The sequence below is a fragment of the Nocardia sp. NPDC050435 genome, assembly GCF_040655395.1.
Taxonomy (GTDB): Bacteria; Actinomycetota; Actinomycetes; order Mycobacteriales; family Mycobacteriaceae; genus Nocardia.
In genome coordinates, this window is record NZ_JBFAJW010000015.1 from 55,937 (window position 1) to 167,745 (window position 111,809).

Genomic DNA, 111,809 nt, shown 5'->3' on the forward strand with positions numbered 1-111,809 from the left:
AGCGGCGGCGCAGCTCGGCGAGGCCCTCGGTGCGGGTGCCCGCGGGCAGGTTCGCGGTCGCGAAGCAGTAGACCCGGCCGTCGGCCAGGGCCGCGATCCCGAAACGCTCACCGCGGCCCCAGGTTTCCCCGAGTTCGCCCACCGGAGCGGTGGGTGTGACGACCATCCGCCACGCGGTGTATCCCGCGTACCTCGGGGTGATCTCGCCGCAGACCGCGCGCCGCACCACACTGCGCACACCGTCGGCGCCCACGATCAGGTTGCCGGCGGAGGTGCCCGCCGAATGCGTGACGGTGCCGTCCGGGTGCGCGGCCCGCACCGTGACTCCGGTACGCAGCGCGGATTCCGGGACCGCCGCGCGCAGGATCTCGAGCAGGTCGGCGCGGTGCAGCAGGACGGGCAGGCCGTAGCGGTCGCGGATCGCGGCGACGTCGGCGCGAGAGAGCCACTCGCCCTTGCTGTTCCGGATGCCGCCGGCCACCTCGGTCACGGCGCGGGCACGCACCCGCTCACCCAGGCCGATCACGTCCAGGGCGCGTAACGCGTTGGACCACAGCGAGATCCCCGCCCCGACTTCGGCGAGTTCGGCCGCCTGCTCGAGCACCTCCACGTCCCAGCCGCGCTGATGGAGCGCGGCGGCCGCGGCCAACCCGCCGATCCCGCCGCCCACGACGATCATCTTCGACATGCCGCGCCTCTCTGTTCGCCTCGTACCGAGCCTAGGCGGGCGCGGGCGCCGACCGCGCAGTACGGTGCGCAGATGGGTATTCAGCTTTCCGAGGCGGTCCGCGCGCTGGTCGACGCCGCCAACTACGCGACGCTGTGCACGCTCAACGCCGACGGCAGCCCGCAGAGCTCCGCGATGTGGGTCGGCCTCGACGGCGGCGACCTGGTGTTCTCGACGGTCGCCGGGCGGCTCAAGGAGCGCAATATCCGGCGCGATCCCCGGGTCAGCGTCACGATCATGCAGCGTGACGACCCGGAGCTGTACGCCGAGATCCGCGGGCACGCCACCATCGTCGAGGAGGGCGGCCGCGAACTCGACGACCGGCTCTCCTGGAAGTACGACGGCAAGCCCGCAGGGCACGACGCCCCGGGCGCTGTGCGGGTCGTCGTGCGGGTGGTGCCCGAGAAGGTCACCGGCTATATCAGCTGAGCGGCTAGCCCGAGTTGCGCAGCGCGGTGGCCAGGCCGTTCATCGTCAGCAGGATGCCGCGCTTGACCAGATCGCTGTCGTCGCCGGAACGCAGCCGGCGCAGCAGTTCGACCTGCATCTGGTTCAGCGGCTCCAGATACGGGAACCGATTGTGGATCGACTCCGCCAGTGACGCGTTGTCGGCCAGCAGATGATCGTTGCCGGTGATCGCGGCGTGCATGCGGACGGTGCGGGCGTGCTCGTCGCGGATCATGCCGAAGATGGTGTCGCGCAGGGTTTCGTCGTCGACCAGTTCGGCGTAGCGGGCGGCGATGTCGAGATCGGATTTGGCCATCACCTGAGCCAGGTTCGAGAGCACGGTGCGGAAGAACGGCCAGCGCCGATACAGATCCGAGAGCGTGGCCAGGCGCCGCGGATCACCGCCCACCCATTCCTCCAGCGCCGTGCCGGTACCGTACCAGCCCGGCAGCATCACCCGCGCCTGACTCCAGGCCATCACCCACGGAATGGCGCGCAGATCCGACACCGAGTTGGTGGGTTTGCGGGAAGCCGGGCGGCTGCCGATATTGAGGTCGCCGACCTCGGCGACCGGCGTGGACTGCCGGAAATACTGGACGAAGCCCGGTGTCTCGTGCACCAGCCGCGCGTAGGCGGCGCGGGCGCGAGCCGCCAGATCGTCCATCAGTTCGTAGGAGGGTTCGGCGTCCGCGCCCAGGCCCTCCACGTCCAGCAGCGTCGACTCCAGCGTGCCGGCGATCAGCGACTCCAGATTGCGGTGCGCCGCACGGGGTTCGGCGTACTTGGCGGCGATCACCTCACCCTGCTCGGTCAGCCGCAGCGCGCCGTGCACGGCGCCGGCCGGCTGAGCCAGGATGGCGTCGTAGCTGCGGCCGCCGCCGCGCCCGACCGTGCCGCCGCGACCGTGGAACAGCCGCAGCCGCAGGCCCGCCTTGCGTGCCACGTCCACCAAATCGAGCTCGGCCCGATACAGTGCCCAGTTCGCGGCCAGGTAGCCGCCGTCCTTGTTGGAATCGGAGTAGCCGAGCATGACCTCCTGGCGCATCCCCCGGTCGGCCACCAACTCCCGGTAGACCGGGACGTCCATAGCCGCGGCCAGAGTCGCCGCGCCCGCGCCGAGATCCTCGATGGTCTCGAACAGCGGCACGATGCCCACCGTGCAACTCGGCGCGCCGTCCGGCGGACCCGGATCGAGCAGCCCGCCCTCCTTGAGCAGCAGCGCCGCCTCCAGCATGTCGCTGACCGAGGTGCACATGCTGATGATGTAGTTCGGGACCGCCTCGGCGCCGAGGGTGGCCACCACCTCGGCGGCGGCGCGGACGATGCCGAGCTCCTTGGCGGCCAGTTCGCTCAGCCGCGCGTGCGGGCCGAGCAGCGGGCGGCGGGTGCGCAGTTCGGCGGCGAGCAGCTCCACGCGTTCGGCCTCGGACAGACTCGCGTAGTCGGTGTGCACGCCGGCCCAGGCGAAGATCTCGCCGACGACCTGCTCGTGCACCTCCGAGTTCTGCCGCATGTCCAGGCTCTGCAGATGGAAACCGAAGGTCTCCACCGCGTTGCGCAGCGGCACCAGGCGGTCGTCGGCCAGCAGACCGTCGCCGCTGGCGCGCAGCGAGGCATCGATCGCGTCCAGATCGTCGAGCACCGCACGTGGCGCCGGATACGGCTCGACGCCCTCGATCCGGCCGGACAGCGCACCCGGCGGCGCGCTGCCGAGCGCCCGCTCCGCGGTGACGGTGAGCCGGGCCCGGATCGCGTGCAGCGCACGGCGATACGGCTCGTCGGCGTGCACCAGCGGGTCGGCGTAGCCGGCCTCGGCCAGGGCGGTCACGGCCGCCGAGACCGGCGCCAGGCGGGCCGAGAGCGACAGCGACTTCTCCAGCTCCACCAGTTCGCGCAGGTAGTGACCGAAGGCGACGCCGGCGGCCTGCTGCGCCGCCTGCCGCACCACCTCCGCTGTCACGTACGGGTTTCCGTCGCGGTCACCGCCGATCCAGGAACCGGGGCGCAGGATCGGGTCGGTCAGCAGCTCGGCGCCCGGCCACCGGGAACGCAGCGCCGCTCGGACTTCGGCGTTGATCGCCGGAATCACGCGCAGCAGGGTGAGATCGTAGTAGCGCAGGCCGACCGCGATCTCGTCCTGAATGCGCAAGCGCGCCAACCGGATCAGGGCCGTGCGCCACAGCGCCAGCACCTGGCGGCGGATCTGCAGCTCGAAATCGGCGCGCTCGGCCTCGGAGTCGTCGTAGCGCAGGCGCAGCCGCATCAGGTCGGTGATGCGGGCCTGCACGTCGAACACGGTGCGGCGGCGGGTCTCGGTGGGGTGGGCGGTGATCACCGGCGAGACCAGCGCGTCGGCCAGCAGATCGGCGACCTCGCCGGCGTCCAGGCTGGCCGCGTCCAGCTTGCGGTAGGTGGCGGCCAGCGACGAATCCTGCGGCGGCTCACCGGCGGCCACGTGCGCGGCGCGGCGGCGGTCGCGCTGGATGTCCTCGGCCAGGTTCGCCAGCAGCACGAAGTAGCTGAACGCGCGGATCAGCGGAATCGCGGTTTCGATGTCGACGCCCGCCAGCATGTCCGCGACCGCGCTGCGCTCCACCTCCTCGCGGCGGATCCGGAACGCCTCGATCCGCACCCGCTCGATGAGGTCGAACACCTCCGGGCCCTCGTGGTCCCGGATGGTGTCGCCGAGCACGCCACCCAGAAACCGGATGTCGTCACGCAGCGGCCGGGTCGCGTCCTGTCCTGAATCGATCCGCGAGTCGCTCATGATCCCGACCCTACTGCCGTTCGTGCCACACTTGCCTCATGACCACACCGCGCCACAGGGCGGGCATAGCGAGGCCCGGGGCATACCACCCCGGGCCGCGCAGTCGCCATGCCCCTGTAGCTCAGCTGGTCAGAGCAGGACGCTTATAACGTCCAGGTCGCGGGTTCAAGCCCCGCCGGGGGTACTCGGGTGTGATCCAGTGATCAGCCGAGCGCCTGCGAGAACCGCAGGTGGTTGCCCCACGGATCGACGAAACCGCAGTCGCGCATGCCGTACGGCTGGGTGACCGGTTCCTGCACGACCACCGCGCCCGCCTCCCGCAACCGCGCGAACGTAGCGTCACAATCGTCGGTGGTGAAGATCAGCGTGGACTGCGAGCCGCCCGCCAGCCGCGCGCGAGCGGCCTGCTGGCGCGGCGCGTCCGGCACCATTTCCGGGACCTCCAGCAGGAATTCGATGCTCGGCTGAGCGGCCGGGCCCACGGTCAGCCAGCGGACGCCCGCGAACGGCATGTCCTGGCGCACCTCCAGGCCGACCACGTCGCGATAGAACCGCAGCGCCTCCTCCTGGTCCCCGACCAGGACGGCCACATGGGTGAGGGCGAGGTCTTTGCCGTTGCTCATTGCGTTTCTCTCTGTCGAACCGGAAGGTTATGGGCAGAACAGTAGCCACGAATTCATCGGTTACAACGCACGGATCACGCGCGCCGGATTACCCGCGGCGAACACCTGATCCGGCAGATCGCGGGTGACCACACTGCCCGCCCCGACCACCACATTGTCGCCGATGGTGACGCCGGGGCAGACGATGACTCCGCCGCCGAACCAGGCATTGTTCCCGATCGTGATCGGAGCGGCCGATTCCCAACGCTGCCTGCGGGCTTCGTGGTCGGTCATCGGATGCAGCGCGGTCAGCAGCTGGCAGCGCGGGCCGATCGAGCAGTCGTCGCCGATCGTGATCGGCGCGCAGTCCAGCAGGATCGCGTCGTAGTTCAGAAAGCTGTTCGCGCCGATCTCGATGAGATAGCCGTAGTCGCACTGGAATCGGGGCATGATCCACGACCCCGCCCCCAACTTGCCCAGCAGTTCGCGCAGCACCGACTCGCGGCGCTCGCTCTCCTCCGGGCCCGTGCGATTGAACTCCTCGCACAGGGTTTGCGCGCGATAGCGTTCGCGTACCAGCTCCGGATCGCTGTCCTTGTACAGATCACCCCGGAGCATGCGCTCCTTCTGTTCGGCCACGGTGGCCAGCCTAGTGCTGCCAGGCGGTTTCGCGGGCCTGCGCGGTGGTCCGGTCGACCAAGCGCGTGATCTCCGATCGGGCCCGATCCGCCGCGCAGGGAACCGCTTCGATGCGGTCGCTTTCCCGCAGCAGGTAGCGGCCGTCGTCGCGGTAGTCGATCAGGGAGAGCTGAGTGCCACCCTCCTGCCAGCCGTCCAACGACGGACCGGCGGCGACACGCACCTCCGCGTACGTGCGGAACGGGCGTTTGAGCAAGCGGACCGCGTGCTCGGAGGGCGAGCGGCGGTGCGAGTTGATCTGCGTCGGACGCTGGAGCTCGTCCCGATGGATGTTGACGCTCGGCCCAGTGCCCGGGCGGGTGTCGGGGAGCACGGTGAGCAGGCGTTGCACCACAGCGGCGGGGCGCCGGAGATCGATCCGGATGTTGCCCCCGGCTCCGAACGCGGCACCCGGGCGCTGGGCCGCAACGACACCATTGTCGGATTCGATGGCAGCACAGGCGCGGACCATGCGGTCACCACCGTCGTGGCGGTAGCCGAACAGTTCGATCCGGACCTCGGCGTGAGCCAAGGCATGCAGAGCGTGATACAGCGAGTCGTCGTCACCGATGGTGCGCATCAGCGACTCCGCCGCCCTCCGCCGCTGGATGTCGAACTCGACCTGGGTCTCCACCTCCGCCGCGAAGGTGAGCGGGAACGGCATGCGGTCCCGGCCCAATGATTCCCAGGCGACCCAGAATTCGATCGGAGTCAATTCCCAGGTGGTCACGCCTCTCCACCGATCACCGGCGGGACCGCTTTCCGGTCGGGGCCGAGCAGTTCCTCGTGCACGCCGTAGAGGTAATCAGGCGCCTTGTGCTCGGATTCATCATCGTTGTTGTTGTTACCGCGACCGGGCGCGCCCATACCGGGCATGCCGGATCGAGCGGCCGCCGAATTCGCCTTGCCCGAGTTCGCGGCTGCCGCGGCGGCCGGGGTATTGCCAGTTCCAGCAACACTTTTGGGCGTTCCCGGGGTGCCCGAGGACGGAGTGCCGGTGCCCGTGCGGGGTGTGCCGGTGCCGAGCCGGTTCGGGTTGGCCGTGACCGGGTTCGTGCCCGTGGGGTTGGTGGTCGTCGCCGGATTCGTGCTGGCGGGGTTGGTGCTCGCTGGATTCGTGCTCGCGGGATTGCTGCTCGCCGGATTCGTGCTAGCCGGATTCGTGCTGGCGGGATCGGTACTCGCCGGATCCGTCGCGGCCGGATCCGTCGCCTTCGGGTCTCCGGACTTGGGACTGGTGGGGTTTCCGTTCCCATTCCCATCGCCGTTACCGCCCTTGTTTACCGGGACGTCGGCGTCGGGGCGCGCGGCGGGCGTGGTCGGCGACGGCACCTTCGGGACCTGGGCGTCGGCTTGCAGGGCAACCGGCTTGTAGACGGTGCGCATGACCTCGTTCGCCAAGTCCTCGGCGTTTTTCTGCCGGCCGGCGTCATTGCTGCTGATCGCATTCGAGACCGGGCTGCCGGGGAGGACCGCGTCGCCGATCGCGCTGACGACACCGGCGAGTTTGCCGCCCTCGCGGGCTTCGGATTCATGCGGGACCTGGTAAGTCACCTGGCTGAAGCCGGTGAAGGCCTCCTCCATCTTGTTGGCGATCAGGTTCGCGGCCTGTTCGACCTTCTCGACGTCGGCGATGTAGGCCTGAACACTGGCCAAAGCGCTGGCCGCCGCGGACCCGGACCAGCCTTTGTCCATTTCCTTCTTGGTATCGGCCTGGTAGGTGTCACCCTTCTCCATCGTCTTCTTGGCGAGCTTTTGCCAGGAGTCGACGCTCGTCCACATCTGGTCGAGGTCGATTTTCGAGATGAATTGAGTGATTCGGGAATGGGGCATACCGACAAAGGGCTCGATCACCGGTGGTACGACGGTATTCGCATACTCGCCATTGAAACCTGTGGACAGAGCCTGGTTCTGCGCGTAGATACGGTTGCGGTCGGCATTTCCTGCCGCTTGCGCATCCTGTTCGGCCTTGACCGGCGAAATGTTGTCGCTGAACAGATCTGTAACCCGACCAGCCACGATGCCACCGAGATTGCCCATGAAAGCTTCGAAAGTCATACTTGTCCCCCGCCTGCACTACCAGTCGATCTTGTGTGTCTGCGCCTTGATCTTGGCCTGTGTATCCGCGTCGGTCGCGTCGAAGGCCGCGCCAGCTTTGATGTACATGTCATGCATCGCTTCGAGAATTTTGAGATGGTCGGCGATTGCCATGGTGTACGAGCCACTACCGGCACCACCGACAGCCAGGTCGTAGAATTTCCGCCCGAGTGCCGCAGATGAGTCCAGATCGCTGAACGACTCGATACGAACCAGATCGGCCGCGTCTAAAGTCAGCGTGCGGAGCTCGTTCATGTACTCCATACACACCTTTGCCAGCTGTGTTGCAGCTACGGAGTCGATGTACAAATTTCCCGCTTGCGCTTCACCCGCCAAGCGTTGAAACTCCTTGACCTGCTGTTCGGCAGTCGCCATAGTCCATTCTCTTTCTATGAGACACCATCAGCGTGGCAGCGAATCGGCGATCTTCTCGGCCGACTGTCGAGCGAGTTCACAAGGGTCAGCAGTCGATGCGCTATCGATGACTTTCTTGTAGTTCACAGATACAACGCCTCGGCTGGTGTCGAATGCTTGCTCGCACTCGTTGTTCAACGAACCGATGCGGAATTGGAGAGCCGCTCGACCGCCGGTTCGAACATCGCTGAAGTCGTGAAAGTATGTGTTGCGCCGGAAGTCATCAAGACTATTGGAGGTCGACGAGACCAGCAATGCGTGAGTCAACCGTCCTTGCGCGTCTTTTCCAGTCCAGCGGCAAAGCCGCCAATCTTTGCGATCCCCGAGTACGGGGTCGGGGTTCTTGCTCGAAGGATCTACGCCCGCTCCCGTGATCACAGCGTCCGGGAGCGAGCACGGGTCCCAGAGTTGGTCCTTGCTGAGCTTTGCGCTGGTGGGCGGCTGCGTTTCGGGGCCCCCCGACCCACTCGTCCCCGTGCAACCGGTGAGGGCGAGAGCCGCGCACACCCCCACCGCAAACGCGACTACTCGCATGTCAAACCCCCGGGATCGTTGGAATCTTGTTAGCGACCCTAGCAGGTGTCCGGGTTTCGGACGCTTGGCCAGTCGGAGGGTCAGGGGGTGGTGTCGCCGAGGATGGCGAGGACTGGGTCGGAGGTGTAGAAGGGCTCCAGGCGTTCGCGGACGAGCTTGGCGAGCACTCCGTTTCGCTTGGCGCCCTCGATGACGGCGGGGCCGTAGCGCAGGATCTCCTTGGCGACGTCGTCGCCGGTGAGGCCGAGTTCGGGGAGCATGGCGGCGAGGGTGTAGTCGCCGTATTTGGTGAAGAAGACGTCGACGCATTCGTCGACGAGTTCGCCGAAGAATTCCTTCTCGCGGGTGGTGATGGCGATTTCGTAGCAGATCAGGACCAGTTCGTTGAGGTCCTTCTGGGTGAGGTATTCGCGCAGGCCGCTGACGGGTTCGTCGGCGTGCAGGTCCCAGAATTCCATGGCGGCGGAGTGCACGGGGGCGTCGCGCAGCATTTCGCGGATGGCGTTGTTGGTGCGCTTGAGGGCGAACAGGGCGCCCTTGCCGGCCAGGTCGCCGACGAAGGTGCCGTCGGCGGCTTTCTTGGCGCGGTTGGCGGCGGACTGACCCAGCGACATCAGCGAGGAGACGCCCGGAATCTTCTCGGCGCGTTCACGATTGGCGGCGACGAAGTCGTTGATCAGCTTGTCGACGAACTTGGAGGCGACGGTGGCGACGAGCGGGCTCTCGGTGAGCCGGTCCAGGATGCGCTCCTGCGCCTGGTGCATGCCGAAGATCTTCTCCAGCAGCGCTTCCACGGGTTCGCGTTCGACGACCTGGCCGAGGGTGTAGTCGTGGTTCTCGGAGATGGTGTCGTAGATCTGGTCGGCGAACACACCGACCATGTCGGCGATGACGGGGCTGCCGCCGATCAGCTCGATGACGGTGCGGACGGTTTCCTTGGCGTCGGCCACCTCGACGATGTCGCGGAAGACGAGTGTGTCGGCGACGGCGAGCACCGCCTCGGTGTCGCGGGCGACGACCTCGGTGAAACGCTCGCCGGTCACCTCGGCGAGCAGGAACTCCACCTGGGCGTCGAGTAGTCGTTCGGCGATCTCGCGCGGCTCGCTCATGTTCATCCTTTGTCCGGTGTGCCCGGACCGGGATTACGGAGTGTCGTTGCCGTGCACCGATTTCCGTATCTGGTCCAGACGTTCGCGCGCGGCCTTCTCGCGCGCCTCCCACTGTTCGTCGGCGCTGCGACCCGCCGGGGTCTGCCGGTCGAGTTCGCCCATCCCCTGCGCGGTGCCGAAGCGCTGCTCGACCTTATCGCGAACTGACTCGAAAGTAGGGACTCCGCCGCCGGAATATCCGCCGGACCCGGGCGATTGCGGGATACCGGCGGGGTGTACCGGTACCGCCGGTACCGTAGAACCGGCTCCGACCTGGCCGGATACCCCCGGCACCGAGCCCGGCCCATGCGTGACGCCCGCCTCAGTGGCAGGACTCACATCCCCGGGCGCGGCCACATGACCGGCGCCGGCCAGCTCGTCGAGCGCCGCACGCACCGCCCAGAGCCCGGGCCGGTCGGCGGTGGCCGCCCGCAGCACCGTCACCAATTCCGCGTCGGACAGCGCCGCCAGCCGCGCCGAGATCTCGCTGTAATCACCCATACCCCCAGGCTACGCACGCGGACGCGGCAAATCTCCCCAGTTCGGCCTGCGTCCGAGCACACCGGCCGCCCAGCTGCGCACCAGATCGATCCAGCGCGAGCCGGCGCCGAAGATCAGGTCGTTGTGGCCGCCGCCCGGGAAGATCTCCAGCCGCTTGGGTTCCGGCGCGGCCGCGTACAACCGCTCGGCGTGCCGCAGCGGCAGCAGTTCGTCCTGATCACCGTGCATGAGCAGCAGCGGCGTGCGCAATTCCCGGATCCGCCGCAGGCTGGGATAGGCATTGGGGACGAACGGTGCGGGCAGGAAGGGATAGACGTTGCGGGCGGCGTCCCGGATGCCGGTGAAGGTGGACATCAGGATCAGCCCGGCCGGTGGATACGCCGTGGCCAGCTCCAGCATGACGCCGCCGCCGAGCGATTTGCCCAGGTAGACAATGCGATCCGGGTCGACGCCGGGCTGCTCTAGCAGCGCCTGGCGGGCCGCGCGGGCGTCGAGGTAGGTGCCCTCCTCGCTCGGGCGGCCGGTGCTGCGCCCGTACCCGCGGTAGTCGAAGGCCAGGACGTCGAATCCGGCCTCGGTCAGCAGCGCGTAGATCGGGACCCGGTCACCGATGTTGCCGGCGTTCCCGTGCGCGAACAGCACATGCCCGATGGACTGCCGGGCCGGCAGCCACCAGGCGTGCACCGTCTCGCCGTCCGCGGTCGGCAGGGACAGGTCGCGATACTCCAGCCCGAGCACCGCCGGGGTGTGCACGAGGCGCCGATCCCGCATGTAGGTCAGCGCGTTGAGGAGGGGAGCGGCGGGATGGCGCATGCTCCTGTTCTTACCTCATACGACCTCGACACCCCGCCAGAAAGCGACCCGATTCCGGATTTGCTCGGCTTCGGGTTTCGGGTCGGTGTAGTACCAGGCGGCGTCGCGGTTGGTCGCGCCGTCGACGGTCAGCGTGTAGTACGAGGCGGTGCCCTTCCAGGAACACACGCTCGTGTGGTCGCTGGCCTCGAAGTACGCCTGATCGATCGACTCGGGCGGGAAGTAGTGGTTGCCCTCGACGACGACCGTGTCGTCGCTCTCGGCCAGGACGACGCCGTTCCAGGTGGCTCGCACGCTCACAGGGACCTCCGTGTCGGTGGGGAACTCCTCCTGTCAACAGTCGTCCACCCGTCGCTGATTCCCGGTCGCCGCAACGATATTCCCGGATGCGCGACGCTTGAGCGGCCGGTCGATCGGCAATAGTCTCGGCTCATGCGCGAACGTCGGTACCCGAAATCCCTGCGACGCTGGACGGGAGTCGTGATCGCGGCGCTCGCCCTGCCCGCCCTCCCGGCGGCCAACGCCGCGCCACCCGCCGACACCGGCGGTTGCGCCGACGTGCGGGTCATCAGCGCGCGGGGCACCTTCGAGCCGCAGTTCGGCAGCCTGCTGCTGACCCCGCTCGCGACCCGGATCGCCCGGGAGTCGGGGCGCGCTGCCACGGCCACCGAATTGCAGTACCCGGCCTCCCGCGACGCGGACAGCGCCACCCGGGGCGCGGAAAACCTGGTCACCCTGCTGAACGCCGCCGCGGCCGCGTGCCCGGACCAGCGGTATGTGCTGCTCGGCTACTCCCAGGGCGCGCGCGTCATCGAGACGGTCGCGCGCGGCCTCCGGCCCACCCTGTCCGAGCGGGCCGCCGACCGGATCGGCGCCATCGCCCTGTTCGGCAACCCGTTCTTCAACAGGGACGAGCCCTACAACCGCGGCACCTTCGACCCGGCCCTGCCCGACATGCAGCCGCACCCGCTCGGCGCGCTGGCCGAATTCGCCGACCGCCTCTGGGATTACTGCAACGCCGGCGACCGGGTGTGCAACGGCGGCGATCCGGCCGCCGGATTCGGCAACGCCCTGAGCGTCGGCCACCTCACGTACTTCCTCAACGACTCCCGCGATCAGGCGGCGGCCTTCGTCCAGGACCGCCTGCGCGCGAGTTAGCGCTGAACCGCGCCGACCGCCGCCGACGCCGCGGCCACCGCGGCGTCGCGGGCGGCACTGGCCTCGTCTTCGGTCAGCGTGCGGTCGGCGGCGCGGAAGCGCAGGGCGTAGGTGAGCGACTTGCGCCCCTCCCCCGCCTGCGCGCCCTCGTAGACGTCGAACAGCGCCAGATCCTCCAGCAGCTCGCCGCCGCCGGAGCGCAGGGCCGATTCCACCGAGGCCGCGGGCACCGTCTTCTCGACGCTCACCGACACGTCCTGCAGCACCGCCGGGAACGCCGAAACCACCGGGACCGGGCGCGATTCGCGCAGCGGCAGGGCATCGAGATCGATTTCGACGGCGCAGGTGCGCTTGGGCAGACCGGCGCGCTCCAGCACCGCGGGATGCAGTTCACCGGCGTGCCCGACCACGACGCCGTCCACGACCAGCTCGGCGCAGCGGCCCGGATGCCACGGCAGGTACGCGCCCGCGCGGCGTTCCAGCACCACCCCGGCCGCGGCGGCGACCGCGTCGGCCAGAGCGAAGGCGTCGGCGGCCTCGGCCGGACGACCCTGGCCCCACGGCCCGCGCGGCTCCCGGCGACCGGTGAGCACCGCGGCGACGTGCACCGGCTGCGCGGGCAGCGAGTCGTTCAGTTCGGCGATCTGCTCGTCGGTGGGACGGCGATCGACCGGCAGCGCGGCGATGGCGCGGGTCTGTTCCCCCGGCCGCACGATCTGGGCCATGGCGTAGACCGCCAGGTCGCGCGCGCCGCGCGAGATATTGCGGCCCGCGACCTCCAGCAGGCCCGGCAGCAGCGTGGTCGGCAGGTCGGCGCGCTCGATGTCCAGCGGGTTGAGCACCCGCATGGTGTCGCGGCGCGGATCCTCGGCGTCCAGGCCCCACACGTCGAAGACGCTGCCGGACATGAACACCGGCGAGGGCACCTCGACGGCGCCGGCGAAGGCCAGCGCGCGGCTCACGGCGCGACGACGGCGCTGCGTCGCGGTCAACCCGCGCCCGGCGGGCGCGGTCGGCAGCACGGACGGGATCTTGTCCAGCCCCTCCAGCCGCAGCACCTCCTCGACCAGGTCGGCGGGCTGGGTGAGATCGGGCCGCCAGCTCGGCGGGGTGACGATCAGCTGACCGTGCCCGGCGTCGCTGACGCCCACCTCGACCTGGCAGCCGACCTGCGCCAGCCGCCGCGCGGCGGTGCCGGTCGGGTAGCCGATGCCGGCGGTGCGGTCGGGCAGATCGATGTCCATCCGGATCGGCGCGATTGCCGGCACCGGCAGCCGCACGTCGGTGACCACGGATTCGACGGTGCCGCCAGCGATGTCGACCAGCAGCGCGGCCGCGCGATCGAGCGCCGCCAGGTTCACCTCGGGATCGACCACGCGCTCGAAACGCTTGGCCGCCTCCGAGGGCAGCTTGTGCCGGCGCACGGTGCGCGCGATCGCGACCGGATTCCAGGTCGCGGCCTCGAGCAGGATGTCGGTGGAGTTCTCGCTCACCTCGGTGCTCGCGCCGCCCATGGTGCCGGCCAGCGAGATCACACCGGAATTGTCGGCGATCACCACGTCCTCGGCGTCGAGCACGCGCTCGGCGTCGTCCAGGGTGCGCAGCGTCTCACCGCGGTGCGCGCGGCGAACCACCAAGGGGCCGTTGACCTTCGAGGCATCGAAGGCGTGCAGCGGCTGGCCCAGTTCGAGCATCACGTAGTTGGTGACGTCGACCGCCGGCGAGATCGGCCGCACCCCGGCCAGCAGCAGCCGGCGCTGCAGCCACCACGGGCTGACCGCGGCCGGATCGATGCCGGTGACGCGACGCACGGCGAACCGGGTGCACAGCGACTCCGGCTCGATCCGCACCGTCCACGCCTCCTCCGGCGCGTCGGGCAGCGTGCGCACGCCCGGGTCGGCGAATTCCAGGTCGTAGGCGCAGGCCACCTCGCGGGCCAGGCCGCGCATCGAGAACGCGTAGCCGCGGTCCGGGGTGATGGCCAGCTCGACCACCGAATCACCGAGACCGAGCAGTTCGTTGGCGTCGGCGCCGGGCTCGGCCGTGCCGGGCCGCAGCACCAGGATGCCGTTGGACTCCTTGCCCAGGCCGAGCTCGGCCAGCGAGCAGATCATGCCGTTGGAGACGTGACCGTAGGTCTTGCGGGAGGAGATCTGGAATCCGCCGGGCAGCACGCCGCCGGGCAGCACCACGACCACCAGATCGCCGACCGCGAAGTTGCTCGCGCCGCAGACGATCTCCTGCAGATGATCGGGCTTGCCGATATCGACCTTGCAGAACCGGATCGGCTTCTTGAACTCGGTCAGCTCGGTGATCTCCGCGACCCGGCCGACCACCAGGTGCGGGCCGTCACCGTCGCCGCCGATCAGTTCGAGCGTCTCGACCTCCTCGACCTCGAGACCGACCCGCACGAACGCGGCGTCGAGCTCCTCCGGCGTCACGGCCCACTCCGGGGTGGTGCGCCGCAGGATTTCGGTCAGCCAGGACTGCGCTACTCGCACGGGATGTTTCGCTTCCTCGATCGGTGAAAAGTGGTCAGGACTGGATGCCGAACGGCAGGGTGAAGCGCACGTCGCCCTCGATGATGTCGCGCATGTCGGGCAGGCCGTTCTTGAACTGCAGCGTGCGCTCCATGCCCATGCCGAAGGCGAAACCGCTGTACACCTCGGGGTCGATACCGCTGGCGATGAGCACCTTCGGGTTCACCATGCCGCAGCCGCCCCACTCGACCCAGCCCGCGCCGCCCTTCTTGTCCGGGAACCAGACATCGACCTCGGCCGACGGCTCGGTGAAGGGGAAGAAGCTGGGGCGCATCCGGGTGGTCGACTCGGGGCCGAACAGGGCCCGGGCCAGCAGATCCAGGGTGCCCTTGAGGTGGGCCATGGTCAGGCCCTTGTCCACCGCGAGGCCCTCGATCTGGGAGAACACCGGCGAATGGGTGGCGTCGAGCTCGTCGGTGCGGAAGGTGCGGCCCGGGCAGGCCACGTAGATCGGCAGCTCACGGGTGAGCATGGAGCGCACCTGCACCGGGGAGGTGTGGGTGCGCAGCACCTGGCGCGAGGTTTCCGGCGCGATGTAGAAGGTGTCCTGCATGGCGCGGGCCGGATGGTCCGGCGGGAAGTTCAGCGCGTCGAAATTGAAGTGCTCGGTCTCGACCTCGGGCCCCTCGGCGATCTCCCAGCCCATGGCGACGAACACGTCGGCGATCTGCTCGGAGATCACCGTGATGGGGTGGCGCGCGCCGGCGGCGGTGCGAGTGGCGGGCAGGGTGACATCGATCGCCTCGGCGACCAGCACCGCGGCGTCGCGCGCGGCCTGCAACTCCTGCTGGCGGGACTCGAAGGCCTGCGACACCCGCTGCCGGGCGACGTTCACCCGCTTGCCCGCGTCGGCCTTCTCCTCCTTGGGCAGCGTGCCCAGCGAGCGCTGCGCCAGCGCGATCGGCGACTTGCCGCCCATGAACTCGATCTTGGCGGCCGCGAGCGCGTCCAGATCGGCGGCAGCCGCGAACGCCTTCTCGGCCTCGGCCGCGGCGGCGGCGAGGGCCTCCTCGGTCAGCGCGTTGCCGGTCTGCTCGACTGCGTCGTTGTCGGCCACGATGGTTCGACTCTCCCCTGGGGATCGGCGTGCATATGGGACAGCACCCGGCCAGGCTCCTCGCCCGACCACATTGCTGCTGGTCGCAATCGTATTCGATGGCGTGTGGTCACTTCATCCGGATTACCCGTGGCGGTCGGGTCCGAGGCTGATCAGCACGGATCCGGGTTCTCCTGGACGTCGTCCCAGATCTCGCGCGCCCAGTCGGCCGGGAACGCGTCGGGCCCGATCACGCGCATGGCGCTCATGATGGTGAGCAGCATGCCGGTGCCGACGAAGCGGCGCGCCTCGTTGGTGCTCGCGCCGGTGAGTTCGCGCACCACGGTGTAGGTACGGCCGAAGCCCGCGCGCACGGCGTCGCCGATCACCGGGTCGACGCTGGCGGTGAAACCGTGCAGCATGGCCAGCGAGGGTTCGGGCTCCTCGAGCAGGGCGTCGTAGGCATTGCCGAGCGCTTTGAGCGCCTCGGCCGGGGTGGCATCGGGGTCCAAATCGGCGACGGCCTCGCGGAAGACCTCCTGGATGCGGCCGCAGACCTGGTCGATGACCGCCACGAAGAGTTGCTGCTTGGTGCCGAAGAGCCGGATCACATACGGCTGCGACACGCCCGCCCGGCGCGCAATCTCATCGGTTTTCGTTCCGGCGTAACCGGATTCGGAAAAAGCCGACACCGCCGCGGCGAGTACTTCGGCGCGGCGATCGGTCGCGGTCATCCGGGTTCGAGCAGAACGCACGGGGCTCCTCTCAGTGGCGTATTGACATGTTATCAGTCGATGCATACGCTTCGATTCGTTAGTTATCAGTCAATTACAAATAAGGCTGGACATGACCGAAACCCTCACGCCACCGGCTGTCTCCACCGGTGCGCCGCCCCGGCCCCTCGCCGCGGTGCTCGCCGCCGTCGGCATACCCATGTTCATGGTCGTGCTGGACAACCTCGTGGTCACCAACGCGCTCCCCGTGATCCGCACCGAACTCGGCGCGTCGCTGACCGACCTGCAGTGGTTCGTCAACGCCTACACGCTGTCCTTCGCCTCCCTCCTGCTCACCGCCGCCGCCATCGGCGACCGGCTCGGCCGCCGCCGGATCTTCCTGGGCGGCATCGCGCTGTTCACCGCGGCCTCGGCCGCCTGCGCGCTGGCCACCGAACCCTGGATGCTGATCACCGCCCGCGCGATCCAGGGCGTCGGCGCGGCCGGGGTGCTGCCGCTGTCGCTGACGCTGCTCTCGGTCGCGGTTCCCGAGAAGATGCGCAGCGCCGCCATCGGCATCTGGGGCGGCATCACCGGGCTCGGCGTCGCGCTCGGCCCGCTCGTCGGCGGCGCCGTCGTCGAGGGCCTGAGCTGGCAGTGGATCTTCTGGCTCAACGTGCCGATCGGCATTCTCGCGGTGCCCTTCGTGGCCCGGGTACTGCCCGAATCCTTCGGCGGGGAACGCAAACTCGACCCGCTCGGGCTGGCGCTCTCGGCCGGCGGCGTGCTCGCCGTCGTCTGGGGCGTGGTGCACGGTGCCGACGACGGCTGGACCTCGGCCACGGTGCTCGGCGCGCTCATCGCGGGCGGCGTCCTGCTCATCGCCATGATCGTCTGGGAACTGCGGACACCGCATCCGATGCTGCCGCTGCGCATGTTCCGCTCCCGCGCGTTCCGGCTGGCCAACGCCACCGGCTTCACCTTCTCCATCGGCGTCTTCGGCGCGATCTTCCTGCTCGCCCAGTACTTCCAGGTGGTGCAGGGGTACTCCCCGCTGGAGTCGGGCATTCGCACCATGCCGTGGACGCTGGCCCCGATGGTCGTCGCCCCCATCGCGGGCATGATCGTCGACAAGGTCGGGGCCCGAACCCTGCTCGCGCTCGGGCAGTTCCTGCTGACCCTCGCCCTGGGCTGGATGGCGCTGGTCACCGCCGTGGACGCCGCCTACGGCTCGTTCGTGGGCCCGTTCCTGCTCGGCGGCATCGGCATGGGCCTGACCTTCGCGCCCAGCGCAACCGTGGTCATGGCCAGCGCCGGACCGGACGAACAGGCCATGGCCTCGGGCACCAACAGCACCATCCGCGAGGTCGGCGTCGCCATGGGTGTCGCCATCCTGGCCTCGGTGTTCGCCTCGCACGGCTCCTACACCGATCCGCAGTCCTATGTCGACGGACTGGTCCCCGCGATCTGGGTCGGCACCGCGATCGTGGCGGTGGGTGCGGTGATCTCGCTGTTCGTGCCGCGAGTGGTCGACGCCCAGCGGTAGTAGGAGTTGACGGCGGGCTGGCCGGTGTAGTTCGGGCCCGCCCTATCGTCCGCACCGGCGTAGTCGAACGGCAGCGCCGGTGCGGCGGGACCCCGGCGGCTGATCCGCCGCCTACGGCCGTCGTAGTCGAAGCCCTGTGCGCGCAGCGCGGTGCGCAGTCGGCGGTCGAGCGGGCGCGCGTCCGCGGACAGCACACTGGCCAGATCCAGGTTCGCGACGAACAGTCCGTCCTCGGCGAGCCAGGAGGACACCGCCGCAAGCACTTTCAGCTTGTCCCCCAGGTAGTGCAGACCGCGCACACAGGTGATCAGATCGAAACGCTCGCTCGGCGACCAACTGGTCACCGACGCCGTCACGAACTCGACGCCCGGTGCGCGCCCGGACGCGAACGCGTCCACCAGATCCACCCCGACGATCCGCAGCCGCTCGTCATCGATGAGTTCCGCGCATTCCAGCAGCGCCCGCCCCGAACCGCAGCACAGATCCAGCCAGCGAAAGCCCGGCGCGCCCTGCGCGAGCCGCTGCCGGATCACCTCGGCCACATCCAGACCGAGCTCGCGGCCGTACCCGTTCGACCCGGTCAACCGCCGTTCCCGGTTCATCGCGTTGTTGGCGACCACCGACGATCGTTCCAGCGCCACCTCATCGAGCAACCGCACCTCATCCACCGTGCGACCCTATCCGGGAGAGCCGCGCCGATCGGCGCGCTGCCCCGGCCGCGCATGGCCCGGGGCCAAAACCTCTCCGGAAGGACGACTGGTTCGTCCCACTCTGAGCGACAAGGCTCAACCATGGTTAGGGGTTGTCGCTAGGAGTGAGACGACTGACGGCACCCAGGCCGAGGCGGTGCAAACGGGTGCGCATTCGATACCGCGAGGATCGAGCTATTTCACCGGGGGCGTAGAGGCCCGGCCCGATCCTGCAGACTCTGCCCAAGCCGACCTCCCAGCGGAGTGCATCCGACACGGTTTTCGACGGACGGCCACCGGTGGTGAAGCCGCTTTCCTCCAACAGGGAGACCAGTTCGCCGACGGTCAGTGGCCCGGCCGCGAAGAGGTGGGCGGTGAGCGCATAGCGCAACTCGGCGCCGACGAGCCTCCGGAGTGTCATGCCCCAAGCATCACCCGAGGCGCCGACACCTAATGGGCGTAGCGCACCCGGCTGTTGGCGTAGAGGCAGATGGCGGCGGCAGTAGCGAGGTTGAGGGATTCGGCGCGGCCGCGGATGGGGATGCGGAGGCGGTGGTCGGCGCGCGCGGCGACGGCCGGGTCCAGACCGTGCGCCTCGTTGCCGAAGAGCCAGGCGACCGGGCCCTGGAACACCTCGTCGGCGTCGTCCAGGTCGAGTTCGCCGGTGGCGGTGGTCGCGAGCAGCGTGATGCCCGCCGCCGCGATCGCCTCGAGGGTCTCGCCGACATCGCGGCTGCGGGCGACCGGCAGATGGAACAGGCTGCCCGCGCTGGCGCGGACGCATTTGCCGTTGTGCGGGTCGACGGTGTCGCCGGCCAGGACCACCCCGTCGGCGCCGACCGAATCGGCCACCCGGATGAGCGTCCCGGCATTGCCCGGTTCGCTGATCTCGACCGGTACCGCCAGGATGCGCGGTCCGCGCTCCACGATGTCGGCCAGCGGCACGTCCACGAGGTCGCAGACGGCGACCAGGCCGGGGGCGGTGACGGTTTCACCGAGATGCTGGGCGGCGCGGTCGCTCACCAGCGTGGTGCGCACCCCCGCGGCCGCGGCGCCCGCGACGAGCTCGTGCTCGCGGGTGGCCGCCTCGAGCGAGTAGAACAGCTCGCGCACCCGCCCGGTCTCCAGCGCGGCGGTCACCGCGTTCGCGCCTTCGGCCAGGAACTGGCCGGCTTTGCGGCGTTGCGCCGAGCGATGCAGCTTGGAAGCCGAAACGACCCGTGGATTGCTCGGGGAGAGCGGATCCACGGGTCGTCCCGAAGATATCTGCGTCAATTACGCGGCAGGCGCGTTGACGTCGGCGGGCAGCGCCGCCTTCGCGACCGCGACCAGGCCGGCGAACGCCTCGGCGTCGGAGACGGCGAGCTCGGCGAGGATCTTGCGGTCCACCTCGACACCCGCGGCCTTCAGGCCCTGGATGAAGCGGTTGTAGGTGATGTCGTTGAGGCGCGCCGCGGCATTGATGCGGGCGATCCACAGCTTGCGGAAGTCACCCTTGCGCGCCCGGCGGTCCCGGTAGGCGTAGGTGAGCGAGTGCAGCTGCTGTTCCTTGGCCTTGCGGTACAACCGCGAGCGCTGGCCCCGGTAGCCCTTGGAGGCCTCGAGGATGGAACGGCGCTTCTTCTGAGCGTTGACGGCCCTTTTGACGCGTGCCACTGGTCAGTCCTTAAGTCGAAATAGGGGGCGCGGGTGCGGCGCCCGGTTGGTCGGTGTCGATCGCTGCTTCAGGCCTCAGAGGCCGAGCAGCCTCTTGACGCGAGGGACGTCGACGGCCGCGACCGACTCCGTGCCATCCAGACGACGAGTCCGGCGGGTGGACTTGTGCTCGAGCAGGTGGCGACGGTTCGCCTGCTGGCGCAGCAGCTTGCCGCGGCCCGAAACCTTGAAACGCTTCGAGGCGCCGCTGTGGCTCTTCATCTTCGGCATGGATTCCTCTATCTGGTCGTGCCGGTACCCCACGGGTGGAACACCGGTGTGCTGTTCGTAATTACTGCGAATCGGCCGGCGCTGCCGGCGCTTCCGCAGGGGCGGGAGCCGCAGGCGCCGGAGCGGCGGCGGGGCGCGGTGCAGCTGCCTGCGGTCGCGCGGCCGACTCCTCCTGAGCCTTAACCCGCGTCTTCGCACCCTTGTGCGGGGCGAGGACCATGGTCATATTGCGACCGTCCTGCTTTGCGGAGGTCTCGACGAAACCCAACTCGGCGACGTCGGAGGCCAGGCGCTGCAACAACCGGAAGCCCAGTTCCGGACGCGACTGCTCGCGGCCGCGGAACATGATCGTCACCTTGACCTTGGACCCGGCTTCGAGGAAGCGAACCACGTTGCGCTTCTTGGTCTCGTAGTCGTGATCGTCGATCTTGGGCCGGAGCTTCTGCTCCTTGATCACGGTCTGTACTTGGTTCTTCCGAGACTCGCGCGCCTTCTGCGCCGTCTCGTACTTGAACTTGCCGTAGTCCATGATCTTGCAGACCGGGGGACGGGCATCCGGGGCCACCTCGACCAGGTCGAGGTCGGCTTCGAGGGCGACGCGTAGTGCATCTTCAACACGCACGATCCCAACCTGCTCGCCGCTGGGTCCGATGAGCCGAACCTCGGGAACACGGATGCGATCGTTGATGCGGGTCTCAGTGCTGATGGGGCCTCCTAGGTCAAACGGTGTCGTCCGACGACCGTGCAATAACTGCAGCCCCTTGTTCAACACAAAGGCCCCGGTGCGATATTTCTACCGCTACGGGGCCCGAGTCGACCGGTACACGGGCGCGCACAACTCGCGCCTGCCTTGCGCACGAGACTGGCTCCGCGCAAGAACCCGCCGGATACGGCGGGCGACCGGACCGTTTGACCTCTACGATTGCTCGTGGGCAACGGTGGGAGTCGGGCTCCACTTATCTGCCCCTAGCTGTTCCCACAAAGAAGAACGACCCGGGGCGGTCGTCAGCGAATAGTGTAGCAGTGCAGACTGCTATAACCGAAATCGTGGCCCTTCGGCCGGTCGCGGCGGCCTGCGCCACAGCCGGGGCGGCCGCCTGCTCCCCCGCCGCGGCCGCCGCCTAGCCTCTCATACATGACCGAACAGCCCGACAGCTCCGTACGCGAACTCGCCGACATCCCCGCCGTGGAGGTGATCAGCCGGGCCGCGGTCATGCTGATGAGCTCGGCCGCGGAGAAGCTGGGGCTGGCCGACGAGGATCCCGACACCAGCCCGCGCCGCGATCTGGACGAGGCCCGCCGGGTGATCACCGCGCTGGCCGGGCTGGTCACCGCCTCGGTGGAGTACCTGGGCCCGCACGCCGGCCCGATCCGCGAGGGTTTGCAGTCCTTGCAGCGCGCCTTCCGCGAGGCGTCGGCGCACCCGGACGAGCCGGGCAAGGGCCCGGGCGAGAAGTACACCGGCCCGGTCTACTAGTCCCCGCCGCCACCACCGCCGCAGCCCCCGCCACCGCCGCCACCGCTGCAACCGGAGGCGGCGCCCGCGCCATCGCCGCCGAAGAGCCCGTCGACCGACCAGCTGCTGCCGCCGCCGTGATCGTCGTCGCCGTTCCAGCCCTGCCAGCCGCTGCCCTGCGGAGCGAAATCGGGGGTCGGAGCGCCGCCCGCGACCGTCAGATCGGCGGTCATGCCCAGTGCGACCATGCGCTTGAAGCGCGACCGGGGCGTCATGAACCAGCCACGGGCCGGCTCGGTTTCGGGATCCCCGGGCTCCGCGGGCACCTCGATCACCGCCGGATCGTCCGGGGAGCGCCACTCGTCGAGCACGCGCTGGTTCTCGGCCCGGACCTGCCGCAGATAACGCCGACCGGCGAGGGTGCGCCGGACGAAAAGCACCAGCGCCCAAGCGGAGACGACGAGCACGGCCGATGCGAGCACGATCGGTACGGTCACCTCCCCGGCGACCAGCTGCGCCACCACCGCGGCCGGAAGCAGGAGCAGCGCGATCGTCACGGCCAGCCGGCGCCGGGCCCGCCCGGGCACCAGGCCCGCCGCGCGCAGCCGCGCGATCCCCTGCGCCAATTCCGCCCGGGTGCGTCGACGGCGGCGCAGCACCCGCAGTCGCGCGGGGGCGCCGAGATCGGCGTAAACGGCCCGTTCCAGTGGATCGGCGTCGGCGGGCAACGGGACATCGGAATGCCGGAATTCCTTGGTGCGCCGATGCCGGTCGAGCACGCCGTCGAGATAGAGCGTGGTGACCGCGGCGGACATCGCACCCCGATCGCCGCCGTTGAGGAATCCGAGATCCGCTGTGGACGGCTCCGCGTCGCTCCGAAGCGACGCCGGTAACAGCAGCAGCGCGGCGATCACTACCAGCAGTGCCGCGGCGACCGAGAGAAACAACACCCCCACGTTTCCCACCCCCCTGAAAAGTCGTACGCGGGATGTCTTCAGTATGCGAGGGCGGGAGGCCGTGCGCCACAAGATAAAACGGGACCGGCAGGAGTGCCGATCCCGTTCCGTCCGTGCTCGGTGTTACGCCGGCGGCGGTGTCACCGAGATGGAGGAGCCGCTGGAGATGAGGTTGGCGAGTGCCGCGAAGATGGCGCCCAGGCCCGCGCTTCCGCTGTCCATGCTGTGAATCCTTTCGAGATCGGCCGCGCTACTTGCCCGGGTTGTAGTTGATCGACGACCCGGTGATCAGACCCAGGATCTGGGTGATGATGGCACCGATGTCCACGCCTTCCATCGCGTGTTCCTTTCTGTCGCACCGGATCTCAGCGGCCCGCTGCCGGCGGGGCACGCCGGGTACCCGGTTCGCGTTTCGCTGCTGTCCGGGAGGGGGCCGAACAGGTGAGCAGATCGTACACACGCGTGTTTCACTTTCGGGCGAGTTTCCGGCATCTCCCCGGAAGCCCAGGTCAAGACGCCGGAAACCAGTGTGGCGCCGCCCGATTACTCGGACGGCGCCACCGGATCGGGCTCAGCGCAGCGCGGCGGCCTTGCGGGCCAGGCGCTTGGCCGTCTGCTCCGGCGTCTTCTTCGCCGGTTCCTTGGCGGCCGTCGCCTTCTTGGCCGCGGCCTTCTTCGCCGGGGCCTTCTTGGCGGGCGCCTTCTTGGCGGCCGGCTTCGACGCGGCCGGCTGCTCCAGCACCTCCTTCAGGAACTGCCCGGTGTAGCTGTGCGCCACGGCCGCGACATCCTCGGGCGTGCCCTCGGCCACCACGGTGCCACCGCCGGAACCACCCTCGGGGCCCATATCGATGACCCAGTCGGAGGTCTTGATGACATCGAGGTTGTGCTCGATGACGATCACCGTGTTGCCCTTGTCTACCAGGCCGTTGATCACCTTGAGCAGCTTGCGGATGTCCTCGAAGTGCAGGCCCGTCGTCGGCTCGTCCAGGATGTAGACGGTGCGGCCGGTCGAACGCTTCTGCAACTCCGCCGACAGCTTGACGCGCTGCGCCTCACCGCCGGACAGCGTCGGCGCGCTCTGCCCCAGCCGGACGTAGCCCAGGCCGACATCCACCAGCGTCTTCAGGTACCGGTGGATCGAGGAGATCGGCTCGAAGAACTCCGCGCCCTCCTCGATGGACATGTCCAGCACCTCGGCGATGGTCTTGCCCTTGTAGTGCACCTCGAGGGTCTCCCGGTTGTAGCGCGCGCCGTGGCACACCTCGCACGGGACGTAGACATCCGGCAGGAAGTTCATCTCGATCTTCAAGGTGCCGTCGCCCGAGCACGCTTCGCAACGGCCGCCCTTGACGTTGAAGGAGAACCGGCCCGGCTGGTAGCCGCGCACCTTGGCCTCGGTGGTGGCCGCGAACAGCGTGCGGATCTTGTCGAACACGCCGGTGTAGGTGGCCGGATTGGACCGCGGGGTGCGGCCGATCGGCGACTGGTCCACCTGGACCAGCTTGTCCAGGTGATCCAGGCCCTTGATCCGCAGGTGCCGGCCCGGGACCTGCCGCGCGCCGTTCAGCTTGTTCGCCAGCACGGTCGCCAGGATGTCGTTGACCAGCGTGGACTTGCCGGACCCGGAGACACCGGTGACCGAGGTGAGCACCCCGAGCGGGAAGCTCACCTCGACGTTGCGCAGGTTGTGTTCGGTCGCGCCGACGACGGTGAGCTGACGCTTCTTGTCGACCGGGCGCCGCACCAGCGGCAGTTCGATCCGCTCCCGGCCGGAAAGGTAGGCGCCGGTCAGCGAATTCGGGTCGGTGAGCAGCTCCTGATACGGACCGCTGTGCACCACCCGGCCGCCGTGCTCGCCCGCGAGCGGGCCGATGTCGACCACCCAGTCCGAGGCGCGGATGGTGTCCTCGTCGTGTTCGACCACGATCAGCGTGTTGCCGAGATTGCGCAGCCGGGTAAGGGTTTCGATCAGCCGGCGATTGTCGCGCTGGTGCAGGCCGATGGACGGCTCGTCCAGCACGTAGAGCACGCCGACCAGGCCGGACCCGATCTGGGTAGCCAGGCGGATGCGCTGGGCCTCGCCGCCGGAGAGCGTGGCGGCGGCCCGCGACAGCGTCAGGTACTCCAGGCCGACGTCGAGCAGAAAGCCCAGGCGCGCCTGCACCTCCTTGAGCACCTGCCCGGCGATCGCGGCCTCGCGATCACCCAGGGTGAGCGCGTTCAGGAAGTGCGAGCAATCGCCGATGGACAGATCGCTGACATCGGCGATGGACTTGCGCTCCCCCGCCGCGTCGAGCGTGACGGCCAGGATCTCCGGCCGCAGGCGGGCGCCGTCGCAGACCGGGCACGGCACGTCGCGCATGTACCCGTCGTAGTGCTCCTTCATCTGCTCGGACTCGGTGTTCTCCATGCGCCGCTGCAAGAACGGCATCACGCCCTCGAAATCGGCGTAGTAGGAACGCTTGCGCCCGTAGCGGTTGGTGTAGGAGACGTGCACCTGGTCGGCGCTGCCCTCCAGTACCGCCTTGCGCGCCTTCTGCGGCAGGTCCTGCCAGGGGGTGTCCATGGAGAACCCGACCGCCTCGGCGAGACCGGACAGCAGGCGGTTGAAGTACTCGGCGGTCTGGCCGCGCGACCAGGGCGCGATCGCGCCGTCGGCCAGGCTCAGCTCCGGATCGGGGACGACGAGTTCCGGATCCACCTCTTTGCGGATGCCCAGGCCGGTGCAGTCCGGGCAGGCGCCGTAGGGCGAGTTGAAGGAGAACGAGCGCGGCTCGAGATCCTCGATGTCGAGCGGGTGGCCGTTGGGGCAGGCCAGCCGCTCGGAGAAGCGCCGCTCGCGGTCGTGCGCGTGCTCGTCGCGATCGACGAAATCGAGCACCACGATACCGTCGGCCAGCCGCAGCGCCGTCTCGATCGAATCCGTGAGGCGCTGTTTGGAACTCGGCTTGACCGCCAGCCGGTCGACGACGACCTCGACGTCGTGCTTCTCCTGCTTCTTCAGCTTCGGCGGATCGGTCAGCGGGTAGACCACGCCGTCCACCCGGACGCGGGAGTAGCCCTGGCCGTTCAGCGACTCGAACAGGTCGACGAACTCGCCCTTGCGGGTGCGCACCACCGGCGCCAGGACCTGGAACTTGAGGCCCTCGGGCATGGCGAGCACCTGGTCGACGATCTGCTGCGGCGTCTGCCGGGCGATCAGCTCGCCGCAGGTCGGGCAGTGCGGCGTACCGGCGCGGGCGTAGAGCAGGCGCAGGTAGTCGTAGACCTCGGTGATGGTGCCCACGGTCGAGCGCGGGTTGCGGTTGGTCGATTTCTGGTCGATCGACACCGCGGGCGAGAGGCCCTCGATGAAATCGACGTCGGGTTTGTCCATCTGGCCGAGGAACTGCCGCGCGTACGCCGACAGCGACTCGACATAGCGCCGCTGACCCTCGGCGAAAATCGTGTCGAAGGCAAGACTCGACTTGCCCGATCCGGAAAGCCCGGTGAACACGATGAGACTGTCGCGGGGCAGGTCGAGATCGACCCCTTTGAGGTTGTGCTCCCGAGCTCCGCGCACAGTGAGGCGTTCCGCCACCAGGTGAATCCCTTCTCGAACGTGTCGGCGTACAACTGATAAAGCCACAGCAAGACCAGCATCATCCGGGGTTCCCCGAGAACCCAGACTTACCCCCGCGGTCATGCTAGGCCGACCCACCGACAAGTTTCGCCGAGCGCGCGCCCCACCCGCCTGACCTCCCCTTATCCAACAGGATGCCGCACGCGCGGATTCCCCGCATCGGGCGATGCGGGGTGACACCCGGTTGACCGGGGGGGCCGAGCCCGGCTCAGTCCGAGCCGGCGGCGCCGTCCACCTGGAAACCCTTGTCGTTCACCGTGACGGTGAGCACATCGTCGCCGACGCGCAGCCCAGCCACCCGCAGCGGCAGATAGCGCCGCGGCACCACCGGGTCGACCAGCTTGTCGCCGTTGCCCGGCTCCAGCCGCAGCATGGTCCGCAGGAACAGCAGCGGCGTCGCGGCCGCCCACGCCTGCGGCGAGCACGAGGTCGGATAGGGCACCGGCGCGGAGAACTCGGAGCGATCGAAACCGCAGAACAGCTCCGGCAGCCGGTGCCCGAAGCGCACCGCGGCGTCGAGCACGCCGTCGATCACCCGGTTCGCGTGCTCGGTGAACCCGTAGCGCATCAGCCCGGCCGCGCAGATCGCGTTGTCGTGCGGCCACACCGAGCCGTTGTGATAGCTGACCGGGTTGTAGGCGCCCATACTGCTGGCCAGGGTGCGGATGCCCCAGCCGCTGAACATCTCCGGCGAGAGCAGGTGATCGGCGACCGACCGGGCCTTGTCCTCGTCGACGATGCCGGTCCACAGGCAGTGCCCGATATTGGAGGTGAGGGCGTCGATCGGGCGTTTGCCGCGGTCCAGTCCGATGGCGTACCAGCCCTTGTCGGGCAGCCAGAACTGTTCGTTGAACGCCCGCTTGAGCCGGGCGGCCTTGGCCCGCAGGGTCGCGGCGAGCTCGCCTTCGCCGGTGTCGTCGGCGATCGCGGCGCGCGCCAGGTAGGCCGCGTAGACATAGCCCTGCACCTCGGCCAGCGCGATCGGCGCGTGCGGCATGCCGCCGTCGACGAAGTTGACGCCGTCCCACGAGTCCTTCCAGCCCTGGTTGGCCAAGCCGTGCTCGGCGGCGCGGGCGTATTCGACGAAGCCGTCGCCGTCCATGTCGCCGTACTGCTCGATCCAGGCCAGTGCGCGATCGGCGTGCGGCAGCAGCTCGTCGCGGGTCTCGGCGTCCAGGCCCCAGCGGTGCAGCTCGCCCAGCAGCATGACGAACAGCGGTGTGGCGTCGGCGGTTCCGTAGTAGACGGTGTCGCCGCCGAGCAGCAGCGTCGCGGCCCGGCCGAAGCGCACCTCGTGCGGGATGCGCCCGGGCTGTTCCTCCTGTAGCGGCCGGATCTCCTTGCCCTGCATGCCCGCCAGGCTCTGCAGCGTGCCCACCGCCAGCTGCCGGTCCAGCGGCAGCACCATCCACGAGGTGAGCAGCGAGTCCCGCCCGAACAGCGCCATGAACCAGGGCGCGCCCGCGGCGACGACCGCGCGTTCGGGATGGCCCGGGTCGAAGATGCGCAGCGCGCCCAGATCGCCGACGGCGCGCTGCAACGTCGCGGCCAGGGTCTCGTCCTCGGTGAGCACGGTCGGCGAGTTCTGGTACCAGTCCCGCAGGCGCTGGTACGGCGTGCTGTGTGAGACCGGGCTGCCGCAGCCGTAGCGCGGCGTCACCGGCACCGCGCCGAGCGCGGGCCGGTACTGGATGCACGCCGTCCATTCCCCGCGCCCGGGAAGTTCGATCCGCCAGCGCAATTCGCGCTCGCCGGCGGTGGCGCCGGCGGCGGAGACGGTCACCGCCAGTTGCAGGTCCGGCCGGCTGATCTCGAACGCGTCCGCGGCCACGACCTTGGCCTGGGTGACCACGCCCTCGCCGATCCGGCCCTCCTTCACCTCGAACAGATCGGCGAAGTCGGCGTCCAGCTCCAGGGTGACGGTGCAGGTGATGGGATCGCCGGAGAGGTTGCGCACGGTGAGGTCCTCGCGCATGCCGTCGCCGACGTGGCGGCCCAGCACCACCAGGGCGGTGCTGTCCGCGCGGCCGGGCCGCGGCGGGGTGCGGGCCAGCAGCGTGGCGCTGTAGGGGTCGGCGTACTGCACCGTAAGGGGTTGCGGCGGTTGACCGTCCACGGTCAACCGCCACGACGACACCACCCTGGTGTCGCGCACGAACAACCCCTCCGGCCGGTTGGGGGTGATCGCGCCGCCGCTCTCGCTGATGCAGAAGGTCGAGCCCTCCACCAGCGTCACACCGGCGCCGACGACACTGGGCTCGCCCACCTCACCGGCGGCGTCACCCCAGGGATTGTTCACCACGGCATCGGGATTTCGGGTCGCTCGGAGCCCGGCCTCACGACACCGTTTCGGGCACCATCGCCCGGCTCGTCCGTTCACCGGTCAGAATGCGGCGGTAGAGCCGCTCATGGTCACGGGCCATGCGGAGCAGGCTAAACCGTCGCTCCGCGGCTGTCCGGCAAACGCGCCGATCTATGGTGCCGACACGCTCCAAAGCGTCTGCCATGTCCCAAATGTCGCGACACAGGAAGCCGGTCCGGCCGTCTTCGACGATCTCCGGCGCCGCGCCGTTGGGAAACGCCAGAACCGGTGTGCCGCAGGCCAATGCCTCGGCCATGACCAGTCCGAAGGGCTCGGGCCAGCCGATGGGGTTGATCAGCGCGTCGGCGTGGCGCACCAGCTCCACCCGCCGATCCAGCGGCTCCTCGCGGGGCTCGGGATCGTCCGGCGCCATCAGCGGGCGGACCCGCTCCTGGTAGTAGGCGCGTTCCTCGGGTTCCCTGATCTTGGTGATCAGCAACAGTTTCCGGCGCGCCAGCCGCGCCACCTGCACCGCGCGGTGCACACCCTTCTCCGGATTCATCCGGCCGACGAACACCACGTATCCGCCGTCGCCGGGGCCGTAGCGGTAGGCGTCGAGATCGATGCCGTGATGGATCACCGCGTCGATCGGGACCTTGTCGCCCGCGGCCCGCTGCTGCGCCTGCGAGATCGCCACGATGTGCGCCTGCTGTTCGGCCATAGCGCGGAACATGTCCTGGCGCATCGGCGTGAACGGACCGTGATTGGTGACCACCACCGGCGGACCGCCGGCCGAGGCGCCGATGAACGGGCCGAGCGAGGTGTGATCGTGAATGATGTCGACGTCGCTGAGCGCTTCGTAGGCGTGCAGCACGTGCATCAATTCGGCTTCGCCGACACCGATCTGCGCGGTCGGATGCTCGAACAAATAGGAACGCCGGACCGGACAGGTCGACTCACCGACGGTGAATAGATGAACGTCGTGGCCGAGCCGCGCCAAACCGATCGCGAGATTACCCACCACGGCTTCCGTGCCGCCGTACGCCGGCGGCGGAACCGGAACCCACGGCGGAACAACGAGTCCGATCTTCATTGGCTCGCCCATAAGCCGGCGTCGCCTTCGCCGATCAGCGCGTCCACAATGGTGCGCCCCTGCGCCAGCCGCCAGCGGGTGCCGCAGTCGAGGCAGTGAAAGCGGGCATCCCGCTGGTCATCGAAGGTTCCGATCGCGCCCGAACCGCAGCCTGGGCATTTGCGTGGCGGACCGAAAATATTACTGAAATCAAGCGTAGCTGAATATGCCATTTCCCGAGATTACTGTGCACGGGCCCTGTGGCCACGATGCCTAAAGCCCTCGTTGAATGACTTCGGTCCTATGATACTCGAAACCGCAAAGCGGGCACGGATTTTGCGAACAAGACTGTTTCACTCGAGAACGGTTCTGGGCGTGTCCGCAATTCGAGTCGGCATTACCCGTAATTTCGGAATGATCTTCGAACGAGCTCACCCGAGTGGTAGCCGCGGACGCCCGAAACGAGATACCTTGGCGGGGTAGCCCGTTCGCCGGTGGGAGGCCGTCGTGCTCAAAGTGTTCTTGGTAGATGACCACGAGATCGTCCGGCGCGGCCTGATCGACCTGCTGGAAAGCGACCCGGAACTCTCGGTGATCGGCGAGGCCGGTGATGTCGCGCAGGCGATGGCCGGCATCCGCGCGCTGCGGCCCGATGTCGCGGTGCTGGATGTTCGCCTGCCCGACGGCAACGGCATCGAACTGTGCCGCGATCTGCTCGCCGAGAACGAGGAGTTGCGCTGCCTCATCCTGACCTCCTACACCGACGAGCACGCCATGCTCGACGCCATCCTGGCGGGCGCGGGCGGCTACGTGGTGAAGAACATCAAGGGGATGGAGCTGGCCGAGGCGATCAAGGCCGTCGGGTCCGGCCGCTCGCTGCTGGACACCCGCGCGGCCACGGCCCTGAAGGCGCGCTTACGCAACAGCACCGAGAACGACGGCCCGCTGGCCGGGCTGACCGAGCAGGAGCGCCGCCTGCTGGCGCTGCTCGGCGAGGGCCTGACCAACCGGCAGATCGCCGCGCGCATGTTCCTGGCCGAGAAGACGGTGAAGAACTACGTCTCCCGACTGCTGGCCAAGCTGGGCATGGAGCGCCGGACCCAGGCGGCGGTGCTGGCCTCGAAACTGCGTGAGGGCTAGCACCGCTCGGCGCTCCGGGCCCGGAAACTACTCCGGCACCACGATGCTCAGGTCACCGTCGTACCGGCGGTAGAGCAGGCGACCGCGGCCGGTGTCGGCGTCGGTGAAGAAGAGATAGGCCAGGCCCGAGCGGCACAGCCAGGCCGCCGCGTCCAGCTCCGTCAACTGCGGGGCGGGCTCCGAATCCACCGTCAGCGGAAGGGCATCCCCCGCCGGCTCCTCCGGCTCGGCCGTGCTGTGCTGGCGCGTCACCCCGACCCCGAGTAGTTCGCTCCAGTGCACGATCGCCTCCTCCCCCGTCTCCTGATCGGTGAAGAGGTAGGCGTCGTAATCCATCGCGTCCAGGATCGCCATCGCCTCGTCGGGCGTGCCGGTGAGCAGCGAGACCGACTTGCGGCGCACGATCGGACGCGGCTCGGTGACCCGCGCCAGCGGCGGGCGCGCCGGATCCGGCCACGCGCGAGACTGATTGGAGGCCAGGCGCGCGATCTGGCGATCCAGGCGCTCCACCGCGAAGGTGACCGCGAACCCGCGCGGACCGGTGACCTGCACCCGCGCCGGAGTGTCGTGCAGGCGCACATTGGCCTGCACGACGGTGGGCTGGTCCCCGTCGGCGGGTGCGGTGACCCGCACGCGCGCCGGGACATCCAAGTGGTGACGCCGGAGCACTCGGCCGATAGCGCGGACCGCGCGGGTGACATCCGCTGCGGGAACGGCGCCGCGAGTGGTGACCGCGAGATCGGGATCGGCGGCCGTGGTCCACTGCTCCGAGTTGCCCCGCGCGTTGCCGCGCTCCGAATACAACGCCTGCGACGAATTCATAGGACACCTCTACTCTCTATTCACCTGATGCCCCTATCCCACTCCCGCAACGTTGCCGCGAACAGGGCCGAAAGTCCTTGATCCGCGAATTAGACTGGGATGAGCGCACTTCGCGCCCCCGCTGAATCCGCCCCACCCCACCGGCTCCGCCGGTTGCCATCCCCCGAGGACAGGAAGTCGAGATGGCCGACGACCCCGGCAACGACCTGTACTCGGTGCGCGACACGCTCTCCCAGCTACGTCTGCGCGAGCTGCTCAGCGAGGTCAAGGAGCGTGTCGAGCTCATCATCGACTCGCGCGACCGGATGGACGGCCTGGTCGAGGCGATGCTCACCGTCACCTCCGGGCTGGACCTGGACGACACCCTGCGCGCCATCGTGCGCACGGCGACCAGTCTGGTGGACGCCCGCTACGGCGCGCTCGCCGTGCTCGGTCACGACCTGCAGGTCGCCCAGTTCCTCGACGAGGGCATGGACGAGCAGATCCGGGAACGCATCGGCAAACTTCCGGAGGGGCACGGCGTGCTCGGCGCGGTGTTCCATCGCAGCAAACCGCTTCGCCTGGAGGACCTGACCGAATATCCGGAGTCCGTGGGCTTCCCGCCCGGCCATCCGCCGATGCACAGCTTCCTCGGTGTGCCGGTGCGGATTCGCGACGAGGTCTTCGGCAGCCTCTATCTCACCGAGAAGGCCGGCGGGCACCCCTTCACCGAGGACGACGACGTGCTCGTGCAGGCGCTGGCCGCCGCCGCGGGCATCGCCGTCGACAACGCCCGGCTCTACGAATCCGCGCGCACCCGGCAGGCCTGGATCGAGGCCACCCGCGACATCGCGACCGAATTCCTCGCGGGCACCGAATCCGAGGAGGTACTCGCGCACGTCGTGGAGCACGCCCGCACGCTCACCGGTTCGCAGCGCGCCTTCCTGGCCGGCGCGACCGGCGCCCAGCGCCGCGCCGCCGAAGTGCACGAGCTGGTGCTGACGCACTGGGCCGGCGCCGGGGCCGGGCACGAGGGCTGGCTGGTGCTCACCGAGGGCACCGCGCTGGGCGAGGCCTTCCAGCGCCGCACGCCGCTGCGTTTCGACGACGCCGGGTCGATCGATCTCGGAATCCCGCTGGCCGAGGTCGGCCCGGCGCTGATCCTGCCGCTGTGCACCCCGGATGCGACGCTGGGCGTGCTGGTCGCGGTGCGCCCGCCCGGATCCGCGCCGTATCCCGACGAACTCGTCGAGCTCACCGCGGCGTTCACCGATCAGGCGGCGCTGGCCATGCAGCTGGCCGGCACCCAGCGCCGGATGCGCGAGATCGACCTGCTCGCCGACCGCGACCGCATCGCGCGCGATCTGCACGACCACGTCATCCAGCGACTGTTCGCCATCGGGCTGAGTCTGCAGGCCGCCGTCCCGCAGGCCCAGGTGCCCGAGGTGAAGCAGCGGATCGCCACCGGCGTCTCGGATCTGCAGGAGGTGGTCCAGGAGATCCGCACCTCGATCTTCGATCTGCACGGCGGCGACGCCCAGATCAACCGGCTGCAGCAGCGCCTGGAAAACGCGGTGCGCCAGCAGACCTCGGACACGCCGCTGCGCGGCAGCCTGCACGTCACCGGGCCGCTGTCGGTGCTCGAGGCCGAGCTGGCCGACCATGCCGAGGCGGTGGTGCGCGAGGCGGTGAGCAACGCGGTGCGCCATTCCGGCGGGAGCCTGGTCACGGTGGAGATCAGCATCGACGACAACCTGACCATCGTGGTGATCGACGACGGCTGGGGCATCCCGCATCACGTCATCCGCAGCGGGCTGCGCAACCTGGAGCAGCGCGCCGAGAAAGCCAACGGCGAGTTCATCATCGGGCCCGCGCTGCGGCCCAGCGGCCATCCGGAAGAGCTGCCCGGCACCCGGCTGTGCTGGTCGGTGCCGCTGCCGCCCGGTTAGCCGGGCTCCCCGAGGACGAGCATCGAATTATGGCCACCCATACCGAGCGACACCTTCAGCGTCGTACCGCCCCGGAAGGGCTGCGGCCCGTCCAGCAGCCGCGGATGCGCCTGCGCGACGATCGGCGCGGTCGCCGCGATCCGGCGCTCGTAGCCGATGGCCGCGGCGGCCACCTCCACGCCGGCGGCCGCGCCCTGGGCGTGCCCGGTCAGCGGCTTGAGCGCGGTGATCAGCGGGCCGTCGTCGAACATGCGCGCCATCAGGTCGCACTCGGCGGCGCTGCACTGCCGGGTGCCGGTACCGTGCGCGCTGAGATAGGCGATGTCCTCGGGGCGCAGCCCGGCCTGGGTCAGCGCGCGGCGCGCGCAGTCGAAGATCTGGGTGTGGTCGGGTTCCACCGAGACCACGTGATAGGCGTCGTTGGTCATGGCGCCGCCGAGCACGGTGGCATAGGGCCGGTCCACGGCCCGGCTCAGGACGAAGGCCATCGACGCCTCGCCCATGCTGAAACCGCGGCTGCCGCGCTGGAACGGACGGCAGGCGTCCATCGGCTCGGCGTCGGCGACGGCCGCGCCCATCTGCACGAAGTGCTCGAGCATGTCCGGCGTCGCGGACATGTCCGAGGCCACGCAGATGACGTCGTCGGCGACCCCGGAATCGAGCCAGAGCTTGGCGGTGATCAACCCGACATTGGCCGAACTGCAGGCCGCGGACACGTTCATGGAGGGGCCGTGGAAGCCGAATTCCTGCATCAGCATCGAGATCGGTGTGGACGGCAGCAGCGGCAGGTAGTCGCGGGAGCGGCGGTGGCCGTGGTCGACCAGGTAGAAATCCCGCCAGTTCACCACGTCGCCGAGCACGATGGCGTGCACGACGCCGACGGTGCGGCCCGGGCGCCACCCGCGCGCGGTGGCGTCGGCGACGGCCTCGCGCGCCGCCTCGTGCATGGCGCGGCCGTACCTGCTCTTGCTGATCGCCGGATCGCCACCGTCGGGTACCAGCGCCACCCAGGCCTGCTCGTCGCGTCCGCGACCGTAACCGGACCGGAGCGTGGCCGCGGACTTGCCGCTGAGCAGGCCCTGCCAGAGCGCTTCGCGTCCCCAGCCGTACCCGGTGACCGCGCCGATCCCGGCAATCGTCATATGATCTTGGTGCTGGACGGTTCTCGCATTGACGCCTGGCATAGCCTTGCTCCTCGGCCTGCGCTGTGGCGCGGGGCTACCGCGACACCGACGTGATCTTGTTCATGTCGATACCAGGATAATTCCCATGTTCCAATGGCCATGAGTCGGTTCGAACGGATCGGGGGTTCGGAGTTGGGTTCGGAAAGGGCAGACGGCGAGAACACCCCGGCAAGCGCGTCCGATGCCGAGGAGATCGCGCAGCGGTACCGGTCGCTGGCCGATCACACCCCGGACGGGATCTGTGTGCACCAGGCCGGTCTCGTCGTCTACGTCAACCGGGCCACCGTGCGGCTGCTGGGCGCGGGCACGGCCGAGGACATCGTGGGCCGGCCCGTCACCGGCTTCGTGCATCCCGACTACGTGGCCGGCATGCTCGACCGGATCAGCCACCTCACCGCCGTCGGCGACGCCTCCGTCCCCACCGAGATGCGGCTGCTGCGCCTGGACGACGCGCGCCCCGTCCCGGTGGAGACGGTCTCGGTGCTCATCCCCTGGCAGCACGAGTTCGCCTACCAGGTGGTCATCCACGATCTCACCGCGCAGCGCGCCGCCGAACAGGCGCAGCGCCGGGCCGAGGACTACTTCACCACCGTGGTGTCGCAGTTGGAGGAGGGTGTGGTCGTCATCGACCGCGGCGGCCACATCATGTCCGCGAACCCGGCCGCCGGGCGCATCTTCGGCCGGCCCGAGCATCCCGAGGAACTGGTCGGCCTGAGCATCCACGAGCTGCCCATGGTGCTGCTGGACGCCAACGCCCAGCCGCTGCCGCCCACCCGGCACCCGATCGCGCGCACCCTGGAGACCGGCGAGACCATCACCGGCTACACCTTCGGCGTCGATCGCAACGACGGGCAGCGCCGCTGGCTGCAGGGCAGCAGCCGGCTGCTCAACCCCGAGGACCCGGACTCCCCCGCCGTCTCCTCCTTCGCCGACGTCACCGAATTCCGCGCCAGCCGCAGGCAATTGGAGTACCAGGCCACCCACGATTCGCTCACCGGGCTGGCCAACCGTTCGCTGATCCTGTCCCAGCTCGCGGCCGCGCTGGCCACCTCGGGCACGGCCGCCGACGCCGTCGGCGGGATCGGCAGGTCCGGCGACCAGCACGTCTCCACCGTGCTGTTCATCGACCTGGACGGATTCAAGGCGATCAACGACACCCTGGGCCACGCGATCGGCGACACCGTGCTGCAGATCGTGGCGCAGCGGCTGCAACGCGCGCTCCGCGGCGACGACGTGGTCGGCCGCCTCGGCGGCGACGAATTCCTGGTGCTGCTGGCCGGGCCGACCCGCCGCGAAGACCTCGAGGCACTGGTGCAGCGGCTGCGCTCGACCATGTCCGAGCCGATCGTGGCGCGCGGGCACCGGATCGAGGTCAACGCCTCGATCGGCGTCACCGAGCTGGTGGCCGGGGATCACCGCACCCCCGAGGGCGTGCTGCACGACGCCGACGTGGCGATGTACCGGGCCAAACCGGTGGGCGACCGCGAGGCCACCGTCAAGGGACGCCGGCCCAACAACACGCACGCGTCCTAGGGTTGCCGGGTGATCATCGAACACGCCCTGCTGCCCGTCCGCCCCGAGTCGGCCGACGCCTTCGAGGCCGCCTTCGCCGAGGCCCGGCCGCTCATCGCGGGCATGCCCGGTTTCCGGCGGCTGACGCTCTCGCGCTGCGTGGAGCAGCCCGGGCACTACCTGCTGCTGGTCGAGTGGGACCGCCTCGAAGATCACGTCGAGGGGTTCCGCGGCGCGCCGGAATACCAGCGCTGGAAGGCGCTGCTGCACCACTTCTACGAGCCGTTTCCCACCGTCCTGCACTTCGACCCGGTGACGCTGCCCGCGGTGGCGGCACGCCGGGAGAATTCGCAGTAGACTCGACAACCTTGTTTTCACGCGGTGACCCAAGGAGTTCAGTTTGCCCGACCCCCTCGCACAGAGCCGCGAGATCGAACAGGAGCAGGCGTACCTGTCGGTACTGTACGACCGCCTCGACGGCATGCGCGCCTACGCGAAGAACCGTCTCAAAACCGTGCTGCTGGAGACCGGCGGCACGCCCCAGGCCCGCAGTGAACGCGAATCGTTCAGTCAGCTCTACAACGAGGATCTGGCCAAGTACGACGCCGCGGAACACGGATTATGTTTCGGGCGCATCGATCTGGACGGCGACGAGGCCGCCCGCTACATCGGCCGCCTCGGCATCCTCGACGAGAAGGACGACTACGAGACGCTGCTGCTGGACTGGCGCGCGCCGCTGGCCCGGCCCTTCTACCTGGCCACCACCGCCGCGCCGGACGGCGTGACCAGACGCCGCCACATCCGCTCGCGCAACCGCCGCGTCACCGCCGTCAACGACGAATACCTCGACCTCGCGGCCGCCGAACGCGCGGGCATGGTCGAGGGCGAGGGCGGCGTGGGCAGCGAAAGCGCCCTGCTCACCGCCCTGAACGCGGCGCGCACCGGCCACATGAACGACATCGTGGAGACGATCCAGTCCGAACAGGACGCGATCATCCGCTCCGAGCACAAGAGCGTGCTGGTGGTGCAGGGCGGGCCGGGCACCGGCAAGACCGCCGTCGCGCTGCACCGCGCCGCCTTCCTGCTCTATACCTACCGCCAGCAGCTGGCCAAGAGCGGCGTGCTGATCATCGGGCCGAACGCGACCTTCCTCGACTACATCGGGCAGGTGCTGCCCTCGCTCGGCGAGACCGGCGTGCTGCTGTCCACGATCGGCGATCTGTATCCCGGCGTGAAGGCGACCCGCGAGGATTCGCTGCGCGCGGGCGAGCTGAAGGGCTCACTCGACATTCTCGAGGTGCTCAAGCAGGCGGTGCGCGACCGTCAGGAAGCGCCGGCCGAACCGATCCGGCTCAGTTTCGACGGCTACCCGGTGACGCTGGACCGCAAGATCGCCACCCGCGCGCGGGGCCGGGCCCGGTCCTCGCGCCGCGCGCACAACCTGGCGCGGCCGATCTTCGCGAGCTCGGTCATCGACGCGCTCACCGATCAGGTCGCCCAGACCATGGGCGCGGATCTGTCCGGGGGCCAAAGTCTGCTCAGCCGCACCGATCTCGCCGAGATCCGGGACGAGATGAAATCCGATCCCGAGGTGCAGGCCGCGATCGCGAAGCTGTGGCCGATCCTGTCGCCGCAGGAGGTGCTGGGCGATCTGCTGGCCGATCCGCGGCGGCTCGAGCGCGTCGCGTCCGGGCTGTCGGCGGCGGACCGGGCCGAACTCGCGCGCCCGGACACCGGTGAGTTCAGCGCGGCCGACGCGCCGCTGCTCGACGAGCTCGCCGAACTGCTCGGCGTCGACGACAGCGAGGAGCGCGAGCGGGCCCGCCGCCGCCGGCACGCCCAGATCGCCGAGGCCCAGGAGGCGCTGGACATCCTGGCCGGATCGGCCGCCGCCGAGGTCGAGGACGCGCTGGACGCCGACGAGATCCTGATGGCCTACGACCTGATCGACGCCTCCCAGCTGGCCGACCGGCAGTCCTATCGCGCCAACCAGACCACCGCCGAGCGCGCCGCCGGGGACCGCACCTGGACCTACGGCCACGTCATCGTCGATGAGGCGCAGGAGCTTTCGGAGATGGCCTGGCGCATGGTGATGCGGCGCATTCCGAATCGGTGGATCACCGTGGTCGGCGACGTCGCCCAGACCGGCGACCCGGCGGGCGCCACGTCCTGGCGGCGCATGCTGGAACCCTATGTGGCGCAACGGTGGAAGCTCACCGAGCTGACCGTGAACTACCGCACGCCCGCCGAGATCATGATGGTGGCGGCCGACGTGCTCGCGGCCATCGATCCCGGCGTCACCGTGCCGCGCTCGGTGCGCGAGAGCGGGAACCCGCCTGCGGCGCACCGGGTTCCGGCCGCCGAGCTGCTCCCGGCGACGCGCGCGGCGGTGGCCGGCGAGCAGGGGCCGGGCACCAGCGCGGTCATCGTGCCGCACGAGCTGCTGGCCGAATTCGCCGAGCTGGCCGGGGAGTCGGTGTCGGTGCTCACCGTGCACGAGGTGAAGGGCCTGGAATTCGACGCGGTGTTCCTGGTGCAGCCGCAGGTCATCCTGGACGAGTCGCCGCGCGGGCTCAACGATCTCTACGTCGCGCTGACCCGGGCGACCCAGCGGCTCACCGTGTTCCACACCGGCGAGCTGCCCGAGGTGCTGCGCGCCCTGCGCTGAGACGACCGAAGCCCCGTACCGCCGGGCGGTACGGGGCTTCGGGGTGTCCGGGCTAGCGGACGGTGTGCACGATCAGCACGTCCGAGCGCGACTTGCGCGCCACGTCCGAGGGCACCGACCCGAGCAGGCGCCCGGCCAGGGTGTTCAGGCCCCGGTTGCCGACCACGAGCAGATCGGCCTCGACCTCGCGGACGAGGTTGAGCAGGGACTCGACCGGCTCGCCCACCACGGAGCGCTCCACGATGTCCTTCGCGCCGGCCGCGGCCGCGCGGTCGCGGGCGATGCGCAGGATCTCGTTGGTCGGCGCGGAACCGCGGACCTGGTAGGCCTCTTCCTTGAGCACATCGGCGGCAGCGGCGACGTCGCGGTCGTCGGTCGGGTAGTAGGCGCAGGCGACGATCAGCGTGGCCTCGGCCGCGCCTGCCAGCGCGGCGGCCTTCTCGACGGCGACGTACGACGAGTCCGAGCCATCGGTACCGACAACAATGGTCCGGTAGGCGGTCATCTTTCCTCCAACTTTGGGTCGGGTGCCTACGTACGGCGCATCCGAGCAAGTCGGAGCACCGTCGCGGCGACTGCGGTCGACCATAGCCGCAAAACGCGGGGAAATATCAGAAATCGCAACACATCACACTTCGCGGTGTCGGGCTTTCACCGCGATCCTCCAGCGCGTGAATGGCACGGGGCCGAAGCTACCAGCGCCGATCCAATTCGCCTCGGCCATTACTGTGACGCATCACAACTTTTCCCGAAGACGGTTGCCGCCCTGGGAGATTCATCACAGCGGCGAAACGGCGGCTCAGCGACCGAAAAGCGGACCGGTGACGGTGAGGCCGAGTTCGGGGGTGTGGGCGAAGAACGCGCACAGCATCAGCGCCGCGCCGATCAGGGCCAGATTCTTGTTGAACTGGACCATCTGCGCCTGCTTGGCCTGCGGATCGGAGTCCTTCCAGAAGGCGTGCATCAGGAAGGTCACCGGGAGCAGCACGAGGGCCAGCAGCAGCATCCCGGCGTCGGCCCAGATCCCGAGCAGCACCATCAGCGCGCCCAGCACCATCAGCGCACCCGACACCAGCACGCCGGCCTTGGGCGCGGGCACCCCCTGGCTCTGCGCGTAGCCGGCCATGGCCTCGGTATTGCCGAAATGCCCCATTGCCGAGCCGAGGAACAACACCGAGAACAACACCCGGCCGATCAGCACCACTGCGTCCACAGTCTCACCTCTCCGAGTATTCGCTGCGCGGGGAAATACCGGCGGAGCCCCCGCTCAATCCTCGGGCGCGAACTCCTGGGCCGAGCGTAACGAATTGCGGGCATATTCCAGCGGAGGCATTCCGACTTCCGCGGCGAACTCGCGGGAGAAATGCGCCTGATCGAAATAGCCGAGGTCGAGTGCGAGCGCCGCCAAATCCGCGGTGCGGCCGTGGGCGAGCAAGTCGGCGCCGTCCTGCAACCGGTAGCGGCGCAGCACCCATTTCGGCGCGGCGCCCACATAGCGGCGGAACAGGCGCTGCAGGGTGCGGATCGGAATATCGAAGCGTTCGGTGACCTGATCGACGCGGGTGAGTTCGGGATCCTCGGCCATCGCGGTGACGATCCGGACCACCAGCCGGTACGCCGCGTCCGCGCCGGCGGCGCGCGGCGCCAGATACGCCTCCACCAGAGCGCGGCGCTGCTCGTCGGTCGGCTCCGCGAGCACCCGGTCGGACAGTTCGGCGGCGTCCGGGAAAACCTCCGTCAGGTCGACGACGCGGTCACGCAGTGTGCCGACATCCATCCCGGTGAACGCGCCGAAGCCGCCGGCGCGGAAGCGCACGCCGAAAGTCTCTCCGGCTCCGGACAATTCGCGAATGTACTTGGTGGTGCACACGCCGTTGACGAATCCGCCGACCCGGGCGCCGTCGCGTTCGAAGGTGACGTTGACGCACGGAAACGACAGCACCTCGGCCGAATACGGCTCCCGGCCGCGCAGATCCCAGCGCACCGACCAGTACCAGTCGACGAATTCCGTGAGCGCCGGGCCCACGGGCAGCCGATTCAGCACGCGGTGCCTGGCCTGCTCGGCCGGATGCAGAATCCCCTTGGCCCCGTCCAGGGGCGCGGTGGCCGGGGTCCATTTCGGCATTACCGCCGCCGCCGATCGCGGTGTCGCGTTCTTACAAGACCATTTCCGGGCCGCCGAGCAGCATTATCGGCATGACGAACACCGTGAATCCGATCCCCGCCGGTTACCACTCGATCACCTGCTTCCTGGCTGTGGCCGACGCCAACAAGGCCCTGGAGTTCTACACCGCCGTGTTCGGCGCCGAGGTGATCAGCCGCAACGACCTCCCGGACGGCCAGCCCGCCCACGCCGAGCTGAAGATCGGCGACTCCACCCTGCAGATGGGCATGCCCATCCCCGACAACGGCGTGCAGGCGCCCAACGGCGAATGGGTGCACACCTCGATCGTGCACTACTGCCCCGACGTCGACGCCACCATCGCCCGCGCCCGCGAGCACGGCGCGCGCACCGCCGAGGAACCCCAGACCTTCGTCACCGGCGACCGCTTCGGCGTCGTCATCGACCCGTTCGGCCACCGCTGGGCCGTCATGACCCGGGTGGAGGACGTCCCCCGCGAGGAGGCCGAGCGCCGGGTGAACGAGTGGATGGCCACCCAGAGCTGAACCGCGGGAACCGCTGCCGGGCATCACGACTCAGCTCAGCCCGGCGGCGTCCATGCCGCGCAGTTCCTTCTTCAGGTCGGCGATCTCGTCGCGCAGGCGGCCGGCCAGCTCGAATTGCAGCTCGCGGGCCGCGTTCATCATCTGAGCGGTGAGTTCCTTGACCAGATCGGCGAGTTCGGCGCGCGGCATCGACTTGATGTCGCGGCCCTCGTAGACCCCGGCACTCACGGCGCGGCCCGGCTCGCCCTGCGCGCGCCGGCCGCGGCTGGCATTGCGGCCGGAGCCGCCGACGGCGACCTCGGAATCGTCGGCCTCCTGATAGACCTGATCCAGGATGTCGGCGATCTTCTTGCGCAGCGGCTGCGGGTCGATGCCCATTTCCTCGTTGTAGGCCACCTGTTTGGCGCGCCGGCGATCGGTCTCCTCGATGGCGTGCTGCATCGAGTCGGTGATCTTGTCGGCGTACATGTGCACCTCGCCCGAGACGTTGCGGGCGGCGCGGCCGATGGTCTGGATGAGGCTGGTGCTGCTGCGCAGGAAGCCTTCCTTGTCGGCGTCGAGGATCGCGACCAGCGAGACCTCGGGCAGGTCGAGACCCTCGCGCAGCAGGTTGATGCCGACCAGGACGTCGTACTCGCCCAGCCGCAGCTGGCGCAGCAGCTCGACCCGGCGCAGGGTATCGATCTCGGAGTGCAGGTAGCGCACGCGCACGCCGAGCCCGAGCAGGTAGTCGGTGAGATCCTCGGACATCTTCTTGGTGAGCGTGGTGACCAGCACGCGCTCGTCGCGCTCGGTGCGCAGGCGGATCTCGTGCACCAGATCGTCGATCTGGCCCTTGGTCGGCTTGACGATGACCTTCGGATCCACCAGGCCGGTCGGGCGGATGACCTGCTCGACCACCTCGCCGCCGGCCTGGCCCAGCTCGTACGGGCCGGGCGTGGCCGACAGATAGACCGTCTGCCCGATCCGGTCGGCGAACTCCTCCCAGGTGAGCGGGCGGTTGTCGACCGCCGAGGGCAGCCGGAAGCCGTACTCCACCAGGTTGCGCTTGCGCGACATGTCGCCCTCGTACATGCCGCCGATCTGCGGCACCGTCACGTGCGACTCGTCGATGACGAGCAGGAAATCGTCGGGGAAGTAATCGAGCAGGGTGGCCGGCGCGGAACCGGCGGGGCGGCCGTCGATGTGGCGCGAGTAGTTCTCGATGCCGGAGCAGAACCCGACCTGGCGGATCATCTCGAGGTCGTACTGGGTGCGCATGCGCAGCCGCTGCGCCTCCAGCAGCTTGCCCTGGCGCTCGAATTCGGCCAGGCGCTGTTCGAGTTCGGCCTCGATTTCCCGCACGGCGCGTTCCATCCGGTCCGGACCGGCGACGTAGTGCGTGGCCGGGAAGATACGCAGCCGCTCCACCTGGCGGACCACGTCGCCGGTGAGCGGGTGCAGGTAGTAGAGCGCCTCGATCTCGTCGCCGAAGAACTCGATGCGGACCGCGAGCTCCTCGTAGGAGGGGATGATCTCGACCGTGTCGCCGCGCACCCGGAACGAGCCGCGCACGAAGGACATGTCGTTGCGGGTGTACTGCACGTCGACCAGCAGCCGCAGCAGCGCGTCGCGATCGATCTCCTCGCCGACCTCGAGCTGCACCGAGCGATCCAGGTAGGACTGCGGCGTGCCCAGGCCGTAGATGCAGGACACCGACGCCACCACCACGACATCGCGGCGCGAGAGCAGGCTCGACGTGGCCGAGTGCCGCAGCCGCTCGACATCGTCGTTGATCGAGCTGTCCTTCTCGATGTAGGTGTCGGTCTGGGCGATGTACGCCTCGGGTTGGTAGTAGTCGTAGTAGGAGACGAAGTACTCGACGGCGTTGTTCGGCAGCATCTCGCGCAGCTCGTTGGCCAGCTGCGCGGCCAGCGTCTTGTTCGGCGCCATCACCAGGGTGGGGCGCTGCAGCTTCTCGATGAGCCAGGCGGTGGTGGCCGACTTGCCGGTGCCCGTCGCGCCGAGCAGGACGACATCGCGTTCGCCGGTATTGACCCGGCGCTCCAGCTCGGCGATCGCGGCGGGCTGGTCACCGGCGGGTTTGTGCTCGCTGACCACCTCGAACCGGGCGTCGGTGCGCTCGATCTCGCCGACGGGCCGGAACTCCGAATGCGCCAGCGGACGGTCGCCCTCGGCGGGGATCTCGGTTGCGAAAGCCATGCTCACCAGCCTAGAACGCGGCACCGACAAGTTCCGCCCGCCCGCGGGAGCAGACCGCGGATCCGGGTGATCGATGTCTCATCATCCGACCGGTCGGCATGTTTCCCCGCTTAGCGGCCGCCGCGGTAAAGGAATCCCACTGCAAGCGTAATGCGCGCGAAATGTCCAGCGTGCCAATCGAATTGGACACCGAAACGCAACATTGGACACGGTGGCGGCGGGGTACTCCAGGAGTAGCCTGATCTGGGTCCACCCCCTTGGTGAAGGAGCTCGCCATGAGCGCTCTGCTTCCGCTGCTTGTCGCCGCGCCGACCGTCACCGGCGTCGCCGGTTACATGGCACGGGGAATGCGTCGCCCGATCCCCGCTACCGCGGGCGGTCGGCTCGACTCGCTTCCCGGTCCGGCGCCGGTCCCGGTCCATCGGCCCTACGTCGAATACTTCGATCTCGCGGAGTTGAGCAATACCGACGCCAGAGGCTTCGTCCGGCCGGTCGAGTGCTTCCACGTCGAACCTTGGGGGCTTTATCTCGCCCGCATCATCGACCGGACGCACTTCCTGCAGTCCTGGCTGCTGCCCGAGCTGTCGCTGCGCGCCACCCTGGTGCACGCCCGCCCCGGCTGCCACGCCAGCCGCGATTACCGCCTGGAGATCGGCGAGTACAGCCGGATCGCGCCGCGCCGCTGGAAGGCGGTCGACCACTACCTGGCGGTCGTCGTCCGCGGCGATCAGTCCGCCGAGCTGCGCGGGGTGGACGAACTGCTGGCCGCCCACTCCGCCGGGCTGGTCAGCGCCGAGCAGTGCCGCAAGGCCCTGGCCGACGCGAACGCGGCGCTGCACGGACTGGCCGCCCACGACTACGACGTGCGGCGCTGGCTGGCCGCCCACGGCGTCGCGCTCACCTGGATGTAAGGGCCCGCGGTCGCGCACGAAACAATTCAGCAACCGCTACGACTCGACGTGAGCCGGTCGACGGTAGATTCTGGATGCATGACACAGGCACCGGCAGTGGACCTGCACCCGCCCAAGGTCGAGTATTTCGATCTCGCGAGCCGGACCAACACGGACCCCAAGGGGTTCGTGCGCGAGGTCGACAGCTACCAGGTAGCGCCCTGGGGCCTGTACATGGCGCGCTCCTCCGATCACGTGGAGTTCCACTACATCGAGTCCTGGCTGCTGCCGGCACTGTCGTTGCGCGCCACCGTGTTCCACTACAACCCGGCGCACCGGCGCGACCAGGACTACTACCTCGATCTGGGCGAGTACAGCCAGGTCGGGGCCCAGAGATGGAAGTCGGTCGACCACTACCTCGACATCACCGTGCGCACCGGGCGCGATTCCGAATTGCTCGACGTGGACGAACTGCTGGCCGCGCACGCCGCGGGCTTCCTCGAGCTGAGCCAGGCGCAGGCGGCGATCGAGCAGGCCGCCGTCACCATGGATGGCATTGCCGCCAACGGCTATTCGCTGGAACGCTGGCTGGCGAGCCAGGACATCGAGCTGACCTGGCGCTGAGTCAGCTCAGCCGGGCGTAGGCCGCGTCGAACCACGGCTCCTTGACGCCGTAGTAGGCCTCGGCCGCCGCCGGGCCGGTCAGCCCGGCGGCCTTGGCCTCGGCCTCGCGCTTCACCGCCAGATACTCCGCGCGCGCGTCGGCGTCGGCGCGCAGCCAGTCCCGGAAGTCCAGCGCGAAGCGCTGCCCGGGGCTGCCCGCGACCCGCAGGTGCACATTGGCCGGACGGCCCGGGTCGGCGGAGCCGTGCAGGCGCTTGGCCCACAGCGCCGGATCCGCGGTGCCCGGCTTCGGATTGTCGGCGACGATGTCCTGCTTGCGCGGGAAACCGGCCTCCGCCAACGCCTCTCGCAGACCGTCGGCGGCCGCCAGGTCCGCGACGGTGATCTGGAAGTCGAGCACGTCCTTGGCGTCCAGGCCCGGCACGGCGGTGGATCCGATGTGATCGATGCGCGTGGCCGCCGCACCGCAGGCCACCCAGAGCCGGGCGATCAAGCGCTGCGCCTGCGCGGCCCACTCCGGATCGGCCGGCGCCAGGCGCAACGCGCCCTTCGGGGCGGGTGTCCGGGTGCGCTTGTTCGCCTCGAACGGCACCAGCCGTTCGTGCCAGAGCCGATCCACCACGGCGTCGATCGCGCCGGGCGCGCCGCTGTTGTCCAGCAGTACGTCCGCCGCCGCCCGGCGCTGTTCGTCGGTGGCCTGGGCCGAAATGCGGGCGCGGGCGTCGCTTTCGTCGACGCCCCGGAATTCGACGAGCCGGCGGACCCGCGTTTCCGCGTCGACGTCGACGATCAGCACCAGATTCATCAAAGGCGCAAGCCCATTCTCGACCAGCAGCGGGATATCCTGCACCAGAATCGCGTCCGGAGCGGCCGCGGCGATCAATTCGGCGGTGCGCTTTCCGACCAGCGGGTGGGTAATCGAATTCAGCGTGGCGCGGGACTCGTCGTCGGCGAACGCGCGCGCCGCCAGTGCCGGGCGGTCCAGGCTGCCGTCGGCGGCCAGAATATCCGCACCGAACGCGGCCACCAGCGCGGCCAGTCCTTCGGTGCCCGGCGCCACGACTTCCCGGGCCAGTACATCGGAATCGATAACGACCGCGCCGTGCTCGGCGAGAATCCGCGCCACCGTGGACTTACCCGCTCCCATGCCTCCGGTGAGGCCGATCCGCAACATCGGACCAGTCTCGCATTCGCCGCCCCCAGGCCCGTGCACCACCCACGGCCCCGGCGCGCGGGGTGGCTGATTACCCACCGCCACAGTCGCTTTCACCCGCCCGGCAAACCTTTGCCCGATCCGTGACGACGTCGAGACCATTTCGCAACATTTTCGGCGGAAGCGGGCCGGGACCCGCGAACTTTCCGACACGCCACCCCAATTACTCTCGCAAAATACTCTGCGGCGGCCATTTCTTCGGCTAATCTTCCGCGCAGGCGATCCAGGCCAGAGAACCAGCTAGCAAAGGAACACCATTGGGCACCAAAATCCACCAGACGGGTCGCCACCGTTTGGGTAAGGCGGGGGGCGTGCACTGCATCCACATCCCCGCCGTCGCGGCCGCGCTCACCGAGCATCGCCGCTCTTGGTTAACCACGTTGCTCAGTCCCGCCCGGCACAGCTTCGCCGCGATGCGTAAACGCTCGACGGCGGCCGTCTATTGGGCTCCCGCACCCGCTACCGCGACCGCCGCATGAGCTGACCGCGCAGTGGCCCGCCATTTCCGGCCGGGCCACCGCTTTCGCCGTCAGACCAGTGCGGGCAATGCGGGTTCGGATGTGGTGCGCACTTCGCGCAGAAATGTTCGCCAGACCAATGCGGCGGTTGTCGCGAAGCCCAGGCACAGGCCGAGCCAGACGCCGGGGCCGCGCCAGTCCAGGCCGTAGCCGAACAGCGCCATCGCGGGGACGCCGACCGCGAAGTAGCCGATCAGCGTGGTGCGCAGTCCGGCTCCGGTGTTGCCCAGACCGCGCAGCAGCCCGATACCGAGGTTCTGCGAGCCTTTGCAGTACTGCTGCGCGATCGCGAACCACAGCAGGACCGCGGCGGCCGCGAGCACGGCGTCGTCGTCGTGCCGCACGCCGAGGAACGGGGCGAGCACCGCGTCCGGGAACAGCGCGTAGCACCCGCCGACCACGGTCATGAACCCGAACCCGAGGGTGAACGCCCGGCGGGCGATGCCGCCTACGCCGGCCCGGTCGCCGTGCCCCACGGTCCGGCTCACCAGGATCGACGAGCCCTGGGACAGGCCGATATTCACCTGATAGACGATGTAGGCCAGCTGGTTCACGATGGTGCTCGCCGCCAGCGCCGCCGGGCCGAACCCGCCCATCAGCAGGGTCGCCACCGAGGTCACGGCCGCCTCCGCGCCGTAGGTGAGCGAGATCGGCGTGCCCAGCGCGACGATCCGCCGCACGGTCGCGGGCTCGGCGCGCCGCACCCGCAACGAGAGCAGCGGGCCCAGCACCGGGTCCCGGCGCACGATGGCCAGGTAGACACCGAAGGTCCACAGCTGAACCAGCGTGGTGGACAGGCCGATTCCGGCCGCCCCGAGCCGGGGCAGGCCGAACCACCCGAACAGGAACAGCGCGTTCAATCCGGCGTTGACGGCGATGGACAGCAGCGTCACCCGCAGCAGCGAGCCGGCCCGCCGCATCCCGACCGCGTACTGCCGCAACACGTTCAGCCACAGCATCGGCAGCAGCCCCGGGGCCAGGGTCCACAGGATCGGGCGGGCCAGTTCCAGCACGGCCGGGTCCTGGCCGAGCCAGGCCAGCCCGAAGCCGAGCGCCACCAGCAGCAGCGCGCCCACCGTCGCGGTCAGCGTCGCCGCGGCCAGTCCCGCGCGCACGTAGCCGCGTACCTCGGCGCGCGCCTGATCGTCGAGTTCTCCGCTGCCGGTGCGTTTCTCACCGCGCCCGGCCGCGGCGGCCACCAGGTTGCCGACGCCGGTGACCATTCCGACGCACATGGTCCGAATCTGGTTGTACAGCAGCAGCGCCAGGCCACCCGCCGCCACGGCGGTGACGCCGAGCAGGCCGAACATGGCCAGGTCCACGGTGGTGAGCGCGACCTGCGCGAGCTGAATGCCCGCGAGCGGCGCGGCCAGCGCGACGATCGCGCGATAGCCGGTGGAAGATCTCATGGCTCAGCTCCCTGTCTTGGCCAGCACACGCGCCGCGCGCCGGGCATCGGCGGCGGCCAGGCGCACCGAGGCGTCGTAGGCTTCGAACATTCCCAGGACACGCCGTTGCGCCGCTTCCGAATACAGGCCGCGCGCCCGCAGCCACTCGGTGTCGTACACCGTGTCGAGGTACTTCTCCCCCGCGTCGCACACCAGCACCACCGTGGTGCTGCCGGCGGGCCGGTGCACCAGCCGCCGCAGGGCCGCGAAGACCGCCGCGCCCGCGGTGCCGCCGATCAGGATGCCGATCCGGCGCGCCACCACCCGGGCCGTGGCGAAGGCGTCCACGTCACCGATCCGGCAGTTCTCGTCGATGGCGGCGTAGTCGACATTGCCGCCGACCGGGAACCCAGCCGGGCTGCCCGCACCGGACTGCCAGTAGCGTCCGGCCGCGCCGCCGAAGATGATCGACCCCGCCGGCTCGACTCCGATCGCGCGCACACCCGACCCGAGCCGGCGCAGCTCTTCGACCGTGCCGCACAGGGATCCACCGGTTCCGACCGCGCCGACCAGGTAGTCGACGTCGCTGTGCAGGTCGGCGTGCAACTCCGCGGCCAGCTCGCGATAACCCGCGTTGTTGTGCGGATTGTTGTGCTGGTCGGGGCGATACGCCCCGGTGGCCGCCGCGATCTCGGCCGCCACTCGCCGCCGCTCGACGGTGCTCGGACCGCCCGCGGCGGGGCCCTCGACCCGAACCAGGCGCGCCCCCATGGCTTTCATGGCCCGCAGCTTGTCGGCGGCGGCGTGCCCGTCGACCACGGCGGTGAACAGGTACCCGCGCTCCAGCGCCATCAGGGCCAGCCCGGTCCCGGTATTGCCGGAGGTGGGTTCGACGATGTGCCCGCCGGGGCGCAGCCGCCCTTCGCGTTCAGCCTGGAGCACCATTTCCCGTGCCATGCGCACCTTCGCCGAGCCGGTCGGATTGAACTGCTCCAGCTTCAGCAGCAGCCGGCTGCCCCCGCCGGTGCGGGTGAGCTCCAGCAGCGGTGTGGCGCCGATCAATTCGGAGGCATGGCGGACGACGTTCTCCGGTCGCGGCGCGGTGGCGGCGATCCGGGGCAGGCGCGTCACCGGTCCAACCGCCAGCGCAGCCGGTCGCCGTCGTCGGTGAGCACCACTTTGGGCGGCAACGGCAGCTGATGGAACTCGCTCTCGTTCTTGTCCATCTGATATCCGGCGGTGTTCGGATAGAGCAGCAGGTCACCGCATTCCGGGCGTTGCGGCAGCACGATCTTGCGCCAGGTCAGCACGTCGTACTCCATGCAGCTGGACCCGCCCACGCAGGAGGCGACGGGGGTCGCGTCCGGGTCGATCGCGCGCGGCACCAGGATCGGGTCGGGCAGGAACTCGCTGCCCTTCCACTGCTCGGACACGCTCATGCTCAGGCCCTGCACCGTCGTGATGCCGTGCGCGGCATTGCGTTTGAAGCCGAGCACGGGGAAAACCGTGAAACCGGCGTCGATGAGCAGAGCGCGGCCGGGTTCGAGGAACAGTTCGATGCCCGCGGCGCGCAGGTGCCCGGCCAGTGCGCGGCCGTCGAAGCCGGTGGCCAGGATGGCGTCGAGCATGGCCGCCCCGGCGGGTTCCTGGGCGTAGGGGTAGAACTTCTCGAAACGCTTTCCCGCATGGAACAACTCGCCGCTGTCGTGCTCGAGGAACCGCGCCCAGTCGGCCGGGTCCAGGTAGTTGCAGGCGAAGCCGCCACCGAGCGAGATCGCGGCGATCGGGTGCCCCTGCGCCCGCGCCCGGGCACACCAGGACAGCAGGTCGTAGGCGAGTTCGGCGCGCGGCCGGACCTGGTAGCCGTCGAGATGGAAGGAGAAGCCGATCAGCTCGATGCCCGGGAGCTGTCCGCACCGCGCGATGGCCTGGTCGAGATCGGTGTCGGAGAGCCCGAATCGGCTGTGCGGCGCGCTCGGCGGCAAGCGGCGCAACAGGACTCGTACCCGGCCCGCGCCGGCCGCGAGCACGGCGAGGCGTTCGAGTTCGTCGAGGGCGTCGACGGCCACGACGCAGTCGTGCCGGGCGGCCAGCCGCAGCAGGTCGGCGGTCTTGGCGGCGCCGGTCACGCCGATGTCGCGGCCGCGCACACCGTGCGCCAGCGCGTGCACCAACTCCGGCGCGCTCGCCACGTCCACCGCGCCGCCCTGGTCGGCTGCCACGTCGAGCCAGCACCCCGCCTTGTTCGCCTTCTTGCCGAAATAGACCCGGCCCGCGACGCGGTGAGCGGCGAGCGTGTCGTGGAAGGCGCGCAGGTTCGCGGCGAACTGCTCCGGATAGAGCACGTGGAAGGGGCCGCCGAGGGCGTGCTGGATGTCGAACAGCAGGTGCGGATCCGCGCGCGCCCGGCGCTGCCACGGCTGTTCCAGGGCGGGCAGCGCCATCCGGTCGAGGGTCAGGTCCACAGTCGCACCTGCTGTCCGCGACCGGCCGCCACCGCGCGGGTGGCCAGGGCGTGCGCCACCGGGATGTCGGTGATGATCATGCCGCTGGCGAAGGCGAACACCCGGTCGGTGTCGGCGCGCCGGCCCGGCGCCCGGCCGGCGACGATCTCCGGCAGTTCCGCGTCGATGTGCACCGTGCCGTCGGGTCCGGCCAATCGCGTTCCGGTGACGCCCAATTGGCCGGTGCTGGTCGCGATCGCGTAATCGGCCTGCCGCAGCGCCCCGCTCGCCACGCCCTTGCTGGCCACCGAGACCAGCAGGCCGCCCGGCGGCAGCCAGTCGGTGCGCACCGGCGGATGCGCCGCGCGGCCGGAGGCGACCACCACGATGTCGGAGCCGGCGACCGCCGCGGGCACGTCCGTGACGAGCTCGACCTCACGATCGGGGAACCAGCGGCGCATCGTGGCGACGCTGTCGGCGATGCCGTCGGGATGGGTGCCGAACAGCCGCAGGGTTTCCAGCCCGGGCAGCGCGGTCAGCAGGTACGGCAGGGTGTTGCGGCCCTGCACGCCGGTGCCGATCATCAGCGCGCTGGTCGCGCCGGGCCGGGCGCAGTGCCGGGCGGTGAGCGCCGTGGTGGCCGGGGTGCGGGCCGCCCCGACCCGCTGGCAGTCCATGAACGCGAACGGCAGGCCGGTCGCGTCGTCGTACAAACTGATTGTCGTGTAGTACTTTTCGGCGCTCTGGCTGCCCTGGCGGTAGGACGTCTTGAAGCCGAGGTGTTCGAGCGAGCCGTCGTAACCCAGCATCGAGTACGACACCGCGTCCCGCTCCGGCTGCGGCAGCGGCATCATCAGTTTGACCGGGCAGCAGGAATCCCCTTGCGCGAAGGCGCGATACGCCTCGCCCACTAGGTCGATCACCTCGGCCGGGGTCAGCTCGACGTCGTCCAGGTCACTGCGAGTGAGTACGTGCATGGCGGCATCGTATGCTTACTGACAGTGATTGTCAGTATCGTAGTGACTTACGCCATAACGTGGCTCAGTGCGGGCCCGGCTCGGACCCCTTTGCCGCCGACCAGGTTTCGAGCACCGCGCCGAGCTGACTCAGCAGCGCGGACACCGCGGAGAGATCGCCGCCGATCTGATAGGACTTCAGCTCCGCCGGTTTGGGCAGCTGCCCGACGATCTCGGGGAGCCCGTCGACGAGCTGGGCCTGCAGGTTGGCGGCGTTCTGCGTGTTCGCGGTGTCCACGCGGACCCGCTCCCGCTCCAGCGCGAGCAGCTCGGCGTTGTGCTGGGCCTGCGATGTGGCCGCGGCACGGGACAATTCGCCGTCCAGCTCCTGCCCCCGCAACTCCAGCCGGCGGCGCAGATTCTCGACCTGCTGGTCGTGCTGCTCACGTTCCAGGCGCAGCGCGTGCAGCGCCGTCTCCTGGGCCAGGTCGGCGACCGCGCGCTGATCATCGTGCTCGCGCGTGGTCCGGCGCAGCTGCTCGACGGTTTCCCGGTCGAAGCGGTTGGCCTCGTTGCGAGCCCGCAGCTCGGCGAGTTCGCGTTCGTTCTCGATGCGACGTTCCTCGGCCGCGCGATGCGCGGCCGTCTCGCGGGCCGAGATCACCTCCTGCGCGGCGAGTTCCGCGAGCCGGGCGACCTGGTTCTGCTCACTGCGGTAGGGCTTCTGCAGGTTCTCCCACAGGGTGGCGGAGCTGACGACCGCCTCCTTGATCTGCACGGTGACGATGCGCAGGCCGAGCCCGCGGTCGCCGTTGGCGGCATCGGCCGAACCCTCGGCGACGGCGCGCAGCCGGGCGGTGAGTTCCTCGATGATGGGTTGCTTGTCGCTCAGCACATCCCGCACGCCCATCGTGGACACCTTGTCCTTGATGGCGGCCTCGGCCTGCTCGCGCAGCTGAATATTGACCAGCCGCATCGGATCCACGGGATCGGAGAAATCCAGCTTCCGGTACGCGGTGCCGAAATCCTCGATGATCCACTGCACGTAACCCTGCACCAGCACGCCTTGCAGTTCGCTGCAGATGCAGTAGGCGTTGATCAGGATGGTCTGCATCGCGCCCGGCACCACCAGGTAGGAATCGGTGGCCGGGTTGAAGCCGAACGACACGCCGAGCCCGATGTGCATCGGCTCGCTGCGGCCCCGGCGGGTATGCACCACAAAGGCATTGGGCGGCACCAGCACCGTCTGCCAGCGCCAGAACCCGGTGACCCGCACCTCCACCGGCCCCGTCCCCTCCCCCTGCGGCGTCGTCCCGACGCGCTCGGCGCGCTTGGCCAGCGCTCCGCGCCCCCGTCGCGCGCGCGGCTCGCCGGACGCCCCGGCGGGTGCGGGCGCGCTCGCCGCCGGCGGCAGCGGCGGCACCGGCTTGCGCGTGCGCAGATCGTCCTCGAGCGCGGCCGACTGCGCCACCACCTGGTCCAAATACGTGTTCTTACCCGGATCGCTCCCCATGCGCCGCACAGTACCGGGCAATCACCCCGTCCCCCAGTGGATTTGCGGAGCGATCCGGACCCGCACAGCGAAGCGGCCGGTTCGGTCAGAGGCCGAGAGAACGGACCAGGTCGAGCATTTCGGCGTGATATAGGCGGGCTGGGTCCTGCGATTGCGGACGCAGGTGACCGTAGATCTCCAGGGCGACCAAGCCGTGCATGCGGCCCCACATGCGCAGAGCCAGACCCAGCGCGGAGGGTGGCAGGTCGGGGAAGTCGGCGCGGACGTGCGCGACCAGGTCGGGGTCGAAGTCGGACCAGGTCGTGTCGGCGAAGGTCTGGGTGGCGGCGGCCTGCGGCCAGGCCGCGGCGACCAGCCCGACCAGGCCGTCGCAGGCGCGCAGTTCGGCCGCGCGGGCGGGGCCGCCGGGAGGCGGTTGATAGCCGAGGACCGGGTCGCCGTAGATCAGGCGGAACCCGGCGGGATTCGCCACCGCCCATTCCCGCACCGTCGTCCCCCAGGCCAGGACACGACCCGCCGGATCAGCGGCGGGCACCGCGTCGCGCGCGGCTTCGACGCGGTCGACCAGTTCGGTGTAGACGTCGGAGATGAGGGTGGTGATCAGGTCGTCGCGGGTGGCGAAGTAGCCGTAGAGGGCGCCGGCCGTCATGCCCATCTCGCGGGCGATCGCCCGCAGCGTGACCGCGTCCGGGCCGCTTTCGGCCAGCAGCCGCTGGGCGATCGCCTTGATCTCCCGCGTCGCCTCGGCACGCAGGCGTTCGCGCCGACTCTGCACTTCCTGCACCACGGTTGACACTCTACAGCGTTTGGCTACTATCACCCATGCAGACACTGAACGCCGTGTAGTAAATGCACGGCATGTAGCTAGGAGTGGCATGAAGATCGGAGTTTTCGGCGCGACCGGTGTCATCGGGGCCCGGGTGGTGACCGAGGCGCAGCGGCGCGGACACCAGGTCACCGCCTTCGCGCGGGACGCGGCCCGGTTTCCGGCCGCCTCGGACGGCGCGACCTGGCGGGTGGCGGATTGGCTGGACGCCGCGAGCATCAGCGGCGCCATCGCGGGCCACGACGTGGTGATCAGCGCCGTCAACGCGGGGCACGGGATCGCGGACACCATCGCCAAGGCGGAGAATTTCGTGCTCGGCGCGCGGGCCATGGTCCGCGCGCTGGAGCAGCGGCCGGAGATCCGGCTGCTCGCGGTGGGCGGCGGCGGCAGCCTGGAAGTCGCGCCCGGCATCCAATTGGTCGATACCGGAACGGAATTCACCACCGTTCTCACCGACGTCCTCGGGGTGCCCGCGGAATATCGCACGGTGGTGCTGGCCCTGCGCGAGGCGTTGAATGTCTACCGCCTGTCCAACCGCGACTGGACCTATCTGAGCCCGTCCTCCGGCCGGATCGACCCCGGCGAGCGCACCGGCCGATATCGGCTCGGCGGCGACCAGATGCTGCCCGCCGAGGCCGACATCTCGGCCGAGGATCTGGCGGTCGCCCTGCTCGACGAGGCGGAACGACCACAGTTCCGCCAGCGCCGTTTCACCGTCGCCGCCGCCTAGAAAGCCCGAAGGCCCCGATCCAGTGGATCGGGGCCTTCGAGGTGGTACCAGTGAACTCAGGCGTTGCCGGAGAGCTTCTCCCGCAGCGCCGCCAGCTGCGCGTCGCTGGCCAGCGAACCGCCGGCCGACTCGGTGCTGCTGGAGGAGGAGGAAGCCTGCGAGCCGCTCTCGGAGGAGTAGTTGCCGGCGGCGGTGCCGTTGGCAGCCTCGGCAGCGGCGTCGGCCGCCATCTTCTCCATCTGAGCGGTGTGCATCTTGTGCCGGCGCTCGGCCTCGGCGTAGCGGCTTTCCCACTCTTCCCGGACCTTGTCCGAACCCTCGAGCCACTCGTTGGTCTCGGCGTCGAAGCCCTCGGGGAAGATGTAGTTGCCCTGCTCGTCGTAGCTGTCGGCCATGCCGTACTTCGACGGGTCGAACTCGGCGTGGTAATCCTCGTTCGCCTGCTTCAGCGACAGCGAGATCCGGCGACGCTCCAGGTCGATGTCGATGACCTTGACCATCGCGTCGTCGCCGACGGCCACGACCTGGTCCGGGACCTCCACGTGGCGCTCGGCCAGCTCGGAGATGTGCACCAGGCCCTCGATGCCCTCTTCGACGCGCACGAACGCACCGAACGGAACCAGCTTGGTGACCTTGCCCGGGACGATCTGGCCGATCGCGTGGGTGCGGGCGAACTGACGCCACGGATCTTCCTGAGTCGCCTTCAGCGACAGGGAGACGCGCTCGCGGTCCAGATCGACGTCGAGCACCTCGACGGTGACCTCGGTGCCGACCTCGACGACCTCGGACGGGTGGTCGATGTGCTTCCAGGACAGCTCGGAGACGTGCACCAGGCCGTCGACGCCGCCCAGGTCCACGAAGGCACCGAAGTTGACGATCGAGGAGACCACACCCTTGCGGACCTGGCCCTTCTGCAGCTGGTGCAGGAACTCGCTGCGGACCTCGGACTGGGTCTGCTCGAGCCACGCACGGCGGGACAGGACCACGTTGTTGCGGTTCTTGTCCAGCTCGATGATCTTGGCCTCGATCTCCTTGCCGACGTACGGCTGGAGATCACGGACGCGACGCATCTCGACGAGGGAGGCGGGGAGGAAGCCACGCAGGCCGATGTCCAGGATCAGGCCGCCCTTGACGACCTCGATGACGGTGCCCTTGACGGCCTCGTCCTTCTCCTTGAGCTCCTCGATGGTGCCCCACGCACGCTCGTACTGCGCCCGCTTCTTCGACAGAATCAGGCGGCCTTCCTTGTCCTCCTTGGTGAGAACAAGCGCCTCGACCTCATCGCCCACGGAAACGACCTCGTTCGGGTCGACATCGTGCTTGATGGAGAGTTCGCGGGAGGGGATGACGCCTTCGGTCTTGTAACCGATGTCGAGCAGGACCTCGTCGCGATCGACCTTGACGATGGTTCCTTCGACGATGTCGCCGTCGTTGAAGTACTTGATCGTGGCGTCGATGGCGGCGAGGAAATCCTCGGCAGAGCCGATGTCGTTGACGGCTACCTGCGGCGAGGTGACGGTGGTGGGCATGTGTCGGTTTGCTCCGGACGGATTGTGGTCGGTTGCGGACATTGGAACTTTCGGTACGCTGCGTTCTCACCGCGACGATGCGACGACGGACACAAGGAACGTACCGCAAACCCCACTCGTGAAACTCAGCACGGGCGCTCTGTAACTCGATACTCTGTAACCGTCGGCGGATCGTTATCTCCGAGGGTCGAACACAGCAGGGCACAGGGCATCCGCGACGTTCAGCGTACGCGACCTTGGTCTGCCCGGGCAAACCGGTACCGCGCCACGCCGGGATATGGTGACGGGCGTGTCGGAAGATCGCCATGCGCAAGCAAACGCACTGCTCGGAACCACCGGGACCACGCGCGCCCGGATCGACTCGGCCGACAGTCAACGGGCCAACCGGCGCTGGTGGGACGCCGACGCCGACCAGTACCACGAGACGCACGCCGACTTCCTCGGCGTGGACTCCCCCGGCGGCGAATTCGTCTGGTGCCCGGAGGGCCTGCACGAGGGCGACATGCACCTGCTCGGCGATATCGAGGGCAAGCGGATCCTGGAGATCGGCTGCGGTTCGGCGCCCTGCTCGCGCTGGCTGGCCGGCCACGGGGCGCACCCGGTCGGACTGGACCTCTCACGCCGGATGCTCGAACGGGGTCAGGCCGCCATGGCCGCCGGCGGCCCCGCGGTGCCGCTGGTTCAAGCCGGGGCCGAGGCCCTGCCCTTCGCCGACGGCGCCTTCGACCTGGCCTGCTCCGCCTTCGGCGCGGTGCCCTTCGTCGCCGACTCCGCGCAGGTGATGCGCGAGGTGGCCCGGGTGCTGCGGCCGGGCGGGCGGTGGGTCTTCTCGGTCAACCACCCGATCCGCTGGATCTTCCCGGACGACCCGGGCCCGGCGGGCCTGACCGCCACCATCCCCTACTTCGACCGCACCCCCTATGTAGAGGTGGACGCGAACGGCGAACCCACCTACGCCGAACACCACCGCACCGTCGGCGACCGGGTCCGCGAGATCGTCGCCGCGGGCCTGCTGGTGCTCGACATCGTCGAGCCGGATTGGCCGGAATGGCTGGACCGGGAGTGGGGCCAGTGGAGCCCGCTGCGCGGCGAACTCTTCCCCGGCACCGCCATCTTCGTCACCGAGAAGCCGCGCTAGCCCGCAGGTGCTCGGCGAGCGCGCGGAAGACGACGTAGTTCGGAATTTTCGACAGCGAGATGTTGACCAGATCCCGGACCCGGCCCTCCACGCCGATCGCGAGGATCTCACCGAAGGCGAGATCGATCGAGTTCACCCGCGACCACGGGGCGGCGGTCTTCCGGTCGCCGACTTCGCTCGCCGAGATCCAGAGTTCGCCGAAGCCGAGGCGACCGCCCGCCTGCAACTCGGCCAGCGCCCGCGGATAGTGGATGTTCAGGATCGCCTGCTGGATCGTGCTCGCCCACTGCTGTTGGAACGAGTAGTCGTGGCTCAGCTCGACCCGCTCGCCCGCGACGTCGAGCAGGTCGTAGCGAACCGTGCTTTCGGCCTTACCGCTGCGCCTGCTCATCCCGCCGCGCTGGAACAGCTGGGTCGTGTCGTAGCGGACGACGCGCACCTGCCCCTGCTGCGCCCGGACCAGACCGTGTTCGAACAGCTCGAGCCGGGCGTCCCGGTATTTCCGCCGAATGCGCAGCGCGCTGCCCAGACCGACGAGGAACGGCCCCGCGATGGGGAGTACGAAGAAGCCGCCGACCACCCAGACGACTCCCTCCGCACCGGACAGCGCGGCGTATCCGATGCCGGCGAGCATCAGCGCTACGACGATGCCCCACACGATGACTCGCCGCCAGTTGGGCATCGGCACCGAATAGCTGGCGAGCGAGCGACCGAGGCCCGCCTGTTCGGCCGCGGCCCGAACTCGCGCGGCCACTGCGGATTCGGCGTCCGCCGCGGTGAACTCGGCGCTCATAACTCCCCCGATCGGTGCCAGTGTGCCTGGACAGTAACCGATTTCGCCGCGCGGACCGAACGATTTCCTGGCCGGACAGCGCGCGACCGCGGCGCTGCGGGGTAGCGCCGCGGTCTACGGTTTCTTCTTCGGGCCGCGCCCGGCTTCCTCGAGGGCCAGCCGGAGCGCGTATTCGATCTGGGCGTTGATGCTGCGGAGATCGTCGGCCGCCCACTTGGCGAGGGCTTCGTGGACGGCCGGGTCGAGCCGCAGCAGGAGCTTCTTGCGTTCGGCGGGCATGAGCCGAACCTCTAGTTGTAGAGCGTGCCGGCGTTGACGACGGGCTGGGTGGCTCGGTCGCCGCAGAGCACGACCAGCAGGTTGGAGACCATGGCCGCCCGGCGCTCTTCGTCGAGTTCGACGACGCCCTGATCGGTGAGACGGTCCAGCGCCAGGCTGACCATGCCGACCGCGCCCTCCACGATCTGGGTGCGCGCGGCCACGACCTGGGCGGCCTGCTGGCGGACCAGCATGGCCTGGGCGATCTCCGGCGCGTAGGCCAGGTGGGTGATCCGGGCCTCGAGCACCTCGATGCCGGCCAGCTCGGTGCGCTCGCGCAGCTCGACGGTCAGTTCCTCGGCCACCTCGGCGCCGTCGCGCAGGCTGGTGCGGGTGTCGTCGTGCGAGTCGTAGGGGTGGCTGGTCGCCAGGTGCCGGACCGCGGCTTCGGACTGGGTCTCGACGTACTCCTCGTAATCGTCCACCGCGAAGGCGGCTTTGAAGCTGTCGAACACCCGGTAGACGACCACGGCCGCGATCTCGACCGGGTTGCCGTCGGCATCGTTGACCTTCAGCTTCTGGGTCTCGAAGTTGCGCACCCGCAGCGTGATGCTCTTGCGGTCGGTGAGCGGGATCGTCGAGTAGAAGCCGGGTTCGCTGATCGAGCCGACGTAGCGGCCGAAGAACTGCACCACCTTCGCCTCGTTCGGGTTCACGATGGTGAGCCCCGTGGCCAGCAGCAACAGCACGACGACGACCACGCAGGCGGCGATCGCCGCGATCAGCGCGGGCACGTTCCCGTCGTTGGCGGCGACGAAGCCGAAAGCGGCCACAGCGCCGAAGAACAGTGTGAGCACCAACCAGCCCAACAGCACCAGAAAGCCGTTGACGTGGAACGCGGACCTGAGCTTCATGACATCCTCCCGGTATCAAGGTGATATCACTAAGATAGCAGCGCCAAGGGCCGGCGTCTAGCGCTTTCCCGCCGTGGCCAGCCGGCACGCCTCCAGGTACGCGCGCACCAGCGGACGGGTGTCGTCCCGGCGCCACGCCAGGGCGAGTTCGCTCGGCGCGATGCCGCGTACCGGACGCACCACCACACCCTCGCGGGCGATCAGCGGCGCGTTGCCGGAGGCCAGGAGCACGACGCCGTCGCCGTTGAGGACGGCCTCGTAGGTCTCCTCGGTGCTGGAGACCTCGCCCGCGACGCGCGGCGCGCGGCCGTCGCGCGCGTCCAGGGCCAGCCAGTAATCCCGCAGCGGGCCGGCGCTTTCCGGCAGTGCGAGGAACGGTTCGTCGAGCAGGTCGGCGAAGTCGACTTCGGCGTGCGCGGCCAGGCGGTGATCCCGCGGCAACGCCACCATGCGCGGTTCGTGGGCCACCACGAGCCAGCGGTATCGCCCGGCATCGGCCAGCGGCAACCAGACGAAGGCGACATCGGCGCTCGCGTCGGCCAGCCCCGCCGTGGCGTCGGCCCAGCCCACCTGGCGCAGTATGGTTTTCGCCGCCGGGTGGGCCGCGGCGAAACGGGACCGGACCGCGGGCAGCAGGCCGCGGCCGGGACTGGTGCTGATGCCGACGGTCAGCGTGGCCGCCTGCGCCGACATGGCGGCCGCCACCGCCGCTTCCGCCGCCGCCCAGGCGTCGAGCACCCGCCGGGCCTGCGGCAGGAGCGCCTCGCCGACCGGCGTGAGCGCGACCGAGCGCCCGTCGCGTACGAAAAGCGGTGCACTCAAATGCTTTTCGAGCATTCGGATCTGCTTGCTCAGCGCCGGCTGGGAGATGAACAGGCTTTCCGCCGCCCGGGTGAAGTTCAACTGATCGGCGACCGCGACGAAATAGCGCAGATCCCTGCCGTGCACATCCATAACCGATGGTTATCACAACAGGTATTGGACGACAACCGTTTCCAACAACGATGCTGATTCTCGTCACAGCGAACGAGGAGAAGACCTGATGAGCAACCCCAAGATCTGGCTGGTCACCGGTGCGAGCAGCGGCTTCGGCCGCGCCATCGCCGAAAACGCCATCGCCGCCGGCGACACCGTGATCGCGGTGGCCCGGCGCACCGCGACGCTCGCGGATCTGGTCGCCGCGCATCCCGATCGGATCGAGGCGATCAGCCTGGATGTCACCGACACCGCGCGCATCGACGTGGTGGTCGCCGATGTCCTCGCCCGGCACGGCCGGATCGACGTGCTGGTCAACAATGCGGGACGGACCCAGGTCGGCGCGGTCGAGGAGACCACCGAAACCGAGCTGCGGGACCTGTTCGATCTGCACCTGTTCGGCCCGGCGGCTCTGATCAAAGCCGTGCTCCCGCACATGCGCGAGCGGCGCTCCGGCGCGATCGTCCAGCTGAGCAGCATGGGCGGGCAGATGTCGTTCGAAGGCTTCGGCGCCTACAGCGCAACGAAATTCGCGCTCGAGGGCCTGTCCGAGGCGCTGGCGGCCGAGGTGCGGCCGTTCGGCATCAAGGTGCTCGTGGTCGAGCCCGGCGCGTTCCGGACCGGCCTGTTCGGCCCCGGCGCGGCCTACCTCAGCGCCGAGCACCCCGCCTACGCCGACACCGTCGGGGCCACCCGCCGCATGGTGCAGGGCGGCGACGGCAGCCAGCCCGGCGACCCCGCGAAGGCAGCCGCCGCCATTCGCACCGCCCTGGAGGCCGAGAACACCCCGCTGCGCCTGCCGCTGGGCGGCGACGCGGTGGACGCCGTCCTCGGCCATCTCGACGCCGTGCGCACCGAGCTGCACGAGTGGGAGAAAGTCTCCCGCGCAACCACTTTCGACGAGGAGTGAGAATGGTCCAGTTCCGGAAACTGCTCCCGGCCGTCTTGGTCACCCTCGCCTTGGCGGGGACGGCCTGCGGCGCGGACACGGTGGCCGCGCCCGCGTCTACCAGCACCGCCGTGCCCGCCCACCAGTTCCCCGGCCATGCCCGGCTCGATCAGCTGGTCGGGGAATGGAACGCCGAGAAGCAGACCTTCGTGGCGGGCGGCACGCCCGAGCAGCCGCTGGTCGCGCGCGGCGCGGTGTCGCGCTGGCGCTGGATCACCGAGACCGGCAACAACTTTCTACGGGAGGAGGTCGAGGGCGAGCTGAGCGACCGGCCCTACTACCGGCTCGGCCTGCTCGGCTACTCCCCCACCGACGACCGTTACGAATGGTCGACCGTGGACAGCGTGACCCCCATGATGATGGTCTACCGCGGCGCGAAAGCCAGTGGCGCGGCGAGCGAGATCACCATGACCGGCGAGTTCACCGACCCCGGCATCGCGGGGCACCCGGGCGCGACGATTCCGATGCGCACGGTGATCAAGCTGGAATCGGTGGACCGCACGGTCATGGAGATCTCGTTCACCCCGCCCGGCGAGGCGGAGCGCCTGATCGATCGCGTGGTGCTCACCCGGCGGAAGTGAAGCGTCAGGCGGGCCGGATATTGCGGTTGAAGCGGAAGAGGTTGCGCGGGTCGTACTTTCGCTTCAGCTCGGCCAGCCGGGTGTAGGTCTCGGGGGCGTAGCCCGCCCGCGTCTGCGCTTCGTCGGCCGCGGCGCCCGCGCCGTACAGGAAGTTCAGGCTGTGGCCGATCGTCCACGGAGCCAGCGCCTGCCGGATGGTCGCGAGGCCGTCCGGGGATCCGGTGCCCTCGGTCATCACGATGGCGCGCACGACATACGCTGCCGAACGATGTTCCACCGCAGCGCCGTTCGGGCTCGGGGCGGCCAGTGCGCCGCCGAGGTGCCGGATGTCGAGCACCGCCCGCACCGGACCGCCGGGACCGGCGACGGCGAGCAGGGCCGACAGCGCCTCCGGGGGCAGCTCGCCGAGCAGCGCGTTGGTGGCCGCGTAGGCGTGCGGGTCGGCGGGATCGCTGTGGATGGTGTGCGATTCGGTGTAGGGCAGCTCGCGCAGGTCGTCCTTCAGTCGCGCGCCCACGGCCCGCAGCGGCGCGACCAAGCGCTCGCCTTCGTCACGGGATCCGTTGAACGCCAACCGGATCGACGCGACGAAGCGGCCGCGCAATGGCTCCGGAACCTGCGGGATGTCCGGGAAGGCGAGCATGGCGATGGTCGAGGTGAGCTGCTCGGGGACGGTGGCACTCCACTCCCGCCAGGCACGCAGGGCGGGTTCGACCAGCGGGGTGTCGAACATCAGCTGACCGCCGAAGACGGTGCCGACCGGTACCAACCCCACCTCCAGGGCGGTCACCACACCGAAGTTGCCGCCGGTGCCCAGGACCGCGCCGAACAGTTCGTCGCCGGGCGCGAGGGTGCGCATGCGACCGTCGGCGGTGACCAGTTCGATCTTGCGGACGTGATCGGCGGCGTACCCGAATTCCCGGGCCAGCAGGCCGATTCCGCCGCCGAGGTGGTAGCCGACCACGCCGACCGAGGGCGAGGATCCGTTCAGCGGGGCCAGCCCGTGCGCCGCGGCGGCCGCGATCAGCTCCCCGGCCTGGACACCCGCCCCGACCCGGGCCGTGCGCGCCCGTGCGTCGATGGCGATCTCGGTCATCCGGCGGGTGCTGATCAGCACGCCGCCGCCGTCGGCCGGCACCGAGAGCCCGTGGCCGGTGGCCTGGACGGCGATCGGAAGACCTTGGCGCGCCGCGTATTCCACGGCGGCGCGCACATCCTCGGCGTGCCGGGCGGCGACCACGACGGCGGGCCGGTGCGTGTAGGCGGTCTGGAAGCCCGCGATCTCCGCTTCGTAGTCGGCTTCACCCAGCCGGAGGATCGCGGTGCGGTCGAGGAATTGCGCTGCTGTGCTCATACCTCGACCCTGCCCGCCACCGAATCATAACTCCAACAGATAGTTTTTATCGGAACTAGAATCAGCAGTTATGGAAATGCGTCAGTTGCGGTACTTCGTCACGGTCGTAGAGGAAGGCGGCTTCACCCGCGCGGCCGCCCGCCTGCACCTGGCCCAGCCCGGGCTCAGCGCCCAGATCCGCCAGCTGGAACGCGAGCTCGGGCAGCCGCTGCTGGAGCGCGGCGCCCGATCGGTCACGCTCACCCCGATCGGCGCGGCGGTCCTGCCGCACGCCCGCGCCGCGCTGGCGGCGGCCGAGCAGATCGGGCAGACCGTCGACGAATTCACCGGCCTGCTGCGCGGGCAGGTCCGCCTCGGCTTCGTCTCCGGGGCCGCGGGCGAGAATTTCGATCTGCCCGCGGTGCTCGCCGCTTTCCACACCGATCACCCCGAGGTCGGCATCAGCCTGAGCGAGCACACCTCCGAGGACATGCTCGACGCGCTGCGCCACGGCCGCCTCGACATCGCCCTCGTCGGGTTGACCGGCGCCGATCTCGATCCGGCCTTCGGCGTCGACATCGTGGTGGACACGGCCGTCGTCGCGGCCGTCGCACCGGCGAGCGACCGGGGCCGCACCGCGCTCACCCTCACCGAACTCACCGAACGCCGGCTGATGTGCCTACCGCGCGGCACCGGACTGCGCGGGGTCTTCGAACGGGCCTGTGCCACAGCGGGACTCACCCCCGACATCGCCTTCGAAGCGGCGAATCCCGGTGTCCTGCTGCGGTTGGCGGCCCACGGGCTCGGCACGGCCGTCGTCCCGGAACTCACCGCGGCCGAAGCCCGGCACTTCGGCGTCCGCACCATGGACATCATCGATCCGCGGCTGCGCGGGCAGCTCGCGCTGATCTGGCGGCGCGAGCGGCCGGGCGACCCGGCGACGAAAGTGCTGCTCGGCCAGCTGCGCATCGCGTTCGGTGCCGGAACAACTACGGGACCGGGCTCGGTCCCGTAGTTGTTCGCCGGTCAGAGCAGACGCGACAGGAACGACTTGGTGCGCTCGTGCTTCGGATCCGCCAGCAGCTCGCGCGGCACGCCGGATTCGACGACCACGCCGCCGTCCATGAACACCAGCTGATCGGCCACCTCGCGGGCGAAGCCCATCTCGTGGGTCACGACCACCATGGTCATGCCGTCGGCGGCGAGCTCCCGCATCACCTGCAGCACCTCGCCGACGAGCTCCGGGTCCAGCGCGGAGGTGGGCTCGTCGAACAGCATCAGCTTCGGATCCATGGCCAGCGCCCGCGCGATCGCGACACGCTGCTGCTGGCCGCCGGAGAGCTGCGCCGGGTACGCGTTGGCTTTATCCGCCATGCCGACCCGGTCCAGCAACTCCTTCGCCTTGGCCACGGCGTCGGCCTTCTTGACCTTCTTCACCTGGGTGGGCGCTTCGATGATGTTCTCCAGCGCCGTGCGGTGCGGGAACAGATTGAAGTGCTGGAACACCATGCCGATGTCACGGCGCTGCTTGGCCGCGTCGCGCGGATGCAGCTCGTAGAGCTTGCCGCCCTTCTCGCGGTAGCCGACCAGTTCGCCGTCGACGTAGAGCCGGCCGGCGTTGACCTGCTCGAGGTGATTGATGCACCGCAGGAAGGTGGACTTGCCCGAGCCCGAGGGCCCGATCAGGCACAGCACCTCGCCCCGGCCCACCTCCAGCGAGATGCCCTTGAGCACCTGCAGCGCACCGAAGTTCTTGCACACCCGCTCGGCGCGGATCATGGACTGGGTCATTTCGCCTTCTCCACCGGTCCCTGCGCGTCGGCCAGTTCCTGCAACTGCTTGGCGGTCAGCTGCCGGGAGATGCCGCGCGAGTAGTACCGCTCCAGATAGAACTGCCCGACCATGAGCACGCTGGTGACCGCGAGGTACCAGGTGGCGCCGACCAGCAGCAGCGGGATCGGCTCGAAGTTCACGCTGGAGATGTCGCGAGTGCGGCCGTACAGGTCGCTGGTCAGCGGGATGGCGGTGACCAGCGAGGTGGTCTTGAGCATGCCGATGAGCTCGTTGCCCGTCGGCGGGATGATCACCCGCATGGCCTGCGGCAGCACGGTGCGCCGCATGGTCTGGGTCCAGGACATGCCCAGCGCGACCGAGGCTTCGCGCTGCCCGTCACCGACGGAATTGATGCCGGCGCGCACGATCTCGGCCATGTAGGCGGCCTCGTTGAGGCCCAGGCCGATGACCGCGAAGGTGAAGGCGGCCTGCAGATCCTGGATGTTGAACTCCGCGAACTGCGGGCCGAACGGGACGCCGAGGACCAGCGTCTTGTAGAGCGAGGGGAACAGGCCCCAGAACACCAGCTGCACGTACACGGGCGTGCCGCGGAAGATCCAGAGATACACCCAGGCCACCGCCCGCAGCACCGGATTCGGCGACAGGCGCATCACGGCCAGCACCACGCCGAGCCCGATGGCCAGGGCCATGGCCAGCACGGTCAGCTGCAAGGTGACCCACACGCCGGACAGGATCCGGGTGTCGAACAGGTACTTGGCGTAGGTATCCCACGCGTAGGCCTCTTTGGTGGCGGCACCGTAGATGAACAGGCCGAGCAGAACGAGAATGACGGCCGCCGCGATCCAGCGACCGGGCCTGCGCAGCGGAACCGCTTTGATCGGTTCCGGCTCGAGGCCGTCACCGCGCCCGGGGTTACCGGGCACGGTGACAGAATCGGCTTCCGACATGGGTCAGCTCACGGCCCCGTTGATCGTGGCCTTGGTGATCGCGCCCTCCTGGACACCCCAGTTCTCGCAGATCTTCTTGTACTGGCCGTTGTCGATCAGGTGCTGCAGCGCCTGCTGCAGGACGGCGGCCAGCGGCGAACCCTTGGCCACGGCCCAGCCGTACGGCGCGGAATCGAAGGCGGCGCCGGCCGGCTCGATCTTGCCGTCGCTCTGCTTGATCGCGTAGGCGGTCACCGGGGAGTCGGCGGACATGGCGTCGACCTGACCCTGCACCAGCGCGTTGGTCGCGGCGCTCTGCTCGTCGTAGGCCTTGATGTCGATGGCCGGCTTGCCCTCGGCGACGCACTTGGCGCTCTTGGCCGGCACCTCGTCGGTGTGCTCGACCGTGGTGGCCTGCACCGCGACTCGCTTGCCGCAGGCGTTGTCCGGATCGATGGCCTTGCCGGTGGGCTGGGCCCACTGGATGCCGGCGGAGAAGTAGTTGGTGAAGTCGACCTGCTTTTCGCGTTCCTTCGAATCGGTGATCGAGGACATGCCCAGGTCGTAGGTGCCCGCCTGGACGGCGGGAATGATCTTGTCGAAGGCGGACTCGACGTAATCGGCCTTGACGCCGAGGACCGAGGAGATCGCGTCCATCAGATCGACGTCGAAGCCGACGATCTTGCCGCTGGCGTCCTTGTACTCGTTGGGCTGGTAGGGGATGTTCACCCCGACCACGATCTTGCCGGAGGACTTGACCTTGTCGGGGAGCGTCGACGCGATGGCGTCCACCTTCTCCACGCTCTCCTTCGAGACCGCGGGTCCGGTCTCTTCGGTATTCGAACAACCCGTAAGGATCAGTGCGCCACCGGTGAGTACGCACATCACCTCCAACGCGCGCCTGCCAAGCACGGTACGAACAGACACAGCAGCCCTCCACATTTCGGAAACTGGAAACCCGGGTTTTACCACCCGTTTGGCAATCTAAGCGACCGAGACGCTTCGTGCTGGCAAGAAACGGAAGATTTACTCCGCCCTGTTCAGAACACACTTACCCAGGCAAACGACTACCGGCGGTGGACCCTAGCACAGATCTGCTCGGTGAATTCGCTGGTGGAAGCCATGCCGCCGAGGTCGGCGGTGGCGATCCCGGCCTCGAACGTCGCGGCGACGGCATGCTCGATCCGCTCGCCCGCGTGCACCAGCGCCGGGTCCGAATCACGGGTCCCCAGCCAGTTCAGCAACATCGCGGCAGACAGCTGAAGCGCGACCGGGTTGGCCCGGTTGTGCCCCGCCAGCGTCGGCGCGGCGCCGTGCACCGCCTGCGCCATCGCCCGGGTGGCCGAGCAGTTCAGCGAGGGCGCCATGCCCAGCGACCCGCTGAGCTCGCCCGCGAGGTCGGAAAGGATGTCGCCGAAGAGGTTTTCGGTGACCACGACGTCGAACTCGCCCGGCGCGCGGACCAGATGGGCGGCCATGGCGTCGACGTGCGCGTCCTCGACCCGGATTCCGGGGTAGGCGTGTGCAATCTCATAGCAGACGTCGCGGAACAGACCCATGGTCATCGGCAGCACATTGGCCTTGTGCACGATGGTGACTTTCTTGCGACGCGCCGAGGCGAGCCGGAAGGCCTCGTGCGCGATCAGCTCGCAGGCGCGCCGGGTCACCACGCCGACGGCCATGGCGACATCCGGCGTCGGCCGGAACTCGCCCGACCCGGCGAACATATTGCGGTCGGCGTAGAAGCCCTCGCTGTTCTCCCGCACGATCACCAGATCGATGTCCGGCGCGCTCGCGCGCACTCCGGTGAAGGCGCGGGCGGGCCGGATGTTGGCGTAGAGGCCGAAATGCTTGCGGATCGCGCCGCCGGGCGCGACGCCGCGGCGATGTTCGGCCGGGTAGGAGGCGTTGTCGTGCGGCCCGAGCACCCAGGCGTCCAGCCCCTCGAGCGTCTGCAGCGTCGGCTCGGGCAACGGCGTGCCGAATTCTTCGATCGCGCGCCGGCCCATCAGCAGCGGGACCCACTCCACCGGGGTCGCGCCCGCGACCGAGAGGGCCTCGTCCACGACGGACCGGGCCGCCCGCACCACCTCGGGACCGATGCCGTCGCCGTCGATCAGACCTAGTCGTAGCCGTTGTTTCGCTGTGCTCACGACCTCATCCTCCCGCTCACGGCCGCGCGGGCCGGGCACCGGGGCGCCGGACACGCCGGGCGGGGTTGCGACCGGTCCGGGGTGGGTAATCGGCGCGGGAGATGGAACGCGCGGACAGTCCCTGACCGTTGGCAGGGAAGATAGAGCCCGAGCCGGGCGTTACAACTGGCAACACACGAGACGAGAGGACGTCATGGCGACCCAGACGCTGACCCAGCAGAACTTCGACGAGGTAGTCACCGGAAACGACGTGGTCCTGGTCGACTTCTGGGCGGATTGGTGCGGACCGTGCAAGCAGTTCGCCCCCACCTTCGAGGCCTCCTCGGAGAAGTTCCCCGACGTGGTGCACGGCAAGGTCGACACCGAGGCGGAGCAGGGCTTGGCCGCGGCCGCGAACATCCGCTCCATCCCGACCATCATGGCGTTCCGCGAGGGCGTGCTGGTCTTCGCGCAGCCCGGTGCGCTGCCGCCGGCGGCTCTCGAGGATCTGGTCACCCAGGTCAAGGGCCTGGACATGGACGACGTGCGCAAGCAGCTGGCCGAGCAGCAGGCCGCCGCGGAGTAATCCGACCCGGAGACGGGCCGTTCACCGATCGGTGAACGGCCCGTTTCGCTGTGTCGGCCGGGTCAGGCGGCGAGCCGGTTGACGCCGGAAATCATTGCGCGCGCGGCGGATTCGGCGCTGTCGTCGGCCAGGGCCGCACCCCAGCCGCGCCGCCCGTTGACCTCGCAGCGCACGAAGGTGGCGGTGCCGAGCGGGGTGTGGCGCTGATGGAATTGCAGGATCTCCACCGGGTAGCCCTCGTCGTAGAGCGCCGAGGTGAGCGCCGCCACGGGGCTGCCGATGGCGGCCAGCGACCGCAGGCGATCGGCGAACTCCAGGGTCGCGGCGACGTGCCCGCCCGAGGCGGCCCAGTCGCCGATGCGAATCGGGCCGTCGTGGCCGCAGTAGCGCTCGTAGAACTCCGCCGGAGTCATACCGAGGCTTTCGGCCCGCAGGCCCTTGGGCGCGGCGGCGATGAACATGGTCGTGTCAAAAGTCAGTGTGGTCATTGCGATTCAGGTCTTCCCGAAGAATGTCGGTGGAGGGGACCAGCTTCAACAATCAACAGCCCGCAGCGAGGGGGCCGGTCCGAATCAGACCCCGCTACGGCGGGTTACTACGAGAAGTCGCGCCTGCGCCACCATCGCGGTGAGCGGGAGCACAGCACTGAGTGCGTCGCGGGTTGCGACGTTCAGCACGATGCTGTGGCGGCAGGCGGGATTCGGCACGCGATCGACAATAGGCATATCGCGGCGCATTAGCAACCATATTTCGCAGTGGGTTTCGCTACTCGCGAGTATGATCCGCCCAGCTCACAGCTGGGGCACAGGATCAAGCGGGCTGCGTGACCGGTTCCCGCGCGGGCGCGGCCGCGGTATCCGCGGTGCGATGCAGGCCGCGCAGGTCGTAGGCGAAGGTCACCGCCGCACCGAGCAGCACACCGATCGCCAAGCCCAGAACGGTCATCCAGACGCCCTGGGCCAGCCCGGCCCCGGAGTGCCCGTCGAAGAACAGGATGGCGCGCACCGCCAGGTAGATCTGATGCATCGGCTCGAAGCGGGCCAGCCAGGCGATGTAGCCGGGGACGGCCTCCAGCGGCACGGTCGCGGCCGAGGAGGGCAGGCCGAGCACCACGAAGAGCACCAGATTGATCATCAGGCCCGCGGTACCGAAGACCGCCAGCACCGACAGCGCGGTGAATCCGACGGCCATGATGGCCAGCGTGCCGTACAGCCAGAGCAGCAGCGGGCTGGCCAGCGGAACGTCCAATAGTCCCGCGACACCGAGGAATACGGCCGAGAGCACCGGCGCGGCGGCGCCGATCACGCCCCACTTGATGAACAGGGTGCGCAGGCGGCTGGTCCCGGTCGCGGGCGGATGCACGAACCAGGGGCCGTATTCGGTGGGCATGAAGCCCAGCACGGAGTCGATGAGGGTGTGGATGATCATCGCGCCGGTGAATCCGGCCAGCAGCAGGATCAGGGTGTAGAAGAACGCGACCAGGCCCTGGCCCGCGCCGTCGGCCATCGGACGGTACGGAGTCTCGATGATCCGGACCGGGTCGGCGAGGGCCAGCCGCGCCGCGCCGGTCAGCTCGGCGGCCGTTTCCGGGCCGACGGTGGCGGTGACGCGATCGGCGAGATTCTTGCCCACGGTCTGCTGGACCTGATCGAGGGCGCGGTCGGCGATGCGGGTCGTGATGCCCGTGGTGTATGGGCCGACGCGCGGGTTGGTCTGCACGGTGATGACGGGGCGCTCCACTTCGCCCGGCAACACCGCCGACGCGCCGAGGATGGCGAGGCGCTTGGTGAAATCGGACGGGATGATGATCGTGCCGTACACCTGGCCGCTGTCCATTTGCGCACGGGCCGAAGCGATTCCGACGACCCGCAGGTCCACCTTGTCGGCCGGGATGCCCGCGACGAGGGCGTCGGTGATCTGCGCGCCGAAGTTGGCGGGCGCGCCGTCGATGACGTCGCCGACGTCCTGATTGACCAGCGCGACCGGGAAGTCGCGCAGGTTCTTCTCGGTATTGCTGGCGTAGCCGAGGTACATGGTGGCCAGCAGCGCGGCGAACACGGTCAGCAGCGCGATCGGGGCGGTGAAAGTCCGAGCCGTCATGCTGTCGAATGTAGGCAGTGCCTACAAAGTAGTCAACGACTACATTTTGTTATTCTCGACTCACCATGACCATTACCCGTTCCCGCTCCTATCACCACGGCGATCTGCGCGCCGAGTTGTTGCAGCGTGCGGAGGTCACCCTGCGCGAATCGGGCGTCGACGGCTTGTCCCTGCGACAGCTGGCCCGCGACACCGGAGTCAGCCACAGCGCGCCCACCCGGCACTTCGCCGACAAGCAGGCCCTGCTGGACGCCCTCGCCGTCGCCGGATTCGAGCGCCTGGGCGCCGACTTCGAGAACCTGCCGCTCGCCGCGGACACCGACCCGGTCCGCCTGATGGCGCGCACCTACCTGCGGTTCGCCACCGAGAATCCGGCGCTGCTGGCCCTGATGTTCGCCCGCCGCCACAGCCCCGTCGCCGGCGACGCCATGTCGCGCGCTGTCGACCGCGCCTTCGCCGTCCCCGTCGCCCTGATCGCCAACGCCCAGGCCGACAACGCGATCATCCCCGGCGACCCGCGCCGGATCGCCCTCACCGCCGTCGCCGCCCTGCAGGGCCTGGCCACCTTCCTCGGCTCCGGCCTCGTCGTCGCCGAGGCCACCGAGGAATGGCTCGACGACCTGGTCGCCCACCTCATGCTGGGCCTACAGCCCCGCTGAAAGGCCCACGGCGACAACGTTTCCCCCGATCGGCCGGGCCCTGTACAGTTGCCGCCAGCATTGTGATCATTCTGGGGGGCAGAACAAATGCGCATCGCGCGTGGCGGAAACATCGCACTATCCGGCGGCCGGCTACAGCTGCGAATCTCGGCGGAAGCTTCGCCCGGCCTCGAACTTTCGGTACTGTCGCTCACCGCGTCCGGGCGGGTGCGCGACGACTCCGACCTGGTGGGAGCGGCTCGGCCGACGTCACCGGACGCCGCCATCACCGTGACCGGGACTGCGGTCGATCTCGATCCGAGCCGGACAGACAGCGCGATCGAACGGATCGTCATCGCGACGTCGGCGGCGCACGGCACGTACGCCGGAGCGCGGCTGCACACGGCGGTCGCCGACGGCGCGACGGGTTACGAGCTGGTCGCCGACGGTATGAGCACCGAAACCGCGGTCCTGCTCGCCGAGGTGTACCGGCACCGAGGCGGATGGAAACTCCGCAACCTGGGCCAGGGTTACAGCAACGGCTTGACCGGTCTCGCAACGGATTTCGGCATCACCCCGCCGCAGCGCCCGATCGTCCCGCCGCGCCCGGCCGTGCCACCACGCCGGGAAGCGCCCTCGACCGGCGAACGCCCGGCGACAGCCCTCGCAGCGCGCCCGGCCGTGCCGCCGCGACCGGTTACCCCGGTGCCCCGGCCATCCGCGCCGGGAGCGACGAGCACCCCGGCTCCCGACCGCGCCGCCGAGCTGGGAGCGCGCATCGTGATGGGCTTGATCGGCGTACTGGGCGTGCTCTTCTTCGGCTGGCTCAGCCTGTGCAACTACGACAGCATCGGCGGTTCGGACGTCGACTGCGGCGGGGAAACGATGACGACCTCTCACGTCTGCGTCGTCGACGGCAACCGCAAGAGCTACGAGGAGACCAAGGCCGCCGACGATCGCGCGAGCTGGGTCGGAACGATCTTCTTCGGGGTACTCGCGCTGGGCTCGGCGGGCATCGGCCTGCAGGCGTTCAAAGCCGCCCCGCCCGAATCGTCCAGGACTTAGCCGATCCGGCCGACGCGCGAGTCCCGGGGCGTCCGAGCCGGGCCTCCGGGCGGGACCCCGACCCGGAGCAAGTCGCCCCCGGCCTCGCGCGGCCGGGGCGACACACGCTCAGTGGGCGGCGCTGTCCCAGCTGCGGCCGGTGCCGACCGACACATCCAGCGGCACCGAAAGCTGGATCGCCGCGGCCATGTGCTCGCGCGCCAGCGCCTCCAGGGCTTCGCGCTCGCCCTCGGCGACCTCGAAGACGAGTTCGTCGTGGATCTGCAACAGCATCCGGGAGCGCAGGCCGGCGGCCTCGATCGCCTTGTGCACGTTGATCATCGCGACCTTGATGATGTCGGCGGCGGTGCCCTGGATGGGGGCGTTGAGGGCCATGCGTTCGGCGGCCTCGCGGCGCTGACGGTTGCTGGAATCCAGATCGGGCAGGTAGCGGCGGCGGCCGAACAGGGTTTCGGTGTAGCCGACCTTGCGGGCCTCGTCGACGACGTCCTGCAGATAATCGCGGATGCCGCCGAAGCGCTCGAAGTAGATGTCCATCTGCTCCTTGGCCTCCTGCGTGCTGATCTTCAGCTGCGCGGACAGGCCGAACGCGCTCAGCCCGTAGGCCAGACCGTAGGACATCGCCTTGATCCGGCGGCGCATCTCCGGATGCACCTCCGAGAGCGGGATGTCGAAGGCCTTGGAGGCGACGAAGGTGTGCAGATCCTCGCCGGAATTGAACGCCTCGATCAGGCCCTCGTCACCGGAGAGGTGCGCCATGATGCGCATTTCGATCTGGCTGTAATCGGCCGTCATCAACTCGGCGTAGCCGGCGCCGACGACGAAGGTGTCGCGGATCTGACGGCCGGTGTCGGTGCGGATCGGGATGTTCTGCAGATTCGGCTCGGTGGAGGACAGCCGGCCGGTGGCCGCGATGGTCTGGTTGAACGTGGTGTGGATGCGCCCGTCGTCGGCAACCGACTTGAGCAGACCCTCCACGGTGACCTTCAGGCGCGTGGCGTCGCGATGCTCGAGCAGGTGCCGCAGGAACGGATGCTCTGTCTTCTCGAACAGCGATTCCAGCGCGTCGGCGTCGGTGGTGTAGCCGGTCTTGGTGCGCTTGGTCTTCGGCATGTCGAGCTCGTCGAACAGCACCACCTGCAACTGCTTGGGCGAGCCCAGGTTGATCTGCTTGCCGCCGATCTCGGCGTAGGCGGCCTCGGCGGCCTCGTTCACCTTGTCGGCGAACTGGCGCTGCAGCGTCTCCAGCTGGTCGACGTCGACGGCGATGCCCGCGTCCTCCAGCCGGCCCAGCACGCCCAGCAGCGGCAGTTCCATATCCTCGAGCAGGGACACGGATTCGATCTGCTCGAGCTCGGTGTCCAGTGCGGCGGCCAGGTCGAGCACGGCGCGGGCGCGCAGCATTTCCGTCTGCGCGGTCTCGGCGTCGACGGTGTCGGCGTCGTCGAGCAGCGAGAGCTGCTGGGTGTCATCGGTTTCGGCGCGCAGTTCGCGGCGCAGGTAGCGCAGCGAGAGATCGTCGAGATTGAAGCTGCGCTGGCCGGGGCGGACCAGATAGGCGGCCAGGGCGGTGTCGCTGGTGAGCCCGGCCAGCGTCCAGCCGCGCCCGCGCAGCGCGTGCTGGGCCGACTTCGCCTCGTGCAGCGCCTTGAACGTATTCGGATCGGCGAGCCAGGCGCCGAGGGCGGCCTCGTCCTCCGGGGTGAGCACGGTGACGTCGATGTAGCCGCTCTCGTCGTCGGCGGCCGCGATGGCCAGCGCCTTCACGTCGCCGTTGCCCGGCGTGATCGTGCCGACGACGGAGACGCCGTGGCGCACACCGGCTTTCGCGTGCTCGGCGAGCCAGGCCGCGACGCCGCCGATCTCCAGCGCGCCGCCGCTGATCTCGAAGCCGGACTCGGCTTCGGGCTCCTTGGGCGCGAGCGTCTCGAACAGCCGATCGCGCAGCACCCGGAATTCCAGGTCGTCGAAGAGCTGGTGGATCTTGTTGCGATCCCACGGCTGCTGTTCCAGCTGGTCGGGGGTGTAGGGCAGCGGCACGTCGCGCACCATCTCGGTGAGCTGGCGGTTGAGCACCACGCTGGACAGGTTGGCGCGCAGCGCGTCACCGACCTTGCCCTTCACCTCGTCGACCTTCTCGACCAGGGTGTTCAGATCCCCGTACTCGCGGATCCACTTGGCGGCCGTCTTCTCCCCGACGCCGGGAATGCCGGGCAGGTTGTCGCTCGGGTCGCCGCGCAGCGCCGCGTAATCGGGATACTGCGACGGGGTGAGACCGTATTTCGTCATCACCTCGTCGGGGGTGAAGCGTGTCAGATCGGAGACGCCCTTGCGCGGGTACAGCACCGTGACATCGTCGTTGACCAGCTGGATCGAATCGCGGTCACCGGAGACGATGAGCACGCGGTAGCCCTGGGCCACGGCCTGGGTGGTGAGGGTGGCGATCAGATCGTCGGCCTCGAAGCCGTCGATCGCCATCACCGGGATGCCCATCGCGCCGAGCACGTCCTTGGTGAGCTCGACCTGGCCGCGGAACTCGTCCGGCGTCTGGCTGCGGTTGGCCTTGTACTCCGGGTACGCCTCGGTGCGGAAGGTCTTGCGGGAGACGTCGAACGCGGCGGCGACGTGGCTGGGCTTCTCGTCGCGCAGCAGGTTGATCAGCATGGCGGTGAAGCCGTACACGGCGTTGGTGGTCTGCCCGGTGACGGTCTTGAAGTTCTCGGCGGGCAGCGCGAAGAACGCGCGGTAGGCGATGGAGTGCCCATCCAGCAGTAGCAGCGTGGGCCGCTCCCCCGGCGCTTCGACGGGGGCGGAACTCGGACGCTGATCGGTGGTCGCTGGAGTCACGTGCCTGAGTCTATTGACGACCACCGACAATTACTCGCCGGGGCATCACGCCACGTAGGGCGCGGCGGAATACCAGGTGTTGCACTCCCAGGTGTCGCCGGAATCGGCGCCCCATTTCCACCAGCCCCACACATTGGCCCCGCTGCCGTGCAGCCGGGAGTAGCCGGGCCGGTCGCCGGTCGTCCGGGCGATGCGCACCGCCTCGTCCCAGGTCTGCTGGTCCAGGGCGGCGCGGGCGTAGTTGCCGCCGAAGAACATCCCGGCGAAGCAGGAGGCCTGCAACTCCAGGCGGCGGCTCTGCTCCTGCCCGGGCACGGTCGCCCAGCCCACTTCATCCCGTTTGTCCTGATAGGCGCGCATCACGCCGATCAGCGCCTGGATGTGGTGCCCGTACTCGTGCACGACCACGGCCAGCTGGGCCCCACGCCGGGAACCGGTGTGCACCGAGCGCAATCCGTCCAGCGGCAGCACGATCGTCTCGTCGAGGGCGCAGTACATCGACTCCGCGGTGTCGCCCTCCTCCCGCACGCACGGGCTGCCCAGCGCGGCCGAGCGCTCCGGCACCGCCACCCGCGGCGACCGGAACGGCAGCCCGGCCCCGCGCAGCGTCGGCTCCCAGGCGGCGTCCAGGCAGTCGACGGCGGCGAGATAGAAGGCCCGTGCCGCCGCGGGGTCGGCGGCCCAGGCGGGCAGCGCGCAGTCCGCCCGGGTCAGCCCGACGTGCTGGGCGAAGAGCGGGTGATCGGCGAGCGCGTACACCGGCCGGCTGGACGGGAACTGGGCCGCGCCCGAGAGCCGGACCGGATCCATGGGCGGGGCGCTGTAGCCCGCCGGTCGCGCGGGATCCGAAGACGCGCCGGTGAATCCGGGGCCGTAGGCGAGCCCGGCGCCGGCGTGCAGCGCCGCGGCCCGGTCGGGTCGCGGCGGGCCGGCGGGCCACCCCGCCGCGACGACGTAACCGACCAGCGCGATGATGGTGATCGCACCGCAGATGGCGGCGATCGGACTGCCCGGCCGCCCCTTACCAGGGGGTCGGCGAGACGTCAACGGCTGGTTCATGTTTCCCCCTGACCAAGGACCGTCGACGCCTTTTCATGGAACCCGACGCGACAGGCGCTCGCAACTCGGGCAGGGCCGATCCGGGTCACAGTGTGGCAACGAGTTCCCGCAGCACCGGCAGGCTGACCGAACCGGACCCGAGTACCACATCGTGGAACGCCTTGAGATCGAAGGCGTCTCCCCGGCGCTGTTCGAGTTCCGTTCGCCGGGAACGGATTTCGATCTGACCGACCTTGTAGGCGACGGCCTGGCCGGGCATCGCGATATAGCGATCGACCTCGACTCGAATGTGGTTCTCCCCCACCGGCGCGTTGGCGATCATGAAGTCGACGGCCTGCTGCCGGCTCCAGCCCATGGCGTGGATTCCGGTGTCCACGACCAGCCGGCAGGACCGCCAGGAATCGCCGGCCAGCATGCCGAGGCGGTCCAGATCGTCGGCGTACAAACCCATTTCGTCGGCCAGCCGCTCGGCATAGAGCGCCCAGCCCTCCACGAAGGCGGTATTGGCGAAGGACTGCCGCTGGAAGCGCGGCAGGTGGTCGAGTTCGTTGGCGATCGCCAGTTGCAGATGATGGCCCGGAATGGCCTCGTGATAGGCGACCGAGGCCGTCTCGTAGCGCAACTGCTCGGTCGGCTGGTGCCGGTTGACGAAATAGGTGCCGGGCCGGGAATTGTCGGCCGGCGGCGGAAAGTAGTAGGCGGTGGCCGAATCCGCCTCCAGATACTCCGGCACCGGGACGATGTCGCAGCCCGCCCGGGGCAGCCGGCCGAACCAGTTCTTCATCTCCGCGGTCGCCGCGGCCAGCGCGCCGCGCGCGTCGGCCATGATCTCGTCCCCGTCGCGGTAGCGCAGCTCCCGGTCCTCGCGCAGCCGGGTGAAGATCTCGGCCGGGTCCGCGGTGCCGAGCCGGCGCGCGCCGATCTCGGCGTATTCCGCACGCAGCGACTCCAATTCGGCCAGCCCGGTGCGGTGGATCTCCTCGGCGCCCAGGTCGGGCAGCGTGGTGTGCTCGTGCAGCAGCCGCCGGTAGATGTCGGCGCCGTCCTCGCCCAGCCAGCACAGCCCGGCCCGGTCGTCCGGGCGGGCGGCGGGCAGTAGCTCCTCGGCCAGCGCCGCGCGGTACCGGCGGAACCCCGGCCGGATGACCTCGGCGGCCACCTGCGCCAGCTCGGCGCGCCAGGATTCCTCGCCGTCCCAGTCCGCCGGGCCCTCGAGGGTGACGAACGCGTCGCCGCTGAGGTCGGAGTTCAGGTAGCCGTCGAGCTGGTTCAGCGCGCGGGTGATGGTGATCGCCGCGGGCGCGCGGCCCGCGGCCAGTCCGTCCCGGAATCGGTCGACGGCTTGGTCCAGCATGGTGCCGATCTTGCGGTGCCGCTGCACCAGCGCGGCGGCGTGCTCCGGCTCCCGCGCGCTGATCTGCGGCGCGACCGTGAGCAGTTCGGCGTGCACGCCCATCATCTGGTCGGAGGCCATTTCCATCGGCCGCCAGGACAATCGGTCGATGGTGCCGGACAGTTCGGTGTGCAGCAGCAGGCGGGTGATCCGGTCCTGCGCGCCGAGCCCGGCCGGATCCAGGGCCTCGACCTCGCCGAGCAGGCTGCGGTAGGCGCTGAGATAGCGGTCGTCGGCGGCGCGGGAGAGGTCCTCGATCCGGTCGTCGAAACGATGGTCGCCGAGCATGGTCGCGGCCGTGGGCGACATCTCCAGCCTGGTGTCCCAGTACCGGTCGGCGAGGCGGGTCAACTCTTCGTGGGAGTCCATGGCCGCCATCATGCCCGCACAGCCGCGGCGGCACACCGGAAACCCGATGCGCCGCCGCGGCTTTGGCGGAAACTAACCAACACCCAGGTAGGCCGATTTCACCGCCGAATCGACGAGCAGATCCCCGCCGGTCCCGGACTTGGTGACCTCGCCGGTCTCCAGGATGTAGGCCCGGTCGCTGCGTACCAGCGCCTGCTGCGCGTTCTGCTCGACCATCAGCACCGTGGTGCCCTGCCGGTTGATCTCGCTGATGATCCGGAAGATCTGCTGGATCACCATGGGCGCCAGGCCCATCGACGGTTCGTCCAGAAGCAGCAGCCGCGGGCGCGCCATCAGGGCCCGGCCGATGGCGAGCATCTGCTGCTCACCGCCGGAGAGGGTGCCGCCGACCTGTTTGCGGCGTTCGGACAGGCGCGGGAAGAGTTCGAACACCCAGTCGAGGGTCTTGTCGTACTCCGCCTTCTGCTTGAACGGCCTGCCGTAGCAACCCATGTCGAGGTTCTCCTGCACCGTCATGCCGGGGAACACGCCCCGGCCCTCCGGCGCCTGGATGAGCCCGTCGGTCACCCGCTGGTGCGCCTTCACCCCGGTGATGTCGCGGCCCTCGAACAGGACCTTGCCCCGGGTCAGCGGCAGCAGGCCGGACAGCGCCCGCATGGTGGTGGTCTTGCCCGCGCCGTTGGCGCCCAGCAGCGTCACCAGCTCGCCCTCGGCCACCTGCAGCGAAATGCCGTGCAGCGCTTGGATCCGGCCGTAGTTGACCACCATGTCCCGCACCTCGAGCAGCACCGGCGCCTCGGCGAAATCGCGCTTCGGCTCGTCGCGCGGCTCCTTGGTGACCGACACCTTGTCCGGGCCGCGCCCGGGCTCGGGAATCGGCAGCACCTGCGTCGGCGGATCGTCGCGCAGATCCCCGGCGGGAGCGGCGGTTTCGGGTTCGTCCGTCGATTCGGCGGCGTGCGCCTCCTCGTCCGGCACACCGAGGTAGGCGGCGATCACCGCCGGGTTCTCGCGCACCTCGGCGGGCAGCCCGTCGGCGATCTTGCGGCCGAACTCCAGCACCACGATCCGGTCGGTCACACCCATGACCAGGCGCATGTCGTGCTCGATGAGCAGCACGGTGAACCCGTCGTCGCGGATCTTGCGGATCAGATCCATCAGCGCGGCCTTCTCGGCCGGGTTGAACCCGGCCGCCGGCTCATCCAGGCACAGCAGCTTCGGCTCGGTGGCCAGGGCGCGCGCGATCTCCAGACGGCGCTGATCGCCGTAGGAGAGGTTGCGCGCCTTCTCCACCGCACGCGGTGCGATGCCGACGAATTCGAGCAGGGCCATGCCGCGCTCGATGGCGTCGCGCTCCTCGCGCCGATGCCGCGGCGTGCGGATGATCGCGCCCGGCACCGAGGTCTTGTGCCGGGCGTCGGTGCCGACCACCACGTTCTCCAGCGCGGTCATCTCGTTGAACAGCCGCACGTTCTGGAACGTGCGGGCGATGCCCAGGCGGGTGATCTCGTTGCGCTTGGACTTCGTCAGCGGCTTGCCGTCGAAGTACACCAGCCCCGACGCTGGTTTGTAGACGCCGGTGATCGCGTTGAAGCAGGTGGTTTTGCCCGCGCCGTTGGGTCCGATGAGTCCGAGGATCTCGCCGCGGCGGATCTCGAAATCCAGGGTGTCCAGCGCGGTCAGACCACCGAACTTCACGGTCAGGCCCTCGGTGCGGAGCAGCGGCGCGCCGACCTCGGTCTCGATCTCCCGGTGTGGCGCAACCACTTCGGCGACGGTTTCGGCGTCGCCGAGTTCCGGGATGACCGCCGTGAGGTCGACCTCCCCGGCGCTCTGCTCCGGCTCCGGCGGCGCGACATGACCGGCGGCCATGTCCTCGTTGTCGAACAGCGCGTCACCCGCGCCCGGGCCGGTCATCGCTGCGCTCCGACCGTCTCGGGCTGGGCCGGGCGGCGCACCGCCTGGTAGACCTGCCTGCCGTAGGTGAGCAGTTTCTGCCGCACCGGGAGCAGACCCTGTGGACGCAGAATCATCATCACCACCAACGCGATACCGAAGTAGAGATACTTGAGGTCGCCGAGGGACTGCGCGCCACCCGGCCGGAACAGCAGCACACTGCCGATCAGCAGCGCGCCCAGCACGCCGGTGATCACCATGCCGAGGGTGAGCACCTGTTTTCGCCACCCGTCCAGGAACCTGCCCTTGAACCGCCAGAACAGGACCAGGGCGACGAACGCGGCGACGTCGAGGATCAGCATCGTGTAGCCCGTGGATTCGTCGGACACCAGTTTCGCCGAGGCCAGCCGGTCCGGCAGATAGGCGATCAGGAACGCGCCCACCAGCACACCGAGCTTGTTGCCCTGACCGCCGATGACGACCGCGCACAGGAACAGCATCGAGTTGATGATGTCGAAGCGGGTGGGGTTCACGAACTGCACCTGCCCGGCGTAGAGCGCGCCCGCCATGCCGCCGACCGCCGCGCCGATCATGAACGCCCACAGCTTGTACTTGAAGGTCTGCACGCCCATGATCTCGGCGACGTCCTCGTCCTCGCGGATCGCGACCCAGGCCCGGCCCACCCGGCTGCGCTCCAGATTGCCGACGATCAGCAGCATGATGATGATCAGCCCCATGCCCAGCCAGTACCAATAGGTTCCGTAACTGGCCCGGTCGAGCAGGTTCGCCGAATCCGGGTTGCCGGGATTGCCCGCGGAGAAGACGCCATTGGGCTTCTGCTCGGATTCGCCGACGTGCGGGTAGGCCACCTCGGCCAGGCCGAGGCTGCCGTTGGTGATCTCGCCGAGGTTGTCGGCGAGCAGCCGCACGATCTCGCCGAAGCCCAGGGTCACGATGGCCAGATAGTCGCCGCGCAAGCGCAATGTCGGTGAGCCGAGTATCAATCCGGAGAACGCGGTGACCAGCACCGCCAGCGGCAGACAGGCCAGCCAGGCCCATTTCGGATCGAGCCAGCCGCCGTCGGTCTGGTTCCACGGGCTGTTCTTACTGGTGAGCAGCGCGACCGTGTAGGCGCCGACGGCGTAGAAGCCGACATAACCCAGGTCGAGCAGACCGGCCTGTCCGACAACGACATTCAGGCCGATCGCGATCAGGCAGAACATCGCCACCTTCGCCATGACCAGGCCGAAGTTGTAGGCGGGGGTATCGATCAGCGGCGGCGGGAACAGCGGCAGCAGCGCCAGCAGGGCGATGAACGGAACGCCGACCGCCCACTGCCCGGGCCGGCTCAGTCCCTCCCACCAGGTGCGCAGGGCGTCACCGATACCGTGACGCTCAGTGGTATCACTCATGCCCGTGCCCTTCCGAGACTCTCGCCGAGGATGCCGGTCGGGCGCACCATCAGCACCAACACCAGCACCACGAACGCGACCACGTCACGCCACTGGGTGCCGAAGAACAACTGGCCGTACTGCTCCACCACGCCGAGGATCAGGCCGCCGAGCAGCGCGCCGCGCAGATTGCCGATGCCGCCGAGCACCGCCGCGCTGAACGCCTTGATGCCGAGGATGAAACCGCCGGAGTAGATGATCCCGTTGGGGATCTTGAGGGTGTACAGCAGCGCCGCCGCACCGGCGAGGAGACCGCCGATGAGGAAGGTGAGCATGATGACCCGCTCCCGGGACACACCCATCAGGGTGGCGGTGTCCGGGTCCTGGGCCACGGCGCGGATGCCGCGGCCGAATTTCGTTCGGTTGATCAGGAATTCGGTCGCCAGCGCCAGCGCCACGGCGGCGAGCACGATGATCAGCATGATGTTGGTGACGCTGGCGCCGCCGAAGCTGAACTGATCGGTGGCCTCCACCAGCTGGATACCCTGCTGGGCGTTGGTGCCGCCCATGTTCGGCCACAGCTTGGGCAGAATGAAGTGCACGAATTCCTGCAGCACGAACGACATGCCGATCGCCGTGATGAGAAAGCTCAGAGGTTTGGCGCCGCGCCGGCGCAGCGGCCGATAGGCCGAGCGTTCCAGGCCGACGGCGGCGGCGCCGGAGATCATCGCGCCGACGATGCCCGCCAGCGCCAAATATATGACCGTGAGCACGGCGCCTTGTGCATAGGGATCGGGCGCGGCCGCGAAGCCGAAGATCATCAACCCGATCAGCTGCCCGAACAAGCCGAGCATGAACACTTCCGAGTGCGCGAAATTGATGAGCCGCAGCACGCCGTAGACCAAGGTATAGCCCACGGCGACCAGAGCGTAGATAGCGCCGTAGGTCACTCCGTCAACGGTCAGTTGCCAGAAGTTGTCGATCACCCCGTTGTAGTTGAAGTCGATCGACGCGCCGAGGAGTTGTACCCCGTCGGCCAATGCTGTTGTTGTCATGCGTATTTCGCCCTCATCCAATCGCCCGGGTCACGAAAGCAGCACGCATGGGATCCGCACGAACCCCATGCGTGCTGCGCTTCGAGTGCCCGCGGGCTACCCGACTACTTGACCGAATAAATCCAGATGAGCGCGTTGGTCAGCTCACCGTTCGGGCTCCACTTGTACTGGCGGGCCAGGCCCGCGCCGTCATAGGAGCGCACGAAGCCGAGCAGATCCGGGCGGGTCACCTTGCCCGCGTCGATGCCCTTGCTCAGGATGGTGGCCAGGTCGTAGGCCTCGACCGAGTAGACGCCGGGCGCCTCGTTGTTCAGGGCCTGGTAGTCCTTGGCGAACTTCTCCGGCGCCGGGCCGCACGGGCAGGTGAGGGTGGCGCCCTTGGCGGCGTTGCCGGCCTGCTTGAGGAACTGCGGGTCGTTGACGCCGTCGGGTCCGACGAACACGGCCTTCACGCCACCGGCCTTGAGCTGCGACGCGAACGGCGCGCCCTCGGCGTAGTAGCCGGCGTAGAACACCGCGTCGGCGTTCGCGGCCTTGATCTTGGTGACGGTGGCGGAAAAGTCCTTGTCACCGGCCTTGATGGCGGCCGCGCAACTCGGATCCGCGGCGGAACCGAGGCCTTCCTTGATGCTCTTGGCCAGGCCGGTGCCGTAGTCGCTGTTGTCCTCGACAACACAGACCTTCTTGTAGCCGGCAGTGTTGACCAGGTACTTGGCCACCGACGGGCCCTGCACGTCGTCGTTGGCGAGGCCACGGAAGAAGGTGGTCCAGCCGTTGCCGGTGAGGCCGGCGTTGGTGGCCGAGGAGGTGACCGACACCAGGCCGGCGTCGCTGAGCACCTTGCCGGTCGCGCGGGTCTCACCGGAGAAGGCCGGGCCGACCAGGCCGATGATCGAGGCGTCGTTGACAATCTGCGGGATGACCGAGGTGGCCTTCTGCGGATCGCCCTCGGTGTCGAAGGACTTCAGTTCGATCTTGCAGCCCGGATTGGCCTTGTTGTGCTGATCCAGGGCCAGCTTCACACCATTGTTGATGTTGATGCCGAGCTGCGCGTTCGGGCCGGTCAGTGCGCCGGCGAAGGCGATCGCGGTGCCGGCCGGGCAGGTGGCCTTGCCGTCGCCGGCCGGATCGGCGGCCTGCGCCGGATCGGTCTTGGCGACTTCCTTGCCGGTGGCGTCCACCTGCACCACGGGTGAGATCGACAGGCTGCTGCCGTTGTCTCCCCCGGTTCCGGTGGCCTTTCCGTCATCGGTCGACTTGTCACTGCATCCGGACAGCACCAGCGCGGCGGCAGCGCTGAAAACCAATGCGCCTCGCGTGGAACGACTGCGCCATGTCGTACTGAGCACGTCTCACCTCTATGTCCCGCTGAACCCCTCATCAGGGTGGACCTACTACTTGGCCCGTCCAGAACATAGCGTTGGTACGTTAGATCCGCATCACATTCGAGTGATGCCGGTGACTTGATTTCGAAGGTTTTTTGAAGAGCGTGTGAAACCTGCGCAAACTTTCCAGCCCCCAGCGACCGAGGGCTGTCAGTTTCCAGCAAACGCGCGCGCTGGGCGGGCTACTTCGGCGTCAGGTTCTCCAGCACGACCTCGGCTACCGCCTTCATCGTAGTGCGGCGATCCATCGCGGTGCGCTGAATCCATTTGAAAGCCTGGGGTTCCGACAGACCGTGGGTCTGCATCAGCACACCCTTGGCGCGCTCGACCAGCTTGCGGGTCTCCAGGCGATCCGACAGGTTCGCGACCTCGCTCTCCAGCGCGGCGATCTCGTGGAACCGGCTGGCCGCCAGCTCGATGGCCGGCACCAGATCCGACTTGGTGAACGGCTTCACCAGGTACGCCATCGCGCCCGCGTCGCGGGCCCGCTCCACCAGATCGCGCTGGCTGAACGCGGTCAGGATCACCACCGGCGCAACGCGTCTGGAGGCGATCTCCGCGGCGGCGTCGATACCGTCGCGGCGGGGCATCTTCACGTCCATGATCACCAGATCCGGGCGATGCTCCACAGCCAGATCCACCGCCTGCTGGCCGTCGCCGGCCTCACCCACGACCAGGTATCCCTCTTCGGTCAGCATCTCAACCAGATCCATCCGAATGAGCGCCTCATCCTCAGCAACGACGACTCGCTTCGCCCCGGCGTCGCGCTTCGAGCCGGCGCCCCCTGCTGTTTCACTCATAGGTAGACCCCTCTGATTCCGATGCCTGTCCCGACGCCCCGTCCGGCAGCCGAGACCGATCTACCCGGGCCTCCGCCCGCCCGCCGCGGGCGTCGAGTGATGTAAAGAGTACCGTTCACCGGCGCCCAGACCGTATATACCCTGCGCGAACCGGGTGGCGGTGCCGCAATCGGCAAACCGGTTCGCTCGCGGAGCGCCGGGCAGGCTATAGTTCTCATCCGGTGCTCGCCGATGTGGCGGAACTGGCAGACGCGACGGTCTCAAAAACCGTTATCCGAAAGGATGTGTGGGTTCGAGTCCCACCATCGGCACCGAAGATGGCGGCCCCTTTTCCCGGGGGCCGCCATCGTCTTTTCAGTCGACCAGTGCGCCGCAGGTGAGATTGAGGACGGCGCCGGTCATCGCGCCCGCGCCGGCGGACGCGGCGAAGACCGCGGTCTCGGCGACCTCGGCCAGCAGCGGCAGCCGACCCAGGCGGGTGTCACGGAGCAAAGGCTCGAGGTCGGCGTCGGCGATGCCGGGGACAGTTTCCGGGGTGAAGTTCGGGCGCAGGCAGACGACGCGGACGCCGTGGCGGCCGACCTCCCCGGCGAGACTGCGGTTGAGAGCTTCGATTCCGGCGCAGGCGATGGCGAAACCGCCCATGCGGTGGCGGGACTCGTCGGCGGCCGAAGCCGACAGCAGCACGATGACGCCGGACCCCTGCTCGGTCATGCGGCGGGCCGCCGCCGTCGCGGTGATGAAATGCGAGCGGGCCGCGGCCTCGATCGGAGCCATGAAGTCCGCCAACTGCATGTCGATCAGGGGCACGTCCTGCACAGCGGTCATGCCGACGGCGTTGAACGAGACGTCCAGGCTGCCCGTCTGCTCGACGACGCGGTCGGCGTGTGCTTCGATCGCCGCTCGGTCGAACACATCGATCGCCGTGGCGGTGGCGCTGCCGCCCAGCTCGGTGATCTCGGCGGCCAGCGCGTCGAGGGTGGACCTGGTCCGCCCGACCAGCGCCACCCGCGCACCTTCGCGGGCGAACGCCCGGGAGACCGCGCCGCCCATCTTGCCCGCCGCCCCGTAGACCACCGCACTCTTACCGTTCAGTCGCATACCTGGACAGACGGTGCGGCGGTACGAGAATCATCGCCACGACCAGGATTTCGGGGCCGGGAAATGTGTCGGTGCCTGCTGGGATGCTGGGCTCGTCGCCGATCGCACGGGAGGGCCGGTGGTGAGGATGGACGCCGCGGAGGCGCCGATGGATCTGTTCGCGATCGAGGTCGCGGCCGGGCCGCTGCTGACGGGGTTCGGTGCGCTGCTGGGCGCGCGGCCGGATCTGCCGCCCCGGGCTCGCAAACTCTATCGGGAACGGGTCGGCCACTTCTTGACCTGGGTCCGCGAGACCGGCGGGTTCGGCGACGCGCTGCACTGCGCCCGTGGGCGCGACCGGGCGGTCGACGCCTATCTCGGTGCCGCGGTGGCGGATCGGGGTGTGGCCGGGCGCACCCTCGAGCTGAGTCTGCGCGCGTTGAACGCCTTCTATGAATGGCTCGGGCTGGGGCCGCCCGCCGTCCCGCGGGTGTTGATCGCCCCCGCGGATCCGCGCGCGCTGGAGCTGGGCGAGCGGCGCGCCGTCCTGCGCGCGGCCGCCGAGCGCGGGCCGCGGGCCTATGCGCTTCTCGTTTTCGGTCTCGATCTGGGGGTGGGCACCGCTGAGCTGGTCACCCTGGATCTGGCCGGGCTGGATCTGGGGAAATGGCCCGGGCAACTGGGGATTCCGGACCAGGGCGGCGGTTCGCGCACCGTGCCGCTGTCCCCGGTGTCGCGGGCCGCGGTCGCCGCCTGGCTGCCCGAGCGCCGCCGGATCCTGCGCGGTGAGGAGCACCGCGCGCTGTTCCTCACCGAGCAGGCGCCGCCGCGCCGCCTGCTCCAGCGCACGCTCGAGGACGCGGTGCGCGCGATCGGCCGGGACGCGGGCGTCGACCTGTCTCCGGAGGCGCTGCGCGCCACCGCGGAACAGAAGCTGCTGCGTGAGGGGCTCGCGCCGGAGGTGGTCGCGGGTCGCCTGGGTGGCGTGGTGCCGAGTCCGGCGGCACGCCGCAATGAGCCGGGCCGCAAGTCGCTGCGCGGGCGTCCGCGGGTGCCGGTGCCGGGCAGCGAACAACTCGACCTCTTCGGCGGACCGACGGGGTAGGCCGCAAAGCCGTTGCAGCCCTTCCCTTTCTGCCTCGAGCCCGGCTCCCGGTTCGGATAGGGTGGTGATCATGGCCATGGAATGGTTGGCGATCGTGGGCACCCTGAGCGGCGCGGTGGTCGGCGCCGGCGCCACCCTGCTCGCCGATGTCATCCGGGCCCGGCGCGACAAAGCGCTGCGGTCCAACGATATCCAGCGCCAGATCTACGTGAAGTTCCTGGCCACCGTCGTCCAGACGGACAACGCCATGCAGGCGCTGGCCCTCGGCGGCCCGACACCGCTGGGCCGCGAGGAGAGCATCGCCGCGTTCCGTTCCCATCATCTGGTCGCCGCCCTGCTCGAACTCGAACTCGTCGCGCCGCCGCCGGTGCGCGACGCCGCGAAGCAGACCTACGAGCGGCTGCGCGATATCCGGGAAGCCCTGGCGAGCACCGCCTTGACCGTCGGCGGCCCGGACAACGGGTCCGCCGAATGGCACGCCGTCCACCGGCCCTTCCGCGGCGCGCTCGAACAGCTGAAAGAGGCGATGCGCCAGGAACTCGGCCCCGCGGCGATCACGGCCCGCGCCTCGAACGCTCCCGCACTCCCCGACGGCCGCACCCCGGGCGCCCCCGAGAACCGTCCGGAACAAGCGTGAAAGGCCCCGGCCGATGGTGAGCGTCCTCGTTCCCGCGCTGATCGCCGTCGCCGGAACTCTCCTGGGCGCCGGAGCGACCTTCTTCTTCCAGCGCTCGACCGCCGACCGCGCCGCCGCCCAGCTCTTCGCCGAACGCCTCCGCCAAGACCGGCTCAATGCCTACAACGCGTTCGCCGACGCCGCCACGGAGTACCGCAGCATCGAGTACGACCGCTGGTTCCGCAACAGCGAAGACGACGCCGAAGCCCTGCGCGCCGCGAAGCAGACGGCGCACGCGAAACGCACGCTCGCCCGCAGCGCCCTGCTCCGCATCGCGCTGCTGACCGACGACAACCGCCTGCGCACTCTCGGCAACGACATCATCGACACCGCCCGCGCGATCTCCCGCGCGAGCGACGCCGCCGAGCGCGACACCCACGGCGACCGGGCACAGGCCCTGCTCGACACCTTCATCACGCACGCGGCCGCCCAGGTGCAGTCGCCGCCGGAACTCACCCGGGCCCGGCCGCGCCGGGCGCTCCCCCGCTGATCCGGCCGCACCGCGAATTCGGTGGCGGGCAGGTGATCGCATTCCGCCGAAACGAGGCATAACCGCGTGGTCGGTATACGGCACGCTACGGCCAGATGAATATGTTTCTGTGCAGGTGTGATTCGGTGCGGAGCTGGTTTTGGAACCCGGGCCGGCGTTTTAGCGTGAGCACATGCACGTCCTGTTCGTCTGCAACGGCAATGTCTGTAGGTCGGTGATTGCCGAGCGGGTGACGCGTGCCGTGGCCGTCGAATACGACGTGCCCGGACTTACCGCGGAAAGCGCCGGAACCCGCGCCCTGGTCGGTTTTCCGGTGGAACCGCTTGCCGCCCAGACGATTGCCGGGCTGGGCGCGGACGCGGACGGATTCCGGGCCCGCAAACTCAAGCCGGAAATGATCGATCGGGCCGATCTGGTGCTCGCCATGACCGTGCAGATCCGCGACCAGATCGCCGAGATGGGATTCGGGGTCGGCACCCGCACTTTCACGCTGCTCGAGGCGCACCGGATCGCCAAAGTCACCGGTGCCCACACCATCGCGGAATTGCACGCGGCCCGCAACGATCTCTCCCTGGTCGGGCGCGAGAACATCGCCGACCCGGTCGGACTGTCCGAAAGCGCCTATTGCGAAGTCGGCGACCGGATCGCGGAAGCGCTTGTGCCCCTGCTGCTCGCGCTCGCCCCGGGCGAGCAGAGCCGCCCCGCGCAGGACGAGCCCGGGCTGGTGGTAGGCCCCGACGCCCCCGCCCCGCCCCTCGCGAGCTTCCTGGCGGCACAGCGCATCCGATGACTCCGCCGGCGGAAACGCCGGACGCGCCGGGCAAATCGCCGTCGCCTCTGGGATTCGTACCAGCCTTGCCACTACACTCCCCGGCGGACACTTTCCGCTGATGCTGGTCCGGACCCGACAGGAATCGACATGCCGAAACGCATTTCGGATGTTTCGCTCCATGTTTATGTGACACCGGAAACGCTCGACCGGGTGGTCGAGACGGTCCGTGATGTCGTAGACGACCACCTACAGGACCGGGATGTATTCGCGTGGAGATTCACGCTCCCGGTCGACGCGGACGACGCCGCGCATATCGCCCTCGAATCCCAGTGGCGAGCCGCTCATCCGGATCTCGCGCCCGCCGGCCGGCGCACCTATGAAATCGCGCTCAGCCTCGTCGGCGCCCCGCGCGATCTGACCGCGCCCGGGCTGGCCGCGCTGGAACGCCGGCTGATGCTCGAAACCGCCGGGGCCACAACAGATCCGCAAATACCCCGGACCATCCGCACGCAGCGCCGGGACAGTTTCGAGTTCGAATTCGAGCGCGAATACCTGTAAAAAGAACACCCCGCCGTCCGCACCGGACGACGGGGGTCTTCGAGAGGAAATCAGCGACGCGACGGGAAGTGCCGGATCAGGCCTTCCTGCACGGTCGTCGCGAGCAACTCGCCCGAGCGCGAATAGAACCGCCCGGTGGCCAGGCCACGGGAGCCCGCCGCCACCGGCGACTCGGTGCAGTACAGCGCCCAGTCGTCGAAACGGAACGGCCGATGGAACCAGATCGAGTGGTTCACCGTGGCCGCGACGATCCGGTCCAGCCCCCAGGACAGGCCGTGCGTGGTGATGATCGAATCCAGCACCGTCGTGTCCGAGGAGTAGCCCAGCGTGGCGACGTGGACCAGCGGATCGTCGGGCAGCTGCCCGTCGGCCTTCATCCAGACGCGGTTGTGGTTCAACCGCTCCCCCGTGCCCTTGAGGATCCAGGCCGGGTCGTTGGTGTAGCGCATGTCGATCGGGTGCGGGGCCTTGACGAACATCTCCAGCTTGTCCTCCAAGCCTTCGAAGCTCTCCTCCACCCGGGGCAGCGTCTCCGGATCCGGCACCTGCGGCTGAGCATGCGAATGCTCGAGCCCCTTGCCCCAATCCTGGAACGCCGCGAGCATGACGAACAGCTCCTGCCCGTCCTGCGTCGCGGTGACGGTGCGGTTCGCGAAGGCCCGGCCGTCGCGATGCCGGTCGACGCGGTATTCGATGGGCTGCTTGGTGTCGCCGCCGCGCACGAAATGCGCGTTGACGGCGTGCACCGGGCGGTCACCGACGGTGCGCCCCGCGGCCATGATGGCCTGCGAGACCAGCTGCCCGCCGAAGGTACGACTCCACACCTTCGCGGGATGCTGGCCGACGAAGACGTCTTCGTCGACCTGCTGCAGATCGAGCAAGCTCAGCAGCACATCGAGATCGGAGGAGCCGGAAGCGGCTCCGACCCCGACCGAGCCGCCTAGCGATGTAGACAAATCAGTGATCCTCCTCGCCGATTCGATGCACGTGGATCAGGTTGGTGGACCCGACAGTACCCGGCGGGGAGCCCGCCACGATGACCACGAGATCACCTTTCTGATAACGGCCCATCGACAATAGCGCGACATCGACCTGATGGATCATCTCATCGGTGCTGTCCACGGTCGGCACGATGAAGGTCTCGGTGCCCCAGGTCAGCGCCAGCTGACTGCGGACCTCGGGCAGCGGGGTGAAGGCCAGCAGCGGCAGCGGGGTGTGCAGCCGGGCCAGGCGACGCACGGTGTCACCGGACTGGGTGAACGCCACCAGCGCCTTCGCGTTCAGCCGCTCGCCGATATCGCGGGCCGCGTAGGAGATCACGCCGCGCTTGGTGCGCGGCACGTGGGTCAGCGGGGGCACCCGCGTCGACTCGGCCTCGACCGCGCTGACGATGCGCGCCATGGTGCGCACCGTCTCGATCGGGTAGGCACCGACCGACGTCTCGCCGGAGAGCATCACCGCGTCGGCGCCGTCGAGCACCGCGTTCGCCACGTCGGAGGCCTCGGCCCGGGTCGGGCGCGAGTTCTCGATCATCGACTCCAGCATCTGGGTGGCGACGATGACCGGCTTGGCGTTCTCACGGGCCATCTGGATGGCGCGCTTCTGCACGATCGGCACCTGCTCGAGCGGGAGCTCCACGCCCAGATCGCCGCGGGCGACCATGACGGCGTCGAACGCCAGCACCACGGCCTCGAGATTATCGATGGCCTCGGGCTTCTCCAGCTTGCCGATGACCGGGACCCTTCTGCCGACCCGGTCCATGACATCGTGCACGAGCTCGACATCGGAGGGCGAGCGCACGAACGACAGCGCGATGAAATCGACGCCGAGCTCGAGCGCGAACTCCAGATCCTCGATGTCCTTCTCCGACAGCGCCGGCACCGACACGTCCATGCCGGGCAGCGAGACGCCCTTGTTGTTCGAGACCGGGCCGCCCTCGGTGACCCGGCACACCACGTCGTTGCCCTCGACAGCGGTGACCGTCAGGCCGACCTTGCCGTCGTCGACCAGCAGGCGGTCACCGGGCTTGGCGTCCTCCGCCAGCTCCTTGTAGGTGGTGGAGACGCGATCGTGAGTGCCCTCGATGTCGTCGACGGTGATGCGCACGACCTCACCGGTCGCCCACATCGTCTTGCCGTCCTTGAAGCGGCCGAGCCGGATCTTCGGACCCTGCAGGTCGGCGAGAATGCCGACCGCGCGCCCGAGATCGTCGGAGGCCGCACGCACCTTCTTGTAGTTCTCGGCATGGTCGCTGTGCTCACCGTGGCTGAAGTTCAGCCGCGCCACGTCCATGCCGCTCTCGACGAGTTCGCGGATCCGTTCCTCGGTGGCAGTGGCCGGGCCGAGCGTGCACACAATCTTCGTCCGTCGCATCACGCTTAGAGCCTAATCCCGTGGGGGTAGTGGTTGATGCCGTGCCCTCGGTGAAAAGTGGGTGAAAATAATGAACCGCAGTTGGGCGAAGCTACGAGCGGGCGACATGCCTGGACAGCCGGGTCTCCAACCGGGTCTGTCCGAAGCCCAGCACCAGGCAGATCACCCAGTAGTAGACGGCCGCGACGCCGTAGAGGGCGAAGAAATCGAACGTAGGTGCGGCCGCGACCTGCGCGGTCCGCAACAATTCGGTGACCAGGATGGTGGACGCCAGCGAGGTGTCCTTCACCAGCGAGATCAGCGTGTTCGACAGCGGCGGCACCGCGATCCGCGACGCCTGCGGCAGGATGATCAGCCGCATCTGCTGCGCGTAGGACATGCCCAGCGCCCGCGCCGCCTCCCACTGGCCCTCGGCCACCGACAGGATCGCCGCGCGCACCACCTCGGCGGCATAGCCGCCGACATTGAGACTGAACGCCACGATCGCCGCTGGAATCGGGTCCAGCGTGATCCCGAACTGCGGCAGGCCGTAGAAGATGATGAACAGCTGCACCAGCAGCGGCGTGCCCCGGATGATCGAGATGTAGAACCGGGCGGCCGCCGACAGCGGCCACACCGGCGACATCCGGGCCAGCGCCACGAACAGCGCGATCGCCAGACCGATGACGAAGCTGACCGCGGTCAGCGGCAGCGTCATCTGCACCGTGGCCTTCAGCATCGGCCACAGGTTCTGCCAGATCAGCTCCTTCGTATCCGCGTCCACCGGCGGTTACTTGCTGACGTCGGTGCCGAAGTACTTGTCCGAGATGCGCGCCAGGGTGCCGTCGGCCCGCAGATCGTTCAGGGCCTTGTCGACGTCGCCGATCAGCGCGTCGCCCTTGCGGGCGGCAAAGGCCTGGTGGTCAGTCGTACCAGTCTTACCGGCGATCTTCACCCCGGTGTCCCCGGTCTTCTTGGTGTACTCGTTGACGGCGAGCGTGTCGTTGAGGGTGGCATCCACACGGCCGTTCTTGAGCAGCTGGATGGCCTGCACGAAGCCTTCGACCGCTTCCACCTTCGCACCCGCGCCGCTGGCCACCTTGCCCCAGTTCGAGGTGGCGGACTGCGCGCAGGTCTTGCCGTTCAGGTCGGCCAGCGTGGTGATGTTGTTGGTGTCGGTCTTGGTGACGATGACGCCCTCGGAGGTGGTGTAGGGCTGCGACAGCGCGTACTTGTTCTTGCGTTCGTCGTTGATCGTCACCTGATTGGCGACCAGGTCGAAGCGCTTGGACTCCAGGCCCGCGAAGATCGCATCCCACGGCGTCTGCACGAATTCGACTTTCTTGCCCAGCTTCTGGCCGACCGCCTCGATGATCTCGACGTCGTATCCGGTCAGCTTCAGGCCCGGGCCCTGGAAACTGAAGGGGGCGTAGGTGCCCTCCGTGCCGACCTTCAGCACATTCGAATCGCTGTCGCTACCGCAGGCGGAGAGCCCGGTGGCGGCGACGACGGCCAGCAGGGCGGCGGCGAAAAGCTTGCGGCGCATCGAGATCCCTCATCTCTTCCAGACAAAATCCGACCCAACCTACGCCGGGTCCGTTGCGAAGCACAGTAACGCGATCTTGCCGCGCGAAACACTTGACAAGACAAAACACCCCGCTTCGTGTCGAAGCGGGGTGTTCGGAAGAGCAAGTGGATCACTCCTGCAGCGGGCGGCCCTGCGCGTCGGGCACCTTGCCGGTGAGGATCATGATGGCGTCGATCAGCGCCCAGATGCCGCAGCCACCACAGGTGATGAGCTGCAGGATGCCGGTGGTGTTGTCGCCCAGGTAGAAACGGCCGACGCCGAACTGGCCCAGGAACAACTGCAGCAGACCGGCGGTCAGCTTCTGCTTGTCGGAGTACGGCGTGCCGTACATGTCGCGGCCGTACGGCGCTTCCGGATCCATGCCCGGCATGCCGCCGTACGGGGCCGGCGGGTAACCGCCCGGCTGACCGTACTGCGGCTGACCGTACTGCGCCTGCTGCGCGTACGGATCCGACGGCTGACCATACTGCGGTTGCTGCGCATAGGGATCCGACGGCTGACCGTACTGCGCCTGGCCACCGTCCTTGCTCAGATCAGGACCTGTCCCGGGCGGGCCGTACTGCGGCTGCCCGCCGTATCCAGGATTGTTCTGGTAAGGGTCGGTCACTCATGTCCTCCTCATTCGTGCGGGTAACCCCTCCGGCCCCCGGCTTTCGTCGATCAGCCGAACCGGGCGAACAAGTTACCCGCGACGATCAGGTGACATTCTTGCCCGAATCACCCTTTTTTGTCGCATCGGTTCCCGACGGCTCGGCCTCCGGCGTGGCAGCGCCGGTCTCCGGATCCTTATCGTCGGCGGGCTCCGATTCGTTCACAGCCGGTTCGGAATTCGCTTCCGGCTCGGCCGGTTCGGCGGGCGCGGATTTCTCCAGCACCACGCTCTCGCCCGGCTCCGTGGTCTCCCCCGCGGCCTGCTCGCGATCGGCCGCCTCGGCCGCCGCACCGACCCGGCGCAATTCGCCGAGCTGCCAGGGCCAGGGGTGCGCGCCCTCGAGCAACGCGGGCTGCAGCATCGCCGGCGTCTCCCGGCCGCGGGTCGCGAACACGAAATAGGCGATGGCGGCAAGGAAGACGAGCGCGGCGGTGAAGGAGTTGATGCGGATGCCCGCGATGTGGGTGGCCTCGTCGTCGCGCAGCAGCTCCACCACGAAGCGGCCCACGCAGTAGCCCGCCACGTAGAGCGCGAACAGCCGGCCGTGCCCGATCCGGTAGCGCTTGTCGATCTGCACCAGCAGGAACACCACGAGCAGGTTCCACAGCAGCTCGTACAGGAACGTCGGCTGCACGACCTTCTCGGCGACGCCGTTGGAGACGCCGTTCATCATGTCGAGCTGGCCGTCGGAGTCGAAGCGCGGGTAGATCTCCAGGCCCCAGGGCAGCGTGGTCTCGCGCCCGTAGAGCTCCTGGTTGAAGTAGTTGCCGAGCCGGCCGATGGCCTGGGCCAGCAGGATCGGCGGCGCGATCGCGTCGCCGAAGGCGGGCAACGGGATCCGGTACACCCGGCAACCGATCCAGGCGCCGACGCCGCCGAGGAACACCGCACCCCAGATGCCGAGACCGCCCTGCCAGATGTAGAGCGCCTCGACCGGGTTCTTCCCCGCGCCGAAATACTTCTGCCAGTCGGTGGCCACGTGATAGAGCCGGCCGCCGATCAGGCCGAACGGCACCGCGAACATCGCGACATCCAGGACCGTGCCCTGCTTACCGCCGCGCGCCTGCCACCGCTTGTCACCCCACCAGATGGCGACGATGATGCCGATGATGATGCACAGGGCGTAGGCCCGCAGCGGGAACGGCCCGATCTGCCACACGCCCTGCGGGGGGCTCGGGATATAGGCCAGCACGCTGGTTCCGGTCGCCGCGGTGTCTGCCAAGACTTGTACGGTCACGCTGGCAACCGTACTGGGTCCCGGCGTTCGCCGGGATGACGGGGCGTTGAGGCTAGCTCGAGACCGGGGCCGAGCGCACGCCCTCGGCGAGCTCGGCGGTCAGCGCCCGCACCGCGTCCAGGCTCTCGCCCGCGGCGCTGACCAGAGCCGAGCCCACGATGACGCCGTCGGCGTAGGCGGCGATCTCGGCGGCCTGCGCACCGGAGCGCACGCCCAAGCCCACGCCGATCGGGATGTCGGAGTGCGCGCGCACCCGCGCGCACAGGGCCGGGGCCATGGACGACACCGCGTCGCGGGCGCCGGTGACGCCCATGGTGGACGCCGCGTAGATGAATCCGCTGGATGCCTCCAGGGTTTTCACCAGGCGCTCCTCGGTGGAGGACGGCGCGACCAGGAAGATGCGGTCCAGATCGTGCGCGGCGGAGGCGACGAACCAGTCGTCGGCCTCGTCCGGGATCAGGTTCGGGGTGATGATGCCCGCGCCGCCCGCACCGGCGAGATCGCGCGCGAAGTTGTCGACGCCGTACTTGAGCACCGGATTCCAGTAGCTCATGACCACGGCCTGGCCACCGGCCGTGGTGATCGCCTCGACGACGGTGAACACGTCCTTGACCCGCACCCCGCCGCGCAGCGCCTGCTCGGCCGCGCGCTGGATGGTGGGGCCGTCCATCACCGGATCGGAATAGGCGATGCCGACCTCGATGATGTCGCACCCGGCTTCGACCATCGCCTTGCAGACCTCGATCGACCCGGCCAGGTCGGGGTACCCCGCGGGCAGGTAGCCGATGAGCGCGGCCCGGTTCTCCGAGCGCGCCGCCGCGAAGGTGTTCGCGAGGCGGGACTGCTGACTCACTTCTGCTCCTCGCCGTACAGGCCGAACCACTTGGCCGCGGTGTCCATGTCTTTGTCGCCGCGTCCGGAGAGGTTCACCAGGATGATCGCGCCCTCGCCCAGTTCCTTGCCCAGTTGCAGCGCGCCCGCCACCGCGTGCGCGGACTCGATGGCCGGGATGATGCCTTCGGCGCGCGAGAGCAGCAGCAGCGCGTCCATCGCCTCAGTGTCGGTGACCGGGCGGTATTCGGCGCGGCCGATGTCCTTGAGGAAGGCGTGCTCCGGGCCGACGCCCGGGTAGTCCAGCCCGGCCGAGATGGAGTGCGATTCGATGGTCTGGCCGTCCTCGTCCTGCAGCAGGTACGAGTACGCGCCCTGGAACGCGCCGGGCGTGCCGCCGGTGAAGGTGGCCGCGTGCCGTCCGGTCTCGACGCCGTCGCCGGCCGCCTCGAAACCGATCAGCCGCACGTCCGCGTCGTCCAGGAACGGGTGGAAGATGCCGATGGCGTTGGAGCCGCCGCCCACGCAGGCGACGACCGCGTCGGGCAGCCGCCCGGTCTGGGTCTGTACCTGGGCGCGCGCCTCCATGCCGACGATGCGCTGGAAATCGCGCACCAGCATCGGGAACGGATGCGGGCCGGCGGCGGTGCCGAAGCAGTAGTAGGTGTCGTCGGCGTGCGAAACCCAGTCGCGCAGCGCCTCGTTGATCGCGTCCTTGAGGGTCTGCGAACCCGTCTCCACCGAGACCACCTCGGCGCCGAGCAGCCGCATCCGGGCCACGTTCAGCGCCTGGCGGGCGGTGTCGACCGCGCCCATGTAGACCACGCACTCCAGGCCGAGCAGCGCGCACGCGGTGGCGGTGGCGACGCCGTGCTGGCCCGCGCCGGTTTCGGCGATGACGCGGGTCTTGCCCATGCGCTTGGCCAGCAGCGCCTGGCCGAGCACGTTGTTGATCTTGTGCGAACCGGTGTGGTTCAGGTCTTCCCGCTTCAGCAGGATGCGCGCGCCACCGGCGTGCTCGGCCAGGCGGGTGCATTCGAACACCGGCGACGGCCGGCCGGTGTAATCACGCTGCAGCCGGTCCAGCTCGTCCAGGAAGTTCGGATCCAGGCGGCACTTCTCGTATTCGGCGGTGACCTCTTCGATCACGGCCATCAGCGCCTCGGGCACATGCCGCCCGCCGTAGACGCCCCAGTGGCCGCCCGCATCGGGTTCGTGCGCGCTCTTGTCGTGGACGCCGTCGCTGGCCTTGGGGAACGCGCCCATCACCGGCCTCGCCGCGCGGGCTTCGGGCAGGAGGGGTGGGTGCCGGCGGTCACCAGCTGCAAGACGGCGGCCCGCGGGTCACCGCTGGTCACCAGACCTTCGCCCACGAGCACGGCATCGGCACCGGCGCCCGCGTAAGCCAGCAGGTCGGCGGTGCCGCGGATGCCGGATTCGGCGATGCGGATGACTTCGGTGGGTAGGCCCGGCGCGATCCGCGCGAACACGTCGCGGTCCACCTCGAGGGTCTTCAGGTTGCGCGCGTTCACGCCGATCACCGAGGCGCCGGCCTCCAGGGCCCGGTCGGCCTCTTCTTCGGTGTGCACCTCGACGAGCGCCGTCATGCCCAGCGACTCGGTGCGATCGATCAGCGCGGAGAGGGTGTCCTGCTCCAGCGCGGCCACGATCAGCAGGATGACGTCGGCGCCGTGCGCGCGGGCCTCGTGGATCTGGTACGGGCCGACCACGAAATCCTTGCGCAGGATCGGGATCGACACGTTCGCGCGGACCGCGTCCAGATCGTCGAGCGAACCGCCGAAGCGACGGCCCTCGGTGAGCACGGAGATGATCCGGGCGCCACCGTCCTCGTAGGCCTTGGCCAGGCTGGCCGGGTCCGGGATGTCGGCCAGCGCGCCCTTGGAGGGCGAGGACCGCTTGACCTCCGCGATCACGCCGATGCCGTCTTCCAGGAGCGCGGCACGCGCGTCGAGCGGAGCGGGGACCTTGGTCGCGGCGGCCTTGATGGACTGGAAATCCAGGAGGGCTTCCCGAGCGGCCACATCCGCGCGGACCCCGTCGAGAATCGAGTCGAGTACCGTCATCTGGCTCGAATCCTTTCTGGGGAGACGGACTTGCTGCCTGAGAATCCCCCCAGGCGCTGTCTCACCGATGCTGACAAAGAATAAATGGCGGGCAGTTTCCCGGTCGCGCCGGGGTTGGGCTGCGGCGGCTCGGGCCGCTCGCGAATCCGAGGCAATCGGGGGGCGAAAGTGCTGCCGGTCACGTCAGTCCGCCTTGCCGCCTGGCGAATCCGGAGTCCGGGCGGCGGTCTCGGTATCGGTGGCGTCGCCGGACTCGGAGGTCGGCGCGAGCGGCGAGCCGGCACTACGGGCGCTGTCGTCGGTCGGGTCGGTCCCGGCGTCGAGCGCGTCCCACAGCACGCGCTCCGACAGCGGTCCGTCGGTGTGGTCGGCCGTGCGCTGCTTGGCCACCTCCGCCGTCGCGGCCTCCCGCCGGACGACCGGATTGTCGTACTTGCCCGACAGCTGCGCCGTGTCGCGCGGCATCCGGGCCAGCAGCAGCCCCGCGCCGAAGGCGGCGAGCGCGGCCAGCAGGGTGAGCACGGCCGGGAACACCGCGGCGCTCGCCTCGGTCACGGTGGCGCGCGCGGGCAGTTCGGCCAGCGCCGCAGCCCGCGTCTCGAGCGCGCCCGAGTTGGTCAGCAGCGCGAACGAGGGCACGGCCGTGACCGCGGCGACCAGGGCGACCAGCACGCCGATCAGGCGGCGCGGCCAGCCGCGGGTGGCCAGCACGGCCGCGATCGCGGCGAGCAGCACCAGCGCGAGCGGGGTGAGCGCCCCGAACCACACGCCGCCGTCGAGATCGTCGGTGCGCGGTTCGGTGAGCCCGTCGGCGGACGAGACCGTCACCCAGGTCATCCGGGACGAGCCCCACATCAGAGCGGCGGCCAGCGCCATCAGGATGATCGGGGCGCGCACCCCGTTGGCCGGGCGGCGCGTCTCGCCCACCCCGGACGGTTCCTGATCAGGTACAGCACTCATCGCGAATCAGCCGTTCTCACTTCGGTTCTCGGCCCCGAACACGCGGACCGTCTCGGCGGCCGCGATCGCCTTGAGCACCGCCATCGCCTTGTTGCGCGATTCCACGTCCTCGTAGTCCGGGTCGGAGTCGGCGACCACGCCCGCACCCGCCTGCACGTAGGCGGTGCCGTCCTTGAGCAGCGCGGTGCGAATGGCGATCGCGGTGTCGGCGTCGCCCGCGAAGTCCAGATAGCCGACCACGCCGCCGTAGATGCCGCGCCGGGTCGGTTCCAGCTCCTCGATCAGCTCCATGGCCCGCACCTTCGGCGCGCCCGATAGCGTGCCCGCCGGGAAGCAGGCGCGCACCGCGTCCAGCGCGATCTTGCCCGGCGCCAGCCGGCCGGAGACCGTCGAGACCAGGTGCATGACGTGGCTGTAGCGCTCGATGTGGCGGTACTCGGTGACGCGCACCGTGCCCGGCTGGCACACCCGGCCCAGATCGTTGCGCCCCAGATCCACCAGCATCAGGTGCTCGGCGTTCTCCTTCTCGTCGGCGAGCAGGCCCTTCTCCAGCAGCAGGTCGTCCTCCTCGGTGACCCCGCGCCAGCGCGTGCCCGCGATCGGATGCGTCGTCGCCACGCCCTCTTTCACCGTGACCAGCGCTTCCGGGCTGGACCCGACGATGGAGAAGGCGGTGCCGCCGTCGCCGTCGGGCACGTGGATCAGGTACATGTACGGGCTCGGGTTGGAGGCGCGCAGCATGCGGTAGAGATCCAGCGGGGACCCCTGGTAGTCCATCTCGAAGCGCTGCGAGAGCACCACCTGGAACGCCTCGCCCGCCTCGATCTCCTTGACCAGCCGGCGCACGCCCGCGCCGAACTCCTCGCTGGTGCGCCGGCGCCGGTACTGCGGCTCGGGCTGGTCGAACACCGAGACCGTGGACACCGCGGGCGCGCCGAGCGCCTCGGTCATGCGGTCCAGGCGGGCGACGGCGTCGTCGTAGGCGGCGTCGACATTGTCGGTGGTGCCGTTCCAGTTGACGGCGTTGGCGATCAGCGTGATCGCGCCCTCGTGGTGGTCGAAGGCGGCGAGATCGGTGGCCAGCAGCAGCACCATCTCGGGCAATTCCAGGTCGTCCAGGGCCAGGCTGGGCAGGCGTTCCATCCGGCGCACCGCGTCGTAGCCGAGGTAGCCGACCATGCCGCCGGTCAGCGGCGGCAGGCCGGGTAGGCGTTCGGTGCGCAGCAGTTCCAGGGTTTCGCGCAGCGCGACCAGCGGGTCACCACCGGACGGCGCATCGACCGGGATGTTGCCGAGCCAGGCGGCTTCGCCGTCGACCACGGTCAGCGCGGACGGGCTGCCGGCGCCGATGAACGACCAGCGCGACCAGGAGCGCCCGTTCTCCGCGGACTCGAACAAAAAGGTCCCGGCCCGGTCGCCCGCCAGCTTGCGGTAGGCCGAGAGCGGAGTCTCCGAGTCCGCCAGCACCTTTCGGATCACCGGGACCACCCGGTGCTCCGCGGCGAGCAGATGGAACTGGGCGCGGGTCGTAGTGGTGGGAGTGGACGCGGCAGCCATTGCACCATCATCCCAAGTGCGGCTGTCCGGTCTGCGCTCGGGCCGCGTGAGGCCGGGCAAAACGTACGAGCCGGTCAGGGGCGACCGACCGGTTTTCATGCCCCGGAACCCGTTGTGGCGGCCGTCACTACACTCGCTGCGTTCCACTTCAGCCAGCTGGATCCCCCAGTCACGCGGAAACGAAAATCGAGAGGAGACAATTGATGTACCCCTCGCAACAGGCGGGGCCGGAGGGCCGGCACGCCGCGCCGGGTGCGATGCCCGGCCAACCCCCGCGGATGGTCGGAATGAACGGCATGGGCAGCCCGCAGGTCGCCAGTACCTACAACGCGCTCGCCTCGTTCGTCACCTACGTCAAGGCCCTCGAGTCGCTGGATCGCCACCACTTCCCGGACGAGTACGCCGATCACAGCGATCGCATCCGGGAGCTCAAGCCGTTCCTGCGCGCCCACGGCATCCTCGATGTCATGGAAATCAAGAACCCCGAGGTCGCCGCGCTGATCGGCGTCTGACCCCTTTCGTCCTCGCATCCCCGTCTTCCCGGCCGCCTCCTCGTCATGGCCGTGGCGGCGGGGATGTCGCGTTTCGCGGGTAATCTCCGGACATGCAGACAGGTCAGCTCGCTCCGCAGTTCGAACTCCCCGATCAGACCGGCACGCCCCGCTCGCTGGACGCCTTACTGGCCGACGGCCCGGTGGTGCTGTTCTTCTATCCGGCCGCCAACACCCCCGTGTGCACCAAGGAGGCGTGCCACTTCCGCGATCTGGCCGCGGAGTTCAAGGAACTCGGCGCGACCTGCGTCGGCATCAGCGCCGACGCCGTGGACACCCAGGCCGGTTTCGCGTCCAAGCAGGGCCTGAGCTATCCGCTGCTCTCCGATGTCGACCGGGCGGTCGCCGCGCAGTTCGGCGTCAAGCGCGGCCTGCTGGGCAAGCTCGCGCCGGTCAAGCGGCAGACCTTCGTCATCGGCACCGATCGCGTCATCGGGAAGGTGATCAGCAGCGAGCTGGGCGCCGACACGCACGCCGACGAGGCCCTGAAGTACCTGCGGGCGAACAACCGGTAATTACGGTCGAATCCGGCGAAACGCCGGGTCGGCTGCCCCAGTTCTCGCTGGTCAGCGTCTTACGCTGCCAGGATGACGATGCGCGAGGGTCAGCCGGTCCAGCCCAAGTCGACCATGGAGGTTTGGCGTCCGCGAATTATCGGCGGGCTCATCGCGGCGGTGGTCCTGGTCATCGCCTACTTCATTCTCAAGGCGTTCATTCCACGCTGGTGGGCCCAGCGTCTGGGCGAGTCGATCCACGGCAGCTTCTCCAAGGGCATCTGGTGGGGGCTGCTGCTGGGCGGCCTGTGCACCCTCATCCCGCTGTTGCTGCTGCTGTTCGCCAGCACGATGTGGCGGCGGCGCGGCGGGCGCTTCCTGGCCGGCGCGGCCGCGGTGCTCGCGATCGTGGCGGCCCTGCCCAACCTCATGACGCTGACCATCGTGTGGGGCGGCAGCAATGCCGCGCACGCCGGTGAGCGCATCCTCGACGTCGACGCGCCCGCCTTCCGCGGCGCGACCTTGGTCGGGTTCCTGATCGCGATCGCCGTCTTCGTGCTCATCGCCTTCCTGGACGTGCGCCGCGGCTGGCGCCGCCGCCAGAGCGCCAAGGCGGCCGCCCAGGCGGAGACCGGTTACACCGCACCGCCCAGCACCGGGTCGGCGGATCCGGACACGACCACGACACGCCATGACGCACTGTGAATGGGCTCACCGTCTGAAGTAACTGTGTGCCGGTCGAGCGAAATCGTGGCAAACTCGATGGCGCGGGTGACTGCGTATAGCCGACGACCCCACGTCACTTCGCTCGAGAGAAGGCGCACAGTGACGAAGTGGCTCGACCCCGTTGAACAGCGAGCATGGCGCGCGATCGTCGCGCTGATGACCCGTCTGCCGAGCGCCTTGGATACCCAGTTGCAGCGCGAATCGGGGGTTACCCATTTTGAGTACTGGGTGCTCACCCTGCTGTCCGAAGAACCCGGTCATCGGCTGCAGATGAGCGACCTGGCCAGCAAAGCTAATTCGTCGCTATCGCGACTGTCGCATGTCGTGTCGAAGCTGGAGCGGCTCGGCATGGCCCAGCGCTCGACCCAGGCCGGCAAGCGCGGCGTGCAGGCCGTGCTCACCGACGCCGGATATCAGAAGGTCGTCGCCGCGGCCCCCGGATACCTGGAGGCCGTCCGCCACCTCGTCTTCGACGGGCTCGCCCCCGAAGAGAAGGCACAGCTCGCCGAACTCAGCGAGATCCTGGCCAAACGGCTCGCCGAAGCGCTGGCCCAGACCGACCCGGAGAGCTAGTCGGCCTCGGCGAGCAGCACATCGCTGTCGAAGCAGGTGTGCGTGCCGGTGTGGCAGGCCGCGCCCTCCTGATCCACCACCAGCAGCACGGTGTCACCGTCGCAGTCGAGCCGGACCTCGTGCACGTACTGGGTGTGACCGGAGGTCTCCCCCTTCACCCAGTACTGCTGCCGCGAGCGGGAGTAATAGGTCGCCTTGCGCGTGGCCAGCGTGCGGGCCAGCGCTTCGTCGTCCATCCAGGCCATCATCAGCACGGCACCGGTGCTCTTCTCCTGCGCGACCGCGGCGACCAGCCCGGCCTCGTTGCGCTTGAGCCGGGCGGCGACGGCGGGATCCAGACTCATCGGACCACGATTCCTTCCGCGCGCATGGAGTCCTTGACCTGACCGATGGTGAGGTCGCCGAAGTGGAAGACGCTCGCGGCCAGCACGGCGTCCGCGCCCGCCTGCACCGCGGGCGCGAAATGCTCCAGGGCGCCCGCGCCGCCGCTGGCGATCACCGGCACGGTGACCGCGGCCCGCACCGACTGGATCATCTTCAGGTCGAACCCGGCCTTGGTGCCGTCGGCGTCCATCGAGTTCAGCAGGATCTCGCCGACGCCGAGCTCCGCGCCGCGCACGGCCCACTCGACCGCATCGATCCCGGTGCCGCGCTTGCCGCCGTGCGTGGTGACCTCCCACCCCGACGGCGTCGCCGGCTGACCTTCGGGGACGGTGCGCGCGTCCACCGACAGCACGATGCACTGCGAACCGAATCGCCCCGACATCTCGCGCAGCACCTCCGGCCGCGCGATCGCGGCGGTGTTCACCGACACCTTGTCCGCGCCGGCGCGCAGCAGCCGGTCCACGTCCTCGACCGTGCGCACGCCGCCGCCGACGGTGAGCGGAATGAAGATCTGCTCGGCGGTGCGGGTGACCACGTCGATCATGGTGCCGCGGTCACCGGTGGAGGCGGTGACATCGAGGAAGGTCAGTTCGTCCGCGCCCTGGGCGTCGTAGGCCGCGGCCAGCTCGACCGGGTCGCCGGCGTCGCGCAGGTTCTCGAAGTTGACGCCCTTGACCACCCGGCCCGCGTCCACGTCCAGGCATGGAATCACGCGTACTGCCAGTGTCGAATTCGCGGCGTTCACGAGCCCTCCATGGTTACGACGAGCTGCCGCCTCCGGGCCCTGAGCTCACGCCGCAGTGTCATTCCGTCATACCTTCGCTTTCTTCGGCGACGACCGTGCAGATCATCTCGAGCAGTTCTTCGTGCACTCCGGGCGCGGCGGCCAGCACCGAGCCGGAGGTGATCGTCCACGGTTCGCCGGCCAGGTCGGTCACCACCCCGCCCGCCGCGCGCACCAGCGCGACGCCGGCCGCGTTGTCCCACGGGTGATGTCCGAACACGATCGCGCCGCCGAGTATTCCGGCCGCGGTGAACGCCAGGTCGATGCCGGTGGAGCCGTGCATGCGCACCCGCGAGGACAGGCTGCTGAGCGGACCGAGCAGATCGAAGCGGAACCGGCCGGGGATGCGGCCGTGCGAGTCGACGTTGAAGGCGCCGAAGCCGATCATCGCCTCGGCCAGTTTGCCCTGCGGCAGGCGCGGCATCGGCTCGCCGTTGAGCAGCACCGGGCCCTCGGCGACGGCGGCATAGCTCTGGCCCAGCACCGGCAGCCAGGTCAGGCCCAGCACCGGCACGCCCTCGTGCACCAGCGCCAGCAGCATGCCCGCCAGCGGATGGCCCGAGGAGTAGTTGAACGTGCCGTCGATCGGGTCGAGCACCCAGGCGGTGCCCGAGGTCAGCTGCGGGCCGCCGAACTCCTCGCCGTGCACCTTGATGCCGGTGCGATGCTCGAGCTGTCCGGAGATGGTGCGTTCCAGCTCCAGATCCAGTTCGGTGGCGAAGTCGTTGCGGCCCTTGGTGACCGCGCTCGGCGCGCCGATGCCCTCGATGAAGCGGGGGATGGCGTCGTCGAGGATCTCACTCGCGGTCTCGAGCAGCCGGGGTAGGTCGGCGATCGGGTCGGCGGCCACGGCTCAACGCACCGCGGCGAGTGCCTCGGGCAGCGTGAACCGGCCCGCGTACAGCGCCTTGCCGACGATGGAGCCCTCGACGCCCTCCGGAACCAGCCCGGCGATGGCGATCAGATCCTCGACCGTGGAGACGCCGCCGGAGGCGATGACCGGCGCGTCGGTGGCCGCGCAGACTTCGCGCAGCAGGTCCAGATTGGGGCCGGTCAGGGTGCCGTCCTTGGTGACGTCGGTGACCACGTAGCGGGTGCAGCCGTCGCGTTCCAGGCGCTCGAGCACCTCCCACAGGTCGCCGCCGTCGCTGACCCAGCCGCGGCCGCGCAGCCGGTACTCGCCCTCGATGATGCGCACGTCCAGGCCGACGGCGATCTGATCGCCGTACTCGCCGAGGGCGCGGGCGCACCAGACCGGGTCTTCCAGGGCGGCGGTGCCGAGGTTCACGCGCGCGCAGCCGGTGGCCAGCGCGGCCTTCAGCGATTCGTCGTCGCGGATGCCGCCGGAGAGTTCGACCTTGACATCGAGCTGACCGATGACATCGGCGAGCAGTTCACGGTTGGATCCGCGGCCGAAAGCCGCGTCCAGATCGACCAGATGCACCCATTCCGCACCGCCGCGCTGCCACTCCAGCGCCGCCTCCAGCGGGGATCCGTAGCTGGTCTCGCTACCGGCCTCCCCCTGCACGAGGCGCACGGCCTCACCATTGGCGACATCGACGGCAGGTAGCAGCACAAGACTCACTCGTCTTAGTTTAGTTGCTGTCCCGGCTCCGGCCGTCTCCGGGCAGTCCTGGGCAAACGTGTCCCGGATCAACCCCGGGCGTGATCATCGAGGATCCGGGTGAGCAGCTCGATCAACTGGCGGCGTTCCGCCGGGTCGAGCGCGGCCAGCAGTTCGTCCTGGGCGTCGTCGAGCCGGCGGTCCAGCTCCGTCAGATGCCGCAGGCCGGCGCGGGTGAGGGTGACGATGTTGCGGCGGCGGTCGGCGGGATCGGGATCGCGCTGGACGAAATCGCGCTCGGCCAGCTGGTTGAGGGTGGCCACGATATCGCTGCGGTCGATGCGGGTGCGCCGGCCGAGCTCGGCTTGGCTGGCCGGGCCGAATTCCCGCAGCGTCGTGAGCAGGGCGTAGTGGTGGCGGCGGGAGCCGGTGTCGTCGAGGGCTCGCTCGGTGGTGCGGTCGGCGACCAGGGCGACCTGGTTCAGCAGCCGGCTCGGCAGGGCGCGCAGGCGGTTCGCGGCGCTGTGGTGCGCAATCTCCATGAGCCGAATCTAGCAACTACTTGTTGGTGTCCCCCACGATCTGTTACGTTGGTTCAACCAACGTTGGCGTCACCAATCATATTCTCGAAAGGCCAAGTCGATGCGCAAGATCCCTCGCATACTCGCGTTCGCCGTCCTACCCCTGACCTTGCTCGCCGCCTGCTCCACCGCGGCCGCCGGGCGCGACGATCGCGCACTGCTGGACCGCACCGAGATCACCGGCCTGATCGACCAGCTCGGTCAAGCCCTGGACGAGGGGCGATTCGACGCCCTGCGCGACATCTACACTTCCGACGCCACCGCGAAGACCCCCGGCGGCCTCGCTTCGGGGATCGATGCGCTGGTCGCCCAGGCCGGGCGGAATCACGACCCGGACAAGAAGATTCAGCACCTGCTCACCAATGTGCTGATCACCCTGCACGGCGACGCCGCGGCCGTCCGGACCAACGTGGTCGCCCACTTCACCCCGGCGGGCGACGGCGCCCGCCTGGCGCCCGAACCCGAATACTCCCTCGGCGGCGTCTACCGGTTCGACGCCACCCGCACCTCCGCCGGCTGGCGGCTGTCCCGCGTGGAGATGACCCCGGTGTGGTCCACCGGGATCAGGCCGTAACCGCGGTCGCCAGCACCCGGGCGCGGTAGCAGGTGAGCGCCGCGGCCACGGCGAAGACCGCCGTGGCCAGCGCCGCCGCGACCCGGAAACCCTGGCCGATCAGGAATTCCGTTGCCGCGCGTTCGATTTCGTCGAGCGAATGCTGGTCGCGATCGTCGAACAGGATGCTCGCGCGCGGCCACTGGAACCAGATCGACAACAGGAACTGCCCACTGACCAGCGACGCCAGCGAAGCCGCGACCCAGGCCCGCGCCCGCCGGAAGACCAGCGCCGTCGCGAGCGCGACCAGGGCGCACAGCGTCAGCACCGCACCCATCGGGCGCATCACGTCACCGACGGCGACCACGCTCATGAAATCCTCGGTCTGCGCGAGCGACTCCGGAACATCCCGGAAAATGTTCGGATACAACAGCATCGTCTCGGCCGCGGTGGTGGCGAAAGCGAACGCGGCAACGATCGAGTACACGCTCAGCACCGTCAGCGGAAAAGTGATCGACTTCATAACGACCTCCACGACCGACCCTAGGGACGCACACCCCCGAACGGATCCGGTGCGACACCCCATTTCGCCCTCCGGGATCCCCCCGATACCTCGTAGACGCACCCTCGAACAGAACCCTAAGATCATCTTCTCCGCGCACGCGGAGACGTTGACCGCTGCGCCAGCAGCCCGGGGGAAAGTTCGACCGTGCCAGACCATTCCGACCTGCCCGTGGCCCCTGCCACCCCGGCCCCCAATCCCGAAACCGACTGGGCCACCCCAGATCCCGCCGTCACCCACTACCCCCTGCCACCCGGCACCCACCTGAGCGACCAGCCCCCGCCGTGGATGTCGCCGGGTTCCGCGCCAGGCCAGGCACCGGGCTTCACGCCGGGCTCAGACGCACCACAAGGTTTCACGCCGGGCGCATCGCAAGGTTTCACACCGGGCGTCACGCCGCGCGCATCGCAGGGCTTCGTATCGGGTCCCCCGCAAAGCTCTATGGCGGGCACGCCGCAGGGACCTATTCCGGGCATGCCGCCGGGTCCCGGGCCTGGTACGCCGCACGGTCCCTGGCCGGAAGCGCCGCAAGGTTTCCTGCCAGCCACGCCACACGGTCTGGAAACGAGTCCGCCGCAGAGTCCCGCTGGAAACCCCCTCCAGGGCTCCACCCCCAGCGCGCCACCGGCTTTCGCACCGCAAGATCCGCGCGCTGGCGAAGGTTTCCCGCCGGATGCGGCGCACGGCTTCACACCGGGTAGCCCGCAGGACCCCGCTGCGGGAGCCCCACACGCATCCACTCCGGGCAGCCCACACGACCCCGCTGCGGGAGCACCACACGCATCCACTCCGGGCAGCCCACACGACCCCGCTGCGGGAGCGCCGCACGCATCCACTCCGGGCAGCCCACACGACCCCGCTGCGGGAGCGCCGCACGCATCCACTCCGGGCAACCCGCAGAGCTCCGCGTCGGGCGCTCCGCACGGTTTCGCGGCCGGCGATCCGCATAGTTTCGGGCAGGGTTCGATCCACAGTTCCGGGGTGGGTGCGCCGCAGGGGTTCGGGGCCGGTGAGGCGGCGTTCGCGGGTGCCGGGCAGGCGGGGTTTGCGCCCACGACGCGGAAGAAGCGGCGGTGGCTGGTGCCGCTGATCGTGTTCGTGGTGACTGTGCTGGCGGCCGGGAGTGCGGCCGTCGGGTATGTCATGACTCGGTCCGAGCCGGTGAAATGGGCGGTCGGGGATTGTGTTTCGCTGGCCGAGGTGAATGCGCCCGCCGAGCCGGATTGTGCGGATTTCACGAAGGCGATGTATCGCATCGCTTATCGGGAGGATGTCGTGTATCCGCTGGAGACGGCGTGCACGAAGTATCCCGATGTGACGAAGGCGATCGCCGAGCCGGTGGCGGCCGGGGCTCAGCCGGGGGCCGTGCTGTGCCTGGCGCCGACCCGGTTCAACAAGACCGATCCGGGTGCGATGGCCGTGGGTGACTGCGTCGACATCAAGGAGGCGGGCGCGTCGATCACGCGCGCCGAATGCATCGTCAACGGCACCGCGGTGCGGGTGATCGGGACGGAGATTCGCGCCAAGGTCCCGGTGACCGAACAGGCTTGCAGCACGCACCCGAAGGCGCGTCAAGCCTTCGCCCAAGCTTCGCTGGGCGGGCGTGCCATCGTGCTCTGCACGGTGCCGGTCGATCCGTCGGCCTTCGCCAACGCCGAGGTGGGCAGCTGCGTCACCGAGAACAGTCAGCGCCTGGTCGATTGCGCCACCCCGGGTGTGAAGCACCGTGTCCTGACGGTCCGCACCCTGCACCTGCGACCCGAGAAACCGCAGTGCCTGGACACCCCGAGCGCCAGCGCCTTCTCCATGAACTCCAACGACAAAACCGATTTCGTCCTCGCGGTCTGCCTGGGCCCCGCCGCCCAGGACCACCCGCTCTACGCCGAGATCGGCGACTGCCTGGCCGAACCGGTTGACCGCCGCGATCCCTCCCGCCGCGTCGACTGCGCCGACCCCGCCGCCAGCTCCGAGGTCATCGCCCGCCTGCTCCAGGAAAACGCCAACTGCCCCACCGAGTGGACCTCCAAGATCAGCTGGAACGCCGGCATCACCAGCGGCCTGACTGTCTGCATGCGCCGTCGCTGAAGCCCAGCCGCCTGCGGTGCTCACCCCTGGAGGCGACACCGCAGGCCCACGGTCGCCCCTGCCGTGAACACGGGCAGCGGGCTCGGCGAGACCTCCTTCGCTCCCCTGCGTCGACTCGCCTTCGGTGTGCGCATCGACGAGGAGGCGCTACTTGATTCCGGGCTCCTACTCGGCACTTGATGTCAGGCTCCTCCAAATCGCTCTAGATGTACTGCCCAGGCAGCACACCGAGGGCCGCCGTGCTCGGGAGAGAACGCGGCGCGCTGAGGCAATCGAGTCGTGGCCACCGGAGGCGAGTGCGCGCCACTCGAAAATAGGAGGTTCGCGAAGAGGTACCGGGCTAGGTTTGTGGCCATGACAGGTGTGGGTGGATCGCTGTTCTGCGACGTGGAACTCGGTGCGCGGATCGAGCGGGTCGAGACGGAGTTGATCGCCGCCGGGAACAGCGCGGCACAGGAGCGCGAAGGACGGGGCTTCGCGATTCCGGTCGAGAGCGGGATTGCTTCTTACGCCAGTGCGGGGTCACCGTTGAACAAGGTGGCGGGCTTGGGTTTTGGGAATGTCCCGAGCGAGGCGGAATTCGAAGAGATCGAGAAGCGGTATGCCGAGAACGACGCGACTGTTCAGGTCGAACTGTCGCATCTCGGCAATCCGGCCATCGGGGAGATGCTCACCGGCCGCGGCTATCGGCTCGTCTCGTTCGAGAACGTGCTGGGCCTGGCGCTGAACGAGCACTCGGAGCGGAGCGCGGCCGATGGCGTCACGGTCCGGGGCAGTGACGAGAACGAATTCGACGTGTGGATCGACACCGTCGTCGACGGTTTCGCGCGTCCGGACACCCAGGGCGTGGCATCGCACGAGGAGTTCCCCCGTGATGTACTCGCCGATGCCATGCGGGATCTCACCGCCGCAGCGGGAGTCGAGCGATTCGTCGCCGTTCGCGGGGACACGGTGGCTGGCGCCGCCAGCATGCGGATGTCCCAGGGCATCGCCCAACTCACCGGTGCCGCAACGCTTCCCGCCCATCGCCGCCGAGGCGTTCAATCAGCCCTGCTGTCCACCCGCCTCCAACTCGCCGCCGCAGCCTCATGCGACATCGCCGTCATCACCACCCAGCCCGGCTCCAAGTCACAGCAGAACGCACAGCGGCAAGGTTTCGACCTGCTTTACACTCGCGCCATCCTGATCAAGGAATAGACACGCCCGCCACCCCGAAGGCGGGACAAAGCAGTAGGTCGCGTTCTCCTGGGCGTTGAGGTAGTGCAGATGACTGACCGAGATGAACTTCATCCGCAAGCCCGCCTCGGTGTCGGCAGGCGGCTCGCACACTGCCTTGTCCAGAACACCCGGGACACTACGTTCGAGGCGTCCCGACCCTTCGGACGCACGGCACGTGGGGTCATGGGTGTAACCGGTGATCCCATCGTTATAACACTGTCCGACTTGGAGATTGGGCACCGCACACGAATGGGCGATGACATGCTCGCCGTAGTTCCTGCCCTGACTGATGATCAGCATCTCCGCGGTGCCGGAGCAATCGACCTCGGCATCGGTCCCGCTGACAATCGTCGACGCAACGATTCGCTTCGAGGCAGCCGGCAGGGAGCAGTCCAGAGGTAGTAGCGGCTCCTTCAGAACCACTGCGATTCCCGAGATGTCGGTACAGGTACCCACGACGGGGATCTGTAGCGGCACCGCGGCCTGCTCATCGAGTCGGGCGTCCTGCAGGTAGTACACAGCCGCACCTGCACCGACTATCACGGCGAAGACAATCACGACCAGGCCGACTATCAGGCCGGCGGAGCGACGCCTCGGTGGCGGCGGAGGAAAGCCGGGTGCCGGCGGGGGACCGTAGCCATATGGTGGGTGCGCCTGAGGAGTGCCGTATCCCTGTTGGCCGTAACCGCCATAACCGCTCATTCGATCCCCCATCCAAATCCGATATCGTGCAGCATGTTTCGGGCGAATTATAGCCCGGCGCCGACGAGGGTCCGGAAACGCAAGAAGGCCCCCAACCGAAGTTGGGGGCCTTCCGCAAAGGATGTTCCGGCGGTGTCCTACTCTCCCACACCCTGTCGAGTGCAGTACCATCGGCGCAGGTGGCCTTAGCTTCCGGGTTCGGAATGGGACCG

The 111,809-nt window shown here is 69.1% G+C and carries 111 protein-coding genes, 2 tRNA genes, 1 rRNA gene and 1 pseudogene (1 of these 115 cut by a window edge); 35 read left to right on the forward strand and 80 right to left on the reverse strand.

Translation table 11 applies throughout. From position 1 onward, the window contains the following. Positions 1–688, reverse strand: partial view of an FAD-dependent monooxygenase gene (locus AB0I43_RS36170; protein WP_357433474.1) — the 5' portion only. Its footprint begins 404 nt before the window's first position; 688 of the gene's 1,092 nt are visible here — the first part of the coding sequence; its start codon is at positions 686–688; the stop codon falls past the left edge of the window. A 72-nt stretch (positions 689–760) separates the two neighbouring features. Between AB0I43_RS36170 and AB0I43_RS36175 the strand changes: the two genes are divergently transcribed. Next, positions 761–1,156 carry a PPOX class F420-dependent oxidoreductase gene (locus tag AB0I43_RS36175; protein ID WP_356978726.1) on the forward strand — a complete coding sequence of 132 codons (396 nt, stop codon included), beginning with the start codon at positions 761–763 and terminating at the stop codon, positions 1,154–1,156. Between the two features lie 4 nt (positions 1,157–1,160). On the opposite strand, the gene ppc is transcribed toward AB0I43_RS36175, so the two are convergent. Then, a complete protein-coding gene (gene ppc, locus AB0I43_RS36180) occupies positions 1,161–3,941 on the reverse strand; it encodes a phosphoenolpyruvate carboxylase (protein ID WP_356978724.1) in 2,781 nt (926 codons plus the stop codon). Between the two features lie 110 nt (positions 3,942–4,051). Here ppc and AB0I43_RS36185 point away from each other — a divergent pair. Next, positions 4,052–4,125, forward strand: a tRNA-Ile gene (locus tag AB0I43_RS36185). Between the two features lie 19 nt (positions 4,126–4,144). On the opposite strand, the gene AB0I43_RS36190 is transcribed toward AB0I43_RS36185, so the two are convergent. The 10 genes from AB0I43_RS36190 to AB0I43_RS36235 form a co-directional block, all read right to left on the reverse strand. Next, on the reverse strand, positions 4,145–4,564 hold the full coding sequence (locus AB0I43_RS36190) for a VOC family protein (RefSeq protein ID WP_356978722.1): 420 nt from the start codon (positions 4,562–4,564) through the stop codon (positions 4,145–4,147). A gap of 60 nt (positions 4,565–4,624) precedes the next feature. Then, entirely contained in the window at positions 4,625–5,182 is a 558-nt protein-coding gene (locus tag AB0I43_RS36195) for a sugar O-acetyltransferase (protein WP_356978720.1), read from the reverse strand. A gap of 10 nt (positions 5,183–5,192) precedes the next feature. After that, on the reverse strand, positions 5,193–5,951 hold the full coding sequence (locus tag AB0I43_RS36200) for an ESX secretion-associated protein EspG (protein ID WP_356978718.1): 759 nt from the start codon (positions 5,949–5,951) through the stop codon (positions 5,193–5,195). Continuing rightward, positions 5,948–7,279 carry a hypothetical protein gene (locus AB0I43_RS36205; protein WP_356978717.1) on the reverse strand — a complete coding sequence of 444 codons (1,332 nt, stop codon included), beginning with the start codon at positions 7,277–7,279 and terminating at the stop codon, positions 5,948–5,950. Before AB0I43_RS36205 ends, AB0I43_RS36200 begins: the two co-directional genes overlap by 4 nt. 18 nt (positions 7,280–7,297) lie before the next feature. Then, positions 7,298–7,693 (reverse strand): hypothetical protein, encoded by a 396-nt coding sequence (locus AB0I43_RS36210; RefSeq protein ID WP_356978716.1) that lies wholly within the window; start codon positions 7,691–7,693, stop codon positions 7,298–7,300. Between the two features lie 27 nt (positions 7,694–7,720). Then, positions 7,721–8,266, reverse strand: a complete 546-nt coding sequence (locus tag AB0I43_RS36215) for a DUF3558 domain-containing protein (RefSeq protein WP_356978714.1) — start codon at positions 8,264–8,266, stop codon at positions 7,721–7,723. Between the two features lie 80 nt (positions 8,267–8,346). Beyond that, a complete protein-coding gene (locus tag AB0I43_RS36220) occupies positions 8,347–9,375 on the reverse strand; it encodes a hypothetical protein (protein ID WP_356978712.1) in 1,029 nt (342 codons plus the stop codon). 33 nt (positions 9,376–9,408) lie between these two features. Next, entirely contained in the window at positions 9,409–9,915 is a 507-nt protein-coding gene (locus AB0I43_RS36225) for a hypothetical protein (RefSeq protein ID WP_356978710.1), read from the reverse strand. A gap of 9 nt (positions 9,916–9,924) precedes the next feature. Further along, positions 9,925–10,728: an alpha/beta hydrolase gene (locus AB0I43_RS36230; RefSeq protein WP_357433476.1), complete on the reverse strand. Its 804-nt coding sequence runs from the start codon at positions 10,726–10,728 to the stop codon at positions 9,925–9,927. Positions 10,729–10,743: 15 nt separating this feature from the next. Continuing rightward, positions 10,744–11,022, reverse strand: coding sequence for a DUF427 domain-containing protein (locus AB0I43_RS36235; protein ID WP_356978849.1), 279 nt, complete (start codon positions 11,020–11,022; stop codon positions 10,744–10,746). 138 nt (positions 11,023–11,160) lie between these two features. Here AB0I43_RS36235 and AB0I43_RS36240 point away from each other — a divergent pair, with 138 nt between their 5' ends. Further along, on the forward strand, positions 11,161–11,886 hold the full coding sequence (locus tag AB0I43_RS36240) for a cutinase family protein (RefSeq protein WP_356978707.1): 726 nt from the start codon (positions 11,161–11,163) through the stop codon (positions 11,884–11,886). Here the strand turns inward: AB0I43_RS36240 and pheT are convergent. The 3 genes from pheT to AB0I43_RS36255 all read right to left on the reverse strand — a co-directional run bounded on the left by pheT (position 11,883) and on the right by AB0I43_RS36255 (position 16,217). Beyond that, positions 11,883–14,387 (reverse strand): phenylalanine--tRNA ligase subunit beta, encoded by a 2,505-nt coding sequence (gene pheT, locus AB0I43_RS36245; RefSeq protein ID WP_356978705.1) that lies wholly within the window; start codon positions 14,385–14,387, stop codon positions 11,883–11,885. The genes AB0I43_RS36240 and pheT overlap by 4 nt on opposite strands. 34 nt (positions 14,388–14,421) lie before the next feature. Continuing rightward, positions 14,422–15,486 (reverse strand): phenylalanine--tRNA ligase subunit alpha, encoded by a 1,065-nt coding sequence (pheS, locus tag AB0I43_RS36250; RefSeq protein ID WP_356978847.1) that lies wholly within the window; start codon positions 15,484–15,486, stop codon positions 14,422–14,424. Positions 15,487–15,635: 149 nt separating this feature from the next. Beyond that, complete coding sequence (locus AB0I43_RS36255) at positions 15,636–16,217, reverse strand: TetR/AcrR family transcriptional regulator (protein WP_356978704.1); 582 nt, start codon at positions 16,215–16,217, stop codon at positions 15,636–15,638. A gap of 91 nt (positions 16,218–16,308) precedes the next feature. Between AB0I43_RS36255 and AB0I43_RS36260 the strand changes: the two genes are divergently transcribed. Next, the gene (locus AB0I43_RS36260) at positions 16,309–17,721 is read left to right on the forward strand and encodes an MFS transporter (protein WP_356978703.1); all 1,413 of its coding nucleotides are present in this window, start codon (positions 16,309–16,311) and stop codon (positions 17,719–17,721) included. Here AB0I43_RS36260 and AB0I43_RS36265 read toward each other — a convergent pair. The 5 genes from AB0I43_RS36265 to infC all read right to left on the reverse strand — a co-directional run bounded on the left by AB0I43_RS36265 (position 17,616) and on the right by infC (position 21,105). Then, positions 17,616–18,389, reverse strand: coding sequence for a class I SAM-dependent methyltransferase (locus AB0I43_RS36265; RefSeq protein ID WP_356978702.1), 774 nt, complete (start codon positions 18,387–18,389; stop codon positions 17,616–17,618). The genes AB0I43_RS36260 and AB0I43_RS36265 overlap by 106 nt on opposite strands. 471 nt (positions 18,390–18,860) lie before the next feature. Beyond that, positions 18,861–19,658 carry an RNA methyltransferase gene (locus tag AB0I43_RS36270; protein ID WP_356978700.1) on the reverse strand — a complete coding sequence of 266 codons (798 nt, stop codon included), beginning with the start codon at positions 19,656–19,658 and terminating at the stop codon, positions 18,861–18,863. Positions 19,659–19,685: 27 nt separating this feature from the next. Beyond that, a complete protein-coding gene (gene rplT, locus AB0I43_RS36275) occupies positions 19,686–20,066 on the reverse strand; it encodes a 50S ribosomal protein L20 (RefSeq protein ID WP_067506715.1) in 381 nt (126 codons plus the stop codon). 75 nt (positions 20,067–20,141) lie between these two features. After that, on the reverse strand, positions 20,142–20,336 hold the full coding sequence (gene rpmI / locus AB0I43_RS36280) for a 50S ribosomal protein L35 (protein ID WP_356978697.1): 195 nt from the start codon (positions 20,334–20,336) through the stop codon (positions 20,142–20,144). A gap of 61 nt (positions 20,337–20,397) precedes the next feature. Then, positions 20,398–21,105, reverse strand: coding sequence for a translation initiation factor IF-3 (infC, locus tag AB0I43_RS36285; protein WP_357433478.1), 708 nt, complete (start codon positions 21,103–21,105; stop codon positions 20,398–20,400). A 366-nt stretch (positions 21,106–21,471) separates the two neighbouring features. Between infC and AB0I43_RS36290 the strand changes: the two genes are divergently transcribed. Next, positions 21,472–21,813 (forward strand): DUF1844 domain-containing protein, encoded by a 342-nt coding sequence (locus tag AB0I43_RS36290; protein WP_356978695.1) that lies wholly within the window; start codon positions 21,472–21,474, stop codon positions 21,811–21,813. On the opposite strand, the gene AB0I43_RS36295 is transcribed toward AB0I43_RS36290, so the two are convergent. The 6 genes from AB0I43_RS36295 to AB0I43_RS36320 form a co-directional block, all read right to left on the reverse strand. After that, the gene (locus AB0I43_RS36295; RefSeq protein ID WP_356978692.1) at positions 21,810–22,748 is read right to left on the reverse strand and encodes a TIGR04222 domain-containing membrane protein; all 939 of its coding nucleotides are present in this window, start codon (positions 22,746–22,748) and stop codon (positions 21,810–21,812) included. The two genes, AB0I43_RS36290 and AB0I43_RS36295, sit on opposite strands and share 4 nt — an antisense overlap. 250 nt (positions 22,749–22,998) lie before the next feature. Continuing rightward, a complete protein-coding gene (locus AB0I43_RS36300; RefSeq protein WP_356978690.1) occupies positions 22,999–23,139 on the reverse strand; it encodes a hypothetical protein in 141 nt (46 codons plus the stop codon). Between the two features lie 180 nt (positions 23,140–23,319). Beyond that, a complete protein-coding gene (uvrA, locus tag AB0I43_RS36305) occupies positions 23,320–26,331 on the reverse strand; it encodes an excinuclease ABC subunit UvrA (RefSeq protein WP_356978688.1) in 3,012 nt (1,003 codons plus the stop codon). Positions 26,332–26,581: 250 nt separating this feature from the next. Further along, positions 26,582–28,672, reverse strand: a complete 2,091-nt coding sequence (locus AB0I43_RS36310) for a glycogen debranching N-terminal domain-containing protein (RefSeq protein WP_356978686.1) — start codon at positions 28,670–28,672, stop codon at positions 26,582–26,584. A 37-nt stretch (positions 28,673–28,709) separates the two neighbouring features. After that, a complete protein-coding gene (locus AB0I43_RS36315; RefSeq protein ID WP_357433480.1) occupies positions 28,710–29,780 on the reverse strand; it encodes a glycosyltransferase family 4 protein in 1,071 nt (356 codons plus the stop codon). Next, entirely contained in the window at positions 29,765–29,980 is a 216-nt protein-coding gene (locus tag AB0I43_RS36320) for a hypothetical protein (protein ID WP_356978683.1), read from the reverse strand. The genes AB0I43_RS36315 and AB0I43_RS36320 overlap by 16 nt, the downstream gene beginning before the upstream one ends. A gap of 274 nt (positions 29,981–30,254) precedes the next feature. Between AB0I43_RS36320 and AB0I43_RS36325 the strand changes: the two genes are divergently transcribed. Continuing rightward, complete coding sequence (locus AB0I43_RS36325) at positions 30,255–30,887, forward strand: response regulator transcription factor (RefSeq protein ID WP_356978682.1); 633 nt, start codon at positions 30,255–30,257, stop codon at positions 30,885–30,887. A gap of 27 nt (positions 30,888–30,914) precedes the next feature. Here AB0I43_RS36325 and AB0I43_RS36330 read toward each other — a convergent pair whose 3' ends face one another. Beyond that, positions 30,915–31,709: a sigma 54 modulation/S30EA ribosomal C-terminal domain-containing protein gene (locus tag AB0I43_RS36330; RefSeq protein ID WP_356978680.1), complete on the reverse strand. Its 795-nt coding sequence runs from the start codon at positions 31,707–31,709 to the stop codon at positions 30,915–30,917. A gap of 182 nt (positions 31,710–31,891) precedes the next feature. Here AB0I43_RS36330 and AB0I43_RS36335 point away from each other — a divergent pair, with 182 nt between their 5' ends. Then, positions 31,892–33,637: a GAF domain-containing sensor histidine kinase gene (locus AB0I43_RS36335; RefSeq protein WP_356978678.1), complete on the forward strand. Its 1,746-nt coding sequence runs from the start codon at positions 31,892–31,894 to the stop codon at positions 33,635–33,637. On the opposite strand, the gene AB0I43_RS36340 is transcribed toward AB0I43_RS36335, so the two are convergent. After that, the gene (locus AB0I43_RS36340; protein WP_356978676.1) at positions 33,634–34,779 is read right to left on the reverse strand and encodes a beta-ketoacyl synthase N-terminal-like domain-containing protein; all 1,146 of its coding nucleotides are present in this window, start codon (positions 34,777–34,779) and stop codon (positions 33,634–33,636) included. The genes AB0I43_RS36335 and AB0I43_RS36340 overlap by 4 nt on opposite strands. 135 nt (positions 34,780–34,914) lie before the next feature. Here AB0I43_RS36340 and AB0I43_RS36345 point away from each other — a divergent pair, with 135 nt between their 5' ends. From AB0I43_RS36345 to AB0I43_RS36355, 3 genes are read left to right on the forward strand one after another with little or no spacing between them, the layout of a single operon-like run. Beyond that, on the forward strand, positions 34,915–36,354 hold the full coding sequence (locus AB0I43_RS36345; RefSeq protein ID WP_357433482.1) for a diguanylate cyclase: 1,440 nt from the start codon (positions 34,915–34,917) through the stop codon (positions 36,352–36,354). A 9-nt stretch (positions 36,355–36,363) separates the two neighbouring features. Next, positions 36,364–36,690, forward strand: coding sequence for an antibiotic biosynthesis monooxygenase (locus AB0I43_RS36350; RefSeq protein WP_356978672.1), 327 nt, complete (start codon positions 36,364–36,366; stop codon positions 36,688–36,690). Between the two features lie 43 nt (positions 36,691–36,733). Then, entirely contained in the window at positions 36,734–39,001 is a 2,268-nt protein-coding gene (locus AB0I43_RS36355) for an ATP-binding domain-containing protein (RefSeq protein ID WP_356978671.1), read from the forward strand. Positions 39,002–39,053: 52 nt separating this feature from the next. Here AB0I43_RS36355 and AB0I43_RS36360 read toward each other — a convergent pair whose 3' ends face one another. The 3 genes from AB0I43_RS36360 to AB0I43_RS36370 form a co-directional block, all read right to left on the reverse strand. Beyond that, entirely contained in the window at positions 39,054–39,506 is a 453-nt protein-coding gene (locus tag AB0I43_RS36360; protein WP_356978669.1) for a universal stress protein, read from the reverse strand. A gap of 294 nt (positions 39,507–39,800) precedes the next feature. Further along, positions 39,801–40,214, reverse strand: coding sequence for a DoxX family protein (locus AB0I43_RS36365; RefSeq protein ID WP_356978668.1), 414 nt, complete (start codon positions 40,212–40,214; stop codon positions 39,801–39,803). 54 nt (positions 40,215–40,268) lie between these two features. Beyond that, complete coding sequence (locus AB0I43_RS36370) at positions 40,269–41,126, reverse strand: helix-turn-helix domain-containing protein (protein ID WP_356978667.1); 858 nt, start codon at positions 41,124–41,126, stop codon at positions 40,269–40,271. A 71-nt stretch (positions 41,127–41,197) separates the two neighbouring features. Between AB0I43_RS36370 and AB0I43_RS36375 the strand changes: the two genes are divergently transcribed. Beyond that, positions 41,198–41,668, forward strand: coding sequence for a VOC family protein (locus AB0I43_RS36375; RefSeq protein ID WP_356978666.1), 471 nt, complete (start codon positions 41,198–41,200; stop codon positions 41,666–41,668). A gap of 30 nt (positions 41,669–41,698) precedes the next feature. Here AB0I43_RS36375 and uvrB read toward each other — a convergent pair whose 3' ends face one another. Continuing rightward, entirely contained in the window at positions 41,699–43,870 is a 2,172-nt protein-coding gene (gene uvrB / locus AB0I43_RS36380; RefSeq protein WP_356978664.1) for an excinuclease ABC subunit UvrB, read from the reverse strand. Between the two features lie 275 nt (positions 43,871–44,145). On the opposite strand from uvrB, the gene AB0I43_RS36385 reads away from it, so the two are divergent. Together AB0I43_RS36385 and AB0I43_RS36390 are read left to right on the forward strand one after the other, a co-directional pair. After that, positions 44,146–44,781: a hypothetical protein gene (locus AB0I43_RS36385; protein WP_356978662.1), complete on the forward strand. Its 636-nt coding sequence runs from the start codon at positions 44,146–44,148 to the stop codon at positions 44,779–44,781. A gap of 78 nt (positions 44,782–44,859) precedes the next feature. Beyond that, positions 44,860–45,384 (forward strand): DUF402 domain-containing protein, encoded by a 525-nt coding sequence (locus AB0I43_RS36390; RefSeq protein ID WP_356978660.1) that lies wholly within the window; start codon positions 44,860–44,862, stop codon positions 45,382–45,384. A 1-nt stretch (position 45,385) separates the two neighbouring features. Here AB0I43_RS36390 and coaE read toward each other — a convergent pair whose 3' ends face one another. Continuing rightward, the gene (gene coaE / locus AB0I43_RS36395) at positions 45,386–46,558 is read right to left on the reverse strand and encodes a dephospho-CoA kinase (RefSeq protein WP_357433484.1); all 1,173 of its coding nucleotides are present in this window, start codon (positions 46,556–46,558) and stop codon (positions 45,386–45,388) included. Between the two features lie 296 nt (positions 46,559–46,854). Between coaE and AB0I43_RS36400 the strand changes: the two genes are divergently transcribed. Continuing rightward, on the forward strand, positions 46,855–47,076 hold the full coding sequence (locus tag AB0I43_RS36400) for a hypothetical protein (protein ID WP_356978657.1): 222 nt from the start codon (positions 46,855–46,857) through the stop codon (positions 47,074–47,076). A 50-nt stretch (positions 47,077–47,126) separates the two neighbouring features. Here the strand turns inward: AB0I43_RS36400 and AB0I43_RS36405 are convergent, their stop codons facing one another. The 6 genes from AB0I43_RS36405 to AB0I43_RS36430 form a co-directional block, all read right to left on the reverse strand. Further along, the gene (locus tag AB0I43_RS36405; protein ID WP_356978656.1) at positions 47,127–48,524 is read right to left on the reverse strand and encodes an MATE family efflux transporter; all 1,398 of its coding nucleotides are present in this window, start codon (positions 48,522–48,524) and stop codon (positions 47,127–47,129) included. Positions 48,525–48,527: 3 nt separating this feature from the next. After that, positions 48,528–49,634, reverse strand: a complete 1,107-nt coding sequence (locus tag AB0I43_RS36410; protein ID WP_356978655.1) for a cysteine synthase family protein — start codon at positions 49,632–49,634, stop codon at positions 48,528–48,530. Next, entirely contained in the window at positions 49,631–50,968 is a 1,338-nt protein-coding gene (locus tag AB0I43_RS36415; protein WP_356978654.1) for an alanine racemase, read from the reverse strand. The genes AB0I43_RS36410 and AB0I43_RS36415 overlap by 4 nt, the downstream gene beginning before the upstream one ends. Continuing rightward, positions 50,959–51,924, reverse strand: a complete 966-nt coding sequence (locus AB0I43_RS36420) for an ornithine cyclodeaminase (protein WP_356978652.1) — start codon at positions 51,922–51,924, stop codon at positions 50,959–50,961. Before AB0I43_RS36420 ends, AB0I43_RS36415 begins: the two co-directional genes overlap by 10 nt. A 64-nt stretch (positions 51,925–51,988) precedes the next feature. Next, a complete protein-coding gene (locus AB0I43_RS36425; RefSeq protein ID WP_356978650.1) occupies positions 51,989–53,416 on the reverse strand; it encodes an SPFH domain-containing protein in 1,428 nt (475 codons plus the stop codon). 85 nt (positions 53,417–53,501) lie between these two features. Then, a complete protein-coding gene (locus AB0I43_RS36430; protein ID WP_356978649.1) occupies positions 53,502–54,203 on the reverse strand; it encodes a TetR/AcrR family transcriptional regulator in 702 nt (233 codons plus the stop codon). A gap of 88 nt (positions 54,204–54,291) precedes the next feature. Here AB0I43_RS36430 and AB0I43_RS36435 point away from each other — a divergent pair, with 88 nt between their 5' ends. Beyond that, positions 54,292–54,972 carry an NAD(P)H-binding protein gene (locus AB0I43_RS36435; protein WP_356978648.1) on the forward strand — a complete coding sequence of 227 codons (681 nt, stop codon included), beginning with the start codon at positions 54,292–54,294 and terminating at the stop codon, positions 54,970–54,972. A 56-nt stretch (positions 54,973–55,028) separates the two neighbouring features. Here AB0I43_RS36435 and rpsA read toward each other — a convergent pair whose 3' ends face one another. After that, the gene (rpsA, locus tag AB0I43_RS36440) at positions 55,029–56,501 is read right to left on the reverse strand and encodes a 30S ribosomal protein S1 (RefSeq protein WP_356978647.1); all 1,473 of its coding nucleotides are present in this window, start codon (positions 56,499–56,501) and stop codon (positions 55,029–55,031) included. Between the two features lie 277 nt (positions 56,502–56,778). Between rpsA and AB0I43_RS36445 the strand changes: the two genes are divergently transcribed. Further along, on the forward strand, positions 56,779–57,639 hold the full coding sequence (locus tag AB0I43_RS36445) for a class I SAM-dependent methyltransferase (protein WP_356978646.1): 861 nt from the start codon (positions 56,779–56,781) through the stop codon (positions 57,637–57,639). Here AB0I43_RS36445 and AB0I43_RS36450 read toward each other — a convergent pair. The 4 genes from AB0I43_RS36450 to AB0I43_RS36465 all read right to left on the reverse strand — a co-directional run bounded on the left by AB0I43_RS36450 (position 57,620) and on the right by AB0I43_RS36465 (position 60,558). After that, a complete protein-coding gene (locus tag AB0I43_RS36450; protein ID WP_356978645.1) occupies positions 57,620–58,432 on the reverse strand; it encodes a DUF6585 family protein in 813 nt (270 codons plus the stop codon). The genes AB0I43_RS36445 and AB0I43_RS36450 overlap by 20 nt on opposite strands. Before the next feature lie 114 nt (positions 58,433–58,546). Then, positions 58,547–58,711, reverse strand: a complete 165-nt coding sequence (locus AB0I43_RS36455; protein ID WP_356978644.1) for a toxin-antitoxin system HicB family antitoxin — start codon at positions 58,709–58,711, stop codon at positions 58,547–58,549. Positions 58,712–58,722: 11 nt separating this feature from the next. Further along, positions 58,723–59,604: an SPFH domain-containing protein gene (locus AB0I43_RS36460; protein WP_356978643.1), complete on the reverse strand. Its 882-nt coding sequence runs from the start codon at positions 59,602–59,604 to the stop codon at positions 58,723–58,725. 57 nt (positions 59,605–59,661) lie between these two features. Continuing rightward, a complete protein-coding gene (locus tag AB0I43_RS36465; protein WP_356978642.1) occupies positions 59,662–60,558 on the reverse strand; it encodes a LysR substrate-binding domain-containing protein in 897 nt (298 codons plus the stop codon). A gap of 88 nt (positions 60,559–60,646) precedes the next feature. On the opposite strand from AB0I43_RS36465, the gene AB0I43_RS36470 reads away from it, so the two are divergent. Together AB0I43_RS36470 and AB0I43_RS36475 are read left to right on the forward strand one after the other, a co-directional pair. Next, the gene (locus tag AB0I43_RS36470) at positions 60,647–61,489 is read left to right on the forward strand and encodes an oxidoreductase (protein WP_356978641.1); all 843 of its coding nucleotides are present in this window, start codon (positions 60,647–60,649) and stop codon (positions 61,487–61,489) included. Positions 61,490–61,491: 2 nt separating this feature from the next. Next, positions 61,492–62,109 (forward strand): DUF1579 family protein, encoded by a 618-nt coding sequence (locus AB0I43_RS36475; RefSeq protein ID WP_356978640.1) that lies wholly within the window; start codon positions 61,492–61,494, stop codon positions 62,107–62,109. Between the two features lie 4 nt (positions 62,110–62,113). On the opposite strand, the gene AB0I43_RS36480 is transcribed toward AB0I43_RS36475, so the two are convergent. Beyond that, positions 62,114–63,463 carry an FAD-binding oxidoreductase gene (locus AB0I43_RS36480; RefSeq protein WP_356978639.1) on the reverse strand — a complete coding sequence of 450 codons (1,350 nt, stop codon included), beginning with the start codon at positions 63,461–63,463 and terminating at the stop codon, positions 62,114–62,116. A gap of 70 nt (positions 63,464–63,533) precedes the next feature. Between AB0I43_RS36480 and AB0I43_RS36485 the strand changes: the two genes are divergently transcribed. Continuing rightward, positions 63,534–64,457, forward strand: coding sequence for a LysR family transcriptional regulator (locus AB0I43_RS36485; RefSeq protein ID WP_356978638.1), 924 nt, complete (start codon positions 63,534–63,536; stop codon positions 64,455–64,457). Between the two features lie 11 nt (positions 64,458–64,468). On the opposite strand, the gene AB0I43_RS36490 is transcribed toward AB0I43_RS36485, so the two are convergent. The 4 genes from AB0I43_RS36490 to AB0I43_RS36505 all read right to left on the reverse strand — a co-directional run bounded on the left by AB0I43_RS36490 (position 64,469) and on the right by AB0I43_RS36505 (position 68,315). Next, positions 64,469–65,233, reverse strand: coding sequence for an amino acid ABC transporter ATP-binding protein (locus AB0I43_RS36490; RefSeq protein ID WP_357433486.1), 765 nt, complete (start codon positions 65,231–65,233; stop codon positions 64,469–64,471). After that, entirely contained in the window at positions 65,230–66,183 is a 954-nt protein-coding gene (locus AB0I43_RS36495; RefSeq protein ID WP_356978636.1) for an amino acid ABC transporter permease, read from the reverse strand. The genes AB0I43_RS36490 and AB0I43_RS36495 overlap by 4 nt, the downstream gene beginning before the upstream one ends. A 3-nt stretch (positions 66,184–66,186) precedes the next feature. Continuing rightward, on the reverse strand, positions 66,187–67,047 hold the full coding sequence (locus tag AB0I43_RS36500; protein ID WP_356978843.1) for an ABC transporter substrate-binding protein: 861 nt from the start codon (positions 67,045–67,047) through the stop codon (positions 66,187–66,189). A gap of 182 nt (positions 67,048–67,229) precedes the next feature. Further along, positions 67,230–68,315, reverse strand: a complete 1,086-nt coding sequence (locus tag AB0I43_RS36505; RefSeq protein ID WP_357433488.1) for an isocitrate/isopropylmalate dehydrogenase family protein — start codon at positions 68,313–68,315, stop codon at positions 67,230–67,232. 193 nt (positions 68,316–68,508) lie between these two features. On the opposite strand from AB0I43_RS36505, the gene trxA reads away from it, so the two are divergent. Next, positions 68,509–68,880 (forward strand): thioredoxin, encoded by a 372-nt coding sequence (gene trxA, locus AB0I43_RS36510; RefSeq protein ID WP_356978634.1) that lies wholly within the window; start codon positions 68,509–68,511, stop codon positions 68,878–68,880. 62 nt (positions 68,881–68,942) lie between these two features. Here trxA and AB0I43_RS36515 read toward each other — a convergent pair whose 3' ends face one another. Together AB0I43_RS36515 and AB0I43_RS36520 are read right to left on the reverse strand one after the other, a co-directional pair. Further along, a complete protein-coding gene (locus tag AB0I43_RS36515) occupies positions 68,943–69,368 on the reverse strand; it encodes a 2-keto-3-deoxygluconate kinase (protein WP_356978633.1) in 426 nt (141 codons plus the stop codon). A 322-nt stretch (positions 69,369–69,690) separates the two neighbouring features. Then, entirely contained in the window at positions 69,691–70,980 is a 1,290-nt protein-coding gene (locus AB0I43_RS36520) for a DUF3533 domain-containing protein (RefSeq protein ID WP_356978632.1), read from the reverse strand. A gap of 65 nt (positions 70,981–71,045) precedes the next feature. Here AB0I43_RS36520 and AB0I43_RS36525 point away from each other — a divergent pair, with 65 nt between their 5' ends. Both AB0I43_RS36525 and AB0I43_RS36530 read left to right on the forward strand, forming a co-directional pair. Beyond that, on the forward strand, positions 71,046–71,639 hold the full coding sequence (locus tag AB0I43_RS36525) for a TetR/AcrR family transcriptional regulator (RefSeq protein ID WP_356978630.1): 594 nt from the start codon (positions 71,046–71,048) through the stop codon (positions 71,637–71,639). Positions 71,640–71,726: 87 nt separating this feature from the next. Beyond that, a complete protein-coding gene (locus tag AB0I43_RS36530) occupies positions 71,727–72,683 on the forward strand; it encodes a TerD family protein (RefSeq protein WP_357433490.1) in 957 nt (318 codons plus the stop codon). A 108-nt stretch (positions 72,684–72,791) separates the two neighbouring features. On the opposite strand, the gene polA is transcribed toward AB0I43_RS36530, so the two are convergent. The 9 genes and pseudogenes from polA to AB0I43_RS36575 form a co-directional block, all read right to left on the reverse strand. Further along, the gene (gene polA, locus AB0I43_RS36535) at positions 72,792–75,530 is read right to left on the reverse strand and encodes a DNA polymerase I (RefSeq protein WP_356978627.1); all 2,739 of its coding nucleotides are present in this window, start codon (positions 75,528–75,530) and stop codon (positions 72,792–72,794) included. Between the two features lie 45 nt (positions 75,531–75,575). Continuing rightward, positions 75,576–76,589: a neutral zinc metallopeptidase gene (locus tag AB0I43_RS36540; protein WP_357433492.1), complete on the reverse strand. Its 1,014-nt coding sequence runs from the start codon at positions 76,587–76,589 to the stop codon at positions 75,576–75,578. An 85-nt stretch (positions 76,590–76,674) separates the two neighbouring features. Further along, on the reverse strand, positions 76,675–78,351 hold the full coding sequence (locus tag AB0I43_RS36545; protein ID WP_357433494.1) for a DUF885 domain-containing protein: 1,677 nt from the start codon (positions 78,349–78,351) through the stop codon (positions 76,675–76,677). A 72-nt stretch (positions 78,352–78,423) separates the two neighbouring features. Further along, positions 78,424–79,119, reverse strand: a complete 696-nt coding sequence (locus AB0I43_RS36550; protein WP_356978841.1) for an ABC transporter ATP-binding protein — start codon at positions 79,117–79,119, stop codon at positions 78,424–78,426. Between the two features lie 195 nt (positions 79,120–79,314). Beyond that, positions 79,315–80,223: pseudogene (locus AB0I43_RS36555) on the reverse strand (ABC transporter ATP-binding protein); the annotation flags it as partial. Positions 80,224–80,264: 41 nt separating this feature from the next. Further along, complete coding sequence (locus AB0I43_RS36560) at positions 80,265–81,659, reverse strand: branched-chain amino acid ABC transporter permease (RefSeq protein ID WP_356978622.1); 1,395 nt, start codon at positions 81,657–81,659, stop codon at positions 80,265–80,267. Beyond that, on the reverse strand, positions 81,656–82,693 hold the full coding sequence (locus AB0I43_RS36565; protein ID WP_356978621.1) for a branched-chain amino acid ABC transporter permease: 1,038 nt from the start codon (positions 82,691–82,693) through the stop codon (positions 81,656–81,658). The genes AB0I43_RS36560 and AB0I43_RS36565 overlap by 4 nt, the downstream gene beginning before the upstream one ends. 104 nt (positions 82,694–82,797) lie before the next feature. Beyond that, on the reverse strand, positions 82,798–84,000 hold the full coding sequence (locus tag AB0I43_RS36570) for a branched-chain amino acid ABC transporter substrate-binding protein (RefSeq protein ID WP_356978620.1): 1,203 nt from the start codon (positions 83,998–84,000) through the stop codon (positions 82,798–82,800). Positions 84,001–84,260: 260 nt separating this feature from the next. After that, complete coding sequence (locus tag AB0I43_RS36575) at positions 84,261–84,878, reverse strand: ANTAR domain-containing response regulator (RefSeq protein ID WP_356978618.1); 618 nt, start codon at positions 84,876–84,878, stop codon at positions 84,261–84,263. 227 nt (positions 84,879–85,105) lie between these two features. Here AB0I43_RS36575 and AB0I43_RS36580 point away from each other — a divergent pair. Then, positions 85,106–85,189: transfer RNA gene (locus AB0I43_RS36580), tRNA-Leu, on the forward strand. Positions 85,190–85,232: 43 nt separating this feature from the next. Here the strand turns inward: AB0I43_RS36580 and AB0I43_RS36585 are convergent. Continuing rightward, a complete protein-coding gene (locus AB0I43_RS36585; RefSeq protein ID WP_356978616.1) occupies positions 85,233–85,979 on the reverse strand; it encodes an SDR family oxidoreductase in 747 nt (248 codons plus the stop codon). 127 nt (positions 85,980–86,106) lie between these two features. Between AB0I43_RS36585 and AB0I43_RS36590 the strand changes: the two genes are divergently transcribed. The 5 genes from AB0I43_RS36590 (at position 86,107) to AB0I43_RS36610 (ending at position 89,559) form a co-directional block, all read left to right on the forward strand. Next, entirely contained in the window at positions 86,107–87,063 is a 957-nt protein-coding gene (locus AB0I43_RS36590; RefSeq protein WP_356978614.1) for a site-specific integrase, read from the forward strand. 70 nt (positions 87,064–87,133) lie between these two features. Next, positions 87,134–87,700: a hypothetical protein gene (locus AB0I43_RS36595; RefSeq protein WP_356978612.1), complete on the forward strand. Its 567-nt coding sequence runs from the start codon at positions 87,134–87,136 to the stop codon at positions 87,698–87,700. A 13-nt stretch (positions 87,701–87,713) separates the two neighbouring features. After that, the gene (locus AB0I43_RS36600; RefSeq protein WP_356978610.1) at positions 87,714–88,229 is read left to right on the forward strand and encodes a hypothetical protein; all 516 of its coding nucleotides are present in this window, start codon (positions 87,714–87,716) and stop codon (positions 88,227–88,229) included. A gap of 172 nt (positions 88,230–88,401) precedes the next feature. Continuing rightward, complete coding sequence (locus AB0I43_RS36605; RefSeq protein WP_356978607.1) at positions 88,402–89,019, forward strand: low molecular weight phosphatase family protein; 618 nt, start codon at positions 88,402–88,404, stop codon at positions 89,017–89,019. 129 nt (positions 89,020–89,148) lie between these two features. Beyond that, positions 89,149–89,559 (forward strand): hypothetical protein, encoded by a 411-nt coding sequence (locus AB0I43_RS36610; protein WP_356978605.1) that lies wholly within the window; start codon positions 89,149–89,151, stop codon positions 89,557–89,559. A gap of 50 nt (positions 89,560–89,609) precedes the next feature. Here AB0I43_RS36610 and AB0I43_RS36615 read toward each other — a convergent pair whose 3' ends face one another. The 11 genes from AB0I43_RS36615 to AB0I43_RS36665 all read right to left on the reverse strand — a co-directional run bounded on the left by AB0I43_RS36615 (position 89,610) and on the right by AB0I43_RS36665 (position 100,820). Beyond that, positions 89,610–90,515 carry an acyl-CoA thioesterase II gene (locus tag AB0I43_RS36615; RefSeq protein WP_356978603.1) on the reverse strand — a complete coding sequence of 302 codons (906 nt, stop codon included), beginning with the start codon at positions 90,513–90,515 and terminating at the stop codon, positions 89,610–89,612. Between the two features lies 1 nt (position 90,516). Beyond that, complete coding sequence (pyk, locus tag AB0I43_RS36620) at positions 90,517–91,935, reverse strand: pyruvate kinase (protein ID WP_356978601.1); 1,419 nt, start codon at positions 91,933–91,935, stop codon at positions 90,517–90,519. 88 nt (positions 91,936–92,023) lie between these two features. Beyond that, the gene (locus AB0I43_RS36625) at positions 92,024–92,695 is read right to left on the reverse strand and encodes an amino acid ABC transporter permease (protein WP_356978599.1); all 672 of its coding nucleotides are present in this window, start codon (positions 92,693–92,695) and stop codon (positions 92,024–92,026) included. A 6-nt stretch (positions 92,696–92,701) separates the two neighbouring features. Next, positions 92,702–93,457 (reverse strand): amino acid ABC transporter substrate-binding protein, encoded by a 756-nt coding sequence (locus tag AB0I43_RS36630; RefSeq protein ID WP_356978597.1) that lies wholly within the window; start codon positions 93,455–93,457, stop codon positions 92,702–92,704. A gap of 151 nt (positions 93,458–93,608) precedes the next feature. Further along, on the reverse strand, positions 93,609–94,106 hold the full coding sequence (locus tag AB0I43_RS36635; RefSeq protein WP_356978595.1) for an NINE protein: 498 nt from the start codon (positions 94,104–94,106) through the stop codon (positions 93,609–93,611). Positions 94,107–94,194: 88 nt separating this feature from the next. Beyond that, on the reverse strand, positions 94,195–95,388 hold the full coding sequence (lgt, locus tag AB0I43_RS36640; protein ID WP_357433496.1) for a prolipoprotein diacylglyceryl transferase: 1,194 nt from the start codon (positions 95,386–95,388) through the stop codon (positions 94,195–94,197). A 52-nt stretch (positions 95,389–95,440) separates the two neighbouring features. Beyond that, complete coding sequence (gene trpA, locus AB0I43_RS36645; RefSeq protein WP_356978593.1) at positions 95,441–96,241, reverse strand: tryptophan synthase subunit alpha; 801 nt, start codon at positions 96,239–96,241, stop codon at positions 95,441–95,443. Then, the gene (trpB, locus tag AB0I43_RS36650) at positions 96,238–97,485 is read right to left on the reverse strand and encodes a tryptophan synthase subunit beta (RefSeq protein WP_357433498.1); all 1,248 of its coding nucleotides are present in this window, start codon (positions 97,483–97,485) and stop codon (positions 96,238–96,240) included. The genes trpA and trpB overlap by 4 nt, the downstream gene beginning before the upstream one ends. Next, the gene (gene trpC, locus AB0I43_RS36655) at positions 97,485–98,303 is read right to left on the reverse strand and encodes an indole-3-glycerol phosphate synthase TrpC (RefSeq protein ID WP_356978589.1); all 819 of its coding nucleotides are present in this window, start codon (positions 98,301–98,303) and stop codon (positions 97,485–97,487) included. Before trpC ends, trpB begins: the two co-directional genes overlap by 1 nt. A 183-nt stretch (positions 98,304–98,486) precedes the next feature. Next, positions 98,487–99,263: a TIGR02234 family membrane protein gene (locus AB0I43_RS36660; RefSeq protein WP_356978587.1), complete on the reverse strand. Its 777-nt coding sequence runs from the start codon at positions 99,261–99,263 to the stop codon at positions 98,487–98,489. A gap of 6 nt (positions 99,264–99,269) precedes the next feature. Then, the gene (locus AB0I43_RS36665) at positions 99,270–100,820 is read right to left on the reverse strand and encodes an anthranilate synthase component I (protein WP_356978585.1); all 1,551 of its coding nucleotides are present in this window, start codon (positions 100,818–100,820) and stop codon (positions 99,270–99,272) included. Between the two features lie 203 nt (positions 100,821–101,023). Here AB0I43_RS36665 and AB0I43_RS36670 point away from each other — a divergent pair, with 203 nt between their 5' ends. The 4 genes from AB0I43_RS36670 to AB0I43_RS36685 all read left to right on the forward strand — a co-directional run bounded on the left by AB0I43_RS36670 (position 101,024) and on the right by AB0I43_RS36685 (position 103,164). After that, entirely contained in the window at positions 101,024–101,332 is a 309-nt protein-coding gene (locus tag AB0I43_RS36670; RefSeq protein ID WP_356978583.1) for a hypothetical protein, read from the forward strand. Between the two features lie 92 nt (positions 101,333–101,424). Continuing rightward, positions 101,425–101,886 carry a peroxiredoxin gene (locus AB0I43_RS36675; RefSeq protein WP_356978581.1) on the forward strand — a complete coding sequence of 154 codons (462 nt, stop codon included), beginning with the start codon at positions 101,425–101,427 and terminating at the stop codon, positions 101,884–101,886. Between the two features lie 114 nt (positions 101,887–102,000). After that, complete coding sequence (locus tag AB0I43_RS36680; RefSeq protein ID WP_356978839.1) at positions 102,001–102,570, forward strand: permease; 570 nt, start codon at positions 102,001–102,003, stop codon at positions 102,568–102,570. Positions 102,571–102,747: 177 nt separating this feature from the next. Continuing rightward, positions 102,748–103,164: a transcriptional regulator gene (locus AB0I43_RS36685; RefSeq protein WP_356978837.1), complete on the forward strand. Its 417-nt coding sequence runs from the start codon at positions 102,748–102,750 to the stop codon at positions 103,162–103,164. On the opposite strand, the gene hisI is transcribed toward AB0I43_RS36685, so the two are convergent. From hisI to AB0I43_RS36710, 5 genes are all read right to left on the reverse strand, one after another. Continuing rightward, entirely contained in the window at positions 103,161–103,508 is a 348-nt protein-coding gene (gene hisI, locus AB0I43_RS36690) for a phosphoribosyl-AMP cyclohydrolase (RefSeq protein WP_356978579.1), read from the reverse strand. The two genes, AB0I43_RS36685 and hisI, sit on opposite strands and share 4 nt — an antisense overlap. Then, complete coding sequence (gene hisF / locus AB0I43_RS36695; protein ID WP_356978577.1) at positions 103,505–104,293, reverse strand: imidazole glycerol phosphate synthase subunit HisF; 789 nt, start codon at positions 104,291–104,293, stop codon at positions 103,505–103,507. The genes hisI and hisF overlap by 4 nt, the downstream gene beginning before the upstream one ends. 58 nt (positions 104,294–104,351) lie before the next feature. After that, positions 104,352–105,182: an inositol monophosphatase gene (locus AB0I43_RS36700; protein WP_356978576.1), complete on the reverse strand. Its 831-nt coding sequence runs from the start codon at positions 105,180–105,182 to the stop codon at positions 104,352–104,354. Positions 105,183–105,185: 3 nt separating this feature from the next. Next, positions 105,186–105,917, reverse strand: a complete 732-nt coding sequence (gene priA / locus AB0I43_RS36705) for a bifunctional 1-(5-phosphoribosyl)-5-((5-phosphoribosylamino)methylideneamino)imidazole-4-carboxamide isomerase/phosphoribosylanthranilate isomerase PriA (RefSeq protein WP_356978575.1) — start codon at positions 105,915–105,917, stop codon at positions 105,186–105,188. A gap of 68 nt (positions 105,918–105,985) precedes the next feature. Beyond that, on the reverse strand, positions 105,986–106,438 hold the full coding sequence (locus tag AB0I43_RS36710; protein WP_356978574.1) for a MarR family transcriptional regulator: 453 nt from the start codon (positions 106,436–106,438) through the stop codon (positions 105,986–105,988). 100 nt (positions 106,439–106,538) lie between these two features. On the opposite strand from AB0I43_RS36710, the gene AB0I43_RS36715 reads away from it, so the two are divergent. Further along, entirely contained in the window at positions 106,539–107,051 is a 513-nt protein-coding gene (locus AB0I43_RS36715) for a nuclear transport factor 2 family protein (RefSeq protein WP_356978573.1), read from the forward strand. Here AB0I43_RS36715 and AB0I43_RS36720 read toward each other — a convergent pair. Then, positions 107,041–107,553, reverse strand: a complete 513-nt coding sequence (locus AB0I43_RS36720; protein ID WP_356978571.1) for a hypothetical protein — start codon at positions 107,551–107,553, stop codon at positions 107,041–107,043. The genes AB0I43_RS36715 and AB0I43_RS36720 overlap by 11 nt on opposite strands. A 1,020-nt stretch (positions 107,554–108,573) precedes the next feature. Here AB0I43_RS36720 and AB0I43_RS36725 point away from each other — a divergent pair. Then, positions 108,574–109,677, forward strand: coding sequence for a hypothetical protein (locus AB0I43_RS36725; protein ID WP_356978569.1), 1,104 nt, complete (start codon positions 108,574–108,576; stop codon positions 109,675–109,677). 375 nt (positions 109,678–110,052) lie between these two features. Then, complete coding sequence (locus tag AB0I43_RS36730; protein WP_356978835.1) at positions 110,053–110,874, forward strand: GNAT family N-acetyltransferase; 822 nt, start codon at positions 110,053–110,055, stop codon at positions 110,872–110,874. Here the strand turns inward: AB0I43_RS36730 and AB0I43_RS36735 are convergent. Both AB0I43_RS36735 and rrf read right to left on the reverse strand, forming a co-directional pair. Further along, positions 110,806–111,414, reverse strand: a complete 609-nt coding sequence (locus AB0I43_RS36735) for a hypothetical protein (protein WP_356978567.1) — start codon at positions 111,412–111,414, stop codon at positions 110,806–110,808. The two genes, AB0I43_RS36730 and AB0I43_RS36735, sit on opposite strands and share 69 nt — an antisense overlap. A 307-nt stretch (positions 111,415–111,721) precedes the next feature. After that, positions 111,722–111,809 (reverse strand): 5S ribosomal RNA (gene rrf / locus AB0I43_RS36740); the annotation flags it as partial.

Coding starts and splice junctions, on each gene's coding strand:
- AB0I43_RS36205 (WP_356978717.1), bottom strand. CDS start 7,279: ATGACTTTCGAAGCTTTCATGGGCAATCTCGGTGGCATCGTGGCTGGT.
- AB0I43_RS36460 (WP_356978643.1), bottom strand. CDS start 59,604: ATGAAGCTCAGGTCCGCGTTCCACGTCAACGGCTTTCTGGTGCTGTTG.
- AB0I43_RS36375 (WP_356978666.1), top strand. CDS start 41,198: ATGACGAACACCGTGAATCCGATCCCCGCCGGTTACCACTCGATCACC.
- AB0I43_RS36190 (WP_356978722.1), bottom strand. CDS start 4,564: ATGAGCAACGGCAAAGACCTCGCCCTCACCCATGTGGCCGTCCTGGTC.
- AB0I43_RS36720 (WP_356978571.1), bottom strand. CDS start 107,553: ATGAAGTCGATCACTTTTCCGCTGACGGTGCTGAGCGTGTACTCGATC.
- hisI (WP_356978579.1), bottom strand. CDS start 103,508: ATGAGTCTGGATCCCGCCGTCGCCGCCCGGCTCAAGCGCAACGAGGCC.
- AB0I43_RS36500 (WP_356978843.1), bottom strand. CDS start 67,047: ATGTGCGTACTCACCGGTGGCGCACTGATCCTTACGGGTTGTTCGAAT.
- rpmI (WP_356978697.1), bottom strand. CDS start 20,336: ATGCCGAAGATGAAGAGCCACAGCGGCGCCTCGAAGCGTTTCAAGGTT.
- AB0I43_RS36525 (WP_356978630.1), top strand. CDS start 71,046: ATGACCATTACCCGTTCCCGCTCCTATCACCACGGCGATCTGCGCGCC.
- AB0I43_RS36515 (WP_356978633.1), bottom strand. CDS start 69,368: ATGACCACACTGACTTTTGACACGACCATGTTCATCGCCGCCGCGCCC.
- AB0I43_RS36565 (WP_356978621.1), bottom strand. CDS start 82,693: ATGACAACAACAGCATTGGCCGACGGGGTACAACTCCTCGGCGCGTCG.
- AB0I43_RS36595 (WP_356978612.1), top strand. CDS start 87,134: ATGGCCATGGAATGGTTGGCGATCGTGGGCACCCTGAGCGGCGCGGTG.
- AB0I43_RS36465 (WP_356978642.1), bottom strand. CDS start 60,558: ATGGATGTGCACGGCAGGGATCTGCGCTATTTCGTCGCGGTCGCCGAT.
- AB0I43_RS36560 (WP_356978622.1), bottom strand. CDS start 81,659: ATGAGTGATACCACTGAGCGTCACGGTATCGGTGACGCCCTGCGCACC.
- AB0I43_RS36405 (WP_356978656.1), bottom strand. CDS start 48,524: ATGAGATCTTCCACCGGCTATCGCGCGATCGTCGCGCTGGCCGCGCCG.
- AB0I43_RS36490 (WP_357433486.1), bottom strand. CDS start 65,233: ATGACCCAGTCCATGATCCGCGCCGAGCGGGTGTGCAAGAACTTCGGT.
- AB0I43_RS36240 (WP_356978707.1), top strand. CDS start 11,161: ATGCGCGAACGTCGGTACCCGAAATCCCTGCGACGCTGGACGGGAGTC.
- trpC (WP_356978589.1), bottom strand. CDS start 98,303: ATGACGGTACTCGACTCGATTCTCGACGGGGTCCGCGCGGATGTGGCC.
- AB0I43_RS36435 (WP_356978648.1), top strand. CDS start 54,292: ATGAAGATCGGAGTTTTCGGCGCGACCGGTGTCATCGGGGCCCGGGTG.
- AB0I43_RS36315 (WP_357433480.1), bottom strand. CDS start 29,780: ATGGGCGAGCCAATGAAGATCGGACTCGTTGTTCCGCCGTGGGTTCCG.
- AB0I43_RS36330 (WP_356978680.1), bottom strand. CDS start 31,709: ATGAATTCGTCGCAGGCGTTGTATTCGGAGCGCGGCAACGCGCGGGGC.
- AB0I43_RS36175 (WP_356978726.1), top strand. CDS start 761: ATGGGTATTCAGCTTTCCGAGGCGGTCCGCGCGCTGGTCGACGCCGCC.
- ppc (WP_356978724.1), bottom strand. CDS start 3,941: ATGAGCGACTCGCGGATCGATTCAGGACAGGACGCGACCCGGCCGCTG.
- AB0I43_RS36600 (WP_356978610.1), top strand. CDS start 87,714: ATGGTGAGCGTCCTCGTTCCCGCGCTGATCGCCGTCGCCGGAACTCTC.
- AB0I43_RS36530 (WP_357433490.1), top strand. CDS start 71,727: ATGCGCATCGCGCGTGGCGGAAACATCGCACTATCCGGCGGCCGGCTA.
- trxA (WP_356978634.1), top strand. CDS start 68,509: ATGGCGACCCAGACGCTGACCCAGCAGAACTTCGACGAGGTAGTCACC.
- AB0I43_RS36385 (WP_356978662.1), top strand. CDS start 44,146: ATGAGCGCTCTGCTTCCGCTGCTTGTCGCCGCGCCGACCGTCACCGGC.
- AB0I43_RS36445 (WP_356978646.1), top strand. CDS start 56,779: ATGGTGACGGGCGTGTCGGAAGATCGCCATGCGCAAGCAAACGCACTG.
- AB0I43_RS36680 (WP_356978839.1), top strand. CDS start 102,001: ATGGAGGTTTGGCGTCCGCGAATTATCGGCGGGCTCATCGCGGCGGTG.
- AB0I43_RS36425 (WP_356978650.1), bottom strand. CDS start 53,416: ATGGGGAGCGATCCGGGTAAGAACACGTATTTGGACCAGGTGGTGGCG.
- AB0I43_RS36450 (WP_356978645.1), bottom strand. CDS start 58,432: ATGAGCGCCGAGTTCACCGCGGCGGACGCCGAATCCGCAGTGGCCGCG.
- AB0I43_RS36480 (WP_356978639.1), bottom strand. CDS start 63,463: ATGAGCACAGCAGCGCAATTCCTCGACCGCACCGCGATCCTCCGGCTG.
- AB0I43_RS36340 (WP_356978676.1), bottom strand. CDS start 34,779: ATGACGATTGCCGGGATCGGCGCGGTCACCGGGTACGGCTGGGGACGC.
- AB0I43_RS36550 (WP_356978841.1), bottom strand. CDS start 79,119: ATGGTGGTCAACTACGGCCGGATCCAAGCGCTGCACGGCATTTCGCTG.
- AB0I43_RS36495 (WP_356978636.1), bottom strand. CDS start 66,183: ATGTCGGAAGCCGATTCTGTCACCGTGCCCGGTAACCCCGGGCGCGGT.
- AB0I43_RS36320 (WP_356978683.1), bottom strand. CDS start 29,980: ATGGCATATTCAGCTACGCTTGATTTCAGTAATATTTTCGGTCCGCCA.
- AB0I43_RS36545 (WP_357433494.1), bottom strand. CDS start 78,351: ATGGACTCCCACGAAGAGTTGACCCGCCTCGCCGACCGGTACTGGGAC.
- AB0I43_RS36520 (WP_356978632.1), bottom strand. CDS start 70,980: ATGACGGCTCGGACTTTCACCGCCCCGATCGCGCTGCTGACCGTGTTC.
- AB0I43_RS36220 (WP_356978712.1), bottom strand. CDS start 9,375: ATGAGCGAGCCGCGCGAGATCGCCGAACGACTACTCGACGCCCAGGTG.
- AB0I43_RS36715 (WP_356978573.1), top strand. CDS start 106,539: ATGCGCAAGATCCCTCGCATACTCGCGTTCGCCGTCCTACCCCTGACC.
- trpB (WP_357433498.1), bottom strand. CDS start 97,485: ATGGGCGCGTTCCCCAAGGCCAGCGACGGCGTCCACGACAAGAGCGCG.
- AB0I43_RS36575 (WP_356978618.1), bottom strand. CDS start 84,878: ATGAGTGAAACAGCAGGGGGCGCCGGCTCGAAGCGCGACGCCGGGGCG.
- rpsA (WP_356978647.1), bottom strand. CDS start 56,501: ATGCCCACCACCGTCACCTCGCCGCAGGTAGCCGTCAACGACATCGGC.
- AB0I43_RS36660 (WP_356978587.1), bottom strand. CDS start 99,263: ATGAGTGCTGTACCTGATCAGGAACCGTCCGGGGTGGGCGAGACGCGC.
- AB0I43_RS36665 (WP_356978585.1), bottom strand. CDS start 100,820: ATGGCTGCCGCGTCCACTCCCACCACTACGACCCGCGCCCAGTTCCAT.
- AB0I43_RS36215 (WP_356978714.1), bottom strand. CDS start 8,266: ATGCGAGTAGTCGCGTTTGCGGTGGGGGTGTGCGCGGCTCTCGCCCTC.
- AB0I43_RS36685 (WP_356978837.1), top strand. CDS start 102,748: ATGACCCGTCTGCCGAGCGCCTTGGATACCCAGTTGCAGCGCGAATCG.
- AB0I43_RS36675 (WP_356978581.1), top strand. CDS start 101,425: ATGCAGACAGGTCAGCTCGCTCCGCAGTTCGAACTCCCCGATCAGACC.
- AB0I43_RS36420 (WP_356978652.1), bottom strand. CDS start 51,924: ATGCACGTACTCACTCGCAGTGACCTGGACGACGTCGAGCTGACCCCG.
- AB0I43_RS36225 (WP_356978710.1), bottom strand. CDS start 9,915: ATGGGTGATTACAGCGAGATCTCGGCGCGGCTGGCGGCGCTGTCCGAC.
- AB0I43_RS36485 (WP_356978638.1), top strand. CDS start 63,534: ATGGAAATGCGTCAGTTGCGGTACTTCGTCACGGTCGTAGAGGAAGGC.
- AB0I43_RS36390 (WP_356978660.1), top strand. CDS start 44,860: ATGACACAGGCACCGGCAGTGGACCTGCACCCGCCCAAGGTCGAGTAT.
- AB0I43_RS36230 (WP_357433476.1), bottom strand. CDS start 10,728: ATGCGCCATCCCGCCGCTCCCCTCCTCAACGCGCTGACCTACATGCGG.
- AB0I43_RS36585 (WP_356978616.1), bottom strand. CDS start 85,979: ATGCGACTGAACGGTAAGAGTGCGGTGGTCTACGGGGCGGCGGGCAAG.
- AB0I43_RS36590 (WP_356978614.1), top strand. CDS start 86,107: ATGGACGCCGCGGAGGCGCCGATGGATCTGTTCGCGATCGAGGTCGCG.
- AB0I43_RS36540 (WP_357433492.1), bottom strand. CDS start 76,589: ATGAACCAGCCGTTGACGTCTCGCCGACCCCCTGGTAAGGGGCGGCCG.
- uvrB (WP_356978664.1), bottom strand. CDS start 43,870: ATGGCTTTCGCAACCGAGATCCCCGCCGAGGGCGACCGTCCGCTGGCG.
- AB0I43_RS36630 (WP_356978597.1), bottom strand. CDS start 93,457: ATGCGCCGCAAGCTTTTCGCCGCCGCCCTGCTGGCCGTCGTCGCCGCC.
- coaE (WP_357433484.1), bottom strand. CDS start 46,558: ATGTTGCGGATCGGCCTCACCGGAGGCATGGGAGCGGGTAAGTCCACG.
- AB0I43_RS36335 (WP_356978678.1), top strand. CDS start 31,892: ATGGCCGACGACCCCGGCAACGACCTGTACTCGGTGCGCGACACGCTC.
- AB0I43_RS36610 (WP_356978605.1), top strand. CDS start 89,149: ATGCCGAAACGCATTTCGGATGTTTCGCTCCATGTTTATGTGACACCG.
- AB0I43_RS36210 (WP_356978716.1), bottom strand. CDS start 7,693: ATGGCGACTGCCGAACAGCAGGTCAAGGAGTTTCAACGCTTGGCGGGT.
- AB0I43_RS36260 (WP_356978703.1), top strand. CDS start 16,309: ATGACCGAAACCCTCACGCCACCGGCTGTCTCCACCGGTGCGCCGCCC.
- AB0I43_RS36290 (WP_356978695.1), top strand. CDS start 21,472: ATGACCGAACAGCCCGACAGCTCCGTACGCGAACTCGCCGACATCCCC.
- AB0I43_RS36470 (WP_356978641.1), top strand. CDS start 60,647: ATGAGCAACCCCAAGATCTGGCTGGTCACCGGTGCGAGCAGCGGCTTC.
- AB0I43_RS36455 (WP_356978644.1), bottom strand. CDS start 58,711: ATGCCCGCCGAACGCAAGAAGCTCCTGCTGCGGCTCGACCCGGCCGTC.
- AB0I43_RS36710 (WP_356978574.1), bottom strand. CDS start 106,438: ATGGAGATTGCGCACCACAGCGCCGCGAACCGCCTGCGCGCCCTGCCG.
- AB0I43_RS36360 (WP_356978669.1), bottom strand. CDS start 39,506: ATGACCGCCTACCGGACCATTGTTGTCGGTACCGATGGCTCGGACTCG.
- AB0I43_RS36475 (WP_356978640.1), top strand. CDS start 61,492: ATGGTCCAGTTCCGGAAACTGCTCCCGGCCGTCTTGGTCACCCTCGCC.
- AB0I43_RS36370 (WP_356978667.1), bottom strand. CDS start 41,126: ATGCCGAAATGGACCCCGGCCACCGCGCCCCTGGACGGGGCCAAGGGG.
- AB0I43_RS36605 (WP_356978607.1), top strand. CDS start 88,402: ATGCACGTCCTGTTCGTCTGCAACGGCAATGTCTGTAGGTCGGTGATT.
- AB0I43_RS36345 (WP_357433482.1), top strand. CDS start 34,915: ATGGCCATGAGTCGGTTCGAACGGATCGGGGGTTCGGAGTTGGGTTCG.
- AB0I43_RS36670 (WP_356978583.1), top strand. CDS start 101,024: ATGTACCCCTCGCAACAGGCGGGGCCGGAGGGCCGGCACGCCGCGCCG.